Source organism: Moritella dasanensis ArB 0140 (genome assembly GCF_000276805.1).
Classification (GTDB): Bacteria; Pseudomonadota; Gammaproteobacteria; order Enterobacterales; family Moritellaceae; genus Moritella; species Moritella dasanensis.
On record NZ_AKXQ01000012.1, the window covers coordinates 57672 to 160820 of the forward strand.

Genomic DNA, 103149 nt, shown 5'->3' on the forward strand with positions numbered 1-103149 from the left:
TCTCTAGCCCCGAATTTTAGCTATCACCGGTAAATAGTTACCTACTTACTTTGCTCGTTGATACATGCTGTCAAAATGCGGAATGTTATTTTCCCATATTGGCACATCTTCACCGATGATAGATTTGAGCGTATCTATGAATAATTTCGTTTTGATTGGCGCGTCGCGATGCGGGTATACGGCATAGAAAGTACCGAAATCATTTAAATGAAGTTGGGTCATGATCGGGATGAGTTTACCTTCCAATATTTCATTCTCAATCATCTGTGCGGTGACGACTGCCAGCATCTGTCCTGCCATCGCAGTTTGAGTGATCATTTCGACCTCGTTGACTTTATAAGCGACATTTAATTGCAGTTGCTTACTCTCCTGGTTGTCATCGACGTAACTGAATTTATCGATTAATAATCCCGGAGCACAGTAAACTGCAGCGGGTAACGCTTCTAACTGTGCAACCGTGTTGATTTCGCCGTGTGTGCTGATGAACGCGGGGGATGCCACAATCAATAACCTATCGCGCGCAATTTTTCTGGTGATTAAGCTCGAGTTTTTTGGCTTACCGATACGAAAGCCAATATCGAAGCCTTCACTGACGATATCTACAAATCTGTCGTCTAAGCGTAATTCAACCGAGACATCTGGATACTTCTGTTGAAATGCTAATACAGCTTGTTGAACATATTGGCGACCAAACAAGGCTGAACTGGTGATCCGTAATATACCACGGGGTTCGGAATGATAATTTTGTGCCATCCTATGGGTATCATTTAAAAGTGTTCGCAATAGTTTGGCTTGGCTCACCATTTCATTACCAGCGGCAGTTAAAGAGAGCGAACGTGTTGTTCGATTGAGTAAGCGGACACTTAATTCACTTTCTAATTTGTTTATGTGTTTTGAGATCACTGAGCGATCTACATTTCGTTGTTCGGACACCTTCGTAAATGACCCAAGTTCAGCCACTTCAAGTAGCACTAATAACCGACTCGCAAAATCCATATTTACCTTTGTTGCTTTTTTGGCACCAATAATATGTAAATTTAAGTGTTTTTCTTATCTTATGTCAAGTCTATAGTTATACACATTGAAGGGCAGAGCTGATATCGCCCAGTTAAATAAACAGGAAAATACTATGAACAAGTTATCGATTACCCATAACGACGGTATTGCGACGGTGATGATTAACAACCCGCCAGTAAACGTGTTAACGATTGACCTTATAAACGAAGTGAATGCGTTGGTGTTATCCCTAAAGGATGACCGTGATACTAAGGTGGTGGTATTTAAGTCGTGTCATGAAGCCTTCTTTTTAGCCCATTTAGATCTGAATGTCATTAATGGTACGCAGGGCGGGCAGGCGGCATCGATTGAGTTTAATCATATGATCGCCAATATTAAAGCGATGAAGCAAATATCGGTTGCCGTTGTCGATGGTGTGGCACGTGGCGGCGGTAATGAATTTGTGATGGCTTGTGATTTAGCTTATGCCACGGAAAACGCAGCATTTGCACAGCCAGAAGTACACGTGAATATTCCAACTGGTGGTCAAGGTGCGGTGCAATTTGCGAGAAGAATGGGTAAAAACAAAGCGCTACAAGCATTATTGCTTGGCAATGATTTTACTGCTCAGCAAGCTGAAACGCTAAATATTATCACTCAGTTTGTACCTAAAGCAGAAATGGAGTCTTTTTTAACGCAAGTACTTGGCGTCATTAGCCAGTTAGAAATTCGCGATATCGTGATGTATAAAGAAATCATTGCTGCGTCAATCACAGATGAGCAAGCTGGTGCAGAATTGGAATTACGTTATTTCTTAGAAAGAGCGAAAGAAAATAAGACGCAAGCGATCATCGGGGCATTTTTAAAGCATGGTGGACAAACTGAGCGTGAAGCAAAAGATATGCCGGGTATCTTTGCTGATACCGCCACTGAACTTGGAAAATAACAGTCGGTTAAAATATAAAGCCGCAATCAGTTCATACTGATTGCGGCTTTTTAGCAACTAAACCTTAGGTTGTAAGATGGTTGGTTCTGGTTCGTCAAACTGCTCTGGATAATCGAGCGTGTAGTGCAAGCCGCGACTCTCTTTACGGTCGAGGGCACTGCGAATGATCAAGTCTGCCACTGTCACTAGGTTTCTCAATTCCAGCAAATTATTACTGACGCGGAAGTTACTGTAGTACTCATCAATTTCTTGTTGTAATAAATTCACTCGGCGTAGGGCGCGCTCTAGACGTTTAGTGGTGCGAACAATACCGACATAATCCCACATGAATAATCGTAGCTCGTGCCAGTTATGCTGGATAATCACTTCTTCATCTGAGTTCGTCACTTTACTCTCATCCCAAGCCGGAATGCGGTAATCTTTACGGGTTTTATGTAATTTCGATAAAATATCGTCTGCCGCAGCATGGGCAAATACAATACATTCTAGCAAAGAGTTACTGGCTAAACGGTTGGCACCATGCAGGCCGGTATAAGCCACTTCACCAATGGCGTATAAGCCACGCATATCAGTTTGACCGGTTAAGTCCGTCATTACGCCACCACAAGTATAATGTGCCGCGGGTACGGCTGGGATTGGGTCTGTGGTGATATCGATACCTAATTTTAAGCAACGTTCATAAATTGTTGGGAAGTGACTAATAATAAATTCAGCCGGTTTATGGCTGATATCTAAATACACGCAGTCACTGCCTAAGCGCTTCATTTCAAAATCGATAGCGCGGGCGACAATGTCACGCGGGGCTAATTCAGCGCGTTCATCAAAACCGGGCATAAAGCGGGTGCCGTCAGCGTGACGTAAATAAGCGCCTTCACCACGCAGGGCTTCCGTTAATAAGAAATTCTTAGCATCAGGGTGGAACAAACATGTTGGGTGGAATTGATTAAATTCCATGTTGGCAACACGGCAACCTGCGCGCCAGGCCATGGCAATACCGTCACCACTCGACACATCGGGATTACTGGTATATTGATAAACTTTACTGGCGCCACCGGTCGCTAAAATAACAAAGCGTGCTTTAATTACTTCGACTTTTTCGACTTCACGGTTCCACACATAAGCACCGACAATGCGGTTAGTTGCTTGATTCAGCTGCTTAGTAGAGATCAGGTCAACCGCGTTAAAGCGTTCCATTAAAGTGATATTGGGATGTTGAGAGACATTATCGATTAGCGTGGTTTGTACTACTTTACCTGTGGCATCTGCGGCGTGCAGGATACGGCGATGACTGTGGCCGCCTTCTTTGGTGAGATGATAATGTTGGTCACCATTATCGTCAGCGACCTGATCAAATGGTGCACCTTTGTCGATTAACCAATTCAAGCTGGTGGCGGCACTGCTGGCGGTAAAATTAACCGTATCTTCATCACATAAGCCTGCACCGGCAATCAAGGTATCGGCGACATGGCCTTCAATACTGTCCGCTTCATCAAATACCGCGGCGATCCCACCTTGTGCATAAAGGGTTGAACCTTCGGTTAAGCCGCTTTTACTTAACACCATCACTTTAGCGTGATTGGCGAGTTTCAGTGCCAGAGAGAGTCCTGCGGCACCACTGCCGATAATCAGTACATCGCTTTGGTATTCCGCATTTGTTCTCATAGTTTCCACTCGATTTGTAGTATGCTGTTAAGACTAACTCTAAGTAGGGCATTATAGGCTGTAAAGCGCTGGCATTAAAAAGATATTTTGATTTATTTAGCCTTATTTTGATTTAATTAGCTTAATGGCGTACTTTATTTGGTGTTAAAACGAACTTTTTTTATATCATGTAGTCTGAAAATTACGCATTAGTAATACTAGTGTCATCAGAATAATAAGAGGTTATGGGTTACTAATGAGTGCAAAAGAGACGGACTTGCAACTAGTTGAGCGAGTTCAAGGCGGTGACAAGGCCGCATTTAATTTATTGGTGACGAAATACCAACAAAAAGTGGCGAACCTGATCTCACGCTATGTATCAGCCAGCGGTGACGTTGCCGATGTGACTCAGGAAGTATTTATTAAAGCCTACCGTGCATTACCTAACTTTAGAGGTGATAGTGCGTTTTATACTTGGTTATATCGTATTGCCAGTAATACCGCGAAAAACTATTTAATCGCGCAAAGTAGACGACCACCTGCTAATGATATTGATGCCGCAGATGCGGAGTTCTACGACGGTAACGATGGCATGCGCGAGTCATCAACACCAGAGCGTATTATTCTGGCGGAAGAAATGAAAGCGGTGATTTATTCAGTTATTGACGCACTGCCTGATGAATTACGTACTGCGATAACACTGCGTGAAATGGAAGGTATGAGTTATGACGATATCAGTATTGTCATGAGCTGCCCAGTGGGTACTGTTCGCTCACGTATTTTTAGAGCACGTGAAGCGATTGAAGTGAAATTGAAACCCTTACTTCAACAGTAAATCAAACACAGATTACGGACGAGTAAATTTAGGTATTAATTATGATAGAAAAAGAACGTTTATCCTCCATTGTAGACAATGAACATATTGATGCAGCATTACTTGATGAGTTAGGTCAGGATGAAGCATTATCGTCAAGTTGGCAGCATTACCATCTAATTGGTGACGTGATGCGCGGTGAGACTCCAGCAGCGGTTAATTTAGATCTTACGCTTGCTATCACTGCGGCTATTGCTGAAGAACCTGCACTGATAATGCCAAAAGAAAGTGCGAACGACAGCTCTTTCTATCAAAAAATGATCCAGCCTTGGCTAAAAACGGGTGGTCAATTTGCTATTGCGGCGTCGGTTACCTTAATGGTTATTACGGGTGTGCAGTACAGTAATTCCGAAGCACCGATAACAGGGCTTGAACCAGCGCTAAATGTCATGCCATTTGCCGGTATCGCATCACCAGTGAGCTTGAGTATTGAGTCGCCAGATTCACGTCAAGTTCAGCCTGAGTTTACCGATGAAGAAAAAGTAGAACAAGTACGCCGCATCAATGCATTTGTGCTTGATCATCAATTACAAAAACGCATCCAGCAATAATAGTGAGCCAGTAATGTTCAAGAAAAGTGTTGGTTTGTGGATCTTATTGTCTTCACTCTTAAGCCCTGCCGCCTGGAGTGAAGAGGTATCAGTTAAAACTGATAGCAGTGTTGCAGCTTCGCCGCAACTATCTGCAGATGCCTTGTTAGACAATATGAAAACGGCATTTAAACAGCTCAATTATGACTTGTCTTATGTCGAGGTCGAGCGCGGAAGAATTACCCCGATGCGTTATAGCCACGGCGTTATTGATGATGTGTCTGTCGGCCATTTATTGTCGTTGAATGGCAATCCTCGCGAATATTTACGTCGTGGTGATATTACCAGCTTTTTTGAAGCTGAGCAGCCAGGCTACTCGTTATCATCAACGGCTATACCTGGGCTATTATTTAATTTAATGGCCACGGAACTTACGCTTGATGAAAGCTCTTACCAAGCTATTTATGTCGGTGGGAAATCACGTGTGACAGGACGTTTAAGTCAAGTTGTACGTGTCGTCCCGAATGATAAATACCGTTTTGGTTATTTGATTTGGATTGATATAACCACGAATTTACCGCTGCGCATTGATATGATCAAAGACAGTGGTGAAGTGGTATTCCAAGTGATGGCGATTTCCTTGTATCAATTCCCTGATGTGACGCCTTGGTTAGAACAATTGAATTCAGTAAAATTACCACCAGTATTATCTGCGATGCAAACCCAAACCTTAATGCCTGCGCCGACTAAGTCGGAATGGAAAACGACTTGGATGCCTGATGGATTTAAACTGATTGTGAGTAATAAACATCAGATTGCAGGTATAGGTCAAACAATTGATTATATGCAGTATTCAGATGGCTTAGTCGATATATCTATCTACGTAAATACCAACGTGAAAGCGGGTAGTTTAAGTCAAGGATTAGGTGTATCGGGACAAATTAGTTTACAATCTAAAATTACAGATGATATTGAGATTGTGGTGGTGGGTGAAGTTCCAAGCGCGACCGCCAAGAAAATTGCTGACTCTGTTGTGCGCAATCTTGATAACTAATTTATTCTAACAAGCGTGACTGAACTTAACTATATAGAACTTAACTATATAGCCTCAACGATAAAGAACGTCGTCGTTGGAGTCAGTCACGATTGCTTTAAGCTAAGGTATGCACCCGTATGATAATTGAAACAGCAGTGGTAAAAAGTGTAACGGGTGATCAAGTATCGGTACAGTGCGAGAGCCAAGCTGCGTGTAACCATTGTCATGCCAGTGACAATTGCGGTACAGGTACCGTCGCGAAAGCATTCCCACATCGGATCCACAATTTTACCGTCACTAAAACGGCAGATGTAGTCGCTGGTGATAAAATCGAAATTGGTTTACGTGAAAAGAATTTAGTCACCAGCGCCATGCTGGTTTACTTATTGCCGTTAGCCACAATTTTACTGTCACTGGGTCTTGGCCAGTATTTATCTCAAGTTTTCCAATTTGAAGGTGAAGGCTTGGTTATTCTCGCGGCTTTTGTTGGTGGCTATATTGGTTTCACTTGCACCCGGAAATTAAGTGTTAAATTTGATCAAAGCTTTGATTTAAAACCTAAAATGCTAGGTGTTGTGGCTCAATCGGAAGTGATAGGCCAGTGGCGCGCTGATTAAAAGTAATTGAAAGATAGCAGTCATCCCTTAAATCCGTTAAAATCCGCCTCATTAAGTGTCATATCTACTAAGTATTGGATATTATCTAACTCATGAAACACATTCGTAATTTTTCAATTATTGCTCATATCGATCACGGTAAATCAACTTTATCAGATCGTTTAATTTCACATTGCGGTGGTTTATCTGACCGTGAAATGGCAGCACAAGTTCTTGACTCAATGGATATTGAGCGCGAGCGTGGCATTACAATTAAAGCGCAAAGCGTAACGCTGGATTATAAAGCGAAAGATGGTGAAACATACCAACTTAACTTTATTGATACGCCAGGACACGTGGACTTCAGCTATGAGGTTTCTCGCTCATTAGCAGCCTGTGAGGGTGCTTTACTTGTTGTCGACGCTGGTCAAGGCGTAGAAGCACAAACACTAGCAAACTGTTATACCGCGATGGAGATGGATCTGGAAGTTGTGCCGATCCTGAATAAAATCGATTTACCTGCCGCCGATCCTGATCGCGTAGCAGAAGAAATCGAAGACATCATTGGTATCGATGCAATGGAAGCGACTCGTTGCTCTGCAAAAACTGGTTTAGGTATCGAAGACGTACTTGAAACAATTGTAAGAGAAATTCCGTGCCCATCAAAAGGCTCAGCAGATGCACCATTACAAGCCCTGATCATCGATTCATGGTTTGATAACTACCAAGGTGTGGTATCACTGGTACGTATCACCAACGGTGTATTACGTAAAGGTGACAAGCTGACTGTTATGTCGACGGGTGAATCTCATCTTGTTGATAAAGCAGGTATCTTCACACCAAAACAAGTTGAGACTGGTATCTTAGGTTGTGGTGAAGTTGGTTTTGTTATTTGCGGTATTAAAGATATTTTAGGCGCACCAGTAGGTGATACGCTAACTAATACGCGTAATCCTGCTGATGCACCTGTACCTGGTTTCAGTAAAGTTAAACCTCAGGTTTATGCGGGTCTGTTCCCAATTAGTTCTGATGATTATGAAGCGTTCCGTGATGCACTTGGCAAGCTAAGTCTGAACGATGCGTCTTTGTTCTACGAACCAGAAAGCTCTTCAGCACTTGGTTTTGGTTTCCGTTGTGGTTTCTTAGGTTTACTGCACATGGAAATCATTCAAGAGCGTTTAGAACGTGAATACGATCTTGATTTGATCACCACTGCACCAACGGTTGTCTACGAAGTAGAAACCAAAAAAGGTGAAGTGATATACGTTGATAGCCCAGCTAAATTACCTGCATTGAATGATATCGAAGAAATTCGTGAACCAATCGCAGAATGTAATATTTTAGTACCACAAGAATACTTAGGTAATGTAATTACCTTATGTATCGATAAACGTGGTGTTCAAACTAAGATGGATTATCACGGCAAGCAAGTAGCATTAACTTACGAGATCCCAATGGGTGAAGTAGTAATGGACTTCTTTGACCGTTTGAAATCAACAAGCCGTGGTTATGCATCACTTGATTACTCTTTCATCCGCTTTACACCTGCAGACATGGTACGTGTTGATGTATTAATTAATACCGATCGTGTTGATGCGTTAGCGATGATTACTCACCGTGACAACTCACTAAACCGTGGTCGTCTATTGGTTGAGAAAATGAAAGAACTGATCCCACGTCAAATGTTTAACATTGCGATTCAGGCTGTTATTGGCTCGCAAGTGATTGCCCGTAGTACGGTTAAGCAAATGCGTAAAAACGTAATTGCAAAATGTTATGGCGGTGATATCAGTCGTAAGAAGAAACTACTGCAGAAACAGAAAGACGGTAAGAAACGCATGAAGCAAGTTGGTAATGTTGAGGTTCCTCAAGAAGCCTTCTTAGCTGTGCTACATATCGGAAAGGATTAGATAAATGGCAACCTACTTTTCACTGATATTGGTACTGTTTACTTTCGTTAGCGGTGTTATTTGGGCGTTAGACAAACTGATTTGGGAAAAAGCTCGTGCGGAAAAAGTCGCATTTGCTCAATCTCAAGCAGAGTTACCAGCAGAAGCTATTGCAAAATTAGGGCAAGAATCGTTTATTGTTGAAAATGCAAAATCGATGTTCCCTGTGATTGCTGCGGTAATGATATTACGTTCATTTTTATACGAACCATTTCAAATCCCATCAGGCTCGATGATGCCAACCTTATTGGTTGGTGATTTCATTTTGGTGGAAAAATTTAGTTATGGCGTTAAAGATCCAGTATTACGTTCTACACTTATCGAAACCGGTAAGCCTGAACGTGGCGATGTGGCGGTATTTAAATATCCCCCACAACCAACAGTTGATTACATTAAACGTGTAGTCGGCTTGCCTGGTGATCGTATCGCTTATCGTGGGAAGCAGGTTTTCATTCAAAAATCATGCAGCGGAACAGACTGTAAAGGTTTTGAAAAACTCGATCTTAGCTTAGTCGAAATTGGCAAGTTTAAAGATCAAATGGTTGAATTACAGGAATATACAGAGCAACTAGGGGATGTGGCACATAACATCTTAATTAACCCTAGCCGCCCTGATTTAGCCAGTGATTTTTATCAGCAAGACAATCCGCCAACCCGTCAATATGAATGGGTTGTACCGGATGGTCATTACTTTATGATGGGTGATAACCGTGATAATAGTGCTGATAGCCGTTTTTGGGGTTTTGTTCCAGAAGCAAATTTAGTTGGCAAGGCTGTGTTCATTTGGACTAGTTTCGAATTTGAACGCGACCAAGATTCTTTGTTACCTGGTTGGATCCCAACAGGTATACGCTTTAGTCGTATTGGCAAATTAAAATAATTATGACAATTTTATTAGAAAAATTACAACGAGTATTAGGTTATCAGTATCAAGATGCTGGTCTATTACAACAAGCACTGACGCACCGTAGCGCTTATTTCAAGCATAACGAACGTCTTGAATTCCTTGGTGATTCAGTACTTGGTTTTATTATCTCGGATGCATTGTTTTGCAAGTTCCCAGAGGTACCAGAAGGTGATTTAAGCCGCATGCGTGCAACCTTAGTTAAAGGGTTAACGCTCGCTGAAATCGCCCGTGAGTTTGAATTAAGTGAATGTTTGATCTTAGGTCCTGGTGAATTGAAAAGTGGTGGCTTCCGTCGCGAATCAATACTAGCAGATACGGTTGAAGCCCTTATTGGTGCTATGTATCTGGACAGTGATATCGAGAAAACACGTGAACGTGTATTGGCTTGGTATGCATCGCGTTTATCTGCGATCAAACCTGGTATCGATCAGAAAGACGCGAAAACACAATTACAAGAATGGCTGCAAGGACGTAAGCAAGCACTTCCACTGTACCAAGTAGTGGAAGTAAAAGGTGAAGCTCATAATCAAGAGTTCACTATTCATTGCGTTATTGAAGGCCTAGAGCACCCTGTTACAGGTAAAGGTACTAGTCGTCGTAAAGCAGAACAAGAAGCAGCTCAAAAAGCATTGGAGCAAATACAATGAGTGATATGACTTATAGCGGCTTTGTTGCTATCGTTGGCCGTCCTAACGTAGGTAAATCAACGCTACTAAACCGCATCCTGGGACAAAAGGTAAGTATTACCTCGCGTAAACCACAAACGACTCGTCACCGTATTCTAGGTATTGATACTGAAGAAAACCGTCAAACGGTTTATATCGATACTCCAGGTCTACATATCGATGAAAAACGTGCGATTAACCGTTTGATGAACCGTGCTGCAAGCAGTTCATTAAAAGATATGAATGTTGATGCTGTTATCTTTGTTGTTGATGGTACCCGTTGGACCGACGATGATGAAATGGTATTAAACAAGCTACGTGAGATTAACTGCCCAGTTTACTTGGCGATTAATAAAACCGATGCGATTAAAGATAAAGCTGAAGAATTAATGCCTCATTTGAAGGTATTAGCGGATAAGTTTGATTTCGCAGAAATCATCCCTATTTCGGCAACGAAAGGTACTAACGTAGAAATGCTACGTAGTATTTGTTCGAAACAGTTACAAGAAGGTGGTTTTTACTTCCCTGAAGATCATGTAACAGATCGTTCTTCACGTTTCATGGCATCAGAAATCATTCGTGAAAAACTAATGCGTTTCACTGGTCAAGAACTGCCTTACTCAACTACGGTTGAAATCGAGCAGTTTAAAGTCAGTGAAAATGGCACATTCCACATCAATGCATTGATTTTAGTGGAACGTGATACCCAAAAACGTATGGTTATTGGTAATAAAGGTTCAAAACTAAAGACTATTGGTACTGAAGCGCGACGTGATATGGAAACTTTGTTTGATAATAAAGTATTCCTAGAATGTTGGGTTAAAGTGAAGTCTGGTTGGGCTGATGATGAACGTGCACTTCGTAGCTTAGGTTACGGAGATGAAGTGTAAATAGCTTTATTGCATGGACTTACAAAACGCCTTTGTACTGCATCGTCGACCTTTTAAGGAGTCGAGTTTATTAATCGACTTCTTTACCATTAACGATGGCAAAATTTCGTTAGTGGGACGAGCAGGACGCGGGCGTAAAAACAGTCAAAGTGCAATTTTACAGCCGTTTACCTTACTTAATATCGCCTATGCCGGCAAAGGTGGACTCAAGTCCATGCGCCAGGTTGAGGCGGTATCTAATTCATTACCGCTTGCCGGTAAGCATCTCTACGCTAGTTTTTACCTCAACGAATTACTCTATCGTTTACTCGCCAGTGAACAAGCTAATCCTGAACTATTCTCTCATTACCAAAATGCCTTATTAGCGTTAGCTAAACGTGAACCGCTTGAACCCTTATTGCGTGAATTTGAATTAAATTTAATGCAATGTTTAGGTAACATTGGTGCGTTAAGCTATTGTGCTGATACGATGGATGCGGTATTCCCAGATCGTATGTATAAATATGTCGCCCATGTTGGGATCGTACCGTCTATTTATAAAGTCGCTGTGGGCAGCTCATTTTTAGGTAAAGATTTGCTAGCATTTGAGCAACGACAATTTAATTCAGAAAATTTAGCGGCTGCAAAACGTTTTTGTCGCCAAATTTTGTTACCCTATCTGGGCAACAAGCCGCTGAAAAGCAGGGAACTGTTTATTAATAAGCCACTGAAAAAAAGATAACTCTTTATTAATAAGCCACTGAACGTAGATAACTATTTATCAAGAAGGGAATTAAACGTGAATAAGATCTTTTTAGGTGTCAACATTGACCACATTGCAACCTTACGCCAAGCACGCGGCACGACTTACCCTGATCCTGTCCATGCAGCTGCTGTTGCTGAATTAAATGGCGCAGACGGTATTACGGTGCATTTACGTGAAGACCGTCGTCACATTGTTGACCGTGATGTACGTGTATTGAAAGAGACTATTCAAACACGCATGAATCTAGAAATGGCCGTGACTGCTGAGATGCTGGATATTGCTTGTGAGATCAAACCTGAGTTTGTTTGTTTAGTGCCTGAAAAGCGTGAAGAACTGACAACTGAAGGTGGCTTAGATGTACTTGGTCAGCAAGACAAGATCACGAAAGCGGTGACACGTTTAAGCGAAGCGGGCATTCTCGTCTCATTATTCATTGATGCAGACAAAGAGCAGATTGATGCTGCTGTTGCTACTGGCGCGCCGTACATTGAAGTGCACACCGGTGCTTATGCCGATGCAGAGTCTGAACCTGAACAGCAAGCAGAATTGAAGAAGATCTCCGCAGGGGTAAGTTATGCACATAAAGCTGGCTTGAAAGTCAATGCTGGCCATGGTTTGCATTACCATAATGTCCAGCCTATTGCCGCGATTCCTGAAATTTATGAATTGAATATCGGCCATGCAATCATCGCCCGCGCGGCATTTGATGGTTTAGGTAAAGCAGTAAAAGACATGCAAGTGATCATGCAAGAAGCACGTAATAACAGCTAGGTTATGAGCGTCGCTATGCATGTGAAAAGACCAACGCTAAGGCGTTGGTCTAGATTTTAAAACGACTTATTTTGGTATTGTGCATGCTCCTGTATTACTGCTTTTTGAATTGGTAATAACTCCATATTGAAAGCAGGGTAAAGAATACTGGATCACTCCAACCGAAACCAACAAACAGTCCTTTCGCTCCCGCATACAAGGTGATCAAAACACCTAATAGATTGCTAATCAGCAGTGCCTGAAACAATTTTTTAGCGATGTGCCCAGGTTCGATCTCTCTCAGTAATAAACTGATCGCAGCTATCCCGCCTAAGAAAATACTCGTGTGTTGAGATAAAAAGTAAGCATATTTGTCGTTCAACTCTATCCCGTACATGGGCCATATAACAGCAGGGATGAAAAACAAGGCTAAAGCAAAGATGCTATAAATAATGCCATGTGTCGTTAAAAAGGTTTTATTGTTCATTATGCTAGTACTCCTGTCATCGGCGCGTTATTAATACTTGATAGCGGCATGTTGATATCGAAAATATGTCCTCTGATCTCTGTTACTCCCATCGCCTTTAAGCGGGCTGAATGCATCTTCAAATAAGCCTGTGCATACGCTTCATTTTCAAATAGATAAATACCACCACCTAATTGTGCTTTCTGATTTTCAGTCCAAATCTTCCAAATCATGCCTGGTTCATGATTAATTGATTCAGCTAGTCCAACCAACATCGCTGACATCTCATCACCAAATGGACCTGTAAAATCGAAATCTACTTGTAATAATTTTTGCATTCTATATCTCCAATCGCATATGTATGAGCTGAGCAAAGCGATATGCTTTTGCTTGCTCTTTGTTATAGGCACTATAATATCTATAAAAATTGAACATAAAAGTTCATAAAACTGCGTATAACTGTGGAATAAATAGACCAATGAGATTGAAGACAACATTAGATCAATGGCTGACCTTATTTGAGGTTGATAAGGCTGGTAGCATTCAAGCTGCAGCGATAGTGCTAAATAAAAGCCATACAACCTTGATCTATGCGATTAAAAAGCTTGAAGATCAACTTGGCGTATCACTTGTTAAAATTAAGGGGCGACGCGCAGTGCTTACTGATGATGGTAAGTCGTTATTACGCAGGGCGCAGTCAATGATTGAGCAAGCACAAGCACTAGAGGAAATAAGTACTCAACTGACGCAAGGTATGGAATCTGAGATCGTGATAGCCATTGATCATCTATGCGACCGACAATGGTTATATGAACCCTTGGCTACTTTCTTTGCGAAAAATAGTACGACGTCGATTAAAATAGTAGAAACCTCGTTATCAAAAACCACAGCTATGGTTGAAGAACAACAAGCAGATATCTCTATTGTCAATTTTCCAATCACCAACTATCCCTGTGAATCATTTGGCACTGTTTATATGCTGCCTGTCGTTATGAAAGAGCACCCTCTCGCGCATAAGGTTGAACTCTGTATCGAGGATTTAACGGTTAACAGACAAATTGTCATTCGTGATTTAGGTGTGGCAGATAATATCGATGTTGGTTGGTTAAAGTCGAGTCAGCGTATCACTGTTGATAATTTCGATCACGCTTGGCAAGCGGTTCAGCAAGGTTTGGGTTACTGTCGTTTGCCCAAGCATATTATAGAACATCATAAAGATGACGATATCGTCGTGCTTAACGTCGAGTATTCAAATCGTTATCACGTGTCTTTACATCTAACGTTGCCAAAAGGCGCAAAAACCGGACCTGCAGCGAAGGGGTTATATGATTTGTTATTAACATCGGTAGATGAAAGGTAAGAGGAGGATTGTTGTGGTTTTTTGAATAAAATAATAACGCACGACCATGTTTTTCAACACAGCCGTGAGGTCATAAACCTAATCGGGTAAGTAAGGCTGTGCTTCCTTAATCACGGTCTCAATCGCTTCCTGTAGTTCAAATATCTCAGGTTCGACATCTTCAATTTCGGCCCCCTTGCGTAATCCGCGTTCAATCTGATCGGCTAAATTCTGAATTGGTAATACCCCACAACAAGCGGCACCACCGTGGAATTTATGAATTATTTTCTTAAACTCTGAGCGTGACAAGCTGCGTGCGAGTGCTTGCTCAAGGTGTTCGCTAATCTCTGGCAGACTATTGATAAACATTTCTAACATATCTACCGCTAGGTCTTCTTTACCCATTGAACGTTGCAAAGTCAGTGGCCAATTTAAAATATGATTCTTCACTGTGGTGTTATCGTGTGATGAGCTGCTCCATTGCTGTAGCGTACGCTTGAGAATTGTCTCATCAAGGGGTTTGGTGAGGTAATCATCCATCCCTTTACTCAGTAGACGATCGCGTTCACCACTCATCGCCTGTGCCGTGACAGCAATGATCGGGGTTGACTGGTTACGCGTACCTGAACGAATCGCTTTACAGGCACTGATACCGTCCATGATGGGCATTTGGATATCCATAAAGATGATATCAAAGTCCATTTGATTCGCTTTAGCAACCGCTTCCGCACCATTGGTACAGCTTTCGATCGTGGTTACTGAATCGTCCAGCATAGCGCTAATTAATTTCAGGTTAGCTGGGTTATCATCGACTGCCAAGATAGATAGGTCGACCTTAGCTTTGGGTTTTTCTATCTTTAACTGTGGCACAGGCAGTTCATCTGGTTTATCTAAGTAAGCCAATGCATTAACCAATTTACGGTGGTTACACGGTTTAGTCAGGCAATGTCTTGCCCCCACTCGAATGATTTCTTCTTGTAAGCAAGGATCTGACGAGTTAATGAGTACGATGACCGCGGCATTAAGGTCATGGCATTGACTCATCTTGTCATACATAGGCGTTAACTTGCTTTCATCATTCTGCGCAATCACAACACAGTAGTACGGTTGATTAATATAGTGCTGCCATTCAGCATCATTAGCACAATGTAATACGTCCAGTTCCCAACTATTCAGCAGCGATATTAACGAGCGTGCTGAGTAGTTATCTACTTCATACAATAAGACCTGTTTACCTTTAAAATCATTTACCGGTAACGGCTCTGATAATGAGTTTGAGGTGACATGGAATTTGAGTGAGAATTTAAAGTTAGAGCCTTGGCCTAAGTCAGAATCAAGCGAGACTTCACCGCCCATAAATTCAACTAAGCGTTGAGTAATAACCAGTCCTAAACCGGTGCCGCCATAACGACGCGAAATACTGGTGTCAGCTTGATTAAAGGCTTGAAATAGTTGTGCTTGTTGCTGTTCTGAAATACCGATGCCGGTATCGCGGATATTGGTTTGAATGGTGACGCTATTACCAGTCCATTCCAGTAATTCGATATGGATATCAATATTACCGTTTTCAGTAAATTTGATCGCATTACCCAATAAATTGGTGATCACTTGTTGGAAACGGAATGGATCACCAATAATACCATCAGGTACATTCTTATCTACGTGTAATGATAATTCGAGGCCTTTATCGTGTACGGTTGGCGCTAGCAGTATTGCCGCTTCTTCAATGGTGTCACGTAGATTAAAGGGTATCTGTTCTAATGTCAGTTTACCGGCTTCAAGCTTAGAGAAATCGAGAATATCATTAATAATATTGAGTAAGTTCTTGGCTGACTTTTCAATGGTCTGCAAGTAATCGGTTTGGTTTGGGCTCAGCGATGTTTTTAACAACTGGCGAGAGAAACCAATCACGCCATTCAGTGGCGTTCTTAACTCATGACTCATGTTAGCCAAGAATTCAGATTTAACCCGTGCAGCGGCTTGGGCCCGTTTTTTAGCCATATCCAATTCAATATTTTGGATCTCAATCTGCTCTAAGGTTTCCCGTAAATCTGATGTAGCTTGATCAATATTCTGCTGCATTTCCTCATGGTAAGCAGATAGCGATTTGGCCATTGAGTTAATACCATTTTTGAGTAAGGCTAACTCACCGGTGTGATCGCCGGTGACTCGGGCATCGAGTCGACCCTCCCTGATCCGGTCGACAACCTTGACCATGTCGGTAATGGGTTGGGTGACGTTTTTAACGAGTCGCCAGGAGAAGATAAGCGCGGTAAAGAAACCCAGTAACACAATAAATACCGAGACCGTGGTATCACGGTATTGCAGTAATATGGCTTTGTCACGAATCAACTGAATAGATAAATAACCAAGGATCTGTTCTGGGTTTTCTAAACTTAGCGGGAAGTTGTCATTGTCAATCTCGGCAATAATCGGCGAGCGTAATATGATGAAATCATCCAGTACTTCGACTTGCGTCGTTTCCGGTAATTTACTGTTGTCGGGATTCTTGAGAACAGAAAAGTTACGGTGATAATTACTGGTGACAAACAGCTTATTATTGGTATCAAAAATGGCGATACTTTTAATCGTGGGGGCAAACTTACGATGGGTTAAACCGAGCAGTTTTTTCAATGATTCACGGCTGTTTTGCAACATGCCGTACTCACTCGCAATCGCCAGTGGTTCAATAATATTCACACCTTGCTCGATAAGCACCGTTTCTAATTGTTGATAACGGTTAAAGGTGAAATAGCTGGCTAATAATGTTCCGATCAAAACAGTCGGTAAAATCGTCAGCGACATTACTTTGGCACGAAGCCCGTATTTAGTCATAAAGTCATCTTATTGGTGTCGGGTTTAATGCCATCTACGAAGTTATTTAAAGTATAAAGCGGGAAAGCAGGTTAGAATAATACCCTAATGATGACATAGGCAATAGTTGTATATCAATATGGCGCAAATTTATAAAGCAAAAAAAGTACAGAAATCTCCGAGTAAAGCGGTCGAGATCACTATTGAGAAGCTAGATCACCAAGGTTTAGGTTTGGGTCGTCTTGATGGCAAAGCGGTATTCGTTGCTGGTGGACTACCAGGTGAGCGAGTATCAGTAAATATTATTGAACAAAAGAAGCAATATGCTAAAGCGACATTAAGAAAAGTATTGTCCCCATCTGCGCAAAGAATTGAACCAGCTTGTCCGCATTATGCAACGTGCGGTGGCTGTAGTTTACAAACACTCGATAGTCATGATCAGGCTGATTATAAACAAACAGCCCTGTTTAGTTTATTAAAGAACTTCAGTAAGCATGATGATATTGAATTTGCAGGTCCGATTTTATCCCAACCATGGGAATATCGCCGTACTGCCCGTTTAAGTGTGATGTTTGATCGTAAAGCCAAGCAATTGGTATTTGGCTTCCGTGAACGTAACAGTAAATCACTCGTTGCGATTGAGCAGTGTCCGGTATTAGTCCCTGCTTTGTCTGCATTGATCCAACCACTGCGTAAATTACTTGCTACGCTTACAGTACGTCGTGATTTAGGTCATATCGAGTTGTTCGCGGTTGATTCTGGCATTATTTGTTTGCTGCGTATCTTGAAACCGTTAAATGATAAAGACCAAGGTTTACTGCAAGCTTTTGCCAGTGAACAGCAATTGAGTATTTATCTGCAACCTGAGACGGATTTAGTGGTTAAATTAACCCCTGATACGCCTGCTGCATGGTATCAATTGGCCGATGGTGAATTTAAGTTAAGCTTTACTCCGGGCAACTTTATTCAAGTTAACCCTGTGGTTAATAACCAAATGGTAGCGCAAGCACTCGATTGGCTTGATTTAAACCCTGAAGACAAAGTGTTAGATCTGTTCTGCGGTGGTGGTAACTTTAGTTTACCGGTTGCGCGTTTATGTCATTCTGTTGTCGGTGTCGAAGGTATTGATGAGATGGTGCGTCAAGCACAAGTCAATGCGATCGCCAACAACGTCGATAATGCACAATTCTTTAAAGCGGACTTATCGGCTGATTTTTCTAAATTAGCCTGGGCAAGAAACAGTTTCGATAAAGTATTATTAGATCCTGCCCGTGCAGGTGCTGCTGAAACAGTGCAATATTTACATAAACTAAAAGCGCAAAAAATTGTCTATGTATCTTGCAATCCAGCAACATTAGCGCGAGACTCGAAGTTGTTGATGGCAAAGCATTATAAATTAACACGCCTTGGTATGATTGATATGTTCCCACAAACGGGACATGTTGAGTCAATGGCGTTATTTGAACGCGTTTAGATATAAACGTGTGTATTTTTGTTTAATCTTGTTAGGAATTAAGACATGGTTGCGGTACGTGATTCTCATTTGACCAATCCGGAAGACTTTGATGCGAAGACTTGGACGTCTTCGTTAGCACTCACCTCGACAGAGCAAGATGAATTATTTGAGTTATATTCTCAATTAGCATTAAAAGAAGCAGCTGAATCCCCCGAGGATGAAGCTGATTTCCGTTTCCCGTTGCTTGCTTACGGGGTGGAAATGATCGAAATATTAATGACGATGGATATGGACATGGAGACCTTAAAGGTCGCTTTGTTGTATCCATTTTTTAATGCCAAATTATATGATAATGAGCAAATTGAAAGCTTATTTGGTAGTAAGTTATTACCGCTGTTAGTGGCAGTTGTCGAAATGGATGCGATCCGCACCCTACAAGCAAAGTCTCAAAAACCGTCCGAAACGCAAGTCGATAATTTACGCCGTATGTTAATGGCGATTGTTGATGATGTGCGAGCGATTGTGATCAAGCTAGCAGAACGTATTTGTCATCTTCGTCAGGTTAAAAATGCCTCTGAAGAAGAACGTGTACTAGCGGCAAAAGAAATTGCGGATATCTACTCACCATTAGCCAACCGTTTAGGGATTGGCCAGTTAAAATGGGAGTTAGAAGATCTTTCATTCCGCTATTCTCACCCTGATACTTATAAGCAAATTGCCAAGCTGTTACTTGAACGTCGTATCGACCGTGAAGAATTTATCGACAGCTTTGTATCACAAGTAAAAACCGGTGTTGAAGCTGCGGGTGGTCGTGTTGAAGTATATGGCCGTCCTAAGCATATCTACAGCATCTGGAAAAAGATGCAGAAGAAGAACTTGGACTTCACTGGCCTTTATGACGTACGTGCCGTGCGTGTGATTGCCGCAGAATTGCAAGATTGCTATGCGGCATTAGGTGTTATCCATAATTTATTCCGTCCTATTCCTAGTGAGTTTGATGATTATGTGGCGAATCCAAAAGCCAATGGTTATCAGTCAATCCATACGGTTGTTGCTGTGGGCGACGAGAACAAAGCGGTCGAAGTTCAGATCCGTACCAAACAAATGCATGATGATGCCGAGCTAGGTGTTGCTGCGCATTGGCGCTACAAAGAAGGCGCAGATACGACCAAGAAAGGCAGCTACGAAGAGAAAATTGCTTGGTTACGTAAGTTACTGGCATGGCAAGATGACATGGCTGAAAGCGGCAGCTTAGTTGATGAGCTGCGCAGTCAGGTATTTGATGATCGTGTGTATGTGTTTACCCCAAAAGGTGATGTGGTTGATATGCCACAAGGCTCTACACCGTTAGATTTTGCCTATTATGTGCATAGCATGGTGGGTCATCGCTGTATTGGTGCCAAGATCAGTGGTCGTATTGTACCGTTTACTTACGAGCTACAAACTGGCGATCAAATTGACATCATCACGCAGAAGAATCCTAACCCCAGTCGCGATTGGTTATTACCAAACTTAGGGTATGTAAAATCAGCGCGTGCGCGCGCTAAGATTAATACGTACTTTAAACGTATGGACCGCGATAAGAATGTTGTCTCGGGTAAAGAGATGTTAGAAGGCGAGTTACACAAACTTGGCCTGCAGTTGTCTGATGCTAGCTGTGCGTTTGAACGTTTTAACTCCAACACTTTAGAAGATTTATTAGCGCAGGTGGGTAGTGGTGATGCACGTCTTAACCAAGTTATTAATCACATTAAAGTGTTGTTGTTACAACCGAGCGCCGAGGAAGAAGATAAACTGGCGTTAGAGTTGGTTGATCAGCAAGTATTAAAATCACAAAATCAACCGAAAAAGAAACGCAGCAAAGATCATATTGTGGTCGAAGGCATGGGTAATTTGATGACCCATATTGCCAATTGTTGTCAGCCGATTCCGGGTGATGAAATTGTTGGTTATATCACCCAGGGCCGTGGTATCTCGATCCACCGTAATGGTTGTTTGCAGTACGCTGATTTAAGCAGTCGCCAGCCAGAACGTATTATTGATGCGGTTTGGGGCGGTGACTTTAGCGGTGGTTACGGTGTTACGCTGGTGGTACACGCCAGTGATCGCAGTGGCTTGCTACGTGACTTAACCACTATTTTTGCTAACGACCGCATTCATGTTGTTGGTATGAACACCCGCACTGATGCCAAGCTGCAAACGGCAACACTGGAAATCAATATCGAGCTATTTAATATTGATACCCTTAGTCATCTGACCAACCGTATGAGTCAGGTGAAAGGGGTTATTTACGCTAAACGCTTAAAATAAAAAGTAATCTGGACGCACTACAATCTGGATACCCTAATAGGGAGGGTGAATACAAATATTGATTGTATTCACCCTCCCTTAATTTTATCTAAAACACAGCTGTAAATGGATTTTATTTGTTAAGGAAGGCCAATGATCTATCACTCAATTTCTAATTTACACAAACGTGTGGCACTCCTCGCAGCCTCTCTGTTTCTACTTTCAGCTTGTAGTAGCAAGCCTATTCAATTTCCTGAATCGCAAACAAATTATTGCGCTGATATCACGCGTAACAATGGCCCAATGCTGGGTGAATATCTTAAACCGGTTGAGAATAAAATGGTTGCTCAGACCGGAGTATACGTACTAGAGCAAGGCATAGAGGCTATGTTGTCTCGAGCTTGGTTAACGGAACGTGCTGAAAAAACAATTGATGTACAATATTTTATTTTTTCTACTGATAATATTGGTTTGATTGCCGCGGATTACTTGGTCAGAGCTGCTGAGCGTGGCATTAAAGTGCGGGTTCTCGTTGATGATATTATGGTTGAAGCCAATGGCGAAGATTTATTAACCTTGGCTAAGCATGAAAACATATCAATAAAAATTTATAATCCGATGCTTAATATTGGTAAGAACTTCTTTGATAAAGCGATTAATTTAACGACTAACTTCCATCAGCTAAATCAGCGTATGCACAATAAAACCTTTACGGTTGATGGACAAGTCTCTATCACTGGTGGACGTAATGTTGCTGATGAGTATTTTGGCTACGACCACGAATATAACTTCCGTGATCGTGATGTATTACTCGTTGGCGGCGTTGCTAATGATATTCAAATGTCATTTGATCATTTTTGGAAAGATGAATTAAGCGTCGATGTACAAGCGTTAATTAAGGAAAGTGAGCAATCTTCTGTTCCTCCAAACTTTACCGCTTTACATGAATATGCCTGTGATCCCAGCAACTTTGTACCCAGTGTCAGAGAAAAAATTAAAAACATACCGTTAGCCATCGAAGAAATACAACAAAAACAAGAACTACAATGGTTAACTGATGTGGAATATATCACGGATATACCGGGTAAAAATGACCAAACTGAATTTTTAGGCGGTAGTGGTATTGCAACTGAGCGTTTAGTGGAATTACTACAAACAGCAACAAAATCGGTGGTGATCCAGACGCCTTATTTGATCACCACAAAACATACCCGTCAGCATTTTAAGCAATTGGTCGATAAAGGCGTTGAAGTGAAGATCTTGACGAATAGCCTAGCATCAAATGATAATTTAGAGGCATTTAGTGGTTATCAACGAAATAGAAAAAAATTGCTAAAAACCGGGGTGGAAATTTATGAATTTAAGCCGGATGCTGAGATCCGTCGTAAGATCATGTCGGAAGTCATGCAAGAACAGCTTGAACAACCGCCTATATTTGGATTACATGCCAAAACAATGGTTATCGATGATGACATTGCAGTGATCGGTACTTTTAATCTTGATCCCCGTAGCACTCACCTTAACACTGAAAACTTTGTGATTATTCCATCTAAAAAAATGGCTGGCGAAGTGAAAAAAGGCATGCTGGAAGAAATGCAGCCGGAAAATGCGTGGCGAATTAGTCTTGATTGGAATCCTGACGGTCAAGTAAGTAAATTTAAGCAACTAGGGGTAAAGCTTAGAAGGCTTGTGCCTAAAAATTTACTTTAATTCAAATGTTACCTTCAAGCGACAAACTGAACCAATAGGACCGTGTGTCGAGTAAGTGTTTGTATTAATTGTTATTTTAAGTAAGTGTTATGATTATATGGTAAACACTAAAACCAGTGTTAGTTGTATAGCACTGGTTTTTTCACTCTAATTCTAGTCATGTGAACGTTAACGAAGTGCCGTTGTTACAGTTTTTATTTCTTTAAAATTCAATTGTTTACTTCTGTAAATAGAATTGTTGATAGATATAATTTCAACTATATTTAGTTTAGATAAACTATTTTAATAGTTTAATGTATTTTATAACAATATCAGTAATTGTATTTAGGGATGAACTACAATGAAACAGACTAAGTTTTCACTTCGCTTTACCGTGGGTGGGATGTTTTTACTTGCGACAATATTAACCACGATAGTTGCGGTATCGCTGCAGTATCATTTTAGTAAAAAAATCGCGACAGAACAGACCTTATCCATGCTTTCGATGTCCTCTGCTGAGCTAAGTGAGTATGTTCAAGACTTAGAGTCTGATGCGATGAATACTGCTAAGCTGCTAGCTTCTGTTAGCCGTACTGTTGATATGGCTACCGGTGAGATTGATATCCGTAATATATTAGCGGAATCAATGGTAGATAATCCGTTGTTTTATAGTATTTATATTGGTTCTGCTGATAATAATTTTTATCAAGTAATTAACTTAAATTCTTCCCCTTTAGTGCGAAAGAAACTGCTCACAGAAAAAAGTGACCGTTGGGTGGTTATTAAAATTACTGGCAGTAAAGAACAACGTATTCGTGAGACTTATTATTATGATGACGCATTTTTATTACGCGAGTTAAAGGCGACTAAAAGTAACTACTTCCCCACCGAAAGACCTTGGTATATAACATCAAACCTTGATGTGGTATCAAAAACTAAACCCTATTTATTTCAACATTTAAAGATCACTGGGCAAACTTACTCTTTGGCGTTTACATCGAAACAGGGGAATAAAGAAACCCATGTTCTGGGTATTGATATCGTCCTTTCATCTCTTGCAAAAAAGCTTTCTGTTAGTGCGCTTAACCTTGGCGAAAATAGTGATGTTGAATCATTTATTTACCTTAAGTCTGGTGATGTTATTGCCTCGAATCGTAAAAATAATGATGAGATAAAAATACCAGTCGCTAAGCCACTTGATTTAAGCCCAGCGCAAGAACGTATCTTGAGCTCGACCATGCCCATCAAAATGTCGAATCAAAATGATTGGGCTCCGATTGATTTTACCGCGTCTGGACAGCCCAAGGGCTATGCCATTGACGTCATGATGCTGATTGCAGATATGACCGGAATTGATTTTGAGTTTATTAATGGTTTTTCGTGGGCGGAGCTCGTTAATAAATATAAAGATGGTTCACTCGATGGCTTACATTCATTACAACATTCGAATGCAAGTAACATTGTTGGTATCTATTCTGAGCCTTTGTACGACTTACCCTTTTCATTCGTCACCAAAGACAATAGGCCAGACATACGTAGCTATGCCGAGCTGAAAGGGAAGAAAGTTGCGATATCATCAGGTTGGTCTATTGTGCCATTACTAAGACGTGACTTTCCTAGCGTTGAATTGATTGAATACTCAACGCTAAAAGCGGGCTTTGAATCTGTTGCTTTAGGCGAGACATATGCGTTACTTGATAGTCGAGCGGTACTCAATGCTGGGTTAACGCAGTATTTCTATCAAGATCTGCAATTACATCAAGAGGTCAAAACGTTAAATACAGGTTACTCTTCAACGTTTCACATTGTGTTGAATCCTAAATACGATGCATTAATTCCTATTATTAACTTAGCAATCCGTAATATTAGCCAAGCGCAGCGTCAAGCGTTGAAAAGTAAATGGATGGATAATCTAGGTTTAATGACCGGGGATATTATGATCCCTTATCCTGAGTTATTAATATTGACCAAGCAAAAAAATCTATATGGCAAGATTATCGAAAGACAGATTGATGGCCAAGCTCGATTTGTCTATATTAGCCCGATCGATGTTGATGCCAGCGAATTTTTCACCGTCATTATCCCCAAAGAAGTTATCTACAGTGACGTCACCAAGCGGGTCGCGGTATCGATTGGTATCACGATTAGTATTATGTTGTTGATATTGCCACTGGCATGGATATTTGGTGGGCCGATTGTTCGCCCTATCTATCTGTTACGTTTACAAGCTCAGAAAATAAAAAATCGCGAATATGATTCAGTAGAAATTGTCGATACTCGTATTAAAGAAATTTGGGAACTATCGAAGTCGTTCACTGAGATGTCATTGGTATTGAAAAAACATGAACTAGCACAAGAAGAATTTTTAGAGGCGTTTATTAAACTGATTGCGCAAGCTATTGATGATAAGTCTGCTTATACTGCTGCGCATTGTAATCGCGTACCTGAGCTGGGCATGATGCTAGCAGAAGCGGCTGAACAATGTGACTCAGTATTATTTAAGGACTTCAAATTTGCTAATGCCGATGAAAAGCGTGAGTTTAGAATTGCTGCTTGGTTACATGATTGCGGCAAAATAACGACACCAGAACATATTGTCGATAAAGGCAGTAAATTAGAGACTAATTATAACCGTATTCATGAAGTGAGAATGCGTTTTGAAGTACTCTGGCGCGATGCTGAAATTATAGCGCTTAAACAACAATTGGTAACACCACAAAATAAAGCCGAGATTGATAGCGCGTTGCAGCAAAAACAACAGCAATTGATGAATGATTTTGAGTTCATTGCGACCTCAAATGTGGGGGGCGAATTTATGAGTGACGATAAAGTGGCGCGAATAAAAACTCTTTCGACACAAACATGGTTGCGTCATTTTGATGATAATCTCGGGCTATCACCAATAGAAGAATTAGGTAAAGCAACAGTGTCATCAACGTTACCAGTTGTGGAACGGTTGCTAGCCGATAAAGCTGAACATATTATTAAGCGTGAGCGTAAGACTGAATTTGAGCCTAAATACGGTATTAAAATGGCTGTGCCCGAACATCAATATAACTTAGGTGAAGTATATAATTTAACGATCAGTCGAGGCACTTTAACGGTGGAAGACAGGTTTAAGATTAACGAGCATATGATCAGTACGATTAAGATGTTAGATAATCTCCCTTTCCCTCCAGAATTGAGCCGTGTTCCGCGTTATGCTTCAACGCATCATGAAACGCTAAAAGGTACGGGTTATCCTCGTCAGCTGACCGGGGAAGACCTGTCAATTCCTGAACGTATCTTGGTGATCGCGGATATTTTTGAAGCCTTAACCGCCTCGGACCGCCCTTATAAGAAAGCCAAGCCGGTTAGTGTCGCAGTGGACATCATGTACAAAATGGCCTTAGACCAGCATTTGGATATCGAGTTATTTAAGCTATTTTTACAAAGTGGTACACACATTAAGTATGCCCAAGAATACCTGAAACCTGAGCAATTAGATGAGGTTGATATAAGTAAGTATCTGCAACCCCAACAAATCGATGAAACGGGTATAAGTCAAAAATTGACTGCTTAATTGCCATTCTCCCACGCGGCAAGTCACTTGTAGGTGACTTGTCGCGCGTTATCTCTCTCGCCTCGAACATTTAAGTTGTCTATATTGACTAAAAACAGTCCACTGCAAATATACGCTATATCATTATATACTCGCTGATAAACCATTTACTTTTGGTTTAAGGGGGGTTTATGGCTTAGCATCACATCATGAGTCTCGATCTTCGCCCTTTAGCTGAAAAATTGAATTAATAGGATTTATTTTGAAAGAAAAGTACACGATCAATGATTTACGTAAAATGGTTGAACAATTACGTAACCCAGATACAGGTTGCCCTTGGCATTTACAGCAAAATTTTGCCTCTATCACCAAATTCACCCTAGAGGAAGCTTATGAAGTGGTTGATAGTATAGAAAATAATGATATTAAAGGACTAGAGGGAGAGCTTGGTGATTTACTCTACCACGTGCTTTATTACGCTGAACTTGGTCAGGAACAAGCCTTATTTAGCTTTGATGATGTTATCCAACAGCTCGCTGCGAAATTAACACAACGTCACCCGCATGTTTTTGGTGAAATAAAACTACAGTCTGAATCTGAAATAGTCGCCGCATGGCAAAAACAGAAGTCTAAAGAACGTTTAGATAGTCATAAAAATACCGTGCAGCACAGTGCATTAGACAATATACCGAACGCATTACCAGCCTTGGTCAGAGCAGCTAAAATACAGCAGCGAGCTGCCGATGTGAAATTTGATTTTGAACATTATAAGCAAGCATTATCAAAGGTTTATGAGGAAGTCGATGAAGTGGTTGAAGAAGCCGATGCAGCGGTCATAGATACGGATAAACTAGAAGAAGAATTAGGCGATCTGTTGTTCTCTGTGGTGAATGTTACACGCCACTTAAAGCAAGACCCTGAGCAAGCACTCAGGAAGGCAAATGAAAAGTTTGAAAAAAGATTTAGACAGGTAGAAGTACTTGCCTTACAGAATGGTAAGTCATTAAGTGACTGTTCTATAAGTGAAATGGAATCATTTTGGCAAGAAGTGAAATAAAATTACAACATATGATCTACCGCACAGTTCTCTAAAAACGGCAATGCTATACTTGTCAACATTGTGGGATGAAGGGGATTTGTTTATAATGTCGTCCCTTCTGGTATATGTTCAATAATACACATTAATCCCCTAACAACTTCAGGTTATGTATGACAACTAAGTACGTTTTTGTTACTGGTGGGGTAGTATCCTCATTAGGTAAAGGTATTGCGGCAGCATCATTAGCAGCTATTTTAGAAGCACGTGGCTTAAACGTCACAATGATGAAACTAGACCCTTACATTAACATTGATCCGGGCACAATGAGCCCGATTCAACATGGTGAAGTATTCGTAACGGACGATGGTGCTGAGACCGATCTAGATCTAGGTCACTATGAGCGCTTTATTCGTACTCACATGACTAAACGTAATAACTTTACAACAGGTAAAGTGTATTCATCAGTGCTTGCTAAAGAGCGTCGTGGTGATTACTTAGGTGCAACGATTCAGGTTATTCCACATATTACTAACGAGATCAAAGAACGCGTAATCGCGGGCAGTGAAGGCTTTGATATTGCAGTAGTAGAAGTGGGTGGCACGGTAGGTGATATTGAATCACAACCTTTCCTAGAAGCATTACGTCAAATGGGCGTGCAACTAGGTCGTGATAACACCATGTTTATGCATTTGACTCTGGTACCTTATTTGGGTGCTGCGGGCGAAGTTAAAACAAAACCAACACAACACTCAGTGAAAGAGTTACGTTCAATTGGTATTCAGCCTGACATCCTAATTTGTCGTTCTGATCGTAATGTACCAGCGAACGAACGCGCTAAGATCTCGTTATTCTGTAACGTAGAAGAAAAAGCCGTTATCTCACTGAAAGATGTGGACAGTATTTATAAAATTCCTGCGCTATTAAAAGCACAAGGTTTAGACGAGTTAGTTGTTAAGCGTTTCGGTTTAACTGCACCAGAAGCCGATCTAGCTGAGTGGGAACAAGTTATTTTTGAAGAAGCTAACCCAACTGATGAACTTGTTATCGGTATGGTTGGTAAATACATCGAACTACCAGATGCTTACAAATCAGTAAATGAAGCACTTAAACATGGTGGTTTGAAAAACCGTTTCAGCGTGAAAATCAAATATATTGATTCACAAGATCTTGAAGCGAAAGGCACTGACATCCTTAAAACTGTCGACGGTATCTTGGTACCTGGTGGTTTCGGTGAACGTGGCGTTGAAGGTAAAATTCTTGCAGCGAAATTTGCACGTGAAAACAAGGTTCCTTACTTTGGTATCTGTTTAGGTATGCAAGTAGCGTTAATCGAATTCGCACGTAATGTTGCTGGTCTAGAAGGCGCACATTCAACAGAATTTAACCCAGACACTAAATACCCTGTAGTAGGTTTAATTACAGAGTGGATTGACGAATCAGGTAACGTTGAAGAACGTACTGGTAAATCTGATCTGGGTGGTACTATGCGTTTAGGTGCTCAACTATGTCATCTTAAAGCGGGTAGTAAAGTAAGAGAAATGTACGGTAGTGCGACGATTAAAGAACGTCATCGTCACCGTTATGAAGTTAACAACAATCTTCTTCCTCAAATCGAAAAAGCAGGCCTAAAAGTAACAGGTTTATCTGCTGATAAGAAATTGGTAGAGATTGTTGAGAATCCGAATCATCCTTGGTTTGTTGCTGCGCAATTCCACCCGGAATTTACTTCAACACCACGAGATGGTCACGCATTATTTGAAGGATTCATTAATGCTGCTGGTGAAAATAAAAAATCATCAACTAGCTAATCAGAGATTTTAATATTAGTGTCGCGGTAACGCGGCATACTTAAATTTTTAATAGTTAAGGAAATCAAAATGTCTAAGATCGTTAAAGTTCTAGGTCGTGAAATCATGGATTCACGTGGTAACCCAACTGTAGAAGCTGAAGTTCATCTTGCTGACGGTTCTATCGGTATGGCTGCTGCTCCATCTGGCGCATCAACTGGTTCACGTGAAGCACTTGAATTACGTGATGGCGATAAAGCGCGTTACTTAGGTAAAGGCGTACTTAAAGCTGTTGCTGCTGTAAATGGTCCAATCGCTGAAGCGTTAGCTGGTAAAGATGCACTAGCACAAGCTGAGCTTGATCAAATTATGATCGACCTAGATGGCACTGAAAACAAAGCTTTATTTGGCGCAAACGCGATCTTAGCTGTTTCTTTAGCTGCAGCTAAAGCTGCTGCAATCTCTAAGAAAGTACCTCTTTATGCTCACATTGCTGATCTAAACGGTACTCCTGGTGTTTACTCTATGCCTCTTCCAATGATGAACATCATCAACGGTGGCGAGCATGCTGATAACTCAGTAGACATCCAAGAATTCATGATCCAACCTGTTGGCGCTGCAAACTTCCGCGAAGGTCTACGTATGGGTGCTGAAGTATTCCATAGCCTTGCTAAAGTACTTAAAGCTGCTGGTCATTCAACAGCTGTTGGTGATGAAGGTGGTTTTGCTCCTAACTTAGAATCAAACGAAGCTGCACTTGCTGCAATTAAAGTTGCTGTTGCAAACGCTGGTTATGAACTAGGTAAAGACATCACTCTAGCGATGGATTGTGCTGCTTCTGAGTTCTACAACAAAGAAACTGGTAACTACGAGCTTACTGGTGAAGGTAAAACTTTCACTGCTGAAGAGTTCAACTTCTTCTTACAAGATCTTACTAACAAGTATCCAATCGTTTCTATCGAAGATGGTCTTGACGAGTCTGATTGGGTTGGTTTCAAACACCAAACTGACCTTCTTGGTGATAAAATTCAATTAGTTGGTGACGATTTATTCGTAACTAACACTAAGATCCTTAAGCGTGGTATTGATGAAGGTATTACTAACTCTATCTTAATCAAGTTTAACCAAATCGGTTCTTTAACTGAAACTTTAGCTGCAATCAAAATGGCTAAAGACGCTGGTTTCACTGTTGTTATCTCTCACCGTTCAGGTGAAACTGAAGATTCAACAATTGCTGATCTAGCGGTTGGTACTGCTGCAGGCCAAATCAAAACGGGTTCATTGAGCCGTTCTGATCGTGTTGCTAAGTACAACCAACTTCTACGTATCGAAGAAGCACTAGGTTCAAAAGCACCATACAACGGTCTTAAAGAGGTTAAGGGTCAAGCTTAATTCGCTTAGCACTTAATTCTGAATAGATTAAAAAACCCGCTTTATAGCGGGTTTTTTTTATTTATACGCTAACCAATCCAGCCATAATATGTGACAATAACTGATTCATTTACGGGATGATTGTCATGCGCCTGCTTTATTTTGTATTAATCTTAATTCTCAGCTTATTGCTCTATCATTTTATTGCCGGAAATAACGGTGTGATGGACTACAAGCGTATCGAACGTGAAGTCGATCTCCAGTACACCAATAATCAAGTTTTAATTGAACGTAATACCGCGCTAAAAAACGAGATCTTAGATCTGCGTAATGGCAACGATGCGATTGAAGAACGTACCCGTAATGAACTGGGTATGATTAAAGAAGGGGAAACCTTCTACCGTATTATTAATGATGATAATAACTAGGCGACAGAGATGACTGAACAATTTATTGCGGTTGTCCCAGCCGCGGGTGTCGGCGCACGTATGGGCGCAAATATTCCCAAGCAATACTTGATGCTAGAAAATAAAACCGTTATTGAACATACGCTAACTGCGTTATTAGGCCACCCTCGTATTAACAAAGTTGTTGTTGCGTTGGGACATGAAGATGGTTGGTTTGCTGATCTCGCGATTGCGAACGACCCTGCCATTATTCGTGTTAATGGCGGTAAAGAACGCGCTGATTCAGTATTAGCGGGATTACAGGCCTGCCAGTCATATAACTGGGTATTAGTCCATGATGCTGCACGACCTTGTCTTACTCACGTTGATATCGATAATTTAATTCTTGGCGCACTCGACTCTGATCATGGTGCTATTCTTGGTAGCCAGGTTCGCGATACGATGAAACGTACTGATGCTCAAGGTAATATTATTGCCACTGTGGATCGTGAGTTATTGTGGCACGCGTTAACGCCACAAATGTTTCCGGTTAAATTGCTGACTGATGCACTCACCAGTGGTTTAGCTGATAATGCTAATATTACCGATGAAGCATCCGCAATTGAATTATTAGGTTTAACCCCTAAGATGGTGGTTGGCCGCGCTGATAATATTAAAATTACCCGTCCTGAAGACATGCCGCTAGCGACGCTTTTTTTACAGCAGCTAACGCAAAAGAATAATCATGAATAATCATAGGGAAGAGAGATAATGTTTAGAATTGGCCATGGTTTTGACGTACATAAATTTGGTAATGCAGGCCCGGTAATGATTAACGGTGTCGCTATTCCTTATGAACAAGGTTTCTTAGCGCATTCCGATGGTGATGTTGCATTACATGCCATCTGTGATGCCTTACTTGGCGCGTTAGCGCTGGGCGATATAGGGCATCACTTCCCTGATACATCAGCAGAATTTGAAAACATTGATAGCCGCATCTTATTACGCGATGTGTTTAGTAAAGTGAAGGAACTGGGTTATCGCATTGGTAATCTAGATGTCACCATTATTGCTCAGGCACCGAAGATTGCACCCCACATTCAAGCGATGCGAGCGGTATTAAGTACTGATCTTGAAACTGACATCGGTACGGTAAATGTCAAAGCGACGACGACAGAAAAACTGGGTTTTACAGGGCGTAAAGAAGGCGTGGCATGTGAAGCTGTCGTGCTATTAATGAAAAATACATAAGCGAAACGAAATTAATGCAAACTAACCTTAATGCGGAGAACAAAATGCTTCCTGAATTTGAATATTTATACGGCAAACCTACTATTACAGGTTTTATTAAGCAGGAAGCTGCCGATTTTGTGGTTATTGAAGACCTTGGCTTTGAATTAACGGGTGAAGGTGAACATATCTTTATCTCTATTCGCAAAGAAGGTGAAAACACCCAATATGTTGCGCGTGCACTAGCTAAAGCCGCAGGCGTGGCGGATAAACATGTGAGCTATGCTGGCCTGAAAGATCGCCATGCTATTACCGAACAATGGTTTGGCATTCATATGCCGGGTAAAGAAACGCCTGATTTTTCGAGTGTTGAAACAGACCAAATTACAGTATTAAAAATCGTTCGTCATAACAAAAAACTGCGTACCGGTGCCCTTAAAGGTAATCAGTTTACTTTAAAGTTGACTGATTTGAGCTGCACAGATGGTCTTGAAGAACGTTTAGAAAAAATCAAAACAGTGGGTGTGCCGAATTATTTTGGTGAGCAGCGTTTTGGCCGTAATGGCAGTAATATTACCGCAGCCCAAGAGATGTTTGCAGGCAAAACAATTAGAGACCGTAACAAGCGTAGTTTTTATATTTCTGCTGCACGTAGTTTGATCTTTAATGCCGTGGTGAGTGAACGCATTAGCCAAGCAAAATGGCAGACACCAATGCCGGGTGATTGTTTGGTTTTACAAGGTTCGAACTCATTCTTTGCTGAAGAAACCTTAACTGACGATATCATTGAGCGTGTTGCCCAAGGTGCTTTACAATTATCCGCACCGCTAGTGGGCAAGGGTAATAGCAGCGCGATGAGTGACGCGTTAGCATTTGAAGATACGATCATCGCGCAATATCCAGAGTTGCTTGAAGGGCTTGTTGCTGCAGGCTTGCGTCAAGAACGTAAAGCGTTAATATTACGCCCGCAAAACTTTAGCTATGAACTTGCTGAGAATAGCTTAACGGTGAGTTTCTATCTGCCATCAGGTTGTTTTGCAACAAGTGTGGTGCGTGAATTGATTGAAGAGAAATTCGTTGTTCGTCATTTTGACCAAGAAGTTAAATCAGGAGACGTATGATCCAACTGGGTAATACAGGCGTAGCAGGGCAGCGTATAAAATCGTTGCTTGAACAACAAGGGATCCGAGCCCCAAGTGTATTAACTGCAATACAAGATACCCCACGTGACTATTTTGTCGAAGAAGCCTTTGCATTGCAGGCATGGGGTAATCAAGCCTTGCCTATCGGCGCTGGACAAACGATTTCTCAGCCTTACATCGTTGCTAGAATGACGGAACTGTTAATGCAAAGCAATCCACAGCGGGTGCTCGAAATTGGCACCGGCTCGGGTTACCAAACCGCTATTCTCGCGCAAGTATTTCCAAGGGTTTATTCGGTCGAGCGGATCCAAGCATTACAATGGCAAGCGAAACGCCGTTTAAAGAATTTGGACCTGCACAATGTGATGATGAAATACGGTGATGGCTGGCAAGGTTGGCAAAGTAAAGCGCCGTTTGATGCGATTATCGTTACCGCTGCGCCCGCTGCTGTACCGCAAGCATTATTAACGCAGTTAGCCGATGGTGGGCAACTTATTTTACCCTTGGGTGTCAAATCTCAAGTATTACAAGTTATCACCCGTAATGGCGATAGCTATACCAGTCAAAATGTTGAAAATGTACGCTTTGTGCCTTTAGTTCAAGGTGAATTAGCGTGAGTGTATTGTCGGTATGAAGTGCGAAGGAGATCGAATCAGGGAATCAGTTGCAGTGATGGTCAATCACAGTCTATTAAGTAATGTACGCCGGTGTCACCGATGGTATCGTATCGCGTTTTATTTATTGCTTGCGCAGTTAGTCGGTTGTTCTACAACTAATCATAACCCCGCGCCTGTCACCAGCGTTCAGGGTTATAAAGTAGAGCTCAGATCGCATATTAATACGCCGACTTACCGTGTTAGCAAAGGGGAAACCCTGTACGCGATCGCATGGCGAAGTAATCAAGATTTTAAATTTTTAGCTGCCTTAAATCAGATCCCTGATCCTTATCAAATTTACCCTGGTCAAGTATTAAAACTGAAAGGCAAAATCCCTGTGCCTGTTTATAAAAAACCGACTTCAGTGAAGACAGCTAAAACCACAAATCAGCACAAAAGTACCACTAAAACCAGTATTAAAGCACCGTCAAAGCCACTCGTTAAACCGGCTAAAACCAAAACGGTTATCGCGAAAGCAAGTTCTCCGGCTAAATATAAAGCGCCAGTGCCAAGTAAAGCACCCGTTAAAGCTAAGCCGCCAGTGAAAGTCGTGAAGCCCAAAGCCGTCGTCAGTAATAATAAGCTTAAATGGAGCTGGCCAGCGTCAGGTAAGTTAATTAGTACTTATTCGACGAGTAAGTCTGGTAACCAAGGGGTAAACATAGCGGGTTCATTGGGACGAAATATCATTGCGTCTGAAAATGGTCGCGTGGTTTATTCCGGTAGTGGTTTACGTGGTTACGGTAACCTTATTATTATTAAACATAACGATGATTACTTAAGCGCCTATGCCTACAACCAAAAGTTATTAGTGAAAGAGCAGCAATGGGTTAAGGCTGGTCAGAAGATCGCAACCATGGGTAACACTGGCCCTAATTCAGGTGCCGAATTGTATTTTGAGATCCGTTATCGTGGTAAACCGGTTAACCCAATGCGTTACTTGCCTAAGCGTTAAGCCCGACTGAAAGTGGTTTATTAGACTAATCTTAATAAGCTATTTACTGCAGTCAGGAGGCAATTCGTAATGAGCAAGATAACTGATGCAAATAAGTTAAACGTTGCAGATAATGAAGTATCTGATAACGCTAAAAAAGCACGTCCAGGGATGGAAAAATTTGAAGATGAACACCTCATTCCTAACGATGCAAAAAGCTTAGATGCAACGCAGCTTTATCTTGGGGAAATTGGATTTTCACCTCTGCTGACCGCAGAAGAAGAAGTTTTTTATGCACGCCGTTCATTGCGCGGCGATGCCAGTTCAAGAAAACGTATGATCGAAAGTAATCTGCGTTTAGTGGTTAAAATAGCAAGGCGCTATAATAACCGTGGGCTGGCTTTATTAGACCTGATTGAAGAAGGTAACCTAGGCCTGATAAGGGCTGTTGAGAAGTTTGACCCCGAGCGGGGATTTCGCTTCTCAACGTATGCGACATGGTGGATAAGACAAACCATTGAACGTGCCATCATGAATCAAACCCGCACCATTCGTTTACCTATCCACGTGGTTAAAGAGTTGAATGTTTACCTGCGTGCCGCGCGTGAACTGGCCCACGAGTTAGATCATGAACCTACCGCTGAAGACATTGCCGAAAAATTAGATAAGCCGGTTGCTGATGTCAGTAAAATGCTGCGTTTGAATGAACGGATCAGCTCGGTTGATACGCCTATCGGTGGTGACTCTGAAAAAGCATTATTAGACATCATATCGGATGATAAAGGTGACGGACCGGAAAGTTGTACCCAAAATGATGATATTAAATTTAGTATTGTGCGTTGGCTAGAAGAGCTGAACCCTAAGCAACGCGAAGTACTCGCAAGGCGCTTTGGGCTGCTCGGTTATGATGCTTCAACACTTGAGGATGTAGGGCATGAAATCGGTTTAACACGTGAGCGTGTCCGACAGATACAAGTTGAAGCGCTACGGCGATTACGTGAGGTGCTGGCCCAGCAAGGTTTATCGGTCGAAGCGTTATTTAGGCTTTAGCCTTCATGCAAGAGACTTTCCGCTATAGGAGAGGCCAAAGGCTCTAGTTGTTATTGAGTCGCTATTGAGTGATTAATCATTAAGAGTTTCCTAGTCTTAATGATTAGCACTTCAATCAGTCTTTATTCTTATTTTATTAAAATCAGTCATACTATTCATGCGTTTCTAGTATCTTAATACCTCTCTGCAAACATGGACTGTTTAAGGAAGGTTATGTTATCTATTCGTTTTTTATCTCGATTATGGTTCACACTCTTGTGCGTACTTTTCATTTCGTCATGCTCAACACAACGATTATTCATTAATAGCGATCTTCCCGTTATTGCTGATGATGCGAAATTCATTGTATTACCCACTGAAATACATGGCTTATCGGGTTCAAGAACAGAGCGAGAAGCGGTTTTTTATGCTTCTTTTGAAACAGCTTTCAAAGATAAAATAATAGATACTCCGAAACTCTCTTTACGCCTTAAGGACAATGATTTTGCCGATGTATCCTGGCGAATGAGCCATGCCATGCATCGGCTTGTTACTGACAACGCATGTTTGAGTTATACGCAAGGCTATCAATTAGCGCTTGCTAATGGTGAGGCAAATAGTAAATTTAGAGCGCTTGATCGAGATGTGTATCAATTAAGCCAGTGGTTACAGCAAGCTTATCAACTGCCTCGTGTCCCTGAATATATCGCGATTGCACACATAGATAGCATGGGCGTATCTCAAGCGGGGAAACTGATAAAATATCGGGTGATTGCGGGGATCTATTCTACAGAAAAACAAGCGCTGGAACGGGTTGTCAGTTATGTAGCAGAAAGCCCAAATCATCCTAAAGCCATTTTACATGACTTGGATAATTTGGGCTTTTTGATTTACCGTGAACTATTTAGGCTAGATTAGGTATAAGACGCTAAATTAAACGTAAGCACTAAAAATACGTCCTTAAAGTTGTTCTTTTAAACGATATAACATCTCTAATGCTTCACGCGGTGTTAAGTTATCCACGTTTAAGGCACTCAAGTCATCAATCACCGGATGAGTAACTGGCAGTGCTTCAACTTGTGGTCGTTCGCCTGCCAGCACTGGATGGTGTGCATTAAGTTCTAACTCATGTAGCTTGATTTTAGCCGCATGGATCACCGTTTTTGGTACGCCTGCTAATGCCGCAACTTGTAAACCATAACTGCGATCTGCTGCACCATCTTGTACTGCATGCATAAACACAATCGAGTCTCCGTGTTCAACCGCATCTAAATGCACATTGACTAGGCTCGGATGCTGTTCTGCTAACGTCGTTAATTCAAAATAATGGGTCGCGAATAACGTATAGGCTTGGATCTTATTCGTGAGATATTCTGCACAAGCCCAAGCAAGTGATAAACCATCATAGGTACTAGTACCGCGACCAATCTCATCCATCAACACTAAGCTATTCGCCGTGGCATTATGCAAGATGTTCGCGGTTTCGGTCATTTCTACCATGAAGGTTGAACGGCCGGATGCTAAATCATCTGATGCACCAATACGGGTAAAGATACGGTCGATTAACGAGGTGGTCACTTGCTCTGCAGGTACAAAGCTCCCGATGTGCGCCATTAATGTAATCAACGCTGTTTGACGCATGTATGTCGATTTACCACCCATGTTGGGACCGGTAATAATTAACATACGACGTTCTGGATTGAGCTGTACTGGATTAGCAATAAACGGTTCTGTCATTACTTGTTCAACCACAGGGTGGCGACCATTGGTAATATCGATACCGGGTTTCACGCTAATCGTTGGACGACAGTAGTTTAAGGTTTCTGCGCGTTCAGCAAAGTTACACAATACATCCAGTTCTGATAAGGCTGCTGCACTGTCTTGTAGTGCCGGAATGTAAGGAAGTAACTGATCTAACAATTGTTCGTATAATAGTTTTTCCAGTGCCAGTGATTTGCCTTGGCTGCTCAGTACTTTATCTTCGTGTTCTTTCAGCTCTGGGATAATATAACGTTCAGTATTTTTCAGCGTTTGACGGCGAATATAATGTACTGGCACTTGGTCTGACTGCAGGCGACTGACTTCGATGAAATAGCCGTGTACGCGGTTATAACCAACTTTTAAGGTTGGAATACCGGTCTGTTGTTTTTCACGTTCTTCTAATGCGTGCAAGTAATCAGTCGCACCGCGACTCAGTTCACGCCATTCATCGAGTTCTTTATTATAACCCGGGGCTATCACGCCACCATCACGAATTAATACCGGTGGGTTGTCGATAACAGCAAAGCTTAATAACGTTTCCAGCTCACTGAATTCGCCAGCAAGTTGTTGTAATGAAATTAGGTGATCGGCATTGTGCTCTGCAAGCAGTGTTTGCAGTTCTGGTAGTTGTTGGAATGCGTTACGTAAACGCACCAAATCGCGTGGACGAGCAGAGCGCAGTGATAAACGCGCAATGATACGTTCGATGTCACCAATAGTACGCAGTACCGGTTGGATGCTGTTTAGTGCGCCGACATCCAATAACGATTGAATGCTTGATTGACGTTGGTCTAATACCAAACTATCGCGAACTGGTTGATGTAACCAGCGTTTTAATAGGCGGCTACCCATAGGTGTTGAAGTATGATCGAGTATTTCTGCTAGGGTATTATCAGTGCCGCCAGATAAGTTCTGGGTAAGCTCTAAATTACGGCGTGTCGCTGCATCCATCACCACCATCTGCTCGGTTTGTTCAAGCTTAATTGCACGGATATGTGGCAATGCTGTGCGCTGGGTTTCTTTGACATATTGCATTAAGCAACCGGCAGCACAAAGTGCCACTGGCGAATTTTCAACACCAAAACCAACCAGATCCTTAGTACCAAACTGTTGGCATAAAACGGTGCGGCCAGTTTGTAAATCAAACTCCCACTCAGGGCGACGACGTAGGCCTTTAAGGTGTTTGATGTGCTGCATCGATTCAAACGATTCAGAATACAATAACTCTGCGGGATCGGTACGTTGCAGTTCGGCAAGTAAGGTTTCTTCAGTGTTGAATTGATTAACCAGGAAACGACCACTGCCCATATCCAAAGTGGCATAACCAAAGGTGCTACCGTCATTAAATAATGCCGCTAATAGATTGTCATTACGTTCTGTCAGTAAGGCCTCGTCACTGACCGTCCCCGGTGTAACAATACGGACTACTTTACGTTCGACAGGACCTTTAGAGGTCGCTGGGTCGCCAATTTGCTCACAGATAGCCACCGATTCGCCACTACGTACTAGCTTTGCTAAATAACCTTCTAATGAATGGTAAGGAATACCAGCCATTGGAATCGGGTTACCATTGGACTTGCCACGCTTGGTTAAAGAGATACCTAAAAGCTGTGACGCTTTTTTAGCATCATCATAAAATAACTCGTAAAAGTCACCCATACGATAAAACAGTAAGATATCTGGTTGTTCAGCTTTTAACTTAAAAAATTGCTGCATCATCGGCGTGTGATTAGGTAAGTCTTTAGGTGCAAGAAAGTCAGGTTGCATAGCGGCTCGGTTCTGAAAAAATAATTGCAGCTATAATAACAATGCTAAAGCATGGTGGCGACTGTATTTTTTTGTAGATAAATATGCGCTAGCAATAATTTTTAAAAAAATATTATGTTATTGCTTGATACTGTATGAACGAACAGTATACTTAGGCTATAAAATTAAATACTCGATTATGCCTCAGGGGAATAAAATGGACGCGAATAAAGAAAAAGCCTTAGCTGCTGCACTTGGACAAATTGAAAAGCAATTTGGTAAAGGTTCGATCATGAAGCTAGGTGATAACCGTACCATGGATGTGGAAACAGTTTCTACTGGTTCACTTTCTCTTGATATCGCATTGGGTGCTGGTGGTTTACCGATGGGACGTATCGTAGAGATCTACGGTCCTGAATCAAGCGGTAAAACAACACTAACATTAGAAGTTATCGCATCAGCACAACGTGAAGGTAAAATCTGTGCCTTTATCGATGCAGAGCATGCCCTTGATCCAATTTATGCAGGTAAACTGGGTTGTAATATTAATGAACTATTAGTTTCGCAACCAGATACCGGTGAGCAAGCATTAGAAATTTGTGACATGCTAGCACGCTCTGGTGCTGTAGATATTATCGTAATCGATTCTGTAGCGGCACTAACACCAAAAGCTGAAATTGAAGGCGACATGGGCGATAGCCACATGGGTCTGCAAGCACGTATGTTATCGCAAGCAATGCGTAAGCTAACGGGTAACTTAAAAACGACTAACACTATGTGTATCTTCATTAACCAAATTCGTATGAAAATTGGTGTAATGTTTGGTTCACCTGAAACAACGACAGGTGGTAATGCACTTAAATTCTACGCGTCAGTACGCTTAGATATTCGTCGTATTGGTTCAGTGAAAGATGGCGACGAGATCACGGGTAATGAAACACGTGTTAAAGTTGTGAAAAACAAAATTGCTGCACCATTTAGACAAGCTGAATTCCAAATCCTATACGGTAAAGGTTTTAACCGTAACGGTGAATTAATTGACCTAGGTGTTAAAGAGAAACTAATTGAAAAAGCCGGCGCTTGGTATTCATACAAAGGTGAGAAAATCGGTCAAGGTAAAGCTAAATCAACGCAATTCCTTATCGACAACCCTGCTATTGCCGCTGAAATTGATGGTTTGATCCGCGCTAATCTATTGGGTAAAAAAGACGAAGAAGTAGTAGCAGCTGTTAATACACCTGAAACTGAAAACGAATTTTAATTCTGCTATCGATTAGCGCTACGTCATTAGACTTACGTTGATTGAACAAGATGAATGTTAAGAAAAGGCAGCTATGGCAACATAGCTGCCTTTTTATGATTCATTTTTTTATAGGTGTTATTTATTGAGCCTTATTTATTAGACTTTATTCACTGATTTCTTGATCATGACAACCCCCGTTAGCGCCATTAATACCAACAATCCTAAACCGATATAACCAAACCACAGATCAAAAGATTTGTTGCCTGTCCAGCGTAGGTAGTGAATATCATACATAGTGTTAAAGAAGCGACTATCCGCACCTTGTTGGCGTAGGTTTAGCTGTGACCAATCAAACATCAACTTCACCTTGGTATCGGTAAACGCGATGCCGTCTTGATAATTTAATACCGTTCCATAACGGTCTGGATTATGTTTTACCGCATCTTGTAATAAGTTGATGATGCTTTGTGGGCTTGGTTCTGCCTGTATTTGGTTATCTAGGGGATTAATATGCTGCCATTGCTGATCTACTTTGACACGATAATGGCTGCTTAAAATACTGCGGTTAATGGCAATCGCTTGCCATTCAGGTTTCGGCAACAGAGGTAATGTTGAAGTGAGTGGATAGCTGGTTATTTGTAATTGTTCATAGGCATTTTTGTAACCAGGCTTGACCAAGAAAAATGCCCCTGTTAATGCCCAGAGGGTTACCGGTAAGATTAATAAATAGCCAAGGTAGCGATGCAGTTTGTAAGTATTCATTGCTGTCTATCATAGAAATATAGTTGCCGTTATTTTACGGTTTAATAATAAAAAGACCAGTTTAGGCAGGCGTTATCGGATTATTTTTATTATTAAACCTGGCATTATTTGTTTTTACCGCATATTAATTTAGAACTTAGCTGATACTTGTAATACGAAACCGTCAATGCCATAGGCTGCATCGTCACCAGTAGTACTGGCTGAATTAAGGCCGCCATCACTGAATTCACCGTCTTGGTAAACGCTGTAAGCGCCGTTTTTACTGATTGTCGCGGCGAGGTCAATGTGGACTAAATTCATCGGCGAAATACCAAAACCTAAGGTGTATAAGTCTTCACGAATATCATTCAAATCATGACGAATACCGGCCCGTAATTGTAAAAAATCAAATAGGTTCGCTTCAACACCACCGCGTGCATAGCGAGATTGACTATTGCTTTCAAAACCAATCGCATCATTCAAATCCATTTCTGCGGTCAGTGTGGCGTAATCATGATGCAGAGCAACACCCGCTGTGACTAATGGCGCTAGCGTAAATATCATTTTTTCATCAGCTTGGTTAATGCCTTTATAGGCAGTTGTTTCTATTTCTAGATCTTTTTTCAGCATGTTTCGACCACTCACCGCCACGCGGAAAATATCATAAAAATCAATCGCAACACCAGCATCTATGTTGAAATGGCTTTGCTTATCTAAGCCATCGAGGAAACCATCTTCAAACTCAGAGATGCCATCGTCATTGATCGAAATATCATAACTGTAAGTATCGATACGTTGATATTTTGGTGATATGCCTATAGAAACTGTCGCTATATCGGCGTCCCAATTCATTGATAGTGCCAGACCAAGGTCGGAGATGGAAACACCAGCCAGATTAACTTTACTATCAAGATCATCCAAATTTTGGCTATTGGCTAGGTCGATATCATTTTGACTGACTTTCGCTGTGGCAATGCTGGTCATGTAAGAGTTACCAAAGAAAGCCACAGATAAGGCCTTGCTTGGTAATGCAATGGCAAAGCTGGTACCGACATTGAGGCCCATACGCTGGCCATCAAATTCACCCAGTGCATTAGCATAGGCCAATGCAGTTAATGGATTGGTATTATTGTCATAATCATCTTGCGCTGTTTTCACGTTATCTAATGCACCTAAGAATGCATCTGAAGTTTCAGTGTTGACGCCAAAAGAGGTCGGCGCATAACGAGTATGGCCATCATCACTATATGGAATAGCAGGTAAGATGACACCAATGTAATCTGTTTTTCCTTGACCTAGCAGTGCTGGGTTAACAAAGGCGGCAGTAACAAAATCGGAAGATGCAACACCTGCACCACCCATCGCATCGTTACGTGCATCAAAATACAGTTGAGAAGCAAAAGTGGTCGGTGAAATAGCGCACGCGAGTGCTGAAATAATAAATATACGTTTCATATCAATCCCTGATTTTAATTCGTAGCGATGTTGACTCGATAAGAGTTATAAAGTTTTAAAGTTAATAATTAGAGCGATAATGTGCTGATTAATCCGTTAATCGACAGAGACATTTCGCTGTAATGAACCTTGAATGATGATTGTTACTTGATGAACAAATAATAGCATTGGATGATGTGAACTTAAGTTTGATCTTAAGTACTAGATTATACGAATGAATTTGTGATCTTGATCTTTTCGTTTGAATTAACGTCGATTTCGTTAGATTGGTTTGGTCAGTCTTGTATCTCTCTAATATAGCGAGTATAAATAGCTGGACTCCTCGCGAGACACTAAATTTTTTAATATGAAAATATTATCTAGACATGTATCGGGCATGCATCAAAGTAGCAAGGTATGAGGTGACGTTCTCATGCTTTTATTGCCCTAGTGTCGATATAAATGGTCATCGAACTCGAGTAGAACATACGCGTCATTTGTAGGTAATTGCGCTTAAGCGAATAGCTTTAGCTAAATAGCTACATTAAATTGGCAATGTTTTACTATTATAGAAAGAATGAAAACAATAAATAAGAGGTTATTTCTGTGCTTGAAGCAAACTATGAACAGCAATTAATGAAATTATTACCTTGGCAGAAAGTGAGCTTTATAGCGGCGCTTGCTGAACGTAGTTACCCTAACTACAAATTATTTTCTGAAGCTTGTGAAACTGGTGATGCACAGCAATTCCGCTTATCACTTGATCTATTTTGGGAGTCATTAACGGTTAAAAGCAGCAAAATCAACTTTGCTATTCAATATGACCGCTTCGAACCCATTATTCCAAATGTCGATAAATTTGATGTGTATGGTGTTTATCCAGCACTTGATGCATGCGTTACATTAAACAGTGCCTTTAATAGTTTAGTCGGACCTGATCCAGACGTGAACGAAGCAATTAATGCATCACGTGTTTCTATTGGTACAGTGGCGAGCTATTTAGAAGCGTTAGCAGGCGAAGAGCTTGATGAAGAAATCATGTTTGCTGATGAATTAATGAAAGAAGAGTTTGAGTTTCAACAAGCCGTATTAGATCTATTAACGGTACAAAAATCACCTGATAGTATTAAAGCAATACGCCAATTTGCAAAAAATGACGGTATTTCTAATATTGGTATTACCTTAGATTAATTAATTGAAATATCATTAAATAGCCGTCAGCACTGGTGGTAACGGCTATTGTGGCAAGTTGTCACTGTAATAATAGTGACTTTTTTATGATGTTTTTTTGTACATAGAGTGAGATTAGTGTGAGCGCTCGCCCATTTGTTGATTATTCTCTCAGCAATTGGCCGAATTAAGGCGATAAATCCTTTGCGGTCAACGGTTTTTTTGAATAGAGTGTTTAACAGTTTAATATTATTGAATAGCAGAAAGGACATTCTTATGAACAAAACTCAATTAATCGATGCAGTTGCAGCGAAAGCAGATTTAACTAAAGTACAAGCTAAAGCAGCACTTGAAGAGATCCTAAGTGCGATCACTGATAGCCTTAAAGAAAAAGAAGCTGTACAGCTTATCGGCTTCGGTACTTTTAAAGTAAGCGAACGTTCAGCACGTACTGGCCGTAACCCACAAACGGGTGAAGAAATTCAAATTTCTGCTGCTACAATTCCTGCATTCGTTGCTGGTAAAGCACTGAAAGACGCAGTTAAAAACGCAAACAAATAAATATTAATTTTTATTCATTTAAACGTTAATAAAAAAAGCACCTAATTAGGTGCTTTTTTATTATCTACGATTTATGTTCAGTACGGGAATAACGCGTTTTAAGGCGTTATGTCGGACTTGTTTTTTTCGGCGGCTTGAACACGAACACGTTGGATAACATTGTTTTCGATGGCTAAAACTTCCAGTGGATGGCCTGCAATTTTTAGGCTGATATTCGATACCGGGATCTCTTCCAAATATTCTAAAATCAAACCGTTTAAGGTTTTTGGACCATCGGTTGGGAAGTGCCAGCTCATTTCTTTATTAATGTCACGTATGTTGGCAGTACCATCAATGATATAGCTGCCGTCGGGTTGTGCCACAATCTCTTCACTCGCAGAAGGCGCCATTGTCGTCGTAAAGTCACCAACAATCTCTTCTAAGATGTCTTCTAGTGTTACCAAGCCTTGGATATCACCATACTCGTCGACGATTAAGCCAATACGTTCTTTCTTACGCTGGAACTTTAACAGCTGCACATTCAGCGGTGTTGATTCTGGAATGAAATACAGCTCTTTTACCGCCCGTAATAGCGTGGTTTTATCCAACTGTTCTTTGAGTAACAGACGTAATGCATCTCGGGTATGGACGAAACCAACCGCATCATCGATGGTATCTCGGTATAACAATACTCTGGTATGTGAAATATTACGTAATTGACGTAACAAGATCTCCCATTCATCGTTAATGTCGATGGCGATGATTTCGTTACGCGGCACCATGACGTCATCAACCGTTACTTTTTCTAGATCTAAAATACTGATAAGCATATCTTGGTGACGTTGTGGGATCATCGCACCCGCTTCATGTACCACGGTACGCAGTTCTTCAGAGTTTAAAGCACCATTGTTATCATGTTCCACATTGACACGGAAAAGACGCAGGAGGCCATTAGAAATGATGTTTACGAGCCAGACTAGCGGGTAAAATAGCGTGAGTAATGGACGTAAGATAAATGAACTTGGGAATGCCACTTTTTCAGGGTGCAGTGCGGCTAAAGTTTTCGGTGTTACTTCAGCAAAAATTAGGATCACAATCGTTAATAAACCGGTCGACACGGCTAAACCAAGGGCTTCATTTTCTGCAAATAAACGCATGCCTAGAATCGTTGCTATAGATGAGGCTAAGATGTTGACCAGGTTGTTACCAATTAGGATAAGACCAATCAATCGATCTGGTCTGTTGAGGAGTTTTTCTACACGTTTCGCACCCGTATGGTTATTTTTAACCAGGTGCTTAAGCCTGTAACGATTGAGAGACATCATGCCAGTTTCTGAGCTAGAGAAATAAGCAGATATAAGAATTAAAATTGTCAGGAGACCAAACAAGGTCCCCGTTGATATGTCGTCCAAGTGTTATCCTTTGATTACGCGAGTGTATGTATAGAAATTGTTCGGTGTCTGTTATCAGTGTCGCTTGGTATTAATGGAGGAGAACCTCTTTTACAAAGCGAGAACCGAAATAGGCTAATGACAGCAGTATAGAACCAAATAGCGTACCAAATGCAATCTTATTGCTACGCCAACCTTGCTTAAAGTGTCCCCAGAGTAACACTGAATAGAACAGCCAAGCTAAGATAGACAATACGGTTTTATGTGCTTGTGTGTGGGTAAATGCATCTTCAAAAAATATAAAACTGGTCAGTATGGCTATTGATAATAATGCTAAGCCTATACTTAATAATCTAATTAACTGTTTTTCTATCGTCATTAACGAGGGCAGTGCAGGGTGCATGGCAATCGGACGTTTGTGCTTGAGCTGATAATCTAAGTAGGCCATTTGCAGTGCCAGTAAACTCGCAACAATAAATGCTGCATAGGCAAATAAGATCACGACGATATGCACAACCAGTGGGGTATTATCACTTAAATTGGAAATGTAAATCGTTGGTAACAGGTAGCTTATCGCAATGACAATGGTCGAAAATCCATAGACGATTGGTAATAAAGGCAATATTTTAAATTTATTGATCGACAGCGTCATGATGATCGAGATCAGCAAACTGATAAGCGCCGCGACATTCACAATGCTCAGATTAATCCCTGCTGTCGTTACAATATCAAACCCCATCCAAAACAGATGGCAAAGTGTTGCGCCTGCACCTAAGGTGAAAATAGTACGTATACTCGTCTTTTGCTTTACAGTTAAGGCTGTAATGCAATTATAAATTGCAGCTATATAAAAAATAATAGCGCCGAGAGCAAACAGTTCCATAGGGCTCACTTTAATGTTGATTTATATGTAATTATGTAGTCCAGTATACGCTTGCTATATCTATAGAGCTATATTCAAATGCATTATTTAGAAAGGAAAATATTATTTTTTTATAAAACAATACCTAGGGATGACTTGAGTGTGTGATTTTTGCCCTCAAATAAGGTTATAATCATCAGTAATTATTGCATTTAATCTAATTTATAACGGATAACGTCATGTTTGAGAATTTAACAGATCGCTTATCGGCAACGCTGAAAAACGTCAGTGGCCGTGGTCGTTTGACTGAAGATAATGTCAAAGAGACACTACGTGAAGTGCGCATGGCGTTACTCGAAGCGGATGTAGCTTTACCAGTCGTACGCGAATTTATTAAAAACGTAAAAGAAAAAGCCCTGGGCCAAGATGTTTCTAAGAGTCTTAATCCAGGTCAAGCCTTCATTAAGATCGTGCAAAGCGAACTTGAGTCGGCAATGGGTGAAGCCAATGAAACATTAAACCTTGCTGCGCAACCGCCAGCAGTATTAATGATGGCCGGTTTACAAGGTGCGGGTAAAACCACCTCGGTAGCCAAACTAGCGCTGTTTTTAAAACAACGTGAAAAGAAATCTGTATTGGTTGTAAGTGCTGACGTTTACCGTCCAGCGGCAATCAAACAGCTAGAAATGCTAGCAGCAGAAGTTGATGTTGAGTTCTTCCCAAGTAATGTTGATCAAAAGCCGGTTGATATTGCCAATGCCGCAATCGAATACGCACGTAAGTCATTTATTGATGTGGTGATTGTCGATACTGCGGGTCGTTTACATGTTGATACTGACATGATGAACGAGATCCAAGAGCTACACGCGGCGATTAACCCAATTGAAACCTTATTCGTTGTTGATGCGATGACAGGTCAAGATGCGGCAAACACCGCCGCAGCATTTAATGAGAGCCTACCATTAACCGGTATCATCTTAACGAAAGCTGATGGTGATGCGCGTGGTGGTGCAGCATTATCTATTCGTCATATTACCGGTAAACCAATTAAGTTTATCGGTATGGGCGAAAAGATTGATGCATTAGAACCTTTCCATCCAGAACGTATCGCGTCGCGTATTTTAGGTATGGGTGATGTTTTATCACTTATCGAAGAAGTAGAACGTAATGTCGATAAAGATAAAGCTGAAAAACTGGCTAAAAAAGTTCAGAAAGGTAAAGGCTTTGATTTAGAAGATTTCCGTGATCAGCTGGTGCAAATGAAAAGCATGGGCGGCATGATGGGCATGATGGATAAGTTACCAGGTATGAACCAGGTTCCTGATGCTGTTAAAGACCAAATGGATGACAAATTAACGAACCGTATGGAAGCGATCATTAATTCAATGACGCCTGCAGAGCGTCAACGTCCAGAAATCATCAAAGGCTCGCGTAAGCGCCGTATTGCGATGGGGTCTGGTGCTCAGATCCAAGATGTGAATAAACTGCTTAAACAGTTTACGCAGATGCAAAAAATGATGAAAAAAATGTCGGGTAAAGGCGGCATGAAAAAAATGATGGGTAAAATGAAAGGTATGATGCCACCAGGAATGGGCGGCGGCATGGGTGGTATGGGCGGTGGTAAAGGACCGTTTGGTTAAACCCTCGTTCTAAAACCCTTCTTTATATAGTCGTTTTATTTAAATCTGGCGACTATTTATCTAAAGCCTTGCTGCAATATCTACCTCAAGCCTTGCTATCATAGCAGGGCTTTTTTATTTCCGCTTATTCTGGTTAAGTTACGTCTAATCGACATAATGACAGCATAATGATTGTTTATAGTATAAATAGCGCTAACTAAAGTGTTCATGTAACACAATAAGGTTGCTTTTAATAAAAATAAGAGTAAAATTGCGCGACTTCGAATCGTCTCATTCGTGAGTACTATTTCTCACTCTTGAGTACAATTTGAACTAAATGGGACCTTGTCAGTGCAAGGTCGGAATACACACTTAATTTATAAAGAGGACGATATGGTTACTATTCGTTTATCTCGTGGTGGTTCTAAGAAATCACCTTTCTACACAGTTGTTGTTACAGATAGCCGTAATGCTCGTGATGGTAAATTCATCGAAAAGCTAGGTTTCTTTAACCCAATGGCTGCTGGTCAAGAAGAACGTGTTCGTCTTGACAACGTGAAAATTGAAGCTTGGGTTGCTAAAGGCGCTACAGTTTCAAACACAGTTGCTAAGTTAATCAAAGACGCTGCTAAAGCTGCTTAATTATCTTAAGGTAAGGAGATCTTGTGAGTTCAACTGACAAACCTATGGTAGTTGGCCGTCTTGGTGCTGTTTACGGCATTAAGGGCTGGATGAAAATTAACTCCTTTACCGATATTCCAGAAGGAATCTTTGACTATTCACCTTGGCTCATCGAGCAAAAAGGCGAATGGGTTGAAGTGGCGATTGAAGATTGCAAACGCCATGGCAAAGGTTTAGTTGCTAAGTTAGTTGGTGTTGATGTTCGTGAAGAAGCGCAGGCCCTTACGGGTGCTGAGATTGCTATAAACGCTGATCAACTTCCTGCATTAGATGATGATTTTTACTGGCGTGACCTTATTGGCTGCTCTGTTGAGACAGACAAGGGTTATACGTTAGGCAAAGTCACAGATATGATGGAAACCGGTTCTAACGACGTATTAGTGATTAAAGCGAATGCAACAGATGCCTTCGGAAAAAAAGAACGGTTAGTTCCGTTTCTTTATGAGACAGTGATTATCAATGTTGATATTACTACTCAAAAAATTATTGTTAATTGGGATCCGAGTTTTTAAGACTCATTGTCAGCGGAGGCAAGTATGTGGTTAGGGGTTATTAGCCTTTTTCCAGAGATGTTTAATGCCATCACTGAACAAGGAGTTATCGGTCGAGCAATAAAACGCGATCTGCTGAAGTTCCAAACTTGGAACCCAAGAGATTTTGCCCACGATAAACATAAGACGGTCGATGACCGACCTTATGGTGGTGGCCCTGGCATGTTGATGATGGTTCAACCATTACGAGATGCTATCCATGCAGCAAAACAGGCAGCAGGTGGTGAGGCGAAAGTTATTTATCTTTCACCGCAAGGACGTAAATTGGATCAAGCTGGCGTACTGGACTTGGCAACAAATGAAAAGATGATTTTTATTTGTGGCCGTTATGAAGGTATCGATGAGCGTATCATCCAATCGGAAGTTGATGAAGAGTGGTCTATCGGTGACTTCGTGTTAACCGGTGGTGAACTTGCCGCAATGACGATGATTGATGCTGTTTCACGCATGATACCGGGTGTTTTAGGCACTCAGGCATCCGCGGAGCAAGATTCGTTTGCAGATGGTCTTTTAGATTGTCCGCATTATACGCGTCCGGAAGTGTTGGATGGTTTGGCTGTTCCTAAGGTTCTCCTTAGTGGCAACCATAGTAAAATTAGCCAATATAGACAGAAACAGTCTTTAGCTCGAACGTTAGAACGACGACCTGATTTATTAAGTAACCTAGCTCTGACTGATCTGCAAGAAAAAATTCTTGTTGAGATCGTTCGCGAAAGTCGCGAGTTAAAGTAGAGTTTTTCAGTTTATTCTAGGGTATAGAAAATGAGCAACATAATTGCACAGATCGAACAAGATCAAATGAAAACAGATTTACCAGCTTTCGCACCAGGTGCTACAGTTGTAGTACATGTTAAAGTTGTTGAAGGCGATAAATCACGTCTACAGGCTTTTGAAGGCGTAGTTATCGCTAAACGTAACCGTGGTCTGCACTCTGCATTCACAGTTCGTAAAATCAGTTCAAACGGTGAAGGTGTGGAACGTGTATTCCAAACACATTCTCCAGTGGTAGCAAGCATCACTGTTAAGCGTCACGGCGATGTTCGTCAAGCTAAGCTATACTACCTACGTGGTCTTACTGGTAAAGCTGCACGTATTAAAGAAAAATTGGGCAAGCGTAAAAGCAAATAGTCCTTTTTTCATGCAGTTAAGGTCCGTCATATGACGGGCCTTTTTTTTTCCTAATTTTAAAGATATATTAAATAATAATCTGCGTAATATTTTTCGATCAGATATTGAAGTGTTTTTTGAGTAACTGATGGGTAAATGCTTTCTTTAGATAAAAACCTCGTGGTCGAACTTGGATGATCTCCCCCTCACTGCCATACGCCTTGGTACGGACTTTATTGTTTGCTGCCTTAGGACGAAGCTGTAGATACTTACCGTGATGCGCTGTGATTTGTTCTACTTGCCCAAGCGCTATCATATCCATTAACTCTTCCCAGTCTTCTTGTAACTGAGCACTCTCAAGCGAATCGGGTTGCCACAGTAGTGGTGAACCAATAATCCGTTCTGCTATTGGAATATCACGCTCACCGAGCACTGGGATCCACAAAACCTGCTTTAATTTATTCGCCACGCTGCAGGTCTGCCAAGTAATGCCGTGATTACCAGTTAATGGGGCAACACAAACAAACGTTGTTTCTAGCGGTTTACCTTGCGCATTAATCGGGATGGTTTTTAATTCAACCCCGAGTTCTGGAAAATCCTGAATGGGTTTACTGCCAGCCGTCGCACCAAGGTGCAGTTCTAGCAGCTGTCCAATCCAGCCTTTCTGCTTACGCAGATCATCAGGCACGTTCAGTTGATGAATAGCGGCTATCTGCTGCAGGTTAAATCCGGCAATGTCCTGGGCGCGGATCATCAGCTCATTGATATCTTGGGGGGCATTTATAATTGATGGCATGTAAATAATTCTTATTTTTCAAGGTTTCATCTAGCAGAATAACACTTTTAAATCTAGCTGTTAACGGTCGTTTTACATACAAAACGAGGCTTAGGTCTCACTTTTGTGTTACGTAGATGTTTCAAGTTGAAATTTGATTTTAAGGCTTTGTTTTAAAACATTTTTTATATATTTTGAAGAGGGTGTGGATAATTTCATCACAGTTTTATTATGTTAAATGGTAATAATAAAAACACTACACAAGGTTATCCACAGAAAACGGGGATAACTTCCGGTTTAAAGGCTAAACTTTGTTAATAAATATCGATAATAGCGCTCAGTCGTGCTGTTTAGCTCAATTTCAATTACTTTTCCACACTCGTTATGTGTATAACTGTGATTATTGTGGATGATCAGGGTTTTTATTGAAAAATTGCTGTTTTATTGAGCAATACACGAGGTGTTAAAGGTTACGTTATCGCCTTTATAATAAGAGATGTATTAGCGTAAGGTATAAAACCAAGGTGAAACACCCTGGTTTTGATGGTTTATAGGCGCTATTAAAAACGACCTATTTAGATAACCTTTTCACCATTTTCGATTACTGTTTTACGTACTTTTTTAGTAAACTCGATTGCTTCTTCAATAATCTGTTTTTCATCAACTGTTAGCATATTGCGATCTTGCATGATCACCTTACCAGCTACGATAGAGTGGCGTACATTGCCAGCGTTAGCTGAATACACAAGTACTGAGTATGGGTTGTACATCGGTACCATGTTTGGTGCTTTAGTATCAATGACGATAATATCAGCCAATTTACCTACTTCTAATGAACCAATTTTGTCTTCCATGTGTAATGCTCTTGCAGCACCCATGGTAGCCATATCAATCACTTTAATTGGGGGCATTGCGCCGCGATCTTGGTTTACAAGTTTGTGGACTTTAGCTACTTGGTTTAATTCATCAATCGTACTGAGTGTATTACCCGACATTGGACCATCGGTACCTAAACCAATGCGTACATCTTCGTCATACATTTTAAGGGCTGGAGATACCCCTTTTGCTGATTTGATATTGGCACTCATGTTATGCGCAACACCGGTACCGGCTTTTTTTACTAGTTCGATATCTGAGTCGCTTACATTGATCATGTGCGCAGCCACTAAACGTTCGTCAAGTGAACCAATACTATCCATGTATTCAACAGGCGATTTACCGTCAGAGCGTGCGGCGATTTTCTCGTTTTCACGTTCTGATTCAGCAAGGTGGATAAGTACTGGTACATTATGTTCTTTCGCTAGCTTAGTTATTTGTTGCAGAACTTCAGTGGTATTGGTATACGGCGCATGTGGTGCAAATGCAGGGGTAATACGTGGGTGATCTTTGTATTCTTCGATAAAGTTCAGTGCGTATTGAATACCTTCTTGGGCATTCTGGGCATCGGCAACAGGGAACTTAATCACTGTTTCACCTAAGATTGCACGCATACCAATCTTATCAACTGTTTTTGCTACTTCATCTTCAAAGTAATACATGTCGCTGTAAGTTGTCACACCACCTTTAACCATTTCGAGATTACCGAGGTTGGCGCCAATACGCACCATGTCACGGCTGACGAGTTTCTTTTCTAATGGGAAGATATAGCGGTGTAAACGTCCTGGGACATCATCTGCTAGTGAACGGAATACCGTCATTGATGCGTGTGTATGGGTATTAATTAAACCAGGCATCACGATGTCGCCATCCACATCCATGATTTTATTTGCTTGGTATTGCTGTGCAAGTTTAGCATCACCAACGGCAATAATTTTATTGCCTTTAATCACGACTGTACCGTTTTCATAAATGGTTTTATCACTGTTCATTGTTAATACAGTGGCATCTGTGATGATCAAATCAACTTTTTCTGCTGCATGCACAGATGTCGCAAAAATGATTGAAGCGGCAAGCAATGTTTTATTTAAAAATTTGTTACTAGCAAACATGTTTAATCTCAATTTTATATGAATAGGACAGAAAACACTCTGGGAAGTCGAATGACTCGATTTTACAGAGCTTTATAAACTTATTCGCCTTTAATGGCAATCAAATTACTGCAAACAGCCCCGTTAGTAGTAATTGCTTTGGCGTTAACTATTTTTTAAAAGCACCACCGTATTAAAGCCTGTTAATCTGCTCATTTTCTGGAAATGATCGGTATTTTGCCTTTGTAAATGGATCTTTAGCAAAACTGTTCGTGTAAGTTTGCCGCACATTGATTTATATGAAACAATCAAGTTAACTAAGTTCTACCCTTAAGGTGCTAATGTGATTGATAGCGATGGCTATCGTCTTAATGTAGGCATCCTAATTTGTAATCGTGAAGGTCAAGTTTTATGGGCTAAACGTTGTGGGCAACATTCTTGGCAATTTCCGCAAGGTGGTGTAGATGATGGAGAGTCTGCAGAGCAAGCTATGTATCGAGAACTATATGAAGAGGTTGGGCTAAAAGAGAAACATGTTTCTATTTTGGCAACCTCTAAAACATGGTTGAAATATAAGTTACCAAAACGATTAGTCAGATGGGATAGTAAACCGGTCTGCATTGGACAAAAGCAAAAATGGTTTTTACTGTGTCTGGAAGCGGATGACAGTCAAATCGACTTTAAATGCACAGGTCATCCTGAGTTTGATGATTGGCGTTGGGTCAGTTATTGGTACCCTGTACGTCAGGTTGTATCGTTTAAAAAAGACGTTTATCGTCGCGTGATGAAAGAATTTGCCCCCGTGGCATTGCCTTTTTTGCGCAAAGACGCTAAGCGTAAACGACGTTAATGCTAAATAATGCCTGCGTATTGAATTGTCTATAGGATTCAATACAAAGGCATTACTTATTCAACTCCCCTCAATTATTTACATCGCTATTTTAGAACTTAATTATCAACCTAATACTTTGGTTTTATTTACCTTATTTTACCGATTCTATTACGGCACTGTCTTTGTTGTCGTTGGTATTTGGTGTAAGGTGTGTTTAACTTTATTGCCTTAGCCAAGGCGAGTACTTATTTTATTCAGGAACTCACTAATGTCGCAGACATATCTACAATATCCAGAAATTGATCCTATTGCGATCAGTCTTGGTCCTATCAACGTGTATTGGTATGGGTTGATGTATTTACTTGGTTTCTTATTTGCTAACTGGATGGGTAATCGTCAAGCAGCGAAGCCGGGTAGTAGCTGGAATAAAGACGAAGTCGGGGACCTATTGTTCTATGGCTTTCTTGGTGTGATCTTGGGTGGTCGTATCGGTTATGTACTGTTTTACAACTTTGGCTTATTCCTTGATGACCCTATGTACTTATTCCGTATTACCGACGGCGGCATGTCATTTCATGGCGGCCTGATTGGTGTATTACTGGCGTTTGTTTATTTTGGTCGTAAGACTCAACGTTCGTTTTTTGTTATTGCAGACTTTGTCGCGCCGATGGTGCCGTTTGGTTTAGCGGCCGGACGTATTGGTAACTTTATTAATGGCGAGCTGTGGGGTCGTGTGACAGATGTGCCTTGGGCGATGGTATTCCCAACGGGTGGCGATCTACCACGACACCCAAGTCAGTTATATCAGTTCGCAATGGAAGGCGTGTTATTACTTATCATCTTGCAAGTATTTGCCCGTAAACCACGCCCTGTTGGCGCAATCTCGGGTCTGTTCTTGTTCGGTTATGGTATTTTCCGCTTTATAGCTGAATACTTCCGCCAACCTGATTCACAGCTTGGTCTGTATTTTGATCTGATCAGTATGGGGCAAATATTATCGACGCCAATGATCTTCCTTGGTGCGGTAATTATGTTTGTTGCCTACAAAAAACCGACCTTATTTTTAGGTAAAACTGATAAATAATCGTGTTGAAACAAACGCAGATACCAATGTTATGCTTAGTATTGGTATCGGCGTGATGGTATAATCATCAAGGTACTCACCTTGTTGGTTATAATTTCATCAGTAGAATAAATTACTATGTAGAACAACTAAGTAGTATTGGGTTTGTTTCTAAAGCCTGATTTTATGTTGACTCTATTACTTCCTACCTAATGATACGCTATCAACAATAACAAGCGCATTCCACGAACGACTTGCTGCTCGTTTAGCTATGGTAATACTGCAGTATGAATATTCTCTCTATTTGTTTAGTTGCGTTAGGATTGGTTTTTTTATCCCAAAGTCTAAAGCCAGCCATTAAAATCTGCAAACAAGTGCACAGTTTAGGCTGGCAGCTATTACTGTTATTAATCGTTTTTTTCTTTATCGGTTACTGCTCTTTTCTGTATTATTTGACGACGATCACCACGGTTTCTATTGTCGAAATCTGCTTATCGACCATTTTATTTGGTGGCAGTATTTTTGTGTTTATGGTGATTGAATTTAGCCTCAACAGTATTGAAGAACTGCATATTATCGCCCAAAAAGAACGCTACAATGCCTTGCATGATTCATTAACAGGTTTACCTAATCGACTGCATTTTATGGAAACTGTGACGACTAAAGTTGTTGCCGCTGCGCCTTTCTCTGTATTTGTATTAGATTTAAATGACTTTAAGCAAATCAATGATGTGGTAGGACACTACTATGGTGATCAACTGCTGATTAAACTATCAAAAAGATTGTCTCGGGCATTACCTGAGGGCTGTTTCTTTTCACGTGTTGGTGGCGATGAGTTTGTTTTATTGTTTAATGCCATCGAGCTATCAGAGATTAGTGACTTAATGGCAATCATAGATAAAACATTAGTTAAACCATTCAATATCAATAGTTATAATTTTAACGTACGCATTAGTACGGGGATCAGTTTGTTTCCCTACCATAGCAGTACGATAGCGCCGTTATTACAGAAAGCCGATACTGCAATGTATGAATCGAAAAAGCAGCAGGTGTCTTATCGACTGTACAACGATACATTAGACGATGATGCCAAGGCCCGTCTTGCTATATCAAGTAAGTTACACCTCGCATTAGCAAAAAATCAATTCCAGCTGTATTACCAGCCGTTGGTAAAATTACAATCGACGAAGGTACATCATTTTGAAGCCTTGTTACGTTGGCCACAAACGGATGGTAGTTTTATTCCGCCAGATCAGTTTATCCCATTGGCCGAGCAAAATGGCACGATTCGTCAAATCACCTTGTGGGTTTTAGACACTATCACTCAGGACTTAGTCGACTTTGCCGCTCAAGATGTTGATGCGTGTATCCATATCAATCTATCGGCTCTGGACTTGCAAGATGATTACTTTTCAACGCGACTTTCAGCGTTGGTTCGTGAAGGTTTATTATCGCCCGTGCAGCTGGTATTAGAAGTCACTGAAACGGCTATCATGACGGATATAACCAAAACCCGCGATATTCTGTCTAAATTATCAAGGTTGGGTTTTCGTATTAGCCTGGATGATTTTGGTACCGGCTTTTCATCAATGTCTATTTTGCGAGAGTTGCCGATTAACCAAATTAAGATTGACCGTTCTTTTGTGATGGCGATGCATAACGGCAATACTAATAATGCCATTGTCCGTTCTATTATTTTCCTTGCGAAAAATCTAGGCTGTAGTGTGGTAGCAGAAGGGGTGGAAACCAAAGCGATTGCTGCGGAACTGACATTGCTAAGGTGCGATTATTTACAAGGCTATTACTACAGTAAACCGTTACCATTAGCGTCGTTGTTGCCTTATTGCGAGCAGCAAGGTTGGAAAGTGGCATTGCAGTAGCAATCATCGTTCAGTAGTCAGTCATTAAAATGCAAAAGGGCGTTAACCGATAAAGTTAACGCCCTTTTGTTATCGACAATCCACGGACTTGACCATGAACCTGCTTTTAATCATTTATGATAAGTGCTATACCGAAAATGGGTACTTTATTGCATCGTGGTGTTGATAATCAGACACTTCAAAATCAGCCATGGTTACCCACGTTTCTAAATCTTCTAAGGTCTTAATTTTTGGATTGATGTGTAACTTAGGTAGTGGCAATGGTTGACGTTTTAATTGCACGTCACGCATCAATTCCAGCTGATCTTCATAAATGTGTGCATTCACAATCTTGTGGTATGCCTGACCGGCTTTATGACCGGTAATTTGCGCTACCAGTGCTAACAATACATGAACTTGTACCATATTGAAGTTTAAGCCTAGCGGCACGTCACACGAACGTTGAGTACTGTTTAGGTATAACGTATCACCAAGTAATGAAAAGTGATGGCTGTACATGCACGGGCGTAAACAACCTAATTCAAATGCACCTGGGTTGAAGAAAGTTAAGATCTCGCCACGGTTATCAATACCGTTCGTTAAGTCATCAATGATCTGACGTAGTAGATCGACAGTGCCACCTTGTGGTTTTACCCAATTACGCGCACAGGCTCCATACACATAACCCATGTCGTCTTCACCTTTACGGTGTGGGCTTGCTAACCAAACTGCGTTGTCATTGGCATTGGCATCCCATGTCTTGGTGCCTAATGCGCGAAAGTCAGCGGCATTATCATAACCACGGATGTAACCAATGATCTCGGCAATGGCTGATTTCCAAAAACTTTTCCGGGTAGTTACCAACGGAAACTCATTGTTTGCTACGTCATAAGTGAGATCAGCATTGATTACGGTTAAACAGCGTTTTCCGGTACGTTCATTTTCAACCCAAACACCTTGTTCCACTATTCGTGTACATAAATCAAGATACTGTTTCATCGACTACTACCCACTCTTATTGTTATACATTAATTATTGTGCATGATTTGCATGGGCAGGATCTTTACATAGATCAGTAGATGTTACAAATTAAGAATGTAGCAAAGAGCAGTTATTATCGCTGAGTTACTCGCAGCGATAATGGTGATGTTAGCAGTGGCGACTAAGCGTGTTCGAGTTGCAGTGCTTGTGCGTTAAAGCGCTTCTTGTTCTTATCGGTAAATTGGGTCAGGTCTAATACGATCAAGCCATCGATGCAATGATTGAAGCTTGGGTCAATATTGAAATCAAAAATCTGCACGCCACCGGGTTTACATAACTTGGTATATTGCTTAAACAAGGTCGGTACACTAAAGCCCATATGATTAAGCTGGGCCTTTAAAATGACCATGCCTGATTCGGTGTCGGTATTAGCGAATAAGTCGGTTAAACGTAAGCTGGCTTGTTCTGATAAGCGAAATGGCATGGTCGCCGTGGCAACATTACTCGGATTACCGTAGAAGTGCTGATAGTAATATACCAGCAGCTCTTTTGCAGGTTGCGAATAGCTGTTACTGATACTCACAGTACCAAACAGGTAGCGACAACCACTGTGCTGAATAATATATTCCATGATCCCTTGCCACAAGTATTCCAGACAGCGCGTGCCCCAATATTTTGGCTGAATAAAACTACGGCCGAGTTCGATACCAGAGCTGAGATAAGGACTCATTGCTGCTTGATAATCAAACAGGGTCGCGCTGTAGAGTTGTTGCTGTACGTTGGCTAAACCCACTTTATTGGTTTCTAATAACCGATAAGCGCCGATTAATTCCAGTTCTTTATCATCCCACAATAAGATATGCACATAAGAGTTATCGTAGATATCCACGTCGCGGCGTTCGCCCGTGCCTTCACCGACTAAGCGGAATGACTCTTCGCGCAAACGACCTATTTCACGCATGATGGTGGAGTTGGCTTGATGGCGGTAGCAGTAAATTTGTTTGCCATCACGGCTATCATTGAGTTTTTGGCAAGCGTGTATCTCACTGCGTAATAAGGCTTTGTTTTCGGGGTGAGCGATGGCTGATTGGGTATTGAAAATAGACGGTTTATCTTTGGTTAAGCGGTATAGATGTTTGCGAAACAGTGCTGTTTTGGTATTAATCGGTAAATCTAACGCTTGATAAGTATCGTAGTTAATCTGTTCACCAATGCGAATCGACACCGAGTTATGCGCATGTTTAAACATTTCGCGAATTAACCACAGGGTGGATATCGGTTTTGATAACATGGATAAGCTATAGAAAAACAGCGAGTTTTTAGCATTGATATAAATAGGGATGATAGGGGCTTGCACGCTGCTGGCGATACGTAAGAAACCATTGCGCCATTTACCGTCTTTCACGCCTTGCGGGCTAATACGCGATACTTCACCCGCCGGAAACATGATTACCACACCTTCGTCTTTAAGGTGGTTATTAATGGCTTTTAAACGCTGACTGGCGGTCCCGCCATTCATATTATCAACAGGCAAAAAATAATCACTTAATGGCTTGATGATCATGAGCATATCATTTGCAACGACCTTCACGTCGGGGCGGATCTTGCTGACCATTTTTAATAACGCCATGCCATCGAGTGTGCCAATCGGGTGGTTGGCAATGATCACGGCTTTACCGGTTGCTGGAATACGTTCAATTTCGTTCGGGCGTACTGAATAACTAAAACTAAAGTGTTCGAATACTTGTTCGATAAACTCAATGCCAGTGAGGTGGGCATAAGTTTCGCCAAACTGACGTAATTCACGTTCGTGGAACAGTAATCTGAGTGTCGCCAACATAGGTTTGGCGATAAGGCGGGTGGTTTTTTTCTGCAAAAAATCGGGGTAACGCTGGTTTATTTCCGCTTCTACGTTGAGCATAATCTTCATCCTTTAGATTATTGATGGCTTTATCATAGAAGTCGGAGATGACATTTTTAGTGGTTTTTTATGGCAATTATATGACCCGCCAATGGTCAATAATGTATGGCCTGTTAAAGCGTTATTCAGTGAGCCAGTCGATGATCATCTGACAAACCCAGCCCCCGTCATCAAGCGGTAAATCATGACCAGCAGTGGGATGATAATGAATTGGACACCGCCATTGGGTTGCAATAGCAGTGCTGCAACGTACATCTACGAGCTTATCCTGTGTGCTAGCGAGTAACAAAATCGCTTTAATTGGCGGCTGCGCTGGTGGACTAAAACGGCTGGCAGCATACAACTGACGTAAGGCATTCTGACGGTTTATCGGTTGTTGTTCTGCGTAATCGGCCCAACGTTGCGCCAATGCTTGATGACTGTGACTGTGTTGGCTATCGCTGGTCATCGTTAAAATGGCTTGCTCTTGTTGCAAAGGCGAACTGGTTAAAACCTTCAGTAGCGTGGGGATGTTATGCGGTTTTAAACGCTGATAAATAGGGCTGAAATGTTTGAAACTGGTATTAATAAACACCATCCGCTGGATCTCATTGGGAAAATGTTTGGCCCATTCACTGCAGATCATGCCCCCCATCGAAATGCCCAATAAGCTAATTGGATAACTGACGTCAGGATGTTGCTGTCTAAAGGCATTCCGCAGTTGTAGCATGATGCCAGTGATTGAGCTTGGTGTTGTCGCTTGCCATTGCTGGCCTGTACCAGCGATATCACAGCATAATACTTGGCTATTGAGTCGTAGGGCTAGTTGGGACGGAAACGCCTCCCAGTGTCGCTGTTGTCGATATAAGCCGCGGACTAATAACCACGTTGATGCTGTATTTATCGTTGTTGACGGATTACTCAGTGTACCAGAGCGAGGTTGCATCGGCATGGTTACGTTCCTTGTTGAGTTGTGGCAGCCAGTGGTTATAAGATCCAGTTACCTTGATTAAAAACTCCATGAGCACATGGTGCTGTCGCAATACCCGTTTAATACGATGGGGCTCAATCGGGTGGAAAATACCACTGGATTGGAATACCTGCAGTGGGTTCTTTTTGATCCAAGTCCAAGACCCCATTTCTAATGTGAGCGGCAGAAAGGTGGTATTGAGTGTAAGTGATTGGTCGTATAAATAATCCCATAAGTCGCCGTGCGTCATGTAATTTCTGGCTTGTGGTTCGAACACATAATCTTGATGTGGGTAGGTTTCGATGAGCATCTTGCGCAATTTGAATATCTCGGCAAGGTGCGGGATTGGTTGTTTTGATTTTGCATAAGGGAACCAGATCTGATTATTAAAGCCAAAACCAGAATGGCAGTCGAGGGCAATACTGAATGGTGCGGTTAATAGCTGCTGGCTAATATGTTCAACCAATACCCGCGATTCATGTTCCATCACCTTGCCTTTTTTACCCCGATACCAAGGTAATATATGACTAATACGTTGTCCGCCAACAAGCCAAGGCACACGACCAACGGCATCCACTGGTGCGTTACGCATTAAGTCGATGCCATTACCATTGGCGCGACTATTGTTAAGCATACCGATGGGATTCATTAATGGCAGGAACACTAATCTGACTTGGCTGAGCTCCTGGTGCAGAGATTGATCCCACTTTAATCGTCGAATAAGGCTTTCAAACAAGGCTAAAATAACCTGAGTGCCGATACGTTCGACACCATGGATACCGCCAATAAAAGCCACTACTGGTACATTCGGATCTTGCGATCCCATGCTCACTGAATAAAGCGGGTAGCTTGAGTTCTGATGGGATACATGGGCTAAAACTTCGCTATGCAGGTGTTTACCACCTAATTCGATTAACGCTTCGAGTTGCACGAGTTCGGGCAATGCTTGTTGTTGTTGGGTCAATGGCATTAATAATTACCTAAATAGGAGGATTAAAACAATTAATGCATACCAATATAGCGAAATTGAAAGATTTAAAAGTTAAATCTTTGTGAATTTTCTATACTGGATCTATGTGGTTGATGCTTTGAACATTTATTCATTACGACTACCCAATAACAAGCAAGGAGGCTGATTTGTATAAATCTTTAACACAATTCTTACGTACTGAGTCATCAGGTGGTGTATTACTTATTATTGCCGCTATATTAGCGATGATCGTGGCTAACTCGCCATTTTCTGAACTGTATTTGAATTTTTTACACACCGAGATCCAAGTTCGTGTAGCCAATATTGATATCAACAAATCATTCAGTCATTGGATTAATGACGGCTTGATGGCGGTATTTTTCTTGTTGATTGGTTTAGAAGTAAAGCAAGAATTGGTAGAAGGCGCGCTGGCGAGTCGTAAAAAATCCCTATTTCCTATCATTGCAGCTGCTGGTGGTATGTTGGCGCCAGCACTGGTGTATTTAAGTTTTAATGGCGTTAACCCCGAAGCCGTTAAAGGCTGGGCTATTCCTGCGGCAACGGATATCGCGTTTGCATTAGGGGTATTGTCATTGCTGGGTAAGCGCGTGCCGCTGAATCTGAAAATATTCTTATTGGCGCTCGCGATCATCGATGATTTGGGGGTGATTATCATCATCGCCTTGTTTTATACCGCCGAGATGTCGGTACTCTCGTTGACGTTAGCTTGCGCTTGTATCAGTGTATTATGGCTAATGCACCGTTACAATGTCATGAGTTTAACCCCGTATTTAATTGTTGGCGCACTGCTGTGGGTGGCGGTATTAAAATCAGGCGTGCACGCGACACTGGCTGGTGTGGTGATTGGTTTTGCCATTCCAATGTACCGCCAAGATAACAAAAATGATGTTGAAAACCCGCATTCGCCAGCGAAAACACTCGCTCGTTGGTTACACCCTTGGACAAAATATTATATCTTACCGCTGTTCGCGTTTGCCAATGCTGGGGTATCGTTAACCAATATTCAATTCAGCGATATGACATCTGCATTACCTATCGGTGTAGCGTTAGGGCTATTTATTGGTAAACCCTTGGGGATCTTTAGTATTAGTTGGTTAGCTGTTAAATTTAAAATTGCGACATTACCGGAGGGCGTTAACTTTAAACAGATTTTTGCGGTATCAGTACTGTGTGGTATTGGTTTTACGATGTCGATGTTTATTACGTCACTCGCGTTTACCGATCCGGTGATGGCTGATCTGTCTCGACTGGGAATATTGATGGGGTCTACATTGGCCGCTGTCGTGGGTTATTATTTACTTGCTTGTGCGACAACAACAAAAAATGCGGTGGAAATTGACGAGGAAGCGCCTGGATAGGCTGACTTTATCAGCGATTACAGTTAAATATTATTTTTTAGATATAAAAAAACCAGCCGAAGCTGGTTTTTCATTATCGTATTAAAGCAATAATTAAAGTGCTTTGATCTTAGCAGAAAGACGGCTCTTAACACGAGCAGCTTTGTTTGCGTGGATCAGGCCTTTAGTAGCCATACGATCAAGAATCGGTTGTGCAGCAACAAATGCAGCAGTCGCTTCTTCTTTATTACCAGCAGTGATAGCTACTAGAATTTTCTTAGTCAGTGTACGCATCATTGAACGACGTGAAGTGTTGTGCTTGCGGCGTTTTTCAGATTGGATTGCGCGTTTTTTAGCAGACTTGATATTAGCCAAGGTCCTACTCCTAAATGTCTAAAGACGTTAATTTTATAAAGGCGAGGAATATGCCTTGCCTAACGATATTTGTCAATATTTTTGTGTAAATAACAGGCAAAATATTGGCAACTAACTGCAATGACAGTTAAGATGTGGGACATATTTTAGCAGCAAATGCGCCCCACGAACAGGGGTTGATTGACATAAAAGGTATTTCTTGAGTAATAAATTAATAAAATCTGGCCTTATCGTCAGTTCAATGACCATGATCTCGCGTATTTTAGGTTTAGTGCGTGATGTTATCGTTGCAAACTTGATGGGCGCAGGTGCCGCCGCCGATGTTTTCTTCTTTGCGAATAAAATCCCTAATTTCTTACGTCGTCTTTTCGCTGAAGGTGCATTCGCACAAGCTTTTGTGCCTGTTTTGACCGAATATCAACAAACAGGCGATAAACAAAAGGTACAACAGTTAATCGCCTCGGTATCGGGTACCTTAGGTGTATTAGTCACAATTGTTACCTTGTTTGGGGTAATTGGCTCACCTCTCATCACTATTTTGTTTGGTGCTGGCTGGTTTGTCGATTGGCTCAATGATGGGCCCGATGCACATAAATTTGAACTCGCTTCATTTATGTTAAAAATTACTTTCCCTTATTTATGGTTTATTACTTTTACAGCACTTTCTGGTGCTATTTTAAACACCCTCGGTAAGTTTGCTGTTGCGGCCTTTACGCCAGTATTTTTAAATATCGCGATTATTGGTGCGGCATTGTTCATTTCGCCTCATTTAGAACAGCCTGAAGTTGGCTTGGCTATTGGTGTATTCATCGGTGGTGCAATTCAGTTTTTATTCCAAATTCCATTTTTAGCAAAACAAAAAATGTTAGTGAAACCACGCTGGGGTTGGCGTGATCCTGGTGTGACTAAAATTAGAAAATTAATGATACCGGCGATGTTTGGGGTATCAGTAAGCCAAATTAATTTACTGTTTGATACGTTTATTGCTTCATTTTTAATGACGGGTTCGATTAGTTGGCTGTACTACTCTGACCGATTACTCGAATTTCCGCTTGGTTTGTTCGGTATTGCGATTGCGACGGTGATTTTACCGGCGCTGTCGCGCACCCATTCGGCAAAGTCAGATACGCAGTTTAAGCAAACGATGGATTGGGGCGTGAGGGTGGTGTTATTACTCGGTACGCCGGCGATGATGGGCATGATTGTGCTTGCTAGCCCAATGCTTAAAGTACTGTTTATGCGTGGTGAATTTGGTGCTGATGATGTCTCTATGGCGTCAATGAGTTTGATGGCTTATGGTTCTGGCTTACTCAGCTTCATGCTTATTAAGGTGCTTGCGCCGGGTTATTATGCGCGCCAAGATACCCGTACGCCGGTTAAGTTCGGTATCGTCGCGATGATCAGTAATATGGGGTTTAACATCATTTTAGCTATCCCCTTTGGTTATGTCGGTTTGGCCTTGGCGACCGCGGGCTCAGCGACATTGAATGCGGGCTTGTTGTATTGGGGTTTACACAAGGAAGGGGTGTATAAGATCAATGCCGATACCGGTAAAGTGATTGCTAAGCTCTTCTTGTCTGCTGGTTTCATGGCAGGCTTAATTCAATATGCCAATCCCGATATGCAGCAATGGTATGCCTGGGGATTATTAGATAGCAGCTTATGCTTGTTAGGCTTAATTGGATTGGCCGTAATAAGCTATTTTATGGCGTTATTACTGCTTGGTTTACGCCCGCGACATTTTAAAATTATTGACTGAGTACAAATTGTTGCTGACCCTGTGCGTTGACTAAGTTATAATTTGTCGTTTTAGTGGAATAGTTGGCAAAGACATGGAGCTGATTCGAGGCATTCACAATTTAAAACCACACCATCAAGGGTGTGTTTTAACTATCGGTAACTTTGATGGCGTTCATCTCGGGCACCAATCGGTATTGCGACAGTTAATCGAAAAAGCGCAGCAATTGAATTTGCCAGCAACGGTAATGACATTTGAACCGCAGCCACTAGAGATGATCATTGGCGATAAAGCGCCTGCGCGATTAACACGGTTACGTGATAAGTACGCAGCGCTAAAAGATCAAAATATTGACCAGTTATTATGTGTGAATTTTAATAAAAAATTCGCGGCACTGTCGGCGGATGAATTTATCACTCAGTTGTTAGTGAATAAGTTAGGCGTTAAATATTTAGTCGTTGGTGATGATTTCCGTTTCGGCCATAAACGGTCGGGTGACTTTGCTATGTTGCAAGCTGCCGGTGCTAAACATGGCTTTGACGTGGTGAGCATGGATACGTTTAGCGTGGACCAAGCTCGCGTGAGCAGTACGATGATCCGCGACGCGTTAGCACTCGATAATCTTGATTTAGCCGCCGAATTATTAGGCCGACCATTCAGTATTTTTGGTAAGGTATCGCACGGTGCTAAATTAGGGCGAACTATCGGCTTTCCGACCGCGAATATACCGTTAAAACGCTGTGTAGACCCAATCAATGGTGTTTATGTAGTTGAAGTGTTAGGTATCAGTGATGATGCGATACAGGGCGTTGCCAACATTGGCAAACGTCCTACAGTTGGCGGCGTACGTACCCAACTGGAAGTGAATTTATTTAACTTTGATGACGACCTTTACGGCAAACAGCTCGAGGTTGTTCTGAAAAAGAGATTACGCGGCGAACAGAAATTTGCATCTTTTGATGTACTTCGTCAGCAAATAGAACGAGATGTCATTGCAGCCAAAACTTTTTTTGGCCTGTCAGTTTAATTTTTAATAATACCAATAACGGAAATTAGGATACATGAGCGAATATAAAAAAACGCTGAACCTGCCAAAAACTGGCTTCGCAATGCGCGCTAACTTAGCGAACCGTGAACCAAACATGTTGAAGCAGTGGACGACTGATGATTTATACGGAAAAATCCGTGCCGCTAAAGAAGGTAAAAAAACCTTTATTTTGCACGATGGCCCTCCTTATGCGAATGGTAAAATTCACATCGGTCACTCAGTTAATAAGATCCTGAAAGACGTTATTATTAAAGCCAAAGGCTTGTCTGGATTTGATGCACCTTACATTCCAGGTTGGGATTGTCACGGTCTACCAATTGAATTAATGGTAGAAAAGAAAGTGGGCAAACCAGGCCGTAAAGTAACGGCTGCACAGTTCCGCGAAGAATGTCGTAAATATGCGACTAAACAAGTTAACGGTCAACGTGAAGACTTTATCCGTCTTGGCGTATTAGGCGATTGGCAGAATCCGTACTTAACAATGGATTTCAGCACTGAAGCAAACATTATCCGCGCTTTAGGTAAAATCGTTGACAACGGTCACTTACAAAAAGGTTCTAAACCTGTTCATTGGTGTACAGATTGTGGTTCAGCATTAGCTGAAGCAGAAGTTGAATACGAAGATAAAAAATCACCAGCTATCTACGTACGTTTCACCGCGCAAGATCAAGCAGCTGTGAAAGCGGTATTTGGCAGTGATGTTGAAGGGTTAGTATCAACGGTTATCTGGACTACAACGCCTTGGACATTACCGGCTAACCGCGCGGTTGCATTAGCTGCACGAGTGGAATACTCGTTAGTTAATATGGTGACAGAATCAGGTTCACAACAGTTAATTCTAGCAACTGACTTAGTTGAATCTTGCATGGCTGTATTCGCACCTGAAAGTTTCACTACGTTAGGGTCTTGTACTGGTGCTGAACTTGAGAACTTACGCTTTAATCACCCGTTCTATGATTTCGACGTACCAGCTATTTTAGCTGACCACGTAACGACTGAAGCGGGTACGGGTGTTGTTCATACTGCACCTGGCCACGGTCAAGAAGATTACGTAGCAGGTCAAAATTACGATCTTGAAGTAGCAAACCCAGTTGGTAACAACGGTGTTTACCTTGAAGATACGCCATTATTTGCTGGTCAACATGTGTTTAAAGCAAACGATAGCGTGATTGAAGTGCTTAACGAAAAAGGTGCGTTACTAAACCACCAAGTCATTAAACACAGCTATCCACATTGCTGGCGCCACAAAACGCCAATCATTTTCCGTGCGACACCACAATGGTTTATCAGCATGGAACAAAATGGTTTGCGTAACGCGGCAATGAAAGAAATTCAAGATGTGCAATGGGTTCCTTCATGGGGCAAAGAGCGTATCGAAAGCATGGTAACGAACCGTCCTGACTGGTGTATTTCTCGTCAGCGTACTTGGGGCGTGCCAATCTCTTTATTCGTGCATAACGAAACACAAGAACCGCATCCACGTTCAGCTGCATTGATGGAAGACGTTGCTAAGTTAGTTGAGCAAAAAGGCATTCAAGCTTGGTGGGATCTCGATCCGACAGACTTGTTGGGTGATGATGCGGTTAACTATACTAAAGCACCTGATACCGTTGACGTATGGTTCGATTCGGGTTCAACCCACTTCTCTGTTGTTGATGCGCGTAAAGAATACGCTGGCGCAGAGATTGATCTTTACCTTGAAGGTTCTGATCAACATCGTGGTTGGTTCCAATCATCGCTAATGATTTCGACTGCGATTAAAGGTAAAGCACCTTACAAAGACGTATTAACACACGGTTTCGTGGTTGATGCGAAAGGCCGTAAGATGTCTAAATCTATCGGTAATGTAATGGCGCCACAAGATGTAATGAATCGCCTTGGTGGTGATGTATTACGTTGGTGGGTGGCAAGCACGGATTACACCGGTGAAATGACAGTATCTGATGAGATCTTAGATCGCAGTGCTGACGCTTACCGCCGTATTCGTAATACAGCACGTTTCCTATTGTCTAACCTTGAAGGTTTCAACCCTGAAACTGATATGGTTGCAGTAGAAGACATGGTGGCATTGGATCAATGGGCTATCGGTCGTGCACACGCACTACAAACTGAAATCCTAGCTGATTACGAAAACTACCAAATGCAGAATGTAACGCAAAAGCTAATGACATTCTGTTCAATTGAATTAGGTAGTTTCTACTTAGATATCATTAAAGATCGCCAGTACACAGCTAAATCAGACGGTATTGCTCGTCGTAGTTGTCAAACTGCGATGTTCCATATCTTAGAAGCGATGGTTCGTTGGACTGCGCCTATCTTAAGCTTTACCGCGTTTGAAATCTGGAATGCAATGCCGGGTAAACGTGCTGAATATGTGTTTACTGAAGAATGGTACACAGGTCTAGCACCACTTGCAGACGATGCTGAGCTAAACAACGCTTACTGGAGCAAGCTACAAGCTGTGCGTAGTGAAGTGAACAAGACTGTTGAAGTAGCACGTAACAATGCGGTTGTTGGTGGTTCTCTACAAGCTGACGTAACACTTTATGCTACTGCAGAGTTAGCAGCTGACCTTGGTAAATTAGGTAACGAATTACGTTTCCTATTATTAACGTCAAACACTAACGTTGTGGCTGTCACTGAAGCACCAGCTGATGTTGAAGCGAGCGCTATTGAAGGTTTATGGATCAGCGTTGCTAAGAGTGAAGCTGAGAAGTGCGAGCGTTGCTGGCACCATAACGACACTGTTGGTCAATCTGAAGTACATCCAACATTGTGTGCGCGTTGTGAAGACAACATTGATGGCGAAGGCGAACAACGCCAATTTGCTTAATCGTTAATGTATTCATTACGCTTATTGCAAGTGTAAGTACAATGCGAGTAAAGAAAGGTAATAACCATTAAGTTGCTATTATCGTTCACATAGAATGCCTACTGCGTGCTGGTTAACTTAATCAGCATAAACGCAGTAGGCATTTTTTTATGGATTAATGCTTAACCAATGTCATAAAATGATATGATTGTTAACAATCTATTTCAAAATGCTTTATTGCGAGTCATCACAATTTAGCTATAGCACGATATTTATCGTCATCGCGTTGACGTATCAGAGGGTAATAATGACCGTAGGCACAACGAAGAGAACGGGATTAATTTGGCTGTGGCTAGCCGTTCTTGCATTTATTATTGATTTGGGCACCAAGTCTTTTGTTGTCAGTCATTTCCAATTAGGTGAATCGGTAAATATATTACCTGTCTTCAATTTTACCTATGCACGTAACTATGGTGCCGCTTTTAGTATGCTGGCAGACGCAGGCGGTTGGCAACGTTGGTTCTTTGGCGTTATTGCAGTCTCTGTTTCAGGTTTATTGATTTATTGGCTTAAGCAACAAGCAGCCAATAAATATTGGAGCAACATTGCTTATGCGCTTATTTTAGGTGGCGCGTTAGGTAATTTATATGACCGAATTATTCATGGTTATGTAATTGATTTTTTACATGTGTATTGGGAAAAAAGTCATTTCCCAATCTTTAATTTAGCAGACACTTGGATCTGTATTGGCGCCGCGATGTTAATCTTGGAAGCCATTATGGAAAGTAAAAATGACAAGGAATCATCAAATGACAGTTAACGTAGCAACAATTGGCGATGATAGCCAAGTACTGATGCATTTTACTATTACCTTAACAGATGGTTCTGTTGCTGATAGTACCGAACTACAGGGTAAGCCAGCCAAGTTAGTGATTGGCGATGGCAGCTTAACGCCTAACTTTGAGCGTTGCTTATTAGGGTTGACGGTTGGTGATAAGAATAAATTTGAACTGCAACCAGAAGATGCATTCGGAAAACCTAATCCAGATAATATTTACTACTTAGACCGCGCGAAGTTTACCGAAGTGAAAGCCGAAGTTGGCTTAATTGTTGGTTTTACGCAGCCAGATGGTGCTGAATTACCGGGTATGATCCGTGAAGTTGTCGGTGATTCTGTCACTGTTGACTTTAATCATCCGTTAGCGGGACAAGTCGTGACGTTTGAAGTTGAAATTTTAGAAATTAATGCAGAATAAATAAGGTTTATGATGGAAATTTTACTCGCTAATCCTCGAGGCTTTTGTGCTGGTGTTGACCGTGCTATTAGCATTGTTGAACGCGCATTGGAGCTGTTTGAAACCCCTGTGTATGTACGTCACGAAGTCGTACATAACCGCTATGTGGTGGATGGCCTGAAAGAGAACGGTGCTGTTTTTGTCGAAGAACTTGATGAAGTGCCAGATGGTCGCGTGGTTATTTTTAGTGCGCACGGTGTATCAAAAGCAGTGCAAGCAGAAGCGAAACGCCGTGACTTAAAAGTCTTCGATGCAACCTGCCCATTAGTAACAAAGGTACATATGGAAGTAACGCGTGCGAGTCGCCGTGGTATTGAATGTGTATTGATTGGTCATAAAGGTCACCCTGAAGTTGAAGGCACTATGGGTCAGTATGATAATGCTGACGGCGGCATGTACTTGGTTGAATCGATTACTGATGTTGCTGCGCTAGAAGTTAAAGATGTAACGAATCTAACTTACAGCTCGCAAACGACGTTATCGGTTGATGATTGTGCCGAAATCATTGATGCATTACGTGAGCGCTTCCCTGAGATCAATGGCCCACGTAAAGATGATATTTGTTACGCAACGCAGAATCGTCAAGACGCAGTATCAAAACTAGCAAACATGGTTGATATTATGTTTGTGGTTGGTTCTAAAAATTCATCGAACTCAAATCGCTTACGTGAAAAATCAGAGAATATCGGTGTACCGTCATATTTGATTGATAATGCAGGTGATATTGACCCTGCGTTATTAGAAGGTAAGCTGAAAGTCGGTGTGACTGCGGGTGCATCTGCGCCTAAAGTACTTATCGATCAGGTGGTTGAAAAACTGCAGGCTTGTGGTGGTAAGTTAGTGACTGAAGTTGCAGGTCGCGCCGAGAATACCATCTTTGAAGTACCAGCTGAACTACGTATCAAACAAGTGATCTAACATCATGATTAATAAACTCGTTTAGTCTCTTGGCTAGACGAGCTTTACCTCCTAATACAACCCATCACCGCGTTCTAATACAGTCGAAAATCTGCTTTATGCATAATAATCTCTTGGTTTTTTATGATATTTAATAATCGCCCTGATTTAGCGTTAACCTTCACAGATTGAATACTCATTGCGTTTACATAAAGCAAACATCTGTGTAACATGTGATTGTGCGATTTATTTAAGTGAGTTAAATTTTATTAAAGTGAGTTAAGTATGCAATCTAGAAAGGAATCTGGATTCAGTCTCATTGAAGTGATGATCACATCACTGATACTTGCCGTTGGCCTACTTGGCATAGTGGCATTGCAAGGGATTGCGAAGAAATCATTAGCTGATACAGACAAGCAAATTCAAGCCTCTTTTCTGGCGCGTACCGCGTTGGAAGAATTACGCGCGGATACCCGTTGGCTTACTGCCAACTCTAGCGATGCCCAAAATACCGCGATCACCGACATTCTCACTCATGCAGCAAGCTCTGCTTCAATCAGTAACATGGCATTATGCCGTAATGTTGCAGGTACTGTGACCATTGCGGTTAGCTGGCAAATTCAAAATACAGCAAGCTCATCTGGAGCTGCTAATGGTGCTACCTGCGGCGTTCCAATCGATCCGACAGTCAGTAAACGCCGACAAGTGGTATTAACCAGTTTGATCTCGGAGGCGATATGACAGTAAAACAAGCGGGCTTTAATTTAGTTGAACTGATGATCGCCCTCGTGGTGGGCATTGTTTTAATGACGTCGATCACGACGATGTTTGTGGATACTAAAGTATCGGCTAACCGTTCTTCGACTGTATCTAGTTTACAGCAACAGGCGCAGTTAGCATTGCAGGTATTAGTCGAAGATGTACGCAGTATTGGCAGTTGGGCAGAGTTTTCGGGGGAACTTTTGACTGATATTAAGACCCCTGACACACTGACGTTGACCCCTAGTAGCTGTTCATTGTTTATTGAGGCAACTAGCAGTGCAGTAGGCACATTTAGTTTACCTGAATGGGCAAATTGGGTTGAAATGGCGTCTGCAGGTACCTTTACCGAATCCGATTGTATCAATGACGGTGTTGATGCAGGCTACAGCATGGCTGCAAACAGTGATGTGCTGTCTTTAGCGCGAATACAGGGAAATACAATCACAGTCGCTGCAATGAAGACAACTGATTATTATGTAGCTGTATCACCGCAACAAACTCAATTATTTAAAGCGTCTGCGCCCAACGGGGCAACGAATATCGATAATGCTGAATTCTACCCTTATTTACACCATACTTATTTTGTTGAAACCCACGCTACAGACGGACCGCGGTTAACGCGTTTTTTACGGCAGGGTGATGCCTTAATTAATGATCTAGTTGTGAACAATATTGAAGCGTTCCGCATCGATTTTGGTGTTGATACGAGTAGTCCTCGTGATGGCAGCGCTGATATTTATTATCGCAGTACTGATAATGATTTCACTGCTGATATGTGGGGTAAGAATCAATTGGTATCTGCACGGATCTATGTTCTAGCCAGAGCAACCAATCCTGACCAAACATTCAATAATGATGCGAATCATAACCTCAGGTTCACTCCTTTTACTCCCACGGAGAATGATAATTACAGGCGTTTTTTGCTTTCCACTACTGTGGTAATACGTAATAACATAATGGCGGTGACACGATGAAAACACAGCAAGGTATTACCCTTTTTATTGTCATTATTATTCTGGTCGTCGTGACGTCACTGGCTGCTGCAGTGATCACTGAAACACGATTAGGACAGAATGCAATTGGTTTAACGCAGGAACGATTAGCCAATGAACAAGAAATACTTGGTGGTTTTACTGAAGTGATGGACAACCCTAATTTAATTAATGACATTATGATGTTAACAGAAACTGCTAGCTCAGCATTAAGCGTCACTAAATATCCAGACATAATAGTGGGACTTACTCAGCGTGGAGAGGGTTACTGTAAGCGAAGTGCTAAGGCGTCTAGTGTAAATTTAATTAGCTGCCGATTTGTGAAAATGGATTTTTCACAAAATAATACTCGACGAGTTCAGGGCTTAGCTATGACCGCGGGTGTAGAACAACCATTTTTAGCTGCACAGAATAAATAAGGACAGAGTGATGAAAAGGATTTTCAAAACTGCCAGTATTATATTACCGGTTATATTTGGCTGCAGCGTCTTTGCAGATGAAAGCGAGATCTATGAAGCAAGCATTGATAATAAGCCTCAGGTTCTTATTATTCTCGATACTTCGCGGCATATGAATAATAACACTACATTTCCTGTTCCAGAGCGTTATGACCCCAATATTGACTACTCTGATCCAGCATCGAATAACGTAGAGAAATTTTTTGAAGATCGCTTTACTCGGCAAAATTTTTATTGGCGTAATTACGAGCAGATTAAAGATCTTGCAACTTTTAAAATATTAGCTGATATAGCCTCCAAAGATAATATCAGCCCTGCTGATAGTGTGTTATATGAAAATTTTGTTACGACGATACCAACCGTTGATGATGAAAAAAAACGTACGTATAAATATATGAATTGCTCATCAGCAGTTTTTGATATGAGCGGAGAGCTAGGTGCTTATTCTGATCATGTTCGTCAATGGAAAGGTATTGGTTTTTTTGGCCTCGGGGCCAAGTATTGGTCTGAAACTATCGGTCCAAAGCATGAGATTAATTCGCCAAAGATCGACTGTAAGACGGATATGGATTTAAATAACCCTAATAATCCGGGAGCCGAAGGTGCTGCATTCTTTGCTATCGAAGATGAAGACACAGGGCAGAAAGACTCTACATTCTATCAAGGTTACCCTCAAAATGGTGTAAACATACCATACGGTTATCAAAATGGATCAAATCCAGCAAAAGACCTTTCTTTTTTAGGCGGCGGTAATGCTGATCAAGCTTATTTGTATTCCGATAACTTAGTTGATTGGGCGGCATTGAAAGAAGCGGGTACGAAAGAAATCGAGCTATCTTATCTTAATGTGGCAAAAAAAGTTGTTTTGGATGTAATGCTTGAAACGCCGGAAGTGAAAAGTGGATTGGAGGTTTTTAACGCAAATAATACCGTATTTGAAAATTTAGACTTAGCGAACAATCACGGTGGCCGTATTATTTCAGGAATTAAGTCTTATGACATTTTAGATTATAAAGCTAATCAGCCGGGATATAGAAATAACGTCAGTTTAATCAGAAATAAAGTTGCTGGTATTACTACATCTGTCGATGCTCGTTCAGCTTTATGTGAAAGCTTATATGAAGGTTATCGATATTTATATGGTCAAGATGTTTGGTTTGGAGATGATGAAAAACTACTTCCTTATCCTAAACGTGACAAATCAATAGAGACAGCGAGTAAAAAGTATATTACCCCGTTAGATTGGACGAAAACTTGTCAAACAGAAGCTTATATTATTATCATTTCAGCTGGTTATAAGAATAACCAGAATGATTCAGATCGATTTATTACCTGCCAAAATCGCGATGATAAAGCAAATTCAGAGATAGATACTTTATCATCTGAATTATTAATAGCTCAACCTGAGCTAAAGTTACTTGCTGATTCCGACTCCCGATCATTATCTGATACCGCACATGCTGCACGGACGGTTACAACTACCATGAAATCAACATTTGGTTTTTTATCTGACTGTGATATTGACAATAAGTTACCGCAATTGACCCATTATCTTTATAACAATGATATGAATGGTGATGGTAGTGACGGTAATCAGCACATTGCTACATATACTGTTGGCGTTAATGTTGAGAATGGCAGTAAAGCCTTGTTAGAAAAAACGGCCACATCGGGTGGCGGTGAGTTTTTCAATGCAGAAACAGCGACACAGTTAAGAGAAAAATTGAAACTTGTGTTGGGCGACATTGTTGCTAGGCAAAAGTCTACGACTGCGACTGTGACCACCTCAATAAATGCAAATAATTCAACACAAAGTGATAAGGCTGTTTATTTTACAATGTTTGAGCCAGCTCAAAGTAGTAAATGGAATGGAAACTTAAAAAAATTGGTGATTGAAAATGGTGTACTGAGTGCGTGGGATATGCAAGCAAGTTTAGCTACAAGCACTAATTTGACACCTGCACTCTCATCTGAAAACGGTGCCTTTTTCGCAGATGGACTGTATTCAGGATGGAGTAATTCACCCGGACTTGATTCAGTGGAGGTTGGTGGCGTCGTCGAAGCATTCAATAGCCGAGATGTGTCTATACCACGAAAAGTATACGTAAATAAGGGTAATGACAGTATTTTATGCGAGATCACTCTGGATAATTTGAAAGTTGTATTGGGTGTAAAAACGGGTGCGTGTATCAATTCAGATAGTGCTTCTCCACCGTCTACATCACCTGATTCTGAAGATGTTATCGAAGCTCAAAACATCGCTTTAGCAGCGCAGTTAGATGTTGATGTTGAAGCTTTATCTGCAACAGTGAAGTGGCTTAATGGTTTGAATGATACAGGGACTGCATTCAGGGATGATATTTTCGGTGATCCTATGCATTCAGCTCCCCTGGTTGTTAAATATGATGATGTTTCGCGAATCTTCATTGGAACCAACGCTGGATTTTTTCATGCGTTTAAAGATAATGGTAATACTGTTGAAGAAGAGTGGGCTTTTATTCCCGCAGACTTACTTAAGAGCGCAATCTCACTACGTTATGATTCGACAATAGCAGATCGGGTTTACGGTGTAGATAGCACTGCTGTTGATGCGGAATATGGTGATTCAAAACATATCATTACCTTTGGTCTTAGGAGGGGCGGCAGTGCTTATTATTCTTTTAATGTTGATAAGGGGCTTATATCTGGTTCGACAGAGAAGCCCACGCTGCATTGGATTATGAAGAATACCGGCACGGGAAATTTTTCAAGTCTAGGTCAAACATGGTCAATACCAATAGTCACCAAAGTCTATAGAGGATTTGAGAATGAATTGAATTCAAATCCGGTGTTGGTTTTTGGGGGAGGATATGATGTTGGCAAAGACAATTGTGGCATAAATGGTAGTTCAGAATGCGATGATACCCTTGGCCGTAGTGTTTATGTTATTGATATTAAAGATAAGTCAGTTATCAGTTCATTTGTTTTCACTGGAGAGTGTGATGAAGCCAAGTGGGATTGTATTACTGATAGTATCGCGGGTAAATTATCTGTGCTTGATAGTGATGGCAATGGATATTCAGACCGTATTTATGCTGCCGATACTGGTGGTAATATTTATCGTATCGACACACCCAATACTTATTCAGATAATGATCAGACAACAGTCGATACTGAAGGATGGTCATTAAGGTTAATTGCTCAACTGGGAAGTAAAAAGATTGGAACTTCTGATCGCCGTTTCTTCACTGAACCGTCTATTGTTAGAGCTGTAAATCAAAATAGACGAGCTTACGATGGACTGCTGATAGGCAGTGGAGATATTACCCATCCTAATTCGAATAAAGTCACAGAAGATTATATGTTCAATATTAAGGATCTTGATTTAACGCCTGTAGTTTGGGTAGCAAGTGATGAGGTCGACTCGTCAACTTATTCTGTTGCTGCTAAAGCGCGTAAACAGCCTATCCAATTTAATGATCTGACTCTTATTGATGATTCTAAAATCACAGTTACAACTGATTCAAATGATAATGGTTGGGTTTATACACTATCGAAAGATAAAGGTCAGAAAATTTTAGGGAATGCAGTCGTTATCGATGGGGTTGTTAATTTTAACAGTTATAGTCCATTTAGTAGTACGGTAGTTGTTAATAATGGGTCGGAGTGTTTACTCGCGCAAACGGGAAATAGTCATTTTTATCAAGTGAATTTAAATACAGGTAAACTTAAAACGTATAAAAAATTAGAAAACGTTATCGCTAAAGAACTTTCTATTCATTCCGAAATAAATAATTACAATGACCCAATATTACGTTTATTAGGTGCTGGTAAAGGTGATGATTCTGCAAGCGAAGGCGGGGCTCCAACTGGCACTATCGATACAGAAGTAACGCTGAGTCCACGTCCTATCTACCGTTACTTCAATGAGGCGGTACAATAATGACAGCTAAACAAACCGGTTTTACCTTGGTTGAACTGATGATAGTGGTGGCGATCGTTGGTATTCTTGCGGGCATTGGTTATCCGTCTTACAGTGCTTATATTATCGATAATAACCGTAATGATGCAAAAACAGCCTTATATAAAGCGCAGTTATTACAAGAACAGTATTATTTAGATAATGGTCAATATGCGACGTCATTAGCCAGTGGCGCGACGGATACATTATCAGGTTGGAGTGATAGCAGTGACTATTATACCTTTGCATTAGATCCGAGTAGCAGTACCAGTAGTTACACACTCATTGCGACTGTTGCAGCATCAAGCTCACAAGCTACAGATTCAGATTGTGCTTCATTCACGATTGATCACTTTGGTGTGACTAGCTCGTTGGATAGCACAAATACAGTGACAACTGATTGTTGGAGATAGCAAGTTTAGTGATTTCATCGATTTAATTGCTTGTCTGATTGGCAATTTGGATTTGCTTCGGTATGCTAGAACTATATTTAGGTATGTAAATAGTTATATTTAAGGGCTAACAGGGACTAAACATGAAAAAAATTGAAGCGATTATCAAACCGTTTAAACTCGATGATGTACGTGAAGCTCTTGCTGAAATCGGTATTACCGGTATGACAGTATCTGAAGTAAAAGGTTTTGGCCGTCAGAAAGGTCACACAGAACTTTATCGTGGTGCTGAATACATGGTTGATTTCTTACCTAAAGTTAAACTAGATTTGATCGTGCAAGACGACGATGTTGACGCGTGTATTGAGTCAATCGTTGAAACGGCGCACACAGGTAAGATCGGTGATGGTAAAATTTTCGTGACTGCTGTAGAGCGCGTAGTCCGTATCCGTACTGGTGAAGAAAACGAAGAAGCAATCTGATCACTATCAGCGAGCTTAATCGCTGATATAGTCACTGTTTCTACAAGACACCGAGCATTTATGCTCGGTGTCTTTTTTTTAACTGTTCGCCTTGTATTATCGCGTTGTAACCGTACATAAATAGTGCTTCAAGGACTGTGCTGAATTAGCATTTTGACGCAGTTTGGGTATAATCACTTCATTAACAGATCCGTTTATATTATTTAATCTAAACAATCGCTCATAATTCAAGCACCCAGGACGATTACATGACAATGTCTACAGCTGAGATCCGCAACGCGTTTCTTGATTATTTTGCCGAAAAAGGGCACAACAAAGGCACAAGTAGTTCACTTGTTCCTGCTAATGATCCAACTTTGTTATTTACAAATGCGGGCATGAACCAATTTAAAGACGTATTCCTCGGTGCAGAACAACGTTCATATACGCGTGCGACAACGTCGCAACGCTGTGTACGTGCTGGTGGCAAACACAATGATTTAGATAACGTAGGTTACACTGCGCGTCACCATACATTCTTTGAAATGTTAGGTAACTTCAGCTTTGGTGATTACTTTAAAGAAGATGCGATCTTATTTGCATGGGAATTCCTAACTGACGTTCTGAAAATACCAAAAGAAAAGCTGCTTGTTACTGTTTATGAAAGTGATAACGAAGCATTTTCATTCTGGGCCAATAAAATCGGCGTGCCAGAAGACAAAATTATTCGCATCGGCGATAAATCACCTGAGAAAAAATTTGAATCAGATAACTTCTGGTCAATGGGTGATACCGGTCCATGTGGTCCATGTTCTGAAATATTCTATGATCACGGCGAAGATATTTGGGGTGGTGTTCCGGGTTCTGCAGAAGAAGACGGTGACCGTTTCATCGAGATCTGGAACTTAGTATTCATGCAGTTTAACCGTCAAGCAGACGGCACGATGGAAGCGTTGCCAAAACCTTCTGTTGATACGGGGATGGGTCTTGAGCGTATCTCTGCGATTATGCAAAACGTACACTCAAACTACGAAATCGATATCTTCCAAAGCTTAATCAAGCATGTTGCAGAACTTATCGGTACGACAGATTTAGAAAACAAATCACTACGTGTTATTGCCGATCACATTCGCGCATGTAGCTTCCTGATCTCTGACGGTGTAATGCCATCAAATGAAGGACGTGGTTATGTACTACGTCGTATTATCCGTCGTGCTGTACGTCACGGTAATAAGCTTGGCGCTAAAGGCCCATTCTTCAACAAACTTGTTGCTAAGATGGTTGAACTTATGGGCGATATCTCTGAAGATTTAGTAAAACAACAAGCAATTGTTGAAAAAATATTACTGATCGAAGAAGAGCAGTTTGGTAAAACACTTGAACGTGGTCTGAACATTCTAGACAACGAATTGTCACAACTAGCAGGGACTGTTGTTCCTGGTGATGTGGTATTTAAACTGTATGACACTTACGGTTTCCCATCAGATTTAACCGCTGATATCGCCCGTGAACGTGAGTTAACGATTGATGAAGATGGCTTTAAAGTAGCAATGGAAGCGCAACGTAATCGTGCTCGTCAAGGTTCAAACTTTGGTACTGATTACAATGATATGCTAAAAGTTGATGCGAATACTGAGTTCCTCGGTTATCAAACGCTGACATCTGATGCGCAAATTGTTGCTTTAATCAGAGACAACGCTGAAGTTGAAATCTTAAATGATGGCCAACAAGGCGCGGTTGTTTTAAACAAAACACCATTCTACGCAGAAGCGGGTGGCCAATCTGGTGACCAAGGTGTGATCAAAATTGGTGATGCGGTATTTACTGTTACTGATACCAAGAAAGCGGGCAACGCAGTTGTTCACTTCGGGTCTGTATCTGGTGTTATCGAAGTAAATAACCAAGTTATCGCCGATGTTGATGTTAGCCGCCGCAAAGCGATTGGTCTTAACCACTCCGTTACTCATTTAGCACACGCCGCATTACGTAAAGTTGTTGGTGAAAATGTACAACAGAAGGGTTCATTAGTATTACCTGAACGTTTACGTTTCGATTTCTCACACTTTGAAGGTGTAACTCCAGCGCAACTGCTTGAAGTTGAACGTCTGGTTAATGCGCAAATTCGTGCAAACCACGAAGTTGTCACTGAAGTGATGGACATTGATGCTGCGCGCGAAGCTGGTGCAATGGCATTATTCGGTGAGAAGTACGATGACGAAGTGCGCGTAGTACGTATGGGTGACTTCTCAATCGAACTGTGTGGTGGTACACATGTTAAACGTACCGGTGACATTGGTTTCTTCAAGATCTTGTCTGAGAGCGGTATTGCTGCAGGCGTACGTCGTGTAGAAGCGGTAACCGGTGATTCTGCATTAGCATATGTGCATGATCTTGTCGCTAAAATGCAAGAAACAGCAGGTTTAGTGAAAGCGGATCAAAATACATTGGCAGCGAAAGTTGGCCAAGTATTAGAGCGTAACCGTAGCCTAGAAAAAGAAGTTGAAAAGTTAAACGTACAAGTAGCGAGTGCAGCAAATGCTAACTTGATCGACCAGGTACAAGTGATTAATGGTGTTAAAGTACTTGTTGCTAACCTAAAAGGTGCAGATCCTAAGTCACTACGTAGCTCGATGGATGAACTGAAGAACAAACTGCAAAGCGGTATTATTGTTCTGGGTATTCCAGGTGAAGGCAAAGTTAACTTAATTACTGGTGTGACTAAAGATTTAATCGGTAAAGTGAAAGCGGGTGAGCTAGTAAGCTTCCTTGCTGTTCAGGTTGGCGGTAAAGGCGGTGGTCGTCCAGATATGGCACAAGCGGGTGGTTCAAACCCTGAAGCGCTTGCAGCGGCTCTTGAGTCTGTGACGCCTTGGTTAACTGAAAAGCTATAATTCAGTACGATTAATGAGTACGATTAATTAGTAATAGTTAGTTAACAATGATTAGCGAGTCGTTAGTTATTCATGGTTGTTAGCTAAGTTCAAATAAACAGTGTAATGGCAACGAGTAGGGAGTCCTGCTCGTCGTTGTGAGCACAGGCGGTGATAATTTAAAGGTTATTAAAGGAAGTTAGTTGTGGCGTTGTATGTACAAAAATATGGGGGTACTTCAGTTGGTTCTATCGAACGAATTGAAGCTGTTGCCCAGCGGGTGAAAAAATCTCGTGAACAGGGAAATCAAATAGTTGTGGTCGTGTCGGCAATGTCTGGTGAAACTAATCGTTTACTAGGTATGGCGAAAGAGCTCGATGAGCACGCAGATCGCAGAGAAATGGATGTATTAGTTTCAACGGGTGAACAAGTGACTATCGCATTGTTGACCATCGCCTTGCTAAAAGCAGGTGTCGATGCAATTTCAATGACGGGTGATCAAGTTCAAATGAAGACTGATAGTAGCCACGGTAAGGCGCGTATCAAATCTGTTGAAACGGACAACTTACAACGTCATCTAGATGCAGGTAAAGTGGTCGTGGTTGCTGGTTTCCAAGGTCGTGATGAGGATAATAACATCACTACTTTAGGTCGTGGCGGCTCGGACACAACCGCAGTGGCAATTGCTGCTGTACTGAAAGCTGATGAATGTCAGATTTATACTGACGTTAATGGCGTCTATACCACCGACCCTCGGGTTGAACCGCGCGCACGGAAATTAGATTGCATCACTTTTGAAGAGATGCTTGAAATGGCGAGCTTAGGTGCCAAAGTTTTACAAATTCGCTCAGTCGAGTTTGCAGGGAAATACAATGTGCCTTTACGTGTACTATCTTCATTTGAAGACGGTGAAGGGACCTTGATTACTTACGAGGACGTAAAAAAAATGGAATCAGCAATCATATCTGGCATTGCGTTTAACCGCGATGAAGCAAGTTTAACAATATCGGGTATTCCTGATGAACCTTTAGTCGCAGCCAATATCTTAACGCCAATTGGTGATGCAGGTATTGATGTTGACGTCATCGTCCAAAACGCACACGGGAAAGACGGACTCGTTGACTTCACTTTTACTGTTCATCGTGATGATTACCAAGCTGCAAAAGCATTATTGGTAAAGACTTGCGAAGAATTATCAGGAAAAAATGTGCAGGGTAACGATCGTATTGCTAAAATTTCTATTGTAGGTGTTGGTATGTGGAATCATCCAGGTGTCGCCAAAACAATGTTTGAAGTGTTAGGAAGCGAAGGAATCAACATGCAGTTGATTTCGACTTCGGAAATTAAGATCTCAGTAATCGTTGACGAAAAATATTTAGAGCTTGGTGTTCGTGCATTGCACGCTGCATTCAACTTAGATGTCGCTTAAACTGAGTGAATAAACAACAAATTAAGTCTTATTTATTCTTTTCTTGTTTTATATTGAAGCTTTTAATAGAATAATAATCGGCTACAAAAAATTTAATAAATTAGTTGAGGAATATATTAATGCTAATATTGACGCGCCGAGTTGGCGAAACACTTATGATTGGTGACGAAGTTACTGTTACTGTTCTAGGTGTTAAAGGAAATCAAGTTCGTATCGGTGTTAATGCGCCTAAAGAAGTATCTGTTCATCGTGAAGAGATCTACATGCGAATTCAAGCAGAAAAAGGCGAAAGCCCTGAAGGCAACTTCTAAATTAGAATAATGAACATTATTGCAGATTGGGTTTAGCGACGGCTAAGCCCTTTTTTTTATCTGTTTTTTGACTGTATTTGAGACATTCATCCCGTTTATGCTGTAATAGTAGGTTTGTTGTTTGAAACTTAAACAGTTATTAAATCGCGGATAATTAATATTTGACTTATTTTCCAGTATCCGTATTATGAGCGCCAACAACACGGAGAGGTGGCCGAGTGGCCGAAGGCGCTCCCCTGCTAAGGGAGTATGGGCTTTAAATCCCATCGAGGGTTCGAATCCCTCCCTCTCCGCCATTGTTGTCCTGTTCCTATCACATGTTGTAAAATGTGTTATAGTGTTTGGGTCGGCGTTTTGGACGTTGTAAGAAATAATTGTTGTGCGGACGTAGCTCAGCTGGATAGAGTACTTGGCTACGAACCAGGCGGTCGAAGGTTCGAATCCTTCCGTCCGCACCATTATTTCGATTAGAATTAATTCTAAGTAATTAGTAGAAGTTGAAAACGCTTAATCTAGTTATAAAAAATTATAGGTTAAACCAAATATGTGCGGACGTAGCTCAGCTGGATAGAGTACTTGGCTACGAACCAGGCGGTCGAAGGTTCGAATCCTTCCGTCCGCACCATTGGTTTTAACAACGAATACTTATTAAGTAAACCGTAATGTTTACTCGATAAAAACAGAATAAATTATGTGCGGACGTAGCTCAGCTGGATAGAGTACTTGGCTACGAACCAGGCGGTCGAAGGTTCGAATCCTTCCGTCCGCACCATTTATTCAAATCAACTAGAGATTTCAAACTAGACGTTGTAGAACGATAAACTAGAAGTTGTAGAACTATAAACTAATAGAACAAAATATGTGCGGACGTAGCTCAGCTGGATAGAGTACTTGGCTACGAACCAGGCGGTCGAAGGTTCGAATCCTTCCGTCCGCACCATTTGTTCAAACCACAATTTGATTTTTATGGTTTAATTCATTAAACGGTAAAGTAAAACGAGTTCTTAAAATAGAATATGTGCGGACGTAGCTCAGCTGGATAGAGTACTTGGCTACGAACCAGGCGGTCGAAGGTTCGAATCCTTCCGTCCGCACCATCTATTTTAAATATAATTTTTTGTGCGGACGTAGCTCAGCTGGATAGAGTACTTGGCTACGAACCAGGCGGTCGAAGGTTCGAATCCTTCCGTCCGCACCATTTATTATATTATTACGAATTTTCCGATGTAAGTCTTTACATTGTCGAGGTTATTCGTAATAATAGGGTTTGTGTGGAGAGGTGGCCGAGTGGCCGAAGGCGCTCCCCTGCTAAGGGAGTATGGGCTTTAAATCCCATCGAGAGTTCGAATCTCTCCCTCTCCGCCATTATTAATAAAGAAACCGCTTAATAGCGGTTTTTTTATGCCTGAAATTTAGTCCTCCGATATTCTTCTTATCTTTCTTATCTTTCTTATCTTTCTTATCTGCTTTTAGTATTTTCTTGTTTTACTGGTACTGGTGATCTTATCGCGAGATTTACATTTTGAACTCGGTTTTATCTCGCCTTGTTACTAACGGGTCAGATACATCATTAAGCTTAAAAAAGCGATGATCGCGCTGGTGCCACAAATAATGTAGATAAAGCCTTTTTTACCTTGTTGTATGGTCCAGTTGTTGTATTGCAAGAACGCAAACCACAAGATGCTAAGTACTAAAGGTAATAGAAAAAATTTAAACATAAACTCCCCAATAGAGCGATTAATCACTGTTTATTGAATTATATAGTGGCTAAACTGTCCTACCACTTTTAATGAAACACAAATATTTGCAGCGCTGTTAAATATGATCAGTGTGTCGATAAGTACATTAAGCAATGATATTAGCATGCCTAACTTTGATTATACGTCTAACTTCAATATATAGTGTGACTTAATTCTCTTGCTAGACATGCTGTGAGTAAATGAAATTAGAGGATTAAATGGGTCTTTGGTTATTATTTTTAAGTAGTTTTACGTCTGCGACCATTTTACCTGGTAGTTCGGAAATATTATTAACCGCGATGCTGATTGAAGGTAGTTGGTCACATTGGCAACTTTTCATTATGGCCACTAGTGGGAATGTATTAGGGTCTATCCTTACTTTCTACATGGGGTATTTCATCTATGCGAAGAAACCCATTGATTTTTCAGAGCATAAACATTATCGCCGCGTACATGATGTGATCCAGCGTTGGGGGTGGAGTAGCTTGTTATTGAGTTGGTTGCCTATTTTTGGTGATGTATTTTGTTTATTAGCCGGTTGGTTACGCTTAAACCCAGTGCTTTCTTTTATCGCCATTATATTTGGTAAAGCAATTCGTTATGCAATTTTGATCTGGTTTATGAGTTCAGTGAGTTAATTACTTTTATATTTGAGTTTCATATTTAACTTTCATGTTTAAGAGCATGAACAAGGAATTTTTGATGCGTTTTAATGCTTTTTATAGTGCTGTTGCACTGAGATCTTCGATAGTCGTTTTGGGCTCGTCGATAATGCTCCTGAGCGGTTGCTCATTGCTGGATAAAGAAAGTGATGTAGAAACACTACCTGCAGGCATGACGCTTGTTGATCAGCAGGTGAAAATGCCAGACAGCTTATTAATACCTTATGAAAAATATAAGCTAAGCAATGGTTTGACTGTGATCTTACATGAAGATGATTCAGACCCTTTGACTTATGTCGACATGACCTACCATGTTGGTTCTGCACGTGAAGAATTGGGTAAATCAGGTTTCGCTCACTTCTTTGAGCATATGATGTTTCAAGGCAGTAAAAATGTCGGCGATCAGCAGCATTTTAAAATAGTGAATGAAGCTGGCGGGTCAATGAATGGTAGCACTAATCAAGACCGTACTAATTACTATCAAACAGTACCAGCCAACCAACTAGAAAAAATGCTCTGGCTAGAATCTGATCGTATGGGCTTCTTACTCGATGCGGTCGATCAGCGTAAGTTTGAGATCCAACGTGCTACGGTTAAGAATGAGCGTTCCCAGCGTGTTGATAATCGCCCTTATGGCTTACTCGGTGAGCGTGTTGGTGAAGCGTTATATCCACGGGACCATCCTTATGCTTGGCAACCGATTGGTTACGTTGAAGATTTAGATCGTGTTGATGTTAATGATTTAAAGCAGTTTTTCTTGCGCTGGTATGGGCCAAATAACGCGACATTAACCATTGCCGGTAAATTTGATAAAGCCGATACCTTAGCTTGGGTGAATAAGTATTTTGCTACTATCCCTGAAGGTCCTGAAGTAAAAGACGTTGAGCCTGTACCTGTAAGCCTAGATAAAGACCGCTACATTACGTTAGAAGATAACGTGCCTCAACCAATGCTCTATATGAGTTATCCAACGGTATACATGGGCCATAAAGACGAAGCACCATTAGATTTGTTTGCTTATGCCTTAGGTGGTGGTAAAAATTCGGTGTTATATAAAGACCTTGTCGAAACGGGTTATGCCACTAGTGTAGCGGCTTATCATAGTTGTAGTGAACTCAGTTGTACCTTTGATATTTATACGCAACCTAACCCTGCAAAAGGCATGGAACTAGCGCCATTACTGGATAAGATCAATACATCGATTAAAAAGTTAGCTGAGCAAGGTATTGCGGATTCTGAAGTAACACGCTTACGTTCAATCATTGAAAGCTCAACGATATTTGGTATGCAGAGTGTAGCCGGTAAAGCTAAAGAGTTAGCATTAGGCGAAACCTTAATGAATGATCCTAATTATATAACCAAAGGCTTGTCAGTGTTTAATGATATTCAAGCTGAAGAAGGGATCGCAGGTTATAAAAAATACCTCGAAAACAAACCGAAAGTGATCATGAGTGTCGTACCAAACGGACAATTACAATACATCGCCCACGAGCCGACATTTAGCCCTGAACCGCGTAATATTGATAAACTTGATACTCCGCCAGCTAAAACATTGGCAGTACGTACAACGCAAGACAGCTTTGATCGTTCAGTCATGCCAAATGCGGGTAGTAATCCACAGCAAACATTACCCGAATTGTGGCGTCAAACTTTAGCGAATGATATCCAAGTGTTGGGTACCGTTTATGATGAAACGCCAACGGTCAGCTTACAGATTAATTTGAAAGGTGGTCGACGAGTTGAAAGTTTAGATAATCAAGGGGTTGCGAAGTTAACAGCCGCGATGATGAATCAATCTACAGCACTGCATTCATCGGCAGAACTGAATGATCAATTACAATCGTTAGGCAGTAGCATTAATTTCTCAGCGGGTCTGTATGGTACGGTTATCAGTGTTAATAGCTTGTCTAAAAACTTACCAGCAACACTGGCTATTTTAGAAGAGAAATTATTTAAACCGGGATTTGTTGAAGCTGATTTTGTACGCATCAAAGCACAAACGAGACAAGCATCATTACAAAATCAACAACGTGTAGGTTGGTTAGGTCAATTAGCGACACAACGTATTTTATATGGTGAAGAGCGCGTCACTGGTAATCCTTCTTCTGGTTCGTTAGAAAACCAAGCGAGCTTAACGGCAGACGATATACTTGATTATTATCAGCAATATTACAATGTAGCCGAAGCAAAAATTGTCGTTGTGGGTGATGTCAGTGAAGCTGCGATAACGAAATCGCTGGATTTCTTACAACAAGGCGCGCGTTTACCGGCAGTGACTTACCCTACGTTAGTCGATGCACCGTTATGGCAGCCAAATACCTTATATATTGTTGATAAGCCGGATGCTGTACAATCTGTGGTTAAAGTTGTATCACCAGCAATTCCTTATGATGTCACCGGTAATTTCTTTAAAGCTAATCTGATGAACTTTAATTTAGGTGGTAACTTTAATAGCCGCTTAAATCAGAATTTGCGCGAAGACAAGGGATACACCTATGGGGCAACAACAGGATTTTATGCGGATCGTGAATATGGCTATTTCTCTGCGTCAGCGGATGTTCGTGCTGAAGTAACTGGTGATGCCATTAAAGAAACATTAACAGAATTAAAAGGTTATGTTGATGGTGGTATTACAGATGCTGAGTTAGAGTACATGAAAAGTGCGGTTTCACAGCAAGAAGCACTGTCTTATGAAACCCCGGGGCAAAAGTCTAATTTCTTAATGCAGTTACTGTTATTAGATTTATCGCCTGATTTTGTCGACCAACAAGCTAAAATTATCCAAACGATGAATAAGTCTGAAATTCAAGCATTGGCAAAGACTTACTTATCGAGCGATCAATTTTCTGTTATTGTGGTTGGAGATCGTCGGTTGATTGAAAAGCAGGTGAAAGATTTTGGTTTCGATATTAAAATATTCGACCTGTTAGATAAATAATAGACCTTCAGTTACCCTTAAAGATAGGCTCACAGAGAGTGCTATCTTTAAGGTGCTACTTTTATATAGTTCATTGGTGGATTTAATTTGAACGTTACATTTGAATCTCTGATTTCGAAATTATCAGAGCCAAGCAATATACAGTCCCTAAACGGCATTACTCGTGGTATTGAACGTGAGTGTTTACGTGTAAATACAGCAGGGGATTTATCTCAAAACGACCATCCTGCAGCGTTTGGCTCGGCGTTAAGTCATCAGCACATAACCACAGACTATTCTGAAAGCTTATTAGAATTCATTACCCCTGTTAGCGATAGTGCGGCAACAGCGCAACAGCAGCTGAGTGATATTCATCGCCATGTAGCAAAAAACATGGACGGCGAGTTATTCTGGCCTTCAAGCATGCCTTGTCAGGTCAATGATGAAAACGATATACCGCTGGCTAAATACGGTACATCGAATACCGGTAAAATGAAGCATACCTATCGTATTGGTTTAAAACACCGTTATGGTAGTAGCATGCAGATTATTTCTGGCTTGCACTATAACGTATCATTACCGATGGAATTGTGGCAAAAATTGTACGATATCAAAGGTGAAACAGGCGAATTACAAGATTTTATTTCTCATAGTTATATGGGCCTGATCCGTAATTTTTATCGCTTTGGTTGGTTAGTACCTTATCTATTTGGTGCATCACCGGCGTTAAACCGTTCGTTTTTACCTGCTGAAAAGCAAAAATCGTTTTCATCATTAGGTGAGCATACGATATACATGCCGCATGCCACGTCATTGCGGATGAGTGATATGGGTTATACCAATAATGCGCAAGACGATTTAGTTATTTGCCATAATACGTTAGACCAATATACAAATAGTTTGAAAAAAGCAATTAAAACTAAAGCGCCAGAATTTTCGGATATTGGTATTAAGGTTAATGGCGAATACCGTCAGCTCAATGACAATGTGCTACAAATAGAAAATGAATTGTATGCACCGATTCGACCTAAACGTGTTGCTAAATCAAGTGAAAAACCGTCTGAAGCACTTGCTGCTCGTGGTATTGAATATATTGAAATCCGCTCTTTGGATGTCAATCCATTCACTGCAACGGGTATCACGACTGCGCAAATGTCAGTATTAGATAGCTTATTAGTTTGGATGGCTCTGCAACCCTCTGCACCGATGACGGCTGATGAAATGGCAGTATGCCGTGACAACAGTACGAAAGTAGTGATGGAAGGACGTAAGCCTGGTTTAACATTAATGTTAGATGATAAGCCTCAAGCACTAACTGATGTTGCTAGTCATATTCTTGCTGAAGTTCAGCAGGTTGCACAGTTATTAGATGGTGCCCAGTTAGCAACGAATACAGCCGCGAGTAACTTCTCAGACGCTGTTAGTGCTCAACAAGTATTAATTAATACCCCTGAGGCATTATTGTCAGGTCAGGTACTTGCTGCAATGAAAGAGCAAGGTTTAGAGCATAATGATTTCATTTTAAATTTAGCGAATAAATATAAAAAGGAATTGATTGCGACAGATTATGAGCATTGGGATGAAGTTTACTTTAACCAGATGCAGCGTGACTCCGTTGCACAGCAACAACAAATTGAAGCCGATGATACCGTCGATTTTGATGCGTTTTTAGCTGACTATTTTTCTAATACTAAAAAATAGACAAAAAAAAGAGCCTTAATAAGGCTCCAAAAAATGAAAAAACAACTCTTGCACTTAATCAGACTACAGGATGTAGTTATGGTTCATAAATAATTGTAAAAGTTGAAAAATAGGTAAAAAAAAGGAGCCTTAATAGGGCTCCAAAAAATGAAAAAAACAACTCTTGCACTTAATCTGACTACAGCATTAAGCAATGGTTCATAAAATTATTATTTGTTTTTTAAATTATTTCAACGGAGTGTTAATAATGCCATTACTGGATAGTTTTACGGTCGACCATACCATCATGAATGCACCTGCAGTACGTATTGCCAAGACTATGGCGACACCAAGCAAAGATACCATTACTGTCTTTGACCTGCGTTTTTGTGTACCGAATAAAGAAATTTTAAGTGAGAAAGGGATTCATACCTTAGAGCATCTTTATGCTGGTTTTATGCGTGATCATCTTAATTCAGCAACGGTAGAGATTATTGACCTGTCGCCAATGGGTTGTCGTACTGGTTTTTATATGAGCCTGATTGGAGCCCCGACTGAGCAACAAGTTGCAGATGCTTGGTTAGCAGCAATGAAAGACGTGTTGACGGTTAAAGATCAGAACGCTATTCCAGAATTAAATGAATATCAATGTGGTACTTACCAGATGCATTCGTTAGATGAAGCAAAACAAATTGCCCAAGCGATTGTGACTGCTGGTATTGGCGTGAACCAGAATGATGATTTGTTGTTAGCAGATGAAATTCTAAATAAACTATAATATTTGAATAGAATGTAGAATGTAGAATGTAGGATGTACAAAATCATAATATAAGAGGCGGCGATTGAGTCGCCTTTTTTATTCTATCTTCTTTCAATAAAGCGCACTTTAAACAAATAGTGAATGGATTGGAGCATTTATGAAAGCAAAATATTTAGTTAATAAAAAAGGTTATTTGGTGGCATTGTTCAGCTTAGTCTTAACGGCTTGCTCAACAGTAAGCGTCAGTACCGATTACGATCAAAGTGCCGATTTTAGTGCACTTAAGGGTTTTGGTTGGTTACCTGAATCGGCAAAAGTTGAAAAAGAAAGCGCCTATTTGAATAACCGGATCATGGATGTGCGTATTACCAAAGCTGTGAACCAACAACTTATCGCTCAAGGGTTTGCATTTTCGAGTGCGCCTGATTTTTATGTGAATTACAGTGTTACCTCGGAAAATAAGACGGATATCCGTACTTATGACAATTATTCTGGTTACGGACCAAGTTGGGGTTGGGGCGCTGGTTATGGACACCGTGGTATGTCGTTGAGTGCACACTCAGAAACGCGTATTGAGGAATATCAGCAAGGTAGTCTTGTTGTTGATGTGATAGACCCAACAAGCTTAGAACTCATTTGGCGAGGCATTGGCAGTAAACGTCTACCGCAATCGACAGATGCTGCAGATATGGATAAATTAGTTGGTCAGATAGTGAAAAGTATCTTAGCCAAATTCCCACCTAAAACAAACAAATAGTCTGGTTAACCGTTATGGTAAACGGTGCTAGGGTATTGCAGTGCTAAGTTACTATTGCACAAATAAAAAATGAGCAACCAGTGGTTGCTCATTTTTTTATAACATAAAAACAGTATCTTACTATTTATGCTATTTTATTTTTGGTTTTCACGAGCAATTGCACGGTAACCAATATCAGTTCGGTAGAAAGCACCTTGCCACTTGATTTGTGCCGCCAATTTATACGCATTTTCTTGCGCTTCAGTGACAGTGTTACCCAGTGCCGTAGCACAAAGTACACGACCGCCGCTAGTGACAATATTACCACCTTGCAGTGCAGTACCCGCGTGGAAAACTTTGCTTTCAGTCGAATCAGCTTTTGGTAGACCGGTAATGATGTCACCTTTTGCGTAATCAGCAGGGTAACCGCCAGCCGCAATAACCACACCCACTGCCGCACGTTCGTCATAATCTGCAGTCACAGTATCAAGTTTACCGGCAACAGCAGCAAGACACAGTTCGACTAAGTCTGATTTTAAACGCATCATGATAGGCTGTGTTTCTGGATCACCAAAACGACAGTTATATTCTAATACTTTTGCTGTGCCATCTGGTGCAACCATAAGGCCAGCATAAAGGAAACCTGTGTAGGTATTACCTTCCGCTTTCATGCCATCAACAGTCGGACGAATTACTTCGTTCATTGCAAAATCATGTACAGCTTGTGTTACCACCGGTGCTGGTGAGTAAGCACCCATACCACCTGTGTTTGGCCCTTTATCGCCATTATCACGTGCTTTATGATCTTGGCTTGTTGCTAGCGCCAAAATATTTTCGCCATCAACCATCACAATGAAACTTGCTTCTTCACCTGTCAGGAATTCTTCAACAACAACACGTGCGCCAGCATCACCAAACTTATTGCCTTCAAGCATGTCGTCAATCGCGTCAAATGCTTGTGCTTCAGTATCAGCGATGATCACGCCTTTACCTGCCGCTAGACCGTCTGCTTTAATCACGATAGGGCAACCCATTTTACTTACATACGCTTTTGCTGGAGCGACTTCAGTGAAGTTTTGGTATGCCGCAGTTGGGATGTTGTGACGGGCAAAGAAATCTTTCGAGAATGCTTTTGAGCCTTCTAGTTGCGCAGCGCCTTGTGTTGGACCAAAGATAGCTAAACCTTCAGCTTGGAATGCATCAACAACACCAAGTACGAGTGGAACTTCAGGACCAACAATTGTTAATTCAATGCTGTTTTCTTTAGCAAATGTAACCAAAGCGGGAATATCTTCAACTTGGATAGGTACATTCTTACATTTGTTTTCGAGTGAAGAACCAATATTACCAGGTGCGATAAATACTGTTTCAACTTGTTTAGACTGAGCCGCTTTCCAACCTAGGGCGTGTTCACGACCACCGCCACCAATAATTAATACGTTCATAATGCTGTTATTCCTTTTACTTTATGCGCTAATCTTGGCGGTACTCTACGATACTTAACAAGATTTATAATTGAGTGAGAGCAGTACAGTAAGAGCGATGAGTGTCACGACTCTTACTGTATTTTAACTTATGTGCACTTGCCTAAAGGCTTAGTGACGGAAGTGACGCATGCCGGTGAAGATCATCGTCATACCGTGTTCGTTAGCCGCATCGATAATTTCATTATCACGGATTGAACCACCAGGTTGGATAACACATTTAATACCCGCAGCCGCTGCAGCATCAATGCCGTCACGGAATGGGAAGAATGCATCTGATGCCATCACAGAACCTTTAACAACTAGACCTTCGTCAGAAGCTTTGATTCCGGCAATCTTAGCACTATAAACACGGCTCATTTGGCCAGCACCAACACCCACTGTTACGCCGTCTTTTGCGTAAACAATTGCGTTTGATTTAACAAACTTAGCTACTTTCCAGCAGAATAGTAGGTCAGTCAGTTCTTGCTCTGAAGGTTGACGTTCAGATACCACTGTTAAATCATCTAGGCTGATCATGCCACGGTCACGGTCTTGTACTAATACACCACCGTTAACACGTTTAATGTCGAATTCGCCGTTTTTGCTAGTCCATTCACCACATTCCAGTAAACGTACGTTTTTCTTGGTTGCAACAATCGCACTTGCTTCTGCACTTACTGATGGCGCAATAATTACTTCAGTGAATTGACGGTCAACGATTGCTTGTGCAGTTACTGCGTCAAGTTCACGGTTGAAAGCAATGATGCCACCAAATGCTGACGTCGGGTCAGTTTTAAATGCACTGTCGTAAGCACTTAAGATATCGTCGCCAATCGCAACACCACATGGGTTTGCGTGCTTAACGATAACACAAGCTGGTTTATCAAATTCTTTAACACACTCTAATGCAGAATCTGTGTCAGCGATGTTGTTATAAGATAATGCTTTACCTTGTAACTGTTTCGCAGTGGCAACAGATGCTTCAGTGGTGTTTTTCTCAACATAGAATGCTGCTTTTTGGTGGCTATTTTCACCGTAACGCATGTCTTGTTTTTTGATAAACTGAGAGTTAAATGTACGTGGGAACTTAGATTCTTCATCGCCATCAGTGTTATCACCGTAGCTAGGAACCATAGTACCGAAGTAGTTTGCGATCATGCCATCATAAGCAGCTGTGTGCTCAAATGCTGCAATAGCAAGGTCGAAACGGGTTTTGTGAGTTACTGAAGTATTGTTTGCAGACATTTCACTTAATACGCGGTCATAATCGCTAGCATTAACGACGATTGTCACGTCTTTGTGGTTTTTAGCTGCAGAGCGAACCATTGTTGGACCACCGATGTCGATATTTTCAACGGCGTCAGCAAGGCTGCAATCTGGATTGGCAACAGTGTTGGCAAATGGGTAAAGGTTAACAACTACAATATCAATTGGGTTGATACCGTGTTCTGACATTACATCAACATCAATGTCACGACGGCCAAGAATGCCACCATGTACTTTAGGATGCAGTGTTTTAACACGACCATCCATCATTTCTGGATGACCTGTATAGTCAGAAACTTCTATTACTGGGATGTCATTTTCAGCTAATAACTTAGCTGTCCCGCCAGTAGATAATAATTCGACACCTTGTGCTACTAGGCCTCGAGAAAATTCTACAATACCAGTTTTATCTGACACACTGATTAAAGCACGGCGAATAGGTCGAACGTTGTCCATTTTACGATTACCTCAAAGTACATTTTTATAGAAGGATGTTTTCGGAAAAGGTCGGTTTGGCCTTTTACGGAAACATCCTGCACTATGTTCCTTTTATACCTACTAACTTTACGCAGCGATTAACTTGCTAAAGTCCTTTAGATATATAACGTACCGCAGATGGGGGGCATTCTAACTGAAAATTAATTAATTGTGTCGATTTTTTAATAAAAAATTCATCAACAGTATTTTTCTACTTTGAATTTAACTACATCAGTACAATCAGGCTATATAGTCAGTGCAATATCGCGGTATTTCCGATGCGAAAATTTAATGTCTTGCTCTACACGTATGGATACAGTGTTGTTATTTATTGCTTTTTCTTTTTCTTTTTCTTCCAGATTTTCTCTTCCTCGCCACGGAATAGACGCATTATATTGTCGTAGTGACGTAAAATAATAAGACACGATAACATCGCCACGGGCAGGGTATATTGGGCTTTGAATATCAAGGTATAAATAGGCGCGAAGAGGGCGGTGAAAATAGCAGCCATTGAGGAGTAGCCTGTGATCATTAAGGATAACAACCAGCTCGCGACAATCGATGCACCTAAATCAAAGCCGATAGTTAACAGCGCACCAAATGCCGTTGCGACCCCTTTACCACCTTGAAAATGAAAGAAAATGGGATAAATATGCCCAAGACACGCGGAGATAGCAATAAGCCCGAGATAAAAGGGAGTCATATTAAAATACCACGCTAACCAAACGGGTAGTGCGCCTTTGAGCATATCAAAAAATAATACTAAACCCGCCGCAAACTTATTCCCTGAACGTAATACGTTGGTTGCCCCCGGATTCTGCGAACCATATTTCCGTGGATCAGGTAGGCGAAATAGGCGGCAAATTAAGATTGCTGAAGAAATAGAACCTAGCAGATAGGCGAAAATGATAAAGATTAAGCTCAATAGGGTCATTACTGATTAATTCTTCTCTAGGTTTGCTGTATTATTGCATTATTATATCCATTAATAAATTGCGTACTGTCATAAGCCTGACAATTATGTGGTTTATCTTGGATATAAAAAAACATTGAGAAACCTATCATACGCGTTTTCTATTCGCTAGGGTATCCGACCTCTATCAAGTTATTACGGACGAGTTCATGGACATTGTATTTATTGAAAAATTGGAAGTTTTTACCACGATCGGTGTATATGATTGGGAAAAAGAGATCATTCAGCGATTAGTATTTGATTTGCAGATGGCACATGACAATCGCCCTTCAGCATTGACCGATGACATTACTAAAGCATTGGATTATTCAGCAGTCGCGAAAGTGGTTACTGATTTCGCGCAAGGAAACATTTTTGAATTAGTTGAAACAATGGCAGAGCAAGTGGCTGCGTTGTTAATGACTACCTTTGGTATTCCTTGGATAAGTTTAAAATTGAGCAAGCCGGGTGCCGTTGCGAATGCAGCAACAGTTGGTGTTTATATTGAACGTGGTCAACGCGATGGAAAGTTAGCGTAATGGCTTTGGTGTATATCGGCATCGGCAGTAATATTGATAAAGAATATCATGTTGCGAATGCACTGCAAGATCTGGATAAATTGTTTGATCATTGCCGGGTATCCCCTATTTTCGAAAGTGCAGCGGTTAATTGCACGGGGGATAACTATTACAATTTAGTCGTGGAATTTACCACGTCATTATCGATTAACGCATTAATGCTGTGTTTAAAAGATCTTGAGATCACACATGGACGTAAAGCGACCGATCGTCGTTATGCACCTCGAACGTTAGATTTGGATTTATTGTTATTCGACAATGTTATTCAATCTGAATCTCCAGTTTTACCTCGCCCTGAAATTGTTTATCACGCGTTTGTGTTATGGCCGCTTGCGGAGTTAGCGCCTGATTTACGTCACCCTGAGTCGGGTATGACGATGGCGACATTATGGCGTGACTTTGATAAATCAACCCAGGATTTAGCGTTAGCAAAGTGGCAATGGCCGCAAATAGCTGAGCTAGTTTAAACGATACAATCGCAATAACAGCAGTAAGGTTAGTCTGACCCAGCGTTAGTATTAACCTTACTGCTGTTCGCATTATTTATTTTTAACGATGACAATCATATAACAATAAAGGAAACATGAATGAGTACTTTGGAAGTGATCGTACTGGCGTTGATTCAGGGATTAACTGAATTTTTACCGGTATCAAGTTCTGCCCACCTTATCTTACCGTCACAATTATTAGGCTGGGAAGACCAAGGTTTGGCTTTTGATGTTGCTGTGCATATCGGTACATTACTCGCGGTGCTTATTTATTTCCGTGAAGAAGTCGGCACGATGGCGGTTGCTTGGGTGCGCTCTCTATTTAAACAACAGCACAGTAAAGACAGTCAGCTTGCATGGTGTATTTTATTAGCGACAATTCCGGCGGCATTATTTGGCTTCTTTGGTAAAGACTTAATTGAATTATACCTACGCAGTACAACTGTTATCGCGACAACAACTATTATCTTTGGTTTGTTATTATGGTGGGCGGATGCCAATGCCACACAAATTAAAGATGAATACAAAACCGGTTGGAAAGGCGCGTTAATAATTGGCTTTGCGCAAATGCTCGCGCTAATCCCTGGTACATCGCGTTCGGGCGTGACGATTACAGCAGGCTTAATGCTTGGTCTGAGCCGAAGTGCAGCTGCACGTTTCTCGTTCTTAATGTCAATACCGATCATTGCGATGGCGGGTGGTTATTTAACGCTAAAACTCGTGTTACATGGCGATGTGGTTGAAGTCCTACAAGCGGGTGAAATCATTACCTCTGTACGTCCGGTTGATTGGTTTGCGATGGGCCTTGGCGTGATTGTGTCTTTCTTCAGTGCGGTTGCTTGTATCCACGTATTCTTGCAAGTACTAGAAAAATTAGGCATGTTCCCGTTTGTTATTTACCGTCTATTGTTAGGCGCGGGTCTGTTCTATTTAATTTATACTCAATCGATTTAGTTTTTCGCTCTGAGATAAGGCTGTTACCTGTGGTAGCAGCCTTTTTTGATCTTAACTATTAACTATTAACTATTAACTATTAACTATTAGCTAGAGCGAATATTTTAGTGAATCGAGACATTTATTCAGGACGTAATGCGGTTAATGCGCTTATACGCTGCAAGGTTAATTGTTGTTTTATCTCTGGCCCACGAAAGCCCGCTGCGATAATCGGCTGTACGGTGATATCACATGCAGCGCTGAGCATCTTGGTTAAATATTGGGTTGGTCGATAGTCATCAGCTAATTGCTTGGCTTTGCTACTTGAGCAAGTCAGTAATATCTGCTCGAAACGTTCGGGTTTACGCCATGCATCGGTATTATCGAATAGGTTAATAATCGCTGCAGGTGTTAATGATAATGCATTGTGAACATTGACTTGTTGGGCACTGACGAGTATCGCAAGGTCGCGATGTTCATTAGGCACTTTACAACGTTTAGCCAGCACCTTAATGTTTGCTTGTTGCTCACCGAGGTTTTGCATTACGGCCGCAAAGCGCATGGCTAAATTCGGCGATAATAACGCCGTGTTTTTTAACTGGCTTAGTGCTTGTAGACCAAGATTATTGTTTTCATTTTCGTCGTCACCTTTGTCGCCATCGTTGTTTATAACGGCGAAGTCAAAAAGGTTATCGAGTTCTGGCAGAATAACCGCTAATGCACCAATCTCTTTTAGTACGTTAAAGAACACTTCAGGATTCGCAGCAGATAAGGTCTTTTCTACTTCTTGCCATACGCGCTCTGGGGTTAACTCAGCAAGGTCACCTGCTTGTGTCATCTGCTGCATTAATGTCAGAGTTTCACCGGCAATGGTAAAGCCCTGTTGATGAAAACGCGCAGCAAAACGCGCCACACGTAATACGCGTAATGGATCTTCACTGAAGCTATCTGAGATATGACGCAGTAGTCGATTATCTAAATCAACGCGGGCATTGAGTGGATCTATAACGTTACCATTAATATCTTCGACCATGGCATTGATGGTTAAGTCTCGACGCACCAGGTCTTGTTCTAGGGTGACATCTGGCGCGGCATAACAGGTGAAACCTGTATAACCGGAGCCACTCTTACGTTCGGTACGTGCCAGTGCATATTCTTGTTTAGTGCTCGGGTGTAAGAATACTGGGAAATCTTTACCGACTTGTTGGTAACCTTGCGCGAGCATTTCTGCAGGCGTCGCACCGACAACAACAAAATCTTTATCTTTTACTGGTAGAGATAATAGCTTGTCACGCACCGCGCCGCCGACTAAATATATTTGCACTTAACAACCCCTGTTACTTTACTTTAATAATGGCTTCAAGATAATTACATGGTATTGGTTAATTATACCTTAACGGCTTGGAAACTCGAACTCTGCTGTTGATTGTAATTATTATTATCTACTTTAGTTACCATAATGGCATAGGAGCTAGTCGTTAATGGTGCTTAGGCGACTTATTCATGGATAAAGTTGGTTTTTTATCGGCTATTTTTGACATTCTGTTGTCTAGCTATTAACGTGAAGCCTCAATCATAGGATGATAATCATAGATGTATACTGAGTTTTTTCATTTAAAAGAAGTGCCTTTCTCTATCGCGCCGGATCCCCGATTCTTTTTTTTGAGTGATAGGCATAAAGAAGCACTGACGCACCTGACTTATGGTCTACAAGGCGCTGGTGGTTTTGTCATGCTGACGGGTGAAGTTGGTACCGGTAAAACGACGGTTTCGCGAGCTTTAATACAAGAACTAACCAAGACCACTGTGGTGGGGTATATCCATAATCCTGTCGTCAGTGAACGAGAGTTACTTGCGACCTTATGTGATGAGTTTAAATTGGATTATGATCAGCATAACTTGAGTTTAAAAGTGCTGTTTGATCTATTACATCATTATCTATTGGCAAATTGTCAGCAAGACAAAGCCTGCGTCGTTATCATTGATGAGGCGCAGTTATTATCAACGGCCGCCTTAGAGCAATTACGCTTGTTAACCAATCTTGATATTGACCATAAAAAACTATTACATATCGTCCTCATTGGCCAGCCTGAATTACAACAAAAATTAAAACAACCAGAGTTACGTCAACTCTCTCAGCGTATTACCGCGCGTTATCATTTATTGCCGCTAACTGAAATCGAACTAGCGAGTTATGTCGCTTATCGGTTAAGCATTGCATCCGGTAATCCTGGTTTGTTTAGTAGTAGAATATTAAAACGTATTCATCGGCATACTGCAGGTGTACCGCGTTTAGTAAATCTTGTTTGTGATAAATCGATGTATTATGCCTGCCAAGCGCGGGACACTAAAATTACTCCTCAGCATGTTCAAGCTGCAGTAAAAGCAGTCGCTATCGATACGCCAGTAAAGTCGAATAACACCGCGCCTAATTTAGCCGGGTTAGCCGTGATTTTATGCCTAGGGTTGGTGATCACAGGTTTCCAGTTAGGGCTCTTCGATTTTGCTGACGATAAAACCGTGGTAACACACACCGATGAGTTTACGCCGTTCGTTGCCATCACTAATCGCGACAGTGTTGTTGAACAAGTGGATGAAAAGGTCGCCGAGACTCAGTTAGCGCTGGCGAATAATGAGGTGATGTCTGAAAAAACCTTACTCTCCGAGATTAAATTAGCGCGACAAAGCAGCAGTGCAACCCAATTTTTATATAAAGAGTGGGGTTACGACATTGCCTTGAACGATGCAACTTGCCGTAATGCGCAATACGCTAACTTACGTTGTTTACAGCGCCAAGGTAGCTATGCTCAGTTAGTGCAATACAATCTACCAGTGGTAGTGCGTTTATTGGATAATTTAGGTGAAGACTATTACGCGACAGTGCTAAGTATTACGCCGTTGGGTGTGGAACTGCAATTAAGTGATAGTCATTTATTAGTGAGCCAAGCTTGGTTTGAAAAAAATTGGAGTGGTGATTTCACCTTATTTTGGACCGCGCCAAGCCGTTTTAAAAATAGCTTAAAGAAAAACGATAAAGGTGAGTTAATTCGTTGGTTAGATCGAAATGTCAGTGCTGCACTTGGTGAGGAAGCCTTATCAGGCACGCAATTTGACTTGCCACTAATGCAAAAAGTAATGCGCTTTCAACAGCAATCCGGCTTAACTGCTGATGGCATTGCGGGTCCTCAAACGATGATGGCTGTAGTGCATTATGCCGACAGTACTGTGCCTAAATTGAATGTGGCGACACATCTTGCGGAGACAAAATGAATTTTATAATAGGTAAAGCATTACGTTCATTCAGTGTCGGTGTTAGCTTGGTCGTGAGTGTATTCGGGAGTTCAACTTTACTCGCTAATACCAACATCTCGGTCGGTGTTGAGCAAACCGATCCCCTGACTATTCTAAAGTTAGCTGATATTAAATTTGAACATGTATTGTCAGTCGTTGATATACCGAAGCAAGAGGAATTGCCTACGCATGTCGAAAATAATACTGCCTTGGTGATCCCGTCGAGTAAACCAGGCATGAAGGTTGATAGCGGCACTGAGTTATTAACCATGAACGATGAACTCGCCAGTGAGCAGGTCTCTGCAGGATTACTGGCTAAATTTAACCGTGCGTTAAGTGAAACCAGTGGCAATGACAGTATTCCAGCGCCCGCCGTGGTAGAGAGTTATAACGCAGTGCCCATTGCTGACTTACCACAGTACTTACGTGAACAAATACCTGACATCAGTTATAGCTCGCATGTTTATTCCTCTAAAATTCAAAACCGCAGTGTACGGATTAACAATCGCGATCTACGTGAGGGTAGTTGGTTAACTGATGATATTGAAGTTCTCGAAATATTACAAAATGAAGTTATTATGCGTGTCGGCGCGCAGAGCTTTAGTTTGAACGCTTTATCTGACTGGTCGGCGTAACGGTTCGGTAAATCATAGCGCCAAGGGATGTCCCTTTGGCGCTATGATTATAAAGTTTTGTCTTTCTCTGTCTTACTGTTTCGCTAGTCTATTTATCACCGCATCTGCTTCAGCCATAATGCGGTCGACAATCACTGCAACACTCGGTACATCATTGATCAAACCTTGAGATTGACCAATAAATTGCACACCCGTTGTCAGGTCACCTGCAATCGTTGCCGCTTCTAGTTTCTCTGTTGCTGCACCGAAGTATGATAATTGCTTGATCTTATCGAACTGGACAAACACCCCAGCAACCAATTTCCAAAACGGTAAATCAACCATTTTAGCGGCCTTCACGGATTTAAATAATGCCAGTGCAAAATTCATTGGTTTTTTAGTCGCTTTAATCGAAGCCGGTGTTTTTAGTACGCGGGCATAAAGACCATCAAAGTTTTTCGAATAGATAGTATCGTTTTCTGATTTTCCTGTAATGACGTGTTTAACGTCATTATGTAATGCACTTTCTTGGCTAGTGGCAAAACGAGAACCCATTGCTACGCCTTCAGCGCCAAGTGCTAGGGCAGCAGCGAGACCACGACCATCGGCAAAACCACCGGTTGCGATCACGGGAATATCAACAGCACTGGCAATCGCAGGCACAAGTACCAGAGACGTAACGTCACCACCGTGTGCTGCGGCTTCATGGCCTGTCACCATCAACGCATCCGCACCAATCGACTGAGCCGACTTAGCGTGCTTTTCATTGACCACTGTTGCAATTACTTTACCGCCATACGCGTGTACCTGCTCGACAATCCATTCACCTTTACCTAATGAAAAGTTAATCACAGGTACTTGTTCTTCTATACCTACTTTGGCATTTTCTTTTGCACCAGGCATGAGCAGCGTTGCGCCAATACCAAAAGGTTTATCGGTGAGTTCACGGATCTTTCTAATTGAAGCGCGGGTTTCTTCTTGGCTCAATGGCCCTGTCGCAAGAATGCCGAGTCCGCCAGCATTGGAAACCGCTGCCACAAGCTCTGGCTTTGATATCCAACTCATTCCAGGCAAGACGATAGGGTGCTCAATGCCTAATAATTCTGTAATCCGTGTTTTCATCACTTTATCCCAAATGCAAAAGATTAGAAAATAAACTAGCATAAATACACTAATACATACAGATGTTAATGATATGTTTATTTTTAACAAAATAATTTACTGTAAAATTTTAACGATTACAACTTTAGTTTGGGTATGTTCTGTCTAATTCCAATTAACAATATTATCTACTGTATCGGCTTGTTTACGTGTGTAAGACATCGACTATTCAGGTGTCGGGAGATAGTCGTTACATGACAGTGTTTATCTCGATATCATACTTGGTCTTACACTCCTAAATAAGAGGTATAGTTATTAATATCAACGACTTATTTTTGTAGTTGTTTTGTGCCTTGTAAATTTATGTAATTTAATCGTTTTTACTCGGTTGTTGCCTTGCGTTAATCACGTATATTTATAGGCACAAGGACGAGGCGGGAACATCTTCAGGAAGAAGACCAAAGGATTAAGTTGCAGGATGCGACACAAGGAACA

Annotated in this window: 87 protein-coding genes and 8 tRNA genes; 72 read left to right on the forward strand and 23 right to left on the reverse strand. The window is 41.3% G+C overall.

Annotation, left to right across the window (positions count from 1 at the left end; translation table 11 throughout):
• Positions 1 to 45 precede the first annotated feature (45 nt).
• A complete protein-coding gene (locus A923_RS0111655) occupies positions 46 to 996 on the reverse strand; it encodes a LysR family transcriptional regulator (RefSeq protein WP_017221856.1) in 951 nt (316 codons plus the stop codon).
• A 133-nt stretch (positions 997 to 1129) separates the two neighbouring features.
• Between A923_RS0111655 and A923_RS0111660 the strand changes: the two genes are divergently transcribed.
• Entirely contained in the window at positions 1130 to 1942 is an 813-nt protein-coding gene (locus A923_RS0111660; RefSeq protein WP_017221857.1) for an enoyl-CoA hydratase/isomerase family protein, read from the forward strand.
• Between the two features lie 57 nt (positions 1943 to 1999).
• On the opposite strand, the gene nadB is transcribed toward A923_RS0111660, so the two are convergent.
• Positions 2000 to 3604, reverse strand: a complete 1605-nt coding sequence (gene nadB / locus A923_RS0111665) for an L-aspartate oxidase (RefSeq protein ID WP_017221858.1) — start codon at positions 3602 to 3604, stop codon at positions 2000 to 2002.
• A gap of 235 nt (positions 3605 to 3839) precedes the next feature.
• Between nadB and rpoE the strand changes: the two genes are divergently transcribed.
• The 10 genes from rpoE to pdxJ all read left to right on the forward strand — a co-directional run bounded on the left by rpoE (position 3840) and on the right by pdxJ (position 12546).
• Positions 3840 to 4418 (forward strand): RNA polymerase sigma factor RpoE, encoded by a 579-nt coding sequence (gene rpoE, locus A923_RS0111670; protein ID WP_017221859.1) that lies wholly within the window; start codon positions 3840 to 3842, stop codon positions 4416 to 4418.
• Positions 4419 to 4459: 41 nt separating this feature from the next.
• A complete protein-coding gene (locus A923_RS0111675; RefSeq protein WP_017221860.1) occupies positions 4460 to 5008 on the forward strand; it encodes a sigma-E factor negative regulatory protein in 549 nt (182 codons plus the stop codon).
• 13 nt (positions 5009 to 5021) lie between these two features.
• Positions 5022 to 6041: a MucB/RseB C-terminal domain-containing protein gene (locus A923_RS0111680; RefSeq protein WP_017221861.1), complete on the forward strand. Its 1020-nt coding sequence runs from the start codon at positions 5022 to 5024 to the stop codon at positions 6039 to 6041.
• Between the two features lie 119 nt (positions 6042 to 6160).
• Positions 6161 to 6640: a SoxR reducing system RseC family protein gene (locus A923_RS0111685; protein ID WP_017221862.1), complete on the forward strand. Its 480-nt coding sequence runs from the start codon at positions 6161 to 6163 to the stop codon at positions 6638 to 6640.
• A 92-nt stretch (positions 6641 to 6732) separates the two neighbouring features.
• Entirely contained in the window at positions 6733 to 8529 is a 1797-nt protein-coding gene (gene lepA / locus A923_RS0111690) for a translation elongation factor 4 (RefSeq protein ID WP_017221863.1), read from the forward strand.
• Positions 8530 to 8533: 4 nt separating this feature from the next.
• Positions 8534 to 9448, forward strand: coding sequence for a signal peptidase I (lepB, locus tag A923_RS0111695; protein ID WP_017221864.1), 915 nt, complete (start codon positions 8534 to 8536; stop codon positions 9446 to 9448).
• Between the two features lie 2 nt (positions 9449 to 9450).
• Positions 9451 to 10122 (forward strand): ribonuclease III, encoded by a 672-nt coding sequence (gene rnc, locus A923_RS0111700; RefSeq protein ID WP_017221865.1) that lies wholly within the window; start codon positions 9451 to 9453, stop codon positions 10120 to 10122.
• On the forward strand, positions 10119 to 11030 hold the full coding sequence (gene era / locus A923_RS0111705; protein ID WP_017221866.1) for a GTPase Era: 912 nt from the start codon (positions 10119 to 10121) through the stop codon (positions 11028 to 11030). Before rnc ends, era begins: the two co-directional genes overlap by 4 nt.
• Positions 11031 to 11043: 13 nt before the next feature.
• A complete protein-coding gene (recO, locus tag A923_RS0111710; protein WP_017221867.1) occupies positions 11044 to 11751 on the forward strand; it encodes a DNA repair protein RecO in 708 nt (235 codons plus the stop codon).
• A 57-nt stretch (positions 11752 to 11808) separates the two neighbouring features.
• Entirely contained in the window at positions 11809 to 12546 is a 738-nt protein-coding gene (gene pdxJ, locus A923_RS0111715; protein WP_017221868.1) for a pyridoxine 5'-phosphate synthase, read from the forward strand.
• A gap of 94 nt (positions 12547 to 12640) precedes the next feature.
• Here the strand turns inward: pdxJ and A923_RS0111720 are convergent, their stop codons facing one another.
• On the reverse strand, positions 12641 to 13012 hold the full coding sequence (locus A923_RS0111720) for a hypothetical protein (RefSeq protein WP_017221869.1): 372 nt from the start codon (positions 13010 to 13012) through the stop codon (positions 12641 to 12643).
• The gene (locus A923_RS0111725; RefSeq protein ID WP_017221870.1) at positions 13012 to 13329 is read right to left on the reverse strand and encodes a monooxygenase; all 318 of its coding nucleotides are present in this window, start codon (positions 13327 to 13329) and stop codon (positions 13012 to 13014) included. Before A923_RS0111725 ends, A923_RS0111720 begins: the two co-directional genes overlap by 1 nt.
• Before the next feature lie 140 nt (positions 13330 to 13469).
• Here A923_RS0111725 and A923_RS0111730 point away from each other — a divergent pair, with 140 nt between their 5' ends.
• Positions 13470 to 14351 carry a LysR family transcriptional regulator gene (locus A923_RS0111730; protein WP_017221871.1) on the forward strand — a complete coding sequence of 294 codons (882 nt, stop codon included), beginning with the start codon at positions 13470 to 13472 and terminating at the stop codon, positions 14349 to 14351.
• 78 nt (positions 14352 to 14429) lie between these two features.
• Here the strand turns inward: A923_RS0111730 and barA are convergent, their stop codons facing one another.
• Positions 14430 to 17165 carry a two-component sensor histidine kinase BarA gene (gene barA, locus A923_RS0111735; RefSeq protein ID WP_017221872.1) on the reverse strand — a complete coding sequence of 912 codons (2736 nt, stop codon included), beginning with the start codon at positions 17163 to 17165 and terminating at the stop codon, positions 14430 to 14432.
• A gap of 118 nt (positions 17166 to 17283) precedes the next feature.
• Between barA and rlmD the strand changes: the two genes are divergently transcribed.
• The 15 genes from rlmD to A923_RS0111810 all read left to right on the forward strand — a co-directional run bounded on the left by rlmD (position 17284) and on the right by A923_RS0111810 (position 36611).
• Entirely contained in the window at positions 17284 to 18618 is a 1335-nt protein-coding gene (gene rlmD, locus A923_RS0111740; protein WP_017221873.1) for a 23S rRNA (uracil(1939)-C(5))-methyltransferase RlmD, read from the forward strand.
• 45 nt (positions 18619 to 18663) lie between these two features.
• Positions 18664 to 20910 (forward strand): GTP diphosphokinase, encoded by a 2247-nt coding sequence (gene relA / locus A923_RS0111745; protein ID WP_017221874.1) that lies wholly within the window; start codon positions 18664 to 18666, stop codon positions 20908 to 20910.
• A 132-nt stretch (positions 20911 to 21042) separates the two neighbouring features.
• On the forward strand, positions 21043 to 22599 hold the full coding sequence (locus tag A923_RS0111750) for a phospholipase D-like domain-containing protein (RefSeq protein WP_017221875.1): 1557 nt from the start codon (positions 21043 to 21045) through the stop codon (positions 22597 to 22599).
• Between the two features lie 340 nt (positions 22600 to 22939).
• Entirely contained in the window at positions 22940 to 26140 is a 3201-nt protein-coding gene (locus A923_RS0111755; protein ID WP_017221876.1) for an HD domain-containing phosphohydrolase, read from the forward strand.
• 241 nt (positions 26141 to 26381) lie between these two features.
• A complete protein-coding gene (mazG, locus tag A923_RS0111760; RefSeq protein ID WP_017221877.1) occupies positions 26382 to 27176 on the forward strand; it encodes a nucleoside triphosphate pyrophosphohydrolase in 795 nt (264 codons plus the stop codon).
• Positions 27177 to 27328: 152 nt separating this feature from the next.
• Positions 27329 to 28966 (forward strand): CTP synthase, encoded by a 1638-nt coding sequence (locus A923_RS0111765; protein ID WP_017221878.1) that lies wholly within the window; start codon positions 27329 to 27331, stop codon positions 28964 to 28966.
• Positions 28967 to 29035: 69 nt separating this feature from the next.
• Complete coding sequence (gene eno, locus A923_RS0111770; protein WP_017221879.1) at positions 29036 to 30337, forward strand: phosphopyruvate hydratase; 1302 nt, start codon at positions 29036 to 29038, stop codon at positions 30335 to 30337.
• A gap of 125 nt (positions 30338 to 30462) precedes the next feature.
• Positions 30463 to 30744 (forward strand): cell division protein FtsB, encoded by a 282-nt coding sequence (gene ftsB, locus A923_RS0111775; protein ID WP_017221880.1) that lies wholly within the window; start codon positions 30463 to 30465, stop codon positions 30742 to 30744.
• A gap of 9 nt (positions 30745 to 30753) precedes the next feature.
• Complete coding sequence (ispD, locus tag A923_RS0111780; protein ID WP_017221881.1) at positions 30754 to 31455, forward strand: 2-C-methyl-D-erythritol 4-phosphate cytidylyltransferase; 702 nt, start codon at positions 30754 to 30756, stop codon at positions 31453 to 31455.
• An 18-nt stretch (positions 31456 to 31473) separates the two neighbouring features.
• A complete protein-coding gene (ispF, locus tag A923_RS0111785) occupies positions 31474 to 31953 on the forward strand; it encodes a 2-C-methyl-D-erythritol 2,4-cyclodiphosphate synthase (RefSeq protein WP_017221882.1) in 480 nt (159 codons plus the stop codon).
• A gap of 44 nt (positions 31954 to 31997) precedes the next feature.
• Positions 31998 to 33053: a tRNA pseudouridine(13) synthase TruD gene (truD, locus tag A923_RS0111790; protein WP_026006216.1), complete on the forward strand. Its 1056-nt coding sequence runs from the start codon at positions 31998 to 32000 to the stop codon at positions 33051 to 33053.
• Positions 33050 to 33691 carry a protein-L-isoaspartate(D-aspartate) O-methyltransferase gene (locus tag A923_RS0111795; RefSeq protein ID WP_017221884.1) on the forward strand — a complete coding sequence of 214 codons (642 nt, stop codon included), beginning with the start codon at positions 33050 to 33052 and terminating at the stop codon, positions 33689 to 33691. The genes truD and A923_RS0111795 overlap by 4 nt, the downstream gene beginning before the upstream one ends.
• Before the next feature lie 55 nt (positions 33692 to 33746).
• Positions 33747 to 34685: a peptidoglycan DD-metalloendopeptidase family protein gene (locus tag A923_RS0111800; RefSeq protein ID WP_017221885.1), complete on the forward strand. Its 939-nt coding sequence runs from the start codon at positions 33747 to 33749 to the stop codon at positions 34683 to 34685.
• Positions 34686 to 34754: 69 nt separating this feature from the next.
• A complete protein-coding gene (rpoS, locus tag A923_RS0111805) occupies positions 34755 to 35714 on the forward strand; it encodes an RNA polymerase sigma factor RpoS (RefSeq protein WP_017221886.1) in 960 nt (319 codons plus the stop codon).
• 213 nt (positions 35715 to 35927) lie between these two features.
• Positions 35928 to 36611, forward strand: a complete 684-nt coding sequence (locus A923_RS0111810; RefSeq protein WP_017221887.1) for a hypothetical protein — start codon at positions 35928 to 35930, stop codon at positions 36609 to 36611.
• Between the two features lie 42 nt (positions 36612 to 36653).
• Here the strand turns inward: A923_RS0111810 and mutS are convergent, their stop codons facing one another.
• Positions 36654 to 39221, reverse strand: a complete 2568-nt coding sequence (mutS, locus tag A923_RS0111815; protein WP_017221888.1) for a DNA mismatch repair protein MutS — start codon at positions 39219 to 39221, stop codon at positions 36654 to 36656.
• 178 nt (positions 39222 to 39399) lie between these two features.
• Between mutS and recA the strand changes: the two genes are divergently transcribed.
• A complete protein-coding gene (recA, locus tag A923_RS0111820; protein ID WP_202800840.1) occupies positions 39400 to 40461 on the forward strand; it encodes a recombinase RecA in 1062 nt (353 codons plus the stop codon).
• Between the two features lie 138 nt (positions 40462 to 40599).
• Here the strand turns inward: recA and A923_RS0111825 are convergent, their stop codons facing one another.
• Positions 40600 to 41205 carry a PepSY domain-containing protein gene (locus A923_RS0111825; protein ID WP_017221890.1) on the reverse strand — a complete coding sequence of 202 codons (606 nt, stop codon included), beginning with the start codon at positions 41203 to 41205 and terminating at the stop codon, positions 40600 to 40602.
• 129 nt (positions 41206 to 41334) lie between these two features.
• Positions 41335 to 42639, reverse strand: a complete 1305-nt coding sequence (traF, locus tag A923_RS0111830; protein WP_017221891.1) for a conjugal transfer protein TraF — start codon at positions 42637 to 42639, stop codon at positions 41335 to 41337.
• A 585-nt stretch (positions 42640 to 43224) separates the two neighbouring features.
• Here traF and A923_RS0111835 point away from each other — a divergent pair.
• Both A923_RS0111835 and A923_RS0111840 read left to right on the forward strand, forming a co-directional pair.
• On the forward strand, positions 43225 to 43809 hold the full coding sequence (locus A923_RS0111835; RefSeq protein WP_017221892.1) for a YjaG family protein: 585 nt from the start codon (positions 43225 to 43227) through the stop codon (positions 43807 to 43809).
• Between the two features lie 255 nt (positions 43810 to 44064).
• Positions 44065 to 44349, forward strand: a complete 285-nt coding sequence (locus A923_RS0111840; RefSeq protein ID WP_017221893.1) for an HU family DNA-binding protein — start codon at positions 44065 to 44067, stop codon at positions 44347 to 44349.
• 98 nt (positions 44350 to 44447) lie between these two features.
• Here the strand turns inward: A923_RS0111840 and A923_RS0111845 are convergent, their stop codons facing one another.
• Together A923_RS0111845 and A923_RS0111850 are read right to left on the reverse strand one after the other, a co-directional pair.
• Complete coding sequence (locus tag A923_RS0111845) at positions 44448 to 45740, reverse strand: HlyC/CorC family transporter (RefSeq protein WP_017221894.1); 1293 nt, start codon at positions 45738 to 45740, stop codon at positions 44448 to 44450.
• Between the two features lie 70 nt (positions 45741 to 45810).
• Positions 45811 to 46602, reverse strand: coding sequence for a cytochrome C assembly family protein (locus A923_RS0111850; RefSeq protein WP_017221895.1), 792 nt, complete (start codon positions 46600 to 46602; stop codon positions 45811 to 45813).
• Between the two features lie 218 nt (positions 46603 to 46820).
• Here A923_RS0111850 and ffh point away from each other — a divergent pair, with 218 nt between their 5' ends.
• The 5 genes from ffh (at position 46821) to rplS (ending at position 50560) form a co-directional block, all read left to right on the forward strand.
• Entirely contained in the window at positions 46821 to 48221 is a 1401-nt protein-coding gene (gene ffh, locus A923_RS0111855) for a signal recognition particle protein (protein WP_017221896.1), read from the forward strand.
• Positions 48222 to 48593: 372 nt separating this feature from the next.
• Positions 48594 to 48842: a 30S ribosomal protein S16 gene (gene rpsP / locus A923_RS0111860; RefSeq protein ID WP_006033748.1), complete on the forward strand. Its 249-nt coding sequence runs from the start codon at positions 48594 to 48596 to the stop codon at positions 48840 to 48842.
• Positions 48843 to 48865: 23 nt separating this feature from the next.
• A complete protein-coding gene (gene rimM / locus A923_RS0111865; protein ID WP_017221897.1) occupies positions 48866 to 49393 on the forward strand; it encodes a ribosome maturation factor RimM in 528 nt (175 codons plus the stop codon).
• Between the two features lie 24 nt (positions 49394 to 49417).
• The gene (gene trmD, locus A923_RS0111870; protein WP_017221898.1) at positions 49418 to 50164 is read left to right on the forward strand and encodes a tRNA (guanosine(37)-N1)-methyltransferase TrmD; all 747 of its coding nucleotides are present in this window, start codon (positions 49418 to 49420) and stop codon (positions 50162 to 50164) included.
• 30 nt (positions 50165 to 50194) lie between these two features.
• A complete protein-coding gene (rplS, locus tag A923_RS0111875; RefSeq protein WP_017221899.1) occupies positions 50195 to 50560 on the forward strand; it encodes a 50S ribosomal protein L19 in 366 nt (121 codons plus the stop codon).
• A 97-nt stretch (positions 50561 to 50657) separates the two neighbouring features.
• Here rplS and mutH read toward each other — a convergent pair whose 3' ends face one another.
• Positions 50658 to 51335, reverse strand: coding sequence for a DNA mismatch repair endonuclease MutH (gene mutH / locus A923_RS0111880; protein ID WP_017221900.1), 678 nt, complete (start codon positions 51333 to 51335; stop codon positions 50658 to 50660).
• Positions 51336 to 51889: 554 nt separating this feature from the next.
• Positions 51890 to 53302 carry an amidohydrolase gene (locus A923_RS0111885; RefSeq protein WP_017221901.1) on the reverse strand — a complete coding sequence of 471 codons (1413 nt, stop codon included), beginning with the start codon at positions 53300 to 53302 and terminating at the stop codon, positions 51890 to 51892.
• A 322-nt stretch (positions 53303 to 53624) separates the two neighbouring features.
• Here A923_RS0111885 and rppH point away from each other — a divergent pair, with 322 nt between their 5' ends.
• The 3 genes from rppH (at position 53625) to A923_RS0111900 (ending at position 57056) form a co-directional block, all read left to right on the forward strand.
• Positions 53625 to 54131: an RNA pyrophosphohydrolase gene (gene rppH / locus A923_RS0111890; protein ID WP_017221902.1), complete on the forward strand. Its 507-nt coding sequence runs from the start codon at positions 53625 to 53627 to the stop codon at positions 54129 to 54131.
• A gap of 250 nt (positions 54132 to 54381) precedes the next feature.
• The gene (gene lgt / locus A923_RS0111895) at positions 54382 to 55197 is read left to right on the forward strand and encodes a prolipoprotein diacylglyceryl transferase (RefSeq protein WP_017221903.1); all 816 of its coding nucleotides are present in this window, start codon (positions 54382 to 54384) and stop codon (positions 55195 to 55197) included.
• A 266-nt stretch (positions 55198 to 55463) separates the two neighbouring features.
• Positions 55464 to 57056, forward strand: a complete 1593-nt coding sequence (locus tag A923_RS0111900; protein WP_017221904.1) for a putative bifunctional diguanylate cyclase/phosphodiesterase — start codon at positions 55464 to 55466, stop codon at positions 57054 to 57056.
• A 126-nt stretch (positions 57057 to 57182) separates the two neighbouring features.
• Here A923_RS0111900 and A923_RS0111905 read toward each other — a convergent pair whose 3' ends face one another.
• From A923_RS0111905 to A923_RS0111920, 4 genes are all read right to left on the reverse strand, one after another.
• Positions 57183 to 58034 carry a thymidylate synthase gene (locus A923_RS0111905; RefSeq protein ID WP_017221905.1) on the reverse strand — a complete coding sequence of 284 codons (852 nt, stop codon included), beginning with the start codon at positions 58032 to 58034 and terminating at the stop codon, positions 57183 to 57185.
• 163 nt (positions 58035 to 58197) lie between these two features.
• Positions 58198 to 59937 (reverse strand): bifunctional ornithine lipid synthase OlsF, encoded by a 1740-nt coding sequence (gene olsF, locus A923_RS0111910; RefSeq protein ID WP_017221906.1) that lies wholly within the window; start codon positions 59935 to 59937, stop codon positions 58198 to 58200.
• A gap of 121 nt (positions 59938 to 60058) precedes the next feature.
• On the reverse strand, positions 60059 to 60868 hold the full coding sequence (locus A923_RS0111915) for an alpha/beta fold hydrolase (protein ID WP_017221907.1): 810 nt from the start codon (positions 60866 to 60868) through the stop codon (positions 60059 to 60061).
• Positions 60834 to 61856: a M14 family zinc carboxypeptidase gene (locus A923_RS0111920; protein ID WP_017221908.1), complete on the reverse strand. Its 1023-nt coding sequence runs from the start codon at positions 61854 to 61856 to the stop codon at positions 60834 to 60836. The genes A923_RS0111915 and A923_RS0111920 overlap by 35 nt, the downstream gene beginning before the upstream one ends.
• A gap of 167 nt (positions 61857 to 62023) precedes the next feature.
• On the opposite strand from A923_RS0111920, the gene nhaA reads away from it, so the two are divergent.
• On the forward strand, positions 62024 to 63235 hold the full coding sequence (gene nhaA, locus A923_RS0111925) for a Na+/H+ antiporter NhaA (RefSeq protein ID WP_017221909.1): 1212 nt from the start codon (positions 62024 to 62026) through the stop codon (positions 63233 to 63235).
• A gap of 93 nt (positions 63236 to 63328) precedes the next feature.
• On the opposite strand, the gene rpsT is transcribed toward nhaA, so the two are convergent.
• A complete protein-coding gene (rpsT, locus tag A923_RS0111930) occupies positions 63329 to 63589 on the reverse strand; it encodes a 30S ribosomal protein S20 (protein ID WP_017221910.1) in 261 nt (86 codons plus the stop codon).
• Positions 63590 to 63788: 199 nt separating this feature from the next.
• Between rpsT and murJ the strand changes: the two genes are divergently transcribed.
• The 23 genes from murJ to A923_RS0112045 all read left to right on the forward strand — a co-directional run bounded on the left by murJ (position 63789) and on the right by A923_RS0112045 (position 84359).
• Entirely contained in the window at positions 63789 to 65348 is a 1560-nt protein-coding gene (gene murJ, locus A923_RS0111935) for a murein biosynthesis integral membrane protein MurJ (protein WP_017221911.1), read from the forward strand.
• A gap of 73 nt (positions 65349 to 65421) precedes the next feature.
• On the forward strand, positions 65422 to 66354 hold the full coding sequence (gene ribF, locus A923_RS0111940) for a bifunctional riboflavin kinase/FAD synthetase (RefSeq protein WP_017221912.1): 933 nt from the start codon (positions 65422 to 65424) through the stop codon (positions 66352 to 66354).
• 34 nt (positions 66355 to 66388) lie between these two features.
• The gene (gene ileS / locus A923_RS0111945; protein WP_017221913.1) at positions 66389 to 69208 is read left to right on the forward strand and encodes an isoleucine--tRNA ligase; all 2820 of its coding nucleotides are present in this window, start codon (positions 66389 to 66391) and stop codon (positions 69206 to 69208) included.
• A 286-nt stretch (positions 69209 to 69494) separates the two neighbouring features.
• Positions 69495 to 70007, forward strand: coding sequence for a signal peptidase II (gene lspA, locus A923_RS0111950; protein ID WP_017221914.1), 513 nt, complete (start codon positions 69495 to 69497; stop codon positions 70005 to 70007).
• On the forward strand, positions 69997 to 70443 hold the full coding sequence (gene fkpB, locus A923_RS0111955) for an FKBP-type peptidyl-prolyl cis-trans isomerase (protein ID WP_017221915.1): 447 nt from the start codon (positions 69997 to 69999) through the stop codon (positions 70441 to 70443). The genes lspA and fkpB overlap by 11 nt, the downstream gene beginning before the upstream one ends.
• Positions 70444 to 70455: 12 nt before the next feature.
• Complete coding sequence (gene ispH / locus A923_RS0111960) at positions 70456 to 71400, forward strand: 4-hydroxy-3-methylbut-2-enyl diphosphate reductase (protein WP_017221916.1); 945 nt, start codon at positions 70456 to 70458, stop codon at positions 71398 to 71400.
• A 264-nt stretch (positions 71401 to 71664) separates the two neighbouring features.
• Positions 71665 to 72120 (forward strand): type IV pilus modification protein PilV, encoded by a 456-nt coding sequence (pilV, locus tag A923_RS0111965; protein ID WP_083849974.1) that lies wholly within the window; start codon positions 71665 to 71667, stop codon positions 72118 to 72120.
• The gene (locus A923_RS0111970) at positions 72117 to 73115 is read left to right on the forward strand and encodes a PilW family protein (RefSeq protein WP_017221918.1); all 999 of its coding nucleotides are present in this window, start codon (positions 72117 to 72119) and stop codon (positions 73113 to 73115) included. The genes pilV and A923_RS0111970 overlap by 4 nt, the downstream gene beginning before the upstream one ends.
• Positions 73112 to 73552, forward strand: a complete 441-nt coding sequence (locus A923_RS0111975) for a hypothetical protein (protein ID WP_017221919.1) — start codon at positions 73112 to 73114, stop codon at positions 73550 to 73552. Before A923_RS0111970 ends, A923_RS0111975 begins: the two co-directional genes overlap by 4 nt.
• Before the next feature lie 10 nt (positions 73553 to 73562).
• The gene (locus tag A923_RS0111980; protein WP_017221920.1) at positions 73563 to 77513 is read left to right on the forward strand and encodes a pilus assembly protein; all 3951 of its coding nucleotides are present in this window, start codon (positions 73563 to 73565) and stop codon (positions 77511 to 77513) included.
• The gene (locus A923_RS0111985; protein WP_017221921.1) at positions 77513 to 77944 is read left to right on the forward strand and encodes a type IV pilin protein; all 432 of its coding nucleotides are present in this window, start codon (positions 77513 to 77515) and stop codon (positions 77942 to 77944) included. Before A923_RS0111980 ends, A923_RS0111985 begins: the two co-directional genes overlap by 1 nt.
• Positions 77945 to 78066: 122 nt before the next feature.
• Entirely contained in the window at positions 78067 to 78405 is a 339-nt protein-coding gene (gene glnB / locus A923_RS0111990; RefSeq protein ID WP_017221922.1) for a nitrogen regulatory protein P-II, read from the forward strand.
• A gap of 248 nt (positions 78406 to 78653) precedes the next feature.
• Positions 78654 to 81275: an alanine--tRNA ligase gene (gene alaS / locus A923_RS0111995; RefSeq protein ID WP_017221923.1), complete on the forward strand. Its 2622-nt coding sequence runs from the start codon at positions 78654 to 78656 to the stop codon at positions 81273 to 81275.
• Between the two features lie 184 nt (positions 81276 to 81459).
• The gene (locus tag A923_RS0112000) at positions 81460 to 82683 is read left to right on the forward strand and encodes an aspartate kinase (RefSeq protein WP_017221924.1); all 1224 of its coding nucleotides are present in this window, start codon (positions 81460 to 81462) and stop codon (positions 82681 to 82683) included.
• 119 nt (positions 82684 to 82802) lie between these two features.
• Positions 82803 to 82994: a carbon storage regulator CsrA gene (gene csrA, locus A923_RS0112005; protein ID WP_006033372.1), complete on the forward strand. Its 192-nt coding sequence runs from the start codon at positions 82803 to 82805 to the stop codon at positions 82992 to 82994.
• A 204-nt stretch (positions 82995 to 83198) separates the two neighbouring features.
• A tRNA-Ser gene (locus A923_RS0112010) sits at positions 83199 to 83290 on the forward strand.
• A gap of 85 nt (positions 83291 to 83375) precedes the next feature.
• A tRNA-Arg gene (locus A923_RS0112015) sits at positions 83376 to 83452 on the forward strand.
• 90 nt (positions 83453 to 83542) lie between these two features.
• Positions 83543 to 83619 (forward strand) — tRNA-Arg (locus tag A923_RS0112020).
• A gap of 70 nt (positions 83620 to 83689) precedes the next feature.
• Positions 83690 to 83766: transfer RNA gene (locus A923_RS0112025), tRNA-Arg, on the forward strand.
• A gap of 91 nt (positions 83767 to 83857) precedes the next feature.
• A tRNA-Arg gene (locus tag A923_RS0112030) sits at positions 83858 to 83934 on the forward strand.
• An 80-nt stretch (positions 83935 to 84014) separates the two neighbouring features.
• Positions 84015 to 84091: transfer RNA gene (locus A923_RS0112035), tRNA-Arg, on the forward strand.
• 24 nt (positions 84092 to 84115) lie between these two features.
• Positions 84116 to 84192 (forward strand) — tRNA-Arg (locus A923_RS0112040).
• Positions 84193 to 84267: 75 nt separating this feature from the next.
• Positions 84268 to 84359 (forward strand) — tRNA-Ser (locus tag A923_RS0112045).
• 185 nt (positions 84360 to 84544) lie between these two features.
• On the opposite strand, the gene A923_RS23095 is transcribed toward A923_RS0112045, so the two are convergent.
• On the reverse strand, positions 84545 to 84712 hold the full coding sequence (locus A923_RS23095; RefSeq protein WP_017221925.1) for a hypothetical protein: 168 nt from the start codon (positions 84710 to 84712) through the stop codon (positions 84545 to 84547).
• Between the two features lie 239 nt (positions 84713 to 84951).
• On the opposite strand from A923_RS23095, the gene A923_RS0112055 reads away from it, so the two are divergent.
• The 5 genes from A923_RS0112055 to A923_RS0112075 all read left to right on the forward strand — a co-directional run bounded on the left by A923_RS0112055 (position 84952) and on the right by A923_RS0112075 (position 91509).
• Positions 84952 to 85371: a YqaA family protein gene (locus A923_RS0112055; protein WP_017221926.1), complete on the forward strand. Its 420-nt coding sequence runs from the start codon at positions 84952 to 84954 to the stop codon at positions 85369 to 85371.
• A gap of 64 nt (positions 85372 to 85435) precedes the next feature.
• Positions 85436 to 88333, forward strand: coding sequence for a M16 family metallopeptidase (locus A923_RS0112060; protein WP_017221927.1), 2898 nt, complete (start codon positions 85436 to 85438; stop codon positions 88331 to 88333).
• An 87-nt stretch (positions 88334 to 88420) separates the two neighbouring features.
• The gene (gene gshA / locus A923_RS0112065; protein WP_017221928.1) at positions 88421 to 90013 is read left to right on the forward strand and encodes a glutamate--cysteine ligase; all 1593 of its coding nucleotides are present in this window, start codon (positions 88421 to 88423) and stop codon (positions 90011 to 90013) included.
• A 247-nt stretch (positions 90014 to 90260) separates the two neighbouring features.
• Entirely contained in the window at positions 90261 to 90770 is a 510-nt protein-coding gene (luxS, locus tag A923_RS0112070) for an S-ribosylhomocysteine lyase (RefSeq protein WP_017221929.1), read from the forward strand.
• 139 nt (positions 90771 to 90909) lie between these two features.
• On the forward strand, positions 90910 to 91509 hold the full coding sequence (locus tag A923_RS0112075; RefSeq protein WP_017221930.1) for a DUF4136 domain-containing protein: 600 nt from the start codon (positions 90910 to 90912) through the stop codon (positions 91507 to 91509).
• Between the two features lie 134 nt (positions 91510 to 91643).
• Here A923_RS0112075 and purD read toward each other — a convergent pair whose 3' ends face one another.
• From purD to plsY, 3 genes are all read right to left on the reverse strand, one after another.
• Positions 91644 to 92933, reverse strand: coding sequence for a phosphoribosylamine--glycine ligase (gene purD, locus A923_RS0112080; protein ID WP_017221931.1), 1290 nt, complete (start codon positions 92931 to 92933; stop codon positions 91644 to 91646).
• A gap of 150 nt (positions 92934 to 93083) precedes the next feature.
• Positions 93084 to 94676 (reverse strand): bifunctional phosphoribosylaminoimidazolecarboxamide formyltransferase/IMP cyclohydrolase, encoded by a 1593-nt coding sequence (purH, locus tag A923_RS0112085; protein WP_017221932.1) that lies wholly within the window; start codon positions 94674 to 94676, stop codon positions 93084 to 93086.
• A 349-nt stretch (positions 94677 to 95025) separates the two neighbouring features.
• Entirely contained in the window at positions 95026 to 95631 is a 606-nt protein-coding gene (gene plsY, locus A923_RS0112090) for a glycerol-3-phosphate 1-O-acyltransferase PlsY (protein WP_017221933.1), read from the reverse strand.
• A gap of 188 nt (positions 95632 to 95819) precedes the next feature.
• Between plsY and folB the strand changes: the two genes are divergently transcribed.
• From folB to A923_RS0112105, 3 genes are all read left to right on the forward strand, one after another.
• Entirely contained in the window at positions 95820 to 96188 is a 369-nt protein-coding gene (folB, locus tag A923_RS0112095) for a dihydroneopterin aldolase (protein ID WP_017221934.1), read from the forward strand.
• Complete coding sequence (gene folK / locus A923_RS0112100) at positions 96188 to 96694, forward strand: 2-amino-4-hydroxy-6-hydroxymethyldihydropteridine diphosphokinase (protein WP_017221935.1); 507 nt, start codon at positions 96188 to 96190, stop codon at positions 96692 to 96694. The genes folB and folK overlap by 1 nt, the downstream gene beginning before the upstream one ends.
• A gap of 120 nt (positions 96695 to 96814) precedes the next feature.
• On the forward strand, positions 96815 to 97669 hold the full coding sequence (locus tag A923_RS0112105) for an undecaprenyl-diphosphate phosphatase (protein ID WP_017221936.1): 855 nt from the start codon (positions 96815 to 96817) through the stop codon (positions 97667 to 97669).
• Between the two features lie 121 nt (positions 97670 to 97790).
• On the opposite strand, the gene A923_RS0112110 is transcribed toward A923_RS0112105, so the two are convergent.
• A complete protein-coding gene (locus tag A923_RS0112110; RefSeq protein WP_017221937.1) occupies positions 97791 to 98972 on the reverse strand; it encodes a multifunctional CCA addition/repair protein in 1182 nt (393 codons plus the stop codon).
• A gap of 269 nt (positions 98973 to 99241) precedes the next feature.
• Here A923_RS0112110 and A923_RS0112115 point away from each other — a divergent pair, with 269 nt between their 5' ends.
• Positions 99242 to 100918 (forward strand): ExeA family protein, encoded by a 1677-nt coding sequence (locus A923_RS0112115; protein ID WP_017221938.1) that lies wholly within the window; start codon positions 99242 to 99244, stop codon positions 100916 to 100918.
• A complete protein-coding gene (locus tag A923_RS0112120; protein ID WP_017221939.1) occupies positions 100915 to 101574 on the forward strand; it encodes a general secretion pathway protein GspB in 660 nt (219 codons plus the stop codon). Before A923_RS0112115 ends, A923_RS0112120 begins: the two co-directional genes overlap by 4 nt.
• A 72-nt stretch (positions 101575 to 101646) precedes the next feature.
• Here A923_RS0112120 and A923_RS0112125 read toward each other — a convergent pair whose 3' ends face one another.
• Positions 101647 to 102675, reverse strand: coding sequence for an NAD(P)H-dependent flavin oxidoreductase (locus A923_RS0112125; protein WP_017221940.1), 1029 nt, complete (start codon positions 102673 to 102675; stop codon positions 101647 to 101649).
• Between the last annotated feature and the right edge of the window lie 474 nt (positions 102676 to 103149).

What these genes read in the sequence shown, in the direction of transcription:
- rpsP (WP_006033748.1), top strand. Translation starts at nt 48,594, where the DNA reads ATGGTTACTATTCGTTTATCTCGTGGTGGTTCTAAGAAATCACCTTTC.
- truD (WP_026006216.1), top strand. Translation starts at nt 31,998, where the DNA reads ATGCTTCCTGAATTTGAATATTTATACGGCAAACCTACTATTACAGGT.
- recO (WP_017221867.1), top strand. Translation starts at nt 11,044, where the DNA reads ATGGACTTACAAAACGCCTTTGTACTGCATCGTCGACCTTTTAAGGAG.
- olsF (WP_017221906.1), bottom strand. Translation starts at nt 59,937, where the DNA reads ATGCTCAACGTAGAAGCGGAAATAAACCAGCGTTACCCCGATTTTTTG.
- purD (WP_017221931.1), bottom strand. Translation starts at nt 92,933, where the DNA reads ATGAACGTATTAATTATTGGTGGCGGTGGTCGTGAACACGCCCTAGGT.
- rnc (WP_017221865.1), top strand. Translation starts at nt 9,451, where the DNA reads ATGACAATTTTATTAGAAAAATTACAACGAGTATTAGGTTATCAGTAT.
- A923_RS0112115 (WP_017221938.1), top strand. Translation starts at nt 99,242, where the DNA reads ATGTATACTGAGTTTTTTCATTTAAAAGAAGTGCCTTTCTCTATCGCG.
- barA (WP_017221872.1), bottom strand. Translation starts at nt 17,165, where the DNA reads ATGACTAAATACGGGCTTCGTGCCAAAGTAATGTCGCTGACGATTTTA.
- folK (WP_017221935.1), top strand. Translation starts at nt 96,188, where the DNA reads ATGGCTTTGGTGTATATCGGCATCGGCAGTAATATTGATAAAGAATAT.
- ispD (WP_017221881.1), top strand. Translation starts at nt 30,754, where the DNA reads ATGACTGAACAATTTATTGCGGTTGTCCCAGCCGCGGGTGTCGGCGCA.
- relA (WP_017221874.1), top strand. Translation starts at nt 18,664, where the DNA reads ATGGTTGCGGTACGTGATTCTCATTTGACCAATCCGGAAGACTTTGAT.
- A923_RS0111750 (WP_017221875.1), top strand. Translation starts at nt 21,043, where the DNA reads ATGATCTATCACTCAATTTCTAATTTACACAAACGTGTGGCACTCCTC.
- A923_RS0111915 (WP_017221907.1), bottom strand. Translation starts at nt 60,868, where the DNA reads ATGCCGATGCAACCTCGCTCTGGTACACTGAGTAATCCGTCAACAACG.
- A923_RS0111725 (WP_017221870.1), bottom strand. Translation starts at nt 13,329, where the DNA reads ATGCAAAAATTATTACAAGTAGATTTCGATTTTACAGGTCCATTTGGT.
- purH (WP_017221932.1), bottom strand. Translation starts at nt 94,676, where the DNA reads ATGGACAACGTTCGACCTATTCGCCGTGCTTTAATCAGTGTGTCAGAT.
- nadB (WP_017221858.1), bottom strand. Translation starts at nt 3,604, where the DNA reads ATGAGAACAAATGCGGAATACCAAAGCGATGTACTGATTATCGGCAGT.
- lepB (WP_017221864.1), top strand. Translation starts at nt 8,534, where the DNA reads ATGGCAACCTACTTTTCACTGATATTGGTACTGTTTACTTTCGTTAGC.
- glnB (WP_017221922.1), top strand. Translation starts at nt 78,067, where the DNA reads ATGAAAAAAATTGAAGCGATTATCAAACCGTTTAAACTCGATGATGTA.
- trmD (WP_017221898.1), top strand. Translation starts at nt 49,418, where the DNA reads ATGTGGTTAGGGGTTATTAGCCTTTTTCCAGAGATGTTTAATGCCATC.
- A923_RS0112055 (WP_017221926.1), top strand. Translation starts at nt 84,952, where the DNA reads ATGGGTCTTTGGTTATTATTTTTAAGTAGTTTTACGTCTGCGACCATT.
- rpoS (WP_017221886.1), top strand. Translation starts at nt 34,755, where the DNA reads ATGAGCAAGATAACTGATGCAAATAAGTTAAACGTTGCAGATAATGAA.
- A923_RS0111840 (WP_017221893.1), top strand. Translation starts at nt 44,065, where the DNA reads ATGAACAAAACTCAATTAATCGATGCAGTTGCAGCGAAAGCAGATTTA.
- lgt (WP_017221903.1), top strand. Translation starts at nt 54,382, where the DNA reads ATGTCGCAGACATATCTACAATATCCAGAAATTGATCCTATTGCGATC.
- A923_RS0111655 (WP_017221856.1), bottom strand. Translation starts at nt 996, where the DNA reads ATGGATTTTGCGAGTCGGTTATTAGTGCTACTTGAAGTGGCTGAACTT.
- A923_RS0111765 (WP_017221878.1), top strand. Translation starts at nt 27,329, where the DNA reads ATGACAACTAAGTACGTTTTTGTTACTGGTGGGGTAGTATCCTCATTA.
- A923_RS0111685 (WP_017221862.1), top strand. Translation starts at nt 6,161, where the DNA reads ATGATAATTGAAACAGCAGTGGTAAAAAGTGTAACGGGTGATCAAGTA.
- lepA (WP_017221863.1), top strand. Translation starts at nt 6,733, where the DNA reads ATGAAACACATTCGTAATTTTTCAATTATTGCTCATATCGATCACGGT.
- A923_RS0111680 (WP_017221861.1), top strand. Translation starts at nt 5,022, where the DNA reads ATGTTCAAGAAAAGTGTTGGTTTGTGGATCTTATTGTCTTCACTCTTA.
- A923_RS0111970 (WP_017221918.1), top strand. Translation starts at nt 72,117, where the DNA reads ATGACAGTAAAACAAGCGGGCTTTAATTTAGTTGAACTGATGATCGCC.
- luxS (WP_017221929.1), top strand. Translation starts at nt 90,261, where the DNA reads ATGCCATTACTGGATAGTTTTACGGTCGACCATACCATCATGAATGCA.
- A923_RS0111825 (WP_017221890.1), bottom strand. Translation starts at nt 41,205, where the DNA reads ATGAATACTTACAAACTGCATCGCTACCTTGGCTATTTATTAATCTTA.
- rpoE (WP_017221859.1), top strand. Translation starts at nt 3,840, where the DNA reads ATGAGTGCAAAAGAGACGGACTTGCAACTAGTTGAGCGAGTTCAAGGC.
- ftsB (WP_017221880.1), top strand. Translation starts at nt 30,463, where the DNA reads ATGCGCCTGCTTTATTTTGTATTAATCTTAATTCTCAGCTTATTGCTC.
- pilV (WP_083849974.1), top strand. Translation starts at nt 71,665, where the DNA reads ATGCAATCTAGAAAGGAATCTGGATTCAGTCTCATTGAAGTGATGATC.
- ispF (WP_017221882.1), top strand. Translation starts at nt 31,474, where the DNA reads ATGTTTAGAATTGGCCATGGTTTTGACGTACATAAATTTGGTAATGCA.
- A923_RS0112125 (WP_017221940.1), bottom strand. Translation starts at nt 102,675, where the DNA reads ATGAAAACACGGATTACAGAATTATTAGGCATTGAGCACCCTATCGTC.
- mutS (WP_017221888.1), bottom strand. Translation starts at nt 39,221, where the DNA reads ATGCAACCTGACTTTCTTGCACCTAAAGACTTACCTAATCACACGCCG.
- lspA (WP_017221914.1), top strand. Translation starts at nt 69,495, where the DNA reads ATGACCGTAGGCACAACGAAGAGAACGGGATTAATTTGGCTGTGGCTA.
- A923_RS0111885 (WP_017221901.1), bottom strand. Translation starts at nt 53,302, where the DNA reads ATGTTTGCTAGTAACAAATTTTTAAATAAAACATTGCTTGCCGCTTCA.
- eno (WP_017221879.1), top strand. Translation starts at nt 29,036, where the DNA reads ATGTCTAAGATCGTTAAAGTTCTAGGTCGTGAAATCATGGATTCACGT.
- A923_RS0111850 (WP_017221895.1), bottom strand. Translation starts at nt 46,602, where the DNA reads ATGGAACTGTTTGCTCTCGGCGCTATTATTTTTTATATAGCTGCAATT.
- recA (WP_202800840.1), top strand. Translation starts at nt 39,400, where the DNA reads ATGCCTCAGGGGAATAAAATGGACGCGAATAAAGAAAAAGCCTTAGCT.
- A923_RS0111795 (WP_017221884.1), top strand. Translation starts at nt 33,050, where the DNA reads ATGATCCAACTGGGTAATACAGGCGTAGCAGGGCAGCGTATAAAATCG.
- A923_RS0111920 (WP_017221908.1), bottom strand. Translation starts at nt 61,856, where the DNA reads ATGCCATTGACCCAACAACAACAAGCATTGCCCGAACTCGTGCAACTC.
- ileS (WP_017221913.1), top strand. Translation starts at nt 66,389, where the DNA reads ATGAGCGAATATAAAAAAACGCTGAACCTGCCAAAAACTGGCTTCGCA.
- rplS (WP_017221899.1), top strand. Translation starts at nt 50,195, where the DNA reads ATGAGCAACATAATTGCACAGATCGAACAAGATCAAATGAAAACAGAT.
- A923_RS0111800 (WP_017221885.1), top strand. Translation starts at nt 33,747, where the DNA reads ATGGTCAATCACAGTCTATTAAGTAATGTACGCCGGTGTCACCGATGG.
- ispH (WP_017221916.1), top strand. Translation starts at nt 70,456, where the DNA reads ATGGAAATTTTACTCGCTAATCCTCGAGGCTTTTGTGCTGGTGTTGAC.
- fkpB (WP_017221915.1), top strand. Translation starts at nt 69,997, where the DNA reads ATGACAGTTAACGTAGCAACAATTGGCGATGATAGCCAAGTACTGATG.
- alaS (WP_017221923.1), top strand. Translation starts at nt 78,654, where the DNA reads ATGACAATGTCTACAGCTGAGATCCGCAACGCGTTTCTTGATTATTTT.
- rlmD (WP_017221873.1), top strand. Translation starts at nt 17,284, where the DNA reads ATGGCGCAAATTTATAAAGCAAAAAAAGTACAGAAATCTCCGAGTAAA.
- A923_RS0112075 (WP_017221930.1), top strand. Translation starts at nt 90,910, where the DNA reads ATGAAAGCAAAATATTTAGTTAATAAAAAAGGTTATTTGGTGGCATTG.
- A923_RS0112060 (WP_017221927.1), top strand. Translation starts at nt 85,436, where the DNA reads ATGCGTTTTAATGCTTTTTATAGTGCTGTTGCACTGAGATCTTCGATA.
- A923_RS0111660 (WP_017221857.1), top strand. Translation starts at nt 1,130, where the DNA reads ATGAACAAGTTATCGATTACCCATAACGACGGTATTGCGACGGTGATG.
- A923_RS0111975 (WP_017221919.1), top strand. Translation starts at nt 73,112, where the DNA reads ATGAAAACACAGCAAGGTATTACCCTTTTTATTGTCATTATTATTCTG.
- ribF (WP_017221912.1), top strand. Translation starts at nt 65,422, where the DNA reads ATGGAGCTGATTCGAGGCATTCACAATTTAAAACCACACCATCAAGGG.
- traF (WP_017221891.1), bottom strand. Translation starts at nt 42,639, where the DNA reads ATGAAACGTATATTTATTATTTCAGCACTCGCGTGCGCTATTTCACCG.
- A923_RS0111980 (WP_017221920.1), top strand. Translation starts at nt 73,563, where the DNA reads ATGAAAAGGATTTTCAAAACTGCCAGTATTATATTACCGGTTATATTT.
- A923_RS0111675 (WP_017221860.1), top strand. Translation starts at nt 4,460, where the DNA reads ATGATAGAAAAAGAACGTTTATCCTCCATTGTAGACAATGAACATATT.
- A923_RS0112105 (WP_017221936.1), top strand. Translation starts at nt 96,815, where the DNA reads ATGAGTACTTTGGAAGTGATCGTACTGGCGTTGATTCAGGGATTAACT.
- csrA (WP_006033372.1), top strand. Translation starts at nt 82,803, where the DNA reads ATGCTAATATTGACGCGCCGAGTTGGCGAAACACTTATGATTGGTGAC.
- A923_RS0111755 (WP_017221876.1), top strand. Translation starts at nt 22,940, where the DNA reads ATGAAACAGACTAAGTTTTCACTTCGCTTTACCGTGGGTGGGATGTTT.
- A923_RS0111720 (WP_017221869.1), bottom strand. Translation starts at nt 13,012, where the DNA reads ATGAACAATAAAACCTTTTTAACGACACATGGCATTATTTATAGCATC.
- A923_RS0111985 (WP_017221921.1), top strand. Translation starts at nt 77,513, where the DNA reads ATGACAGCTAAACAAACCGGTTTTACCTTGGTTGAACTGATGATAGTG.
- A923_RS0111900 (WP_017221904.1), top strand. Translation starts at nt 55,464, where the DNA reads ATGAATATTCTCTCTATTTGTTTAGTTGCGTTAGGATTGGTTTTTTTA.
- plsY (WP_017221933.1), bottom strand. Translation starts at nt 95,631, where the DNA reads ATGACCCTATTGAGCTTAATCTTTATCATTTTCGCCTATCTGCTAGGT.
- folB (WP_017221934.1), top strand. Translation starts at nt 95,820, where the DNA reads ATGGACATTGTATTTATTGAAAAATTGGAAGTTTTTACCACGATCGGT.
- A923_RS23095 (WP_017221925.1), bottom strand. Translation starts at nt 84,712, where the DNA reads ATGTTTAAATTTTTTCTATTACCTTTAGTACTTAGCATCTTGTGGTTT.
- A923_RS0111730 (WP_017221871.1), top strand. Translation starts at nt 13,470, where the DNA reads ATGAGATTGAAGACAACATTAGATCAATGGCTGACCTTATTTGAGGTT.
- A923_RS0111905 (WP_017221905.1), bottom strand. Translation starts at nt 58,034, where the DNA reads ATGAAACAGTATCTTGATTTATGTACACGAATAGTGGAACAAGGTGTT.
- mutH (WP_017221900.1), bottom strand. Translation starts at nt 51,335, where the DNA reads ATGCCATCAATTATAAATGCCCCCCAAGATATCAATGAGCTGATGATC.
- era (WP_017221866.1), top strand. Translation starts at nt 10,119, where the DNA reads ATGAGTGATATGACTTATAGCGGCTTTGTTGCTATCGTTGGCCGTCCT.
- A923_RS0111810 (WP_017221887.1), top strand. Translation starts at nt 35,928, where the DNA reads ATGTTATCTATTCGTTTTTTATCTCGATTATGGTTCACACTCTTGTGC.
- A923_RS0112120 (WP_017221939.1), top strand. Translation starts at nt 100,915, where the DNA reads ATGAATTTTATAATAGGTAAAGCATTACGTTCATTCAGTGTCGGTGTT.
- ffh (WP_017221896.1), top strand. Translation starts at nt 46,821, where the DNA reads ATGTTTGAGAATTTAACAGATCGCTTATCGGCAACGCTGAAAAACGTC.